Below are 97,130 nucleotides of genomic sequence, written 5' to 3' on the forward strand. Positions count from 1 at the left end.
AAAGAAGAGTTTAAGGAAATTTTGGCAATTTTAAGAAAGCAGAATCCTGATAGGATAAGGGTTCTGTGAAATTTGTCGTGTACAGAGAATTTTTCTCTAAAAAAACAAAATTTAGGAGTTTATAATCATGGTAGCTCATGGACTTGAACAAGTACTCAATAGCTTATCCAAAGAAATTCAAATTAATCATTTTAATAATGTCGAAAAAATTGATACAAAACTTGCTGAAATTATGGCTTTTAATGATTGTTCAGTTATTCGCCCACTTGTGCGATTAATCGAAGATAATGCTCAATATGATGAAGCTGTATTTTCAATTATTCATAGCATAGAATCATTTAAAAATGATGCATATATAGTTGAAATTATTAATGAATTTACATATATGGTAAAGAAAGCACCTAACTGGGCTACTATTTTGCTTATAAGAATACTAAATAGTAAAACTGCAAGAGAATGCATGATTGATAAAGTTTCTTTAACTACTCCAGCAATAAAAGACTCAATTTTATTTCTTTTACAGCGTATCAATGCGGAAAAACCTAATTTTTTTGAAAAAACAGCTGCTCTAATGAAAGTAATAAATCCCATTTAATATAATGGCTGTTATAAGAAAGCCCTCACTTAGAGGGCTTTCTTAATTCACACACTGCACACATACAGTGACATGAACATTTGTCGAAATCGAATGTGCTGTGCAGCCTGAAAGCAGGATGCACAGCATTAAAGCTTTGATCATGATAGAAACAAAGCCTTTTCTTTTGCACGTCGATTCACAAGCCCTTGCATACGTTTACCGCCTGCATTCACCCATACTTCGAACTGATCCGCGGCACCGCGAATATCATTGGCATTCAGCTTTTTAACTAAAGTAGATTGACTAAAAGCACTAGCCCCAATGTTATAGGTAAGTGAAACTAAGGCATCGAACTGATTTTGATTAAGTTGCACTGTGACTGCCTTATTTACAGTAGCTTCAAACTTCTTTAAATCATGCGCCATGTATGCCTTAGCCTGTGCTTCCGTGCAGGTATCACCTTTCTTAACTTTAATGCCGTTCGGATAAACTGTGGTACCGAAACCAATCGTCCACACTCCCACCCCATCGTCATAGGCAATAAGTCGCTTACCCTCGAAACTACAGATGAGATCCACGCCAAAAGGACTAACGGTCATCTGGTCGATCGCAAGACCCAACATATCAGCCACTGATGCATCTGTAGCTGTGGCAATCACTTGATTAGCAGCATCAACTTGTTTTTGAGTAAGTGTCCCACCGCTGATCTTTCTTAAAAAATCAAGTATTTGTTTCATTTTTCACTTACTCACTTAAACATTGCTTTAAAAGCTGATCGAATTTCAAAAATTAACTCACCAATGGTTTTACCACGTAACAGCTGGATTGCTTGATACCAGATGCCAATTAACAACATTCCAAAAATCGCAAAGATTAGCATCACAAAACCCTGCGTCATATGCGAATAGACATGCCAGCCATAATATTCAATAAATGCTGAGCCACCATATAAACTAATCGCCACACTAAATGTGAACTTCATGATCACACCCAAAGTGATTTTAATTCGCCCTTCAGTGTCGATATCACCACTTAATGTAAGGGCAAAGATTGCCCCAACCACTGCTGCAATAATTTTGAAAAGCCATAGTAGGCCCTTGATACTTAATGGGTCATTCATAGACCACTCCTAATTTTTGGCAATAAAAAAGCACCCAAAGGTGCCATTCACTTATTATTTGACAGTTATGCAGTTTATGAAATTTCTTGCACACCCAAATCATCGCTACGCACAGCATCATCTGGTAACTCTGCACGTTGTAGCTCTTCTGCATAAGCCACTGCTTCATCATGGCTGTTAAACTCCATTTCACGCTCAATACGATAAATTCGATTTGTCACAATTTTAAATTTCGTCATGATTTCACACCCTAAATAAAATCTTGATCATTACTGTAATAACGATCGCTATAGTTAATACCCGTGATTGTCCCGTCTGCTGATTTTTCAGTGACCAGGAATAAGTCACGCTTTGAGTCACTTTCATCTGTGATGACGTACTGAGAGCAACTGATATTACCCTCGTACTCTAAAATCAAATCCGAAGTAGGTGCTCTCGCTAGAGTAATGACGTGGTGCTCACCCGCTACTCCTGCTACGCCGATAACATCTACTGTTTTATTCGGTAATCGGGCTTCGCATATCGTGATGAAATAGCAATGGCATAGGTAGTTTGAACTTCGCCCCCTTTGGCACCATGATGTCTTTCGATCGATCTTGATTCGGTGTGCTTGCCGTACCGGTAAATGTTCGCTCTTCCTCATCGACGCTTTTAATCTCAAAAGAGCCGAATGACTTATGTAGAGCAGACATAGCCCCTCCAAAATGTAAAAACCGCCAATTAAGGCGGTTATATGAAATGTATTTCGTAATCTTTATTTGTAGGTTCAGGGTTCAAACTCATCAATGCCACGGCGTTAAAAGTCGCAATTAATGGATCAATTTTCCCAATTCCCGAATCTTGCTTGGTAATCCGCATACCATTGCTGACCATCACGACCCGAGCATTTCCAGCACACCAGGTCATCAAGTCTTGTCCTGCATGGTAAAGATTGCCCTCTGCTAACTTACGCTCGGTTGTCATGATATAGCCCATCAACTTATGACCTTGAGGAACTGCGAACATACTTTCTTGTGGGATGCCAACATCAAGAAGACCATCTAAAAGACCACCGAGCCCTAACGGATCCAGCCCAATTTTGTTGAGCTTACCGCTGTCATAAACCTGCTTTGCAATTAAAGCTAAGTCATCAATATCTTCGCCCACTTTTTCAACAATTGTTAAGCTTCCTTCATCCTCAAAGTCTTGGTATTTAGGAATGTTTTCTTTTCGGCGTTCTAAGGCAACTTTATTTGCCCATGCATGATTCCAAAGCCACCAAATACGCGGATCTGCTTTCAAACGGCCAAGAGCCGAAAAGCCCAACAAGTCATCAAGCCCACCACCATCAATACCTAAGGTAATAACTTCGGACTGCTCTATTAATTGTTCAAGCTTGATTTTTTTAGACTGCTCTAACCAATACTCAGCACCCGCCCAACGGTTTGCCCGTAGATTTATCCCAATTTCTACATTTAAGCGTTTGGCTAGAAAGTCTCGGAAGTCTGTTTCCTCTCCATCGCGGGATTGATCAAAGTCATCTTCAAGCTGTACGGGATCTACAGAAGTTCCATAGTTTGGATTAGGAATATGAAAATTCTCTTTTTTAAGATGCTCTCCATCCTCAATCCACTGTTTTGGAAATTCATAAATCAAAGGTAAAAACTTGTTGTTTTCCTTTATGCCATCCCGAACATCTCGTGCGTAATCTAGTTTCTGCTTGAATACACCACATGGTTGTTCATTTGCTTGTGTTGTCAGGTAAATTACACAACCTTCAGGACGTGAAGCTAAGCCACCTGTAGCCTCACGGAACATACTCGCAGCACCGGCATTCTTTTGAAATAAGTGAAGCTCATCAATTAAAATCCATGAAGCTTTTTTACCACCTACCGTATTCGACTCTGCTGCAACCACCTTCAGGGTGGCGTTCGTAGATCGATGGGTAATTGTCTTGGTATGCTCTGAAATATTTAGTAATTCACTTAACTCATCATCTGCCTTAATCGCATCGCGAATAGGATTGAAGGAGTTATCCGCTACTTCTTTGGTTGGAGCCAAAATAATGAGCTCAGCTGAACCACGATCATTCATAATTAATGCAGTTAGCATAATGAATGCAGCAAGCGTAGATTTTGAGTTTTTCTTTGGTATCAAAAGGAAAAACTCACGTATTAACCGCCGACTGTCATCCTCACTATATGCACCAAAAATCGAAGCAACGAACTCAAAAACCCATGGACGAGTGATTTCACCCATGGTTGGTTGGCCAATCACATCAGTCACAATTAAACTTTTGAATACCTCTAAAGCCATTTCAGCCTCATGAGGGAATAAAGGCTCACAAGGAATTAATGATTTTCCTTTGACAATCTTTTCTTCCCAATCGGGGCAACTGGTACTCCAACTGAGTTCTGTCATTTTATTACCTAACTATAATTTGCTTTACGTGCAGCCCGAGTAGCAAACCTACCAGTGCCTTTTGCTGCAGCATGGGCTTGCTCTTCTTGAGATTGCTTTTTACCTTTATCTGCCACTTTTCCATGGAAATAAGGTAGAGCTGCTTTTGCTGCATCCATTCTTAATTTCATGTCTTCAACGGGATCTGTCCAGATTTCTTCTAAAAATTTAAGCGGGTCCGCTTGACTGCCAACATTGTCGATATCATTTTTTGTGACTATTGGCTTTGGATTGGATTTAACATCCCTGTTAACATCTTTAACATTTTTAAGTCGTTCAAGCTGAGCAATCACATCAGAATCTTTCGCCATTCTAGAGCCAGCTTGTGAGGCTGTTTCAGGGCTACAACCCGCGAAAATAGCGGCTTCTTTATTATTTGCACCATCAAACTTAGCTTGGGCAAATGCCTTCTTTTTTGCTGTTAAAGCCATATGCCCTCCTTTAACATTTTTCTGAAAATGAAAATTTTTTTGTACGTGCGATGGGGGGTGATAATTTATAACGAAGGATATTGAAGTTAAATACTCCCCCCATCCCCTGCTAAATCAATTGATAAACACTATCGCTCTTTGCTCCGTTGCACTTCCTGCAAGCACATCTCAAGTTTGATTCAACATGCAAACCACCTTTGCTTAGTGGGATAATGTGGTCTATTTCTGGCGCATTATCTTCACAAGTTCCACGTAAATTCTTTGGTGTCTTAATACCGCAAATGTAACAGCGATATTTGTCACGCTCTAAAATAAAATCAGGCTTGATAGGATCGGCAAATCTTGCACCTCGCTCTAAAGCTTTACGTCTAGACTTAGCGGCCTTCTTAGTTTGCTTATAAGAATCGGTTTGTTTGTACTGTTCTTTCTTAAAGCTTACGTATTCTTTACGGCAAGTAGGATGAACCGATACATATTTGGAGTAAACAATCTCGCCACAATGCTTACAAAGTCTCGAGGCTCTTGCTCTTCGTGCTATTTGTTTGACAGCCATGATCTCACCAACAACATGTGCATCAACAATAGGCTTGGGTTTATTGTGTTCAGCAATGCGCCTTAATGCTCTAATCTCACTCTTGATGAATGCTTGCCACTTAAAGCCACACTCTCTTGAGCAGCACAAACCAGCGTCTCTACTTCCGTGACTAAATCTCTTGATCTCATCTTTGCACTGAATGCATATCACTATTCTGTATTTGGGTTTGTTGTTGCTGCACTTTCTTGAACAGTACTTGCTGTTCCTCTGCCTTGGCTTAAATGCTGTATTGCATATCCGGCAGTTTATTTCGGGGTAGTCCTTTGTTTGCCATTTGGCTCTGCTGTTATTTGCCACATGAACCAATCTACAATCTTGTGAGCACACCACCGATCTCTTTTGGTATGGAAGGAACAACTCACCACAAACAATACAAGGCTTATGACTCTTCCATTCTGGCTGCTTATATAGTTTCGCTTTATCTTTACTGACAAAGTGAATTGATGCAGAATTATCAGCAGTCATGTTTATCTCCAATAAGATAAGTGTGATCAAAAGCCCTTCAAGATTGCCGTCTTTTAGAGCTTTGATTTGTCTAATAATTATACCACTTCACTACATATACCCTTGTTTTATTTCTTCTTTTGCCTTAACAGAATCGTGACAGTTTCGGCATAATGGCTGCCAATTCGACTCATCCCAAAACAAAGTTTTATTACCTTTGTGTGGAATAATATGATCCACTACATTGGCCGCAGTCACACGATTAAACCTGTCTTTGCAATAGACGCACAAAGGGTTGCTCTTCAAGAATCTACCTCTGACCTTTCGCCAATCGTGGTCGTATAGCTTTTGATATTCCCTCCTAAACCCAGCATGCTGTTTGACTTGCTTAGGCGCTACCGCTTCAAGTCTACTCTGCAATCGTTGTAGCTTTGGCATGATTAATCATCCATATATCTAGTACTGTCTGACTCTTCCTGCTCCTCGAGCATTAACAACAGCTCGTTATTCAGGTTCGTTTGTACTTGCAGCTGACTGATCAACTGATTGTTCTGCTTTACTACCTCAGTGAGTAAGGTGAGCAATTGCTTTGATGATGGGTTCTTTTGACTGCTCATACGTTGCCTTTAGTTTATGTCGACGTTGCTCACATGATTTACATGACATTAAAAAACCACCCGAAGGTGGTCATAAAATCCAAATTAATGGCTGTAGAAGTACTTCATTTCAAAAAATGTAAGTTTCTAGATTGTCTTTTTACATAAACATAAGCACCAATTTGCAAAGCTATCAGATAGCATGCATTTCGAATAATTACGATATAGGCTTCAGATTGTCCAAACAGTAAATCCGTTACAAAGGTAAAAAGAATCAAAGTTAGATGCACATAACTACTTTGTTTAAACTTATTATCTGGGGCATGCTTAGCATTTAAATATCCTATCCCTACAAATCCAAGAAAAAACACTAAAGTGCCAAAAAATGTACTAACAAGTTCATATTGTTCTGGTGTGTATTCCCAAAGGGTAAACCTAATAACTGCCGTTAATATAACAATACCCAAGAATGAACCAACAATATGTTGGATGTAATAATCTAATTTCATAGTTTCACTTTTAATAATTATAAAGTGCTGAAATTATAAGACAGTTTTTGAATTATTGACACACTTAATGATAATAAATCTTATTTACAGCATTAAAAAACCCGCCAATAATACATATTGAGCGGGGTTTCATTTGTCATAAGACGTTCATCTATTTACTTAATATCTTTTACTTTAAGGCAATTTCGGCAAACCTCTAACTCACCATCTTTACAATGATGAATTTCCACTACGCCATGTAATCCGAATAAGCATTTCAATAATTGAAACATTCAATATCACTCTCAGTTAATATCCATGTGCATCGAATATTTAGGGGAAAAAAAACCTGCACCTTGGGGAAGGTGCAGGCAGAAAACTGATATTAACTATTCATGGAGAAGCTAATGTCGAGCATTCTAGTCGGTTTTATGTGAATTGTCTTGTAATTATTGGTAACGCTATGTAAGTTTAGGTTAATATAAAATTTAAAATCCCACATTGCTTATTTTTTATCATACCAATAATTAACTTAATAGCTTTGGGGTATATTCAACCGTAAATTCTGAATCATATTCGGTCTTTATAATTTTAAATAACTCACCAAACATACGCTGATATTCTTCAGCTGTATCATTGGCTTTCTCTATCCTTTGTGTAGCATCAGCAACAATCAGTAAAAGTCTTTCATTTTCAGTCCGTAACCTTTCGTTTTCTTGTATTGAGGCTGACAATAATGACCTTAAATCTTCTTTAGTTAAAACGCTCATAATAATGGCTCGGTTTTTTCTAAAGAGTATAAGAAATTGAGGCATTAAAAAAGCCCATCGTATGATGAGCTTCTTAATTCAATTGTTTTTCTTTTTCAGAATTGACTCAACTCGTTTAGTTACATCCCATATTTTCATCTCAGAATGTCGCCAAAAGTTAAAAATCTCATCGCCTACTATGTATTTTTGTTTAATATAATTTGATGATTTATTCTTATCAACCTCACTTGCATTAAATCGTGCTTTACCCAAATCCACTACCTGACCATCAAGGTCGCCACCAATACAGATATTCATATTATTTTGCCTGCCATAAGTAACAGCCTAAATATAACACAAACAAAAAAGCCCACCATAATAGTGAACTCTTTAGTCTTCATTTCAATTGGTACAAAAAAGGCCCATCAGATGATGAGCTTTTTAAAGGAAACTAAATCAAAGCTGGCGAATTTCTGACTTTAGAAAATCGTACCCTTTATTTACTATAACTTTCGCTATTTCGTTGCTTAATAATTGTTCTTTATTAAGTTCATTCTAAATACTCTCATATACACTATCAACTGCAAGATTAAGACTGTATTTGATAATATTTTCAAAAAATTGTTCCATATTAAATTCCTTTTAAATGGTATTTAGAAAAATGCACATCCTGTGCAAATTACACTAGGTCTCAGATAAACTGTAATATAACCAGTATAGTGAAACTATAACGTAGTCTTCGCTAAAACGAAATACCTATGCTTTTAATTCATCGTAAGTATTTCTCTTATATTTCTCAATTGATTTTGATGCCTCATTAATAGCTGATTCAATTGCCATAACCATAAGCTTCTCATATTGCTTCCATGTCATACGATAATTATCAACGTTCATTTGCATAGTGTTAATACCAGCATAGTACAAACGCCCCTGTGCAGTAAAATTAGCCTCTAGCGCAGGATTTAATGCAAAGTCGATAACCATACGAGCAATTAAATAAGCCAAGTGCCCTATACGAATTTGTTCTGGCTTTCGCTTTTTATCTGCCACGGCGTTTTGAAGCATAATGTTTGCTAGGTGCGTACGAACATATTCATAATCACTTTCGCATTTACCTTCAAAGACGATTATTGCCGTAACCGACTTTGCCAGCTGTGTATCCATAGCGGCAATAGCACCCAAGCGATCTTCATAATTCAGGGGTTTCTCTCCAGTGCCATGTAAGGTTGGTTCGAAGCTTGGTGACTTTGCAGTAATGCCACGAGTCAACCATTCAAATTGTTCAAATTTGTCTGCCATAACTACACTCATCCCTTTCCCCTCAAAACTTCGCTAATCGTTGAAACACCAACATGGCTGCATCACGCGCATGTTCATTGGTACGGCCTTTCCAACCTGTCATACGGAAAAAGTCTGTGGCTTTCTTTTTGGTGGCATTGGCTGCGGGATGGATCATCTTGTACAGATAGCCTTGTTCCTTACACCAGTCTTCCCATATTTGGGCATCGCGTTTGACTGATCCAACGCCCTGAGCCTTTTCACGACCACCAGTGAACCAAGTTCGTTGCCGAGCATCTTCAATATACAAACAGACGTTTTGAGCACCCCATGTTTGTACGGAGTCTTTCACTTTGCTCATGGCTTGAGTAATGGATAGGCTCTCAACCTGTTCTAACTCTCCACCCTTGCCACGATCTGCTGCAACAGCAAAACCTGTCTTCACCCCCGTATCAATTCCAATCATGATTTTCATGCGTACATCGTCCCCAATTCGTTTTTGTTGTTCATAAATATTGCGTTGACCCCACCGACATATCCGCACCATCCAAAGCGTTCTTTCCAGTAATACCAACGTCCGTTGATGCATTTCTAAAATGTTCCATCGGTTTCGATGTGTGTTGCGCCGTGTGGAATCATGCTGCCCCCTGCAAACTGCCAGTGAAGCCAACTTGCTTGAGGTAGGGTTCCCATTTCTTCGCCTGTGCTGGGTTCATGAGTTTGATGGCAATGCGTGATGCCAGTTGTTCGTAGGAATCACCCGGTGCGCTTTGCTTACTGGCAAACTCTGGGTGATGGGCAAGTTTTTGTGCAAACGTCGAGATTTGTTTGTCAGTGAGTTGCTTCGGTTCGGCTGCAGGTGTTTTGCCGTATCCCGTTTTGGTTTCTTGGGAGTACTTGGTTCGGTATGCATGTAGCAGCCAATCGGCAAAGTAGAAATTCAAAAGTTCATCGCAAATGGTTTTGTCTTGGTTGTAAATTTCAAAGGCGCGTTTTTCTCGTTCCACCCATTTTGCTGTCATGAGGGTCTCTGGTTCGATGCTGTCATCGGCCAAAGTAATTTCTTCACGAAGTTTTTTTGAGCAAAGCCAGTCTTTTTTATTTTTAGATTCTATTGGAAGATTCCTTGGGAGATTCTGTGTCCCAATTTTGGTACTGGTTGGATGATCTTCCCGACCGACCACGCCCAGCAGTTGATAGACTTTTACGCCGTTACCGATAATTTTCCCTGTGAACTTAATCAAGGATTTTTCTTCAAGGCTATCTAAAACTTTGATGATGGTTTTGCGGTTCATCTTGGTGTCTTTAACTATACGCATAATGCTTGGATAGCATTTGTGGTCTTCCCCTGCGCGGTCTGCCAGTGAAAGTAATATGAGGCGCTGTGTAGAACTGTCTACTTCCGCTCTCCAAGCCCAAATCGTTGCATCTAAACTCATATGGGTTACCTCTATTTGTCGTCTACGCACTGGTGTATTTGTGCATCCAGTTCGGCCAGTATTTCGTGTAGTCGGTGAATGACCTTAGACATGTCTATGGCTTCCCCGCGTGTGATGCGTCCATCTGCCATCATTTCTTTAAATAGCGTGTAGACGTTTCCACCTTTCATCCCAAAGCTCAGTACTAAGTCTGTGAGTGCTGTATCTCTGCATTCGGGTATGTCAGGCAGGTTGATTGCGACTTTGCCGTGTTGGGCATTGAAGCTTTGTAGTATTCGGTAGTCGTTTGTCAGCGCCATCAGCTTGGATGCTTCAACTAGCGTCAAGTGATGGGTGTCTGTATTTGTATTGACTTTGCTATTGAGCACGGCGGGACTTTTGATGCCCATTCGTGGCGCAAGTGCGTTTGCTCCACCTTTGTAGTCGTGCACGGTGTGATATGCAGCATCTAATATGTTCATAACGGCTTCCTTTGAACGTGTTTATCTATTCGATGCGGCTTAAATTATTGATGTGTCTCTTTTTAAAGGTGATTGCCCTTTAACTAAATCCCTAATCTGATATTCACGTACTAACGGTATTTTATTTTCAGGCCATTGACTTATTGCTTGAGAACTAATTCCCAACTTCATAGCCAAATCCGTGACATTACAATTCAAAAGCTCTAAGGCTTCTTGTTTTGTCATTTATCAACCCCTTAAAGGTAACTTTTCTTACCTTATTAAATAACATAAACTTACCTAGTCAAATGGTAAGATTCCTTACATTCATGATGGACAATAATTTATGGAAACTTTAGGGACTCGCCTAAAAGCATTAAGAAAAAATAAAAAAATTACTCAGCAACAAATTGCTGATGCAATCGGCGTATCTAAAACTTCCGTTATATATTGGGAAAAAGATGACAACCTCCCCAAACACGACAGCTTAATGGCTTTAGCTAAAGCGCTTTCCGTGACACCTGAATATTTATTAAATGGCCAACTAAAAGACAACACTGAGCCAAATATTTCCTCCTCACTTCCTCTCTTTGGCCGATTAATACCTGTTATTTCTTGGGTTCAAGCTGGAGTATGGACAACTGCTGAGGCTGTTCCTGTAGGTATGCAGTTTGAAGAATGGTTACCACCAAACCCAAAATGTGGAAAACATGGCTACGGATTAAAGGTTGTTGGTGAGTCAATGCTTCCTGACTTCCGGCCTGACGACAAAATTTATGTAAATCCTGACTTTCAGGTAAGTGACTTAAAAACTGGGGATTTAGTTATTGTGTCATGTGAGGGTGATAAAGCAGCAACATTTAAAAAATTAATTGTTGAAACAAACAATATGTACTTACAACCACTAAACCCAGAATGGTCTGAAAAGGCAATTGCTTTAGAGGATGGATGTAAATTGGTCGGTAAAGTTGTTGGACTTTATCGTGATGCTTAATCAGCAATTATATTTTTCTACATGAAAAATACATAGGAGGATGTTCAACAGTACAACAAGAATTAAGTCAGTTTTGAATTGAATTATCCAAAATCTTAATAAAAATTTTTAGCAATCATTAAGATCACAACTATGTATAAGGTAGATAAAATATTATGATGAAAGAAAGCAGTTATGAGCTGGATGACAATGGAGTTTTAGTCCTTTGTACACCATTTCGTATGAAATTTACGATTGATGAACCTGTGCCTGTTGATGTAGCTATAAGAAGTATTAAAAATTTTGAAAAACTACTATTAAGAACTACTCCTTTAGTCGAAGCCACATTAAAAAATCAAACGATTACATCTACTGAAATTTTTGTGCAAGAAGTAGTTGAAGGTTCGTTTATCATAGACTTTCTCATCAAACATGTTTTAGGTGAAAAAATGCAGAAAAAGCTGAAGATCTACTTCATGACGTTATTAAGGATAATGCAAAAGTGAGAACTGCAGTCGGAATAGGTGTAGGTATTGCAATTGGTGTTGCATCTACCGCTTATTTTTCTGCCGAGAAAAAGCCTACTCCTCCCGCAATTGAAGCACATCAAAGTGTAATTATTCAGGCAGCAGGTGATATCAACTTATCATCAAAAGATATTAAAGCCTCAATTGAAAAAGATGAAAAGAAATTAACAGAAGAAGTAGTAGGAGCAATGTCACCTGCGAAGCTCACAAAAGGCTCAACCTTAGAAATTGAAGGTGTTCAAACTCAACTTAATGTTAATGCAGAATCAGTTAAAGCTATCCCTGTAAAATATGTTCCACCACAGCAGGATAATAAAATTGAAGAGTACAAAAATACAGATATCTACATTTTTGCAAGTGACCAAGATAAAAGAACATCTGGATGGGCAGGAATTGTTCCTCAATTATTCGAACAACGCGTAAAATTCAAACTTGCTGATGATATTGACCCATTTCAATTACACGGCCATAGAAATCTCAAAGCTGATATCGCTGTTGTCAAACAGTTTAATCAGGCTACTCGAAAATTTGAAATTAAAGAAGTTATGATCCTTAATGTCGCACTATAAAGATGAATAAAATTAGCTCTCACTAGATGGTGCATATTAATTAAAAAAGCCTGCTTGTTGCAGGCCTTTTTTTAATTATTCATCATCTTCAATTAAAACTAAATCTTTCTGATTTAATTCTACGAGCAAATCCGCAATGCGAAACTGCATCCTTTTGCTGTAACGGAGGATCATATTACCAAGCAGTTTAAGAAGTATCGGGACCTATCTGGTGCGTATGATCATTTGGAACTGAACCAACGACCATCGCTACATGACTTACGTGCCTTAGGTATTTACAACATCACGCAGAAGTATGGAAAGAAGTACGCGCAGGCACTGGCTGGCCATGCAACTGTGAAGATGACGGATCACTATTTAGAAGGACATGAAGCGCCTAAACCTGAGCGGATTAGCTATCGTTAGTCATGCCAATAAGCTGATGCTTTCATTAAATGGATCATCAGCTTTTGATTTCATATAATCGCCAGTATGTTAAATGTATCTAAATTTCTATTCTTATAAAGTATTATTAATAATCTAACGAATTAAATATTATTTCGATTCAAAGGCAGAAAATGAAATTTTTTAAACTTATCGCTATTATTTTGGGGTTGGTCTTTTCCATAGAAATCTTAGCGAATCCAACGTTCTCAAATGATTTATTAAGCGAAGCTAAAAATGGCGATGTACTGGCACAATATAACCTTGGATGGATGTATGACAATGGCGAAGGTGTTGTACAAAATTATGAAAAAGCATTTGAATGGTATAGTAAGGCGGCTAATCAAGGGTTTGCAATGGCGCAGTATAATCTTGGTCTGCTGTATCAGAATGGTCAAGGTGTAGAAAAAGATAATAAAAAAGCATTTGAACTATACAATTTAGTAGCTGATCAAGGGTTTGCGATAGCACAGAATGCAGTAGGGTTTATGTACTATAGCGGTCAGGGGGTAGCACAAGATGATAAAAAGGCATTTGAGTGGTATGAAAAATCAGCTGTACAGGGAGATGATCTTGCTCAGACCAACCTTGCCTTGATGTATGACAATGGTGAAGGTGTTGTACAAAATTATAAAAAAGCATTTGAATGGTATAGCAAGGCGGCTAACCAAGGTAATGCTCAGGCACAATATAATCTTGGAACGCTGTATCAGAATGGTCAAGGTGTAGAAAAAGATGATCAAAGGGCATTTGAGTGGTATAGAAAAGCCGCTAGTAATGGGCATCCACAAGCGAAACTAGTGCTTGCAGAACTTTAAGTTTTTTTAAAATTAACATAATACAGCTTATACGTAATTCAATTATTTATTTCATATACTTCAATGTGTTAATTGGTTTGATAAATCCCAACTCAACGGATCATTATTTAGAGGGTCACGAAGCACCTAAACCTGAGCGGATTAGCTACCGTTAGTCATACCAATAAAGCTGATGCTTACACAACTTGAATCATCAGCTTTTGATTGCATATATTCGCCAGTATGTTAAATGGGACTGATTTCTTTCTAGTTTAAAAGTTTTAAAGCTTCACTAAGCTATAATGATCCTTAAGTTAATAAATAAGTATTTGATAGTGAGAAAAGATAGTCGCCTTTCCAGAATGCTATATGTCCTTTTACATATGGCATATTCAAAAATTAGTAAATTTAGAAACTTAATTGGTTAATGTATAAATGAAGCGAATATTTAATTCAGATTATGGTGTTTTTTGTTGTCCTCATGTTTTTCATCAAGAAAAACCAATTTTACTGGTTGTTCGTGATGATGATGGAGATTGACAGTTCTTGTGCGGTTACGATACTTTTGGACCAGATCAGAACTGCCATTTGGTTGGGATGGATCATTTACTGGAAAGAGATACGATTAATCAAGCATGGAAATATTTTAATTTAAATGATTGATCATTATGTAAAGGACCTAGTTTAAATAAAATGTTAATTAAACGTTAGAGGATTATAACCTTGTTTCAGGATTATCAGACTATTCAGCGTATCATTTGTAATAAGTATAACGTTGAATATTTTCCTTCCCCATTAGACAAGAAGATTGGCATCTCACTGAATATGAAAGATGATATTTTGCCTATTCATGGTTTAAGGCACCCACCTGAAGGAGATACAAGTGGTTGGTATATTTGGTGTGGGGAGGATTTAACTAAAGACGAAGACTTTTTTAAGCCATTACATGTAAAGCATTTAGAAAGTTGGAGCCCCAAAATACAAAAATTTTTAGGATTGCCTCCTGGATGGAGGTTTTTAATTGCAGATGATTATGAAGATGTATGGTTTGACATATCATTACTCGAAGTTTAAAGGGCAGCATTAAACTCTTATGGGCAGGTATGATTCTAAATTTTAACCTTCTCTAAAATTAACATAATACACCTTAAACGAAATTTATTTTTTTATTTCATATAATTCAATGTGTTAATTTCTTTGATAAATCCCAATTCAGATATATTGGGATTTTTTAATAGTTTATGATGAAAAAAGAATAGATGTCCAACTAGTTATTGATTTAGTTACCGTTAGTCATCGTTTTTAAGTTTAAATGGGCGAGTTTTCCACATTGGGGAATTACGCCATTCCCCGAATATTCCCCGAAAACAAAAAGCCCACTTTTTAAGTGGGCTTTAATGTGTTGAAATATCAACGAATTTTGGTAGGTATATCCAGACTCGAACTGGAGACCTCTACGATGTCAACGTAGTATCTTTGCAGTAAAAACAATAGCTTATTTTAATATGGGATAATCTTGGTCTAAACGTGACTTTATCCACAAGTCTTAGAATCCTTGTGTAAGTCTATTTTATCACTGATTTAAAAATATCAAAGATAAAATTAAAGTACTCACTTGAGGGCTTCTACTTCTGGCCATACTTCACTCAATCGTTCGACATCAATTGCGTGGCCATCTGCTTTTTCTGCCATGCTTCGATATTCTGCTGTGCAAGCTTCGAGTAACTCACTGTTGGTAATGGTGTACTCAATAATATCGAATGTCAGGTGACCCTATGAGTTTAACGCAGAATTATTTTAGCTGAACTGGCATATTGAGTATAAATGACGAAAAAATTTGTTTATAAATTAACTACAAAGAATTGGTTAGAATTAGTACACTAATACCGTTTTCTATAAGACTTTGACAACACACTAAAGAGCTTCTGAATGAATATAAAATTTACTTTAATAAGCCTAACTACTTGCCTTGTAATGACTGGATGCACCACATTAGATAAAGCAATTTTAGGAATGCCACTTGAGAGAACAATTACCCCAGAAAGTGTAAAAAAATATAATTCACCTCAAGAATTGATTAATGGTGAAAGGCTTAATGGAGATTCGGCTGGTGTTGGTCGATTATATAAACCTAATTTAAATCAAGTAATAATCCCTTATAAATATTTTCAGTCATTATGTATTGCGCAAGGTGGAAGATTCTATCCAATTTTAATCAAGAACTCTCCATATATTGGAAGTTATGAATGTCAAAATAATAAAAATCAATGGGCTGTAAATATCGAGGAAACTTCACGTACTACAGATGGAATATATTTATCATCAAATGTTTTAGATAACACGACATTACGTATATATAAATCGATTAAAGAAGATAATGAAAAAGAAAAACTTAAAGTAATTCAAGCACAAAAAACACGTGAAATTGCAGCTCAACAGCAATACCAACAGCATTTGCTAAAGAATGCACCTAAAGCTAGTGATATTGGGGCTACTGTATGTAAGGACACGAATGTTAATGAATACACTGGAATGATTGTATTAGGTCAACCACAATATAGAGAAATTCAAAATGCTCGGGTTATTGCTAATTTAGAAAGTATGGGTAATGGTAACCAAAATATTAAACTTAATATTAAAGGATGGTTAAATCATAATGGCGGCATAAGCTCAGGTCCTGGTGTGGTTTACAATCAGACCCCTTTGGAATCAGGACGTGTAATATGGGATAACAAGAAAGATTGGTATAAGTGCAATTATTAATCAATATCTCTCATAAATAAGCCCTCACTTGAGGGCTTTTCAATTCACACATTGCACACATACAATGACATGCACCTTTGTCGAAATCGAATGCGCTGTGCAGCCTGTAAGCAGGATGCACAGCACGAAAACTCTAAACATCAATTGGTATCATATCAACTGTTTCCCCTGCCAATTCATGATGACAATCAGATAAAAATTGAATCTTTCCATCTGTCAAAAATAAGTGGCAGCGACTTTCTGGGTGATGATCATTCACCAGTAAGGGTGGCGTAAATGTTGGTTTATTTACATCACCATTAAAAGTCCATTTGCTGCCATTTGGATGTCCACCCACATGAAATGGATGTAGATATTTGCAGCCAGGGCATTTGAATAAATACATACCACTGCTCCAATGTTCCAAATAAGGAGTGAGTTGGATTACATCTTCAGTCATATCAACTCCTAGTTATCCTGAGCAGCATATTTCAAGTTATCCGCTACACGATTCACCCACCCTTTACCGTACGTCGACCATGTTGAAAGTGATGTGTAAAACTTCAATCGTTCAGCGGTTAAGCTAAGCAATACATCGTTTAGATCTAAAGCATTCACTGCTGCAATTGTTTTAGGTCCAATCAAGCCATCAGCCGTCACACCTGCAACCTGCTGGAGTTCAATGATTGCCCGTTTCTTCCCCGCATTAATAGCAAAATCCCAAAGCTGGAATGTAATGGCTGAATGCAGACCGTGACCGCCTAATTTATCCCACCAGTCTTTTTTATAGATTTCTTTTGCTTGGACCAATGTGATGTTTTTAATATCAAGATTAGGGTATGTATTTGCAGCTAAGCCAAACTTGGTGCCTTTTAATACACCTACTCCAACCTTGCCACCAGTCCAGTTTCCCGGATCGCGCCGATCTGTACTATAGCCACCCTCATGACCGATTAGCCTTCGGAATGCCTCATCAAAAGTGATTGAATCGACTGGAAGTTTTGCAAAGCCTAAAATGGTCGGCTCGGGATGTAATTCAGGTTGATATTTCTTTTTACCGAAATACGCCAGTGCGGGCAGTACAATGGTTAAAATTAATGAATGATATTCAGATGGAATGAGCTGTGCATTGATTCCTTCTTGCAACAAAACAGGAATTACACCCAATAAAAAAGCCCCAATTAGGGGCCATTTGACGCTGGTATATTTCAGCGCGTTTTCTTGTAAGAAATTCATTTTTCCTCTCTCATGTTTCGTTCGTAAAGCTTGTTGCGGATTTCTTCAACAGTTCTTAAAAGTTGATCAGATTGTTTTTCAAGAACCTGAATACTCTGGGCGTTGGTCGTGGCTTGAGTATTTACTGTGTCTGTTTTGCTCGTCTGAGTATTCCATGCGACGACGAATAGACCTGCCAAGAAAATGCCACCAAAGCGCACAAGATTAGTAATGCTGTCGATTTTGGTTTTACTTTCATGTAGCACTCTGATCTGTGAATCCACCTCTTTAAATCTTGGCTCAACTTCATTTCTGAGCTGCTTAATCTCACTTTTGAAGTTTGACTTGGCCCGATCCAGATCATCTTGTAGGTTGTCCCGAGTCTGAGTTAAGTCATTGCGTGTCTGTTGATGCTCCTTATTGAGCTGCTCTAACTGCATGTTCATGCGGTCGAGCTTTTGGGGCATTTCAGCTAACTTATCCATGTTTTTGGATATGTCGTTGATCTTGTCTGATATGGCAATAAGCTGCCCTGCTGTCGCTACTGGTGGATCAGATGAGTAGTCATTTGGCATTGTGCCCCCTAAATTTTGGTAATAAAAAACCCTGATCTAATTAAAGATCAGGGTTGGTGCTGGTTTGTTGGGTAGTTATATAACCTCAATCCAATTTACATTCGCTTGTCACTAATTTTTGATGCTAATTCTGTATTGAATAAATGGACACAGTCTATAAGTTTAAAATCATATTTAGATTTTCTACCTTTTAACATATCGACCATCATAGACTCGCAACTAATTTGTTTATCAGAATTTCTTATTTGTTTATAATAATCTTTGTAAAGATCCTGAACTCTTGTTCCTGGTAACAGAGTCCACAACCCCATACCGAGTGTATGAGTTAACTCATAGGGCCCATAACCTTTTCCTTTACCTAAGCTTGGATACTCCCACCTAAATACACCATTGCTGCCATCCATAAAATTATTCATCAAAATAGTATCGCCTTTTCTAACGACAACTCTTTCAAAAAACTGTTTTTCCAAACCCACTCTATAGCTTTTAAATTGAAAATTCTCTTTTGAATCTTTTGGAAAAGCACCCTGGAATGACCACAGCAGAATAGGCATTCTCATGAAGTGAGATGCATCGGCAACAATATTCTTTTTAGGTTTTTTCACCGTAATATTTTTTGTATCGCTATAACCACTATATGCAAATGTTGGATGATTGTCCCATGTGCCAACATCAAATAACCAACGCCCATTATCTAAGGTACTTCGCTGCTTGAAAATTTGTGCTGTATAATGATTAATTTCTTTCAATGTAGGGTTGTTTGGATAAATTCTAGATAAATTTGCTGCAGCGCCAAGTGTAAAAAATTCTTCATCAATAATTGCTCTATGAAATCCTACTTTTTGATCTGCTTGCATCTTCCAATCTAGTCTTTGCTTGAGATTTGTAAATGGTTTTTCACCCCATTGCCATGCAGGAATACGGTGCCAAATATCTTCCACGTCTTGCAACATTTGTTTTGTATATTGTGGGTACTTGTTCTTACTTAATACCGCATAAGTTGTTAGAAAATATAAAAACTGCGTGTCATTCAATCTTTGTTGTTTGGATTTGAAATCTAGCTTATTTCCATTTTTTTCAAAGAAACTGTTTACATAGAAATCGAAATCTCTCTGTAGCTCTTTATCCCCTTTTTCATACGCATAGAACATTGGAATCATGAGGAAATGTGAAGCATTGTAGCGCTTATACGGTTGCCAAACATTAGTTTTTAAATATGCTTGCGCTCCTAATTTCGAATTGGGAGAAGCACTTGTCGGACTTAGTAAGGTAATAAAGGAAATCATTATTGCCAATAATAGCTTTAGATCGATTACTTTGGACATAATGATTTCCTTAATAAATCTTTGTATACCTAAAATAGTTTGATCGCTATAAAATTTAACTTCAAGTCTATAACATGAAGAAAATATCCTATATTAGATATATCCCATCGCAACAAGCTTTGGCACAATGAAGTTATCGACATAGTAATCACTTGCGAACGTGTCTAAATGCACTCCATCGCTCGACACGCTCGGTGGAATCCATCCGCTTGCTTGAGCTTCTGTATCTGCTGAAGTTGGTGTAATTCCCAAGTCTGTCCACAATTTAGAACTCATTAACCAATTCTGAATATCAACATACCGATTCTTATACTTGTTCTCGAGATAAGTATTAACTTCAAGAACACCACTTCTTACCGCTTCCGTTACATCACGATTAACATGATGCCCCAAAACGATATAGCGAGAATCGGGTTGCACTAACTCAATTTGACGTACAATTTCATCGTAAGAGTTTTTAGCATTCTGTGTTTGTGACGCAGAACCGTACTGAAGATTGTTTTTTGCTGTCTGAATGATTGAAATAGAGCGTTTATAACGAGCTAGATTTGGCAATACTTTGATTGCACCACTTACAGTCAATGGTTCACTTAGATTTTTAGGTGTGAACTTACCTGTTTGAAAAACAACTTGTCCACGAACCCCGTTGTCTAAAGTTACCCACCATTTCGTAAGCGATCCTACGGGATTAAGCGTATTCATACCAAAGTCACCCGCATTCGTCCATGTGATGTCGTATTCAATATCATTCTGCAAAACCGTATCAGTTGCAAAATTCATGTAGTACGTTCCGTATCCGCAGAACATAGCTAATGTCTGCGCATGTGTTGCTGCAAAACCACCGCCAATGTATTCACGACCTTTTGAACGAACTAATTCACGGAGCTTGGTTTCCATATAAGCCATGCTTGAGCTACCCAAACCGATTACACAGTTGTCAGGGTCGGACTTTACAATACTTATATTCGATAATGCTGCTGTAATCGCATCCGCAATATCTTGTGTACTCGCTATCTTCTTCCAAGCGCCTTGCCAAACTCCGCCCATCGAATGCCGTGTATATGTATTCCCTGTTACTGTTTCGGCTTTAAAGAAGTAATAACCATTGTTCGCTGTATTCAATAATGAAACTTCAAGCATTAAAGTGGCATCTTCTGGTCGATCAGCAAATGTCAATACTTTAGTGCGCTGAATATTATGATAACCCTCAGCATATTGGATAATTGCAGTGTTGCCACCACTATTAGGAATTTGATTAATAAGCGCTTTTCTACGTGTGTCAGTCCTAACAAGCGGGTTTGCTGCTTTTAAAGCAGCATCATAAGCAGAGACTTTACTATCAATTACATTCTCTGTTGCAGCTACTTGCCAAGAGGTCACAACATTATTTTGATCTTTATATGCGACATAAGTTTTATTATTTGCAGCATGAGCCGTGTATTTAAAATAACTACCTGTATAGGCTTTGATTTCTTCAACCATCAAATGGATGGATGAATCAATTGGAGCATCACTATAAGTAAGTACAGTTGTACGTGGAATATCCCAGCGACCCTCAGTGTATTCAAAGATTGAAGTCTTGCTTGTATCACTTGTTGAGATTGTTGTGATTACACCGATTGAGCGTTGATTCGGATTGAATTTTGGATTCTTGTTTGCTTCGGCAATCGCTGCTGAAACATCACTAATCCAATCGTAAAAAGTGTCTGCAACACCAGTCCCTTGCCGATAAAAACTTAACCCCTGCCGTGTCAATTCAATCGTTTGATATACAAAAGCATCACTTTCTTTGACTACATTGATTTTTGCACCACCAAGCGCGGTTATTCCAGTAGGGTAGCCAAGAGTTATGTATGTACCATCATTAATAATCGAAAGTAAATCTGAACTTGAGATAAAATAATTCCCAGATTCTAGTGTATCTAAATTTGTTGTCTTTAAAAGACGCGATCCAAGCTTGCTATCAGTGTAGGTTTTTGACTGTATCAGCGGATCATAAGCGCTCTTAGTTAAACTTGTCGCCCCTGGCGACGCTCTATAATAAAGACCCTCGTTACCGTCGTAGCTTCCAATGTATACGAGCTGGTTTACTCCTATAGAGCTAATGTACTGATTTGCTTCCGCTAGAGTTGAGTAGTATTTACTAGCTGCCGTGCTTAGATTTGAAAGAGCAGTACCAACATCTGAAAGAGCAGTATCAACATCTGCTTTGTTGGCTTTAGGTGTTACTGCAGCAACAACCTCTTCGCGCGTCATTGTATTAATTTGTGGAACGCTGGCAAGCGTATAAACTTCTCTACCTAGTCGTGTTTTAATCAATTCACCAGAGGGGCCATTAATAACGTCTTCTAAAGTTTGCGCATCTTTTTGAGCATCAATAAGCTCTTGCTTGGTAATTACCTGATCAGCCATGTTTCTCTCCGGCATAAAAGAGCCCCAGCAAAGGGGCTTTTAATGATTTAATTTAAATATAACTGTGGTCTTTGGCGTAATAACGCGCATCATAATTGATGCAGGTCAGTCGGTTAGTCATCTCATCGTTTGGGCTTGCTTCTGTCAGTAAAAATGCCGAACTAGATGTATCTTGGGCAGCCACGATCTGATAGGCGGTTTTGATGTATCGATCTTCATCAAAGACCAGTGGTTGTAGTGGTGCTCGAGTCAGAATGACCTGATTCATGTATTCACCAGATAGACACTGGATCATATCTACCGTCGCATCTTGTAGTTGCAGATGAATGTAGTAAGTCACACCATCCCGCATCTCGACATCTTGCGACAATGTGAGTGTTAGCCCATCAACCCCATCAACCTCACCATCCTGAGTCTTGATGCTTGTATTGTCAGCCACCAAAATTCGATCATTCCTCACCAGTAAATTGGATTCATCTAATGCATCAAATTCGACGCTTTCAGTCTGGTACTGCAACTTATTCCATTCACGCCACGCCCTAGTTTTAGCCACAGCACGACTACGAATGCCCGACGTACTGATCTTCAATGGGTTGCGTGCAGATCCATTCTCAGGAATAGCATAAGTCACCCGAAGGTCATCATCAGGCGAAGTGTATTCAAGCTCTACACCATCGTAGTCTTTATCAATACCGAGATTAAACGTCCGCTTTTCTGATCCAGGCACCTTGTTGCGGTGATTAAAAAGCAGCACCGAGTTGTCTTGTGGCGCTTCAAATTTCAATCGCAACTTGTTTCCATATCGATAGGTCTCAGAAAAACATGCTGACGCAACCATGGCTGCCTGCTCCTCAAAGCTCAGGCTGTCATCATCAAAGGTGTAGCTAAATTCAGCAGGCGCATCCGAGCCGAAATAGGTTTTGATTTTCTGAATCTCTGACTTGATTTGCGGAATATCAATCTCAGTTGAAGATCTTCGTCCGATATATTCATCCAGTGCCATATTAATCAATGCCTGACCTGCATCACGTGTTGCCTGTAATGCTCTAGTACCATCCACCATAAGCTTGCGGGTTACCAGGCAGTTTAACTTGCGCTCTTTGACCGATAACGCTCCATCTGTAGCAACTGTTCTGGAGCGAATAATGGTTACACCCGGATAATTAGTCTTGTCGGTCTGCGCGGCCAGATAAACATCTTTAACCTTGCATTCCGTTACTGGTGAGTTACCTGATTTTTGTCTGGTCTTCGCAATACGGAAGCTAATTCCCTCGCCATAACCACGCAGCACTTCACGAATGGTAATGCCAAACGTGTCTTTGTTGCCATTTCGGTATTCGTAGTGCTTTCTGGTATAAACCGTTGCTTCACCCAAATACTTGTACTGAATCGTGATTTCAACAAAACCTTCGCCCACCTTCCCCTTTGAGGTCATGTTGTAAAGACCTTGTGGGAAATAGAAGTTAAAAATAGCTTCCGTTGGGTCATCAAACTCCACATCAAACCAGCCGACCCACTTATCTGCAACCAAATCCAGATCCACCGATGACACCAGGTTATAAGTGGTTCCACCCAGTAAATCGGGTATTTTTAACCAGTCTGGATTAATACTGCTTGGTGTGGCCAAAGTGATTGTGCTTGATGTGATCGAGCTGATGGTATAGGCCCCATCCAGCACCACACTATTAGATGATTTGTTTAATGCAATACCTGCTGCAACCGTGTGATTCTGTGCCACAAACTCCCAGTTAAAGTTAGTGTTCTTCGGCTGGGATAAGGTAATGGTATATAAGTACCCTGTGCCACTTACCGCGCGAGCAATACTTGAGATATCGTATTGACCAGACAAATCACGAAAAACACTCTCGGTTGAAAGCACTTCTTCTGTTTCTGGATCAATTGTCTCAACTATGATCTCAAAAGTCGCACCGGTGAGCAGAATGCCTTGAAAGCTTGTGTAATCAAGCACATTCTCACTTGACTGAATGGTGATAATACCACCCGGTTTTACAGTTGCAGTACCGGATAAAATGGCATCTTTAACCCCGTAAGCTGCTCCCTGGATATTAATTGCATTGCCGGCCTTAAAGTAGCTTGTGAAATTAATGCCTGTGTTTTTACGGTTAATCACACCGCCTGTCGTGAAATAAATGCCTGCATTATTGTCCTCATCGCTGAGCACTCTGTCACTTGGTGGTTGCAAGGTTTGACCGTTAATTGATGCTGATTTTTTTACAGAAAGTGGCAAGTTATTAAATACCTGTCCAATACGATAAAATGCTGTATCCCCCACCAACGGTATACCTGGCTCATAAATACTCACACTCACGCCATTAATTGCACCAGCAGGCGTATCACCATCACGGCAATCATGAATCTGGTAATACCCTCGACCGATTGCCATCAGACATTCTTCAATTTCGATGCCATTCTGGTAATAAGTATAGGTGACTGCGATTAGGTCGGGGTAAGAGCGAACCATCCCATAAATATCAGGAATACGGCTTTTCACACGCGCCTGATTGGCCCGCGCTGCCAGCTCGTTATTTGATGAGCCAATCCCGCCAGTATTCGGCTTGGGCATGGTGGCAATCATATAGACACTATATGCCGCCATTATCGCGGTGACGACCCAAAAAACTATTTGAATCCACTCGGGGTGCATCACTACATAAAAAGTACCTTCTAGTGTTTTTAGGTGCTCAATATCCGCTACGGTTTTCGGTGTAACATCAGTCTGCTTTGAAACATGATTATGATAAATTCGCGCGTTTTCTGGAAAGCTATCAAACTGTTCAGCAAGATATTTGCACACATCATCAACCGTGGCTTCGGTTTTATTCTGGCTAAACTGATCACGTATGATGATGACTTTTTTCATGTGTAGAATCTCACTTCTCGGAAATGCATAACCACCAGTTCTAGCGGCACAAACTGCACCCCTCGTGGGGTTAAATGTAAAAGCTTGTCGTAATAAAAAAGCCCGACATGTGTCGAGCTTTTCTCATTGTTCTTGAAGAACACTAGGCAGGGTGAAATCGGCTTATCCAGCCTTTTGAATCGACCTTTACCATTCAAAAACTTTTCAATCCGCTTACTTAAGTCTTTACCAGTGATCTGCTTCCAAGCTTCACATGCAAATTCATTACAGGTGTAATCCTTGGTCCACGTCCGATCTAACAGATTATCAATAGACATTAGATCCCCTTAAGCAATGGATAGTCTTCAAAGGTGTAAAGCTTCCCAGTTTTGACAGAGTTTAGTTCTGGTGCTTGAGCATCAAAGGTCACAAGCCCAGTGCTATCCTTTGAGATCGTAGGCGCTTCCAAGGTTTGCATCTCAACCATAGGTGCTGAAAGATCGTCATCTCGATATATCTTGAAGTCGATCTTTGGTTTTACTCGTGGATAAGCAGAGTTTCGGATATTTTTTATCGCATCCATAAGCTCATCTTCCATGTCCACCAAAGTCACCTGTAGCTTTTGATCAAGGTCATTGGTGACATTGGTTCGCTTGATTGACATTGGTTGATATTGATAGAGGTTATCGCCAATCTGTATCCCATCTTCATCATTGCGCGTGTATCGAAATACCTTAGTAAAACTCGGATGGGATATTTCTAGGCATTCAAGCTGCACCACCCCACCAGAATTATTGAGAAAAAATGCAGTGTAATCTGTCATAAGTTCTCCAATGCATCAGGTAGAGCCACGTTAGCCAGGTGGTCGAGTGGATCAAATAGCTCGGCCAGATCTACACCTTCAGTTACAGCAGTCACAATTACCTCATCCATATTAGTATCGATATTCAAAGGCTTCACTCGAAGCTCAGCAGTGACCGTGTAGATTGGTCCTTCTTTGCTTTCAAGTCGAGGGCTTCCAGAGAAATAGCATTGGTAATCCTCAACCTCGGGACCGTCAATACAAAGCCTTGCCAAAAAACGCTGATTTGGATTTCTAGCCCAGACACGATAAAAAGCCATTAAATACTGATAGCCTGCATCCTTTACCACCCACCGCACTGATGCACTATGGTACGTACCTTTTAATGCACGCTTAAACCTTGGTGCACCACCGTCTAACTCTTGAGAAATAACACCATCCCCAATCTGGGCTGAATAGCCCGACTGGGTTGTGCAATACAACAGCTTATGCATTATCGTCTCCGTGATGCTGTGGTGTTCTGCTTAAGTGATTTGGAAAGCGTGCTGTTGGGATTACCTAAACGACCAGCCAACTGCCGTTCAATCACATCAATATCAACACTACCATCGGGGTTTTGACGTGCGTTGACTTGGGCTCCAGTGTTGTTATTAACAGTGATTTTGGCACCTGAACTGTTGCTACGCGCTTCATTCAGGTAGTTTTTCAAATCACTGTTAGTACGGCTATCCACAACACGCTCACCCTTGTCTAAAAGCCATGTGCCTTCTTTAGGGATATTGTCGATACCATCGTGGGCCATGCCGGCAACAGTCTGAGCTGTAATTAATCCTACATTCGCGTAACCAAGCCCTAAGATTATTTGCGAATACGCAGCCTTTTGAGCCATGGTTAGTGCTGTCGGATCTGCCATAACTTGAGCAGCTGCTAGGTGCGTAGAAACCAAAGCGGAGCCGATTGCAAACATCTGCTGCATTAAGAACATAGCTTTATATGCGCCTGATTGCTCGCCCTGACTATCTTTCACTATTTGAGTCATATCACCCCAAACAGCACCAGCTTGAGAGAGTAGCGAACCATACATGCTCATCGTGTCTTCATACTGCTGAAATTCCAACTCCTTTACTTTTTCGGCGTATTGAACATCAATCGCAGCCATCGCGTCGCGGTATTCTTGATGCGCTTCCAGTAATGCGTCGTATCGCTCATCATCAGTCGAATAAGCGTCACTGGTCATGATGTCCTGCTCAACACCCACACGCTGATTTTTAAGGTTAGCCTGAGCATTAGATCGGTCATTCTCCAAAGACCATTTTGCATAATCTTGTGGTGACATGGTTGCTTGAGCAAAGATTCCGTCAACGCCAGACGATAAGCCTTTAATGCTATCTCGCATGGTTTGCTGTACGTTTTGAGCATGAAATCTAGCTTTTTGAAGTTCAAGCGCGTACTGCTCATCTAAAGCCTTGAGTTTTAATTCCTTGATTTCGTCATTGTATTTCCCTGACTCATTTACAATAATTCGCTGAGTTTCATAGAAATAATTAAGCTTCTGCTCTTCAGACCATTTGAAATCATTGATTTCCTCGGTGATTTGACGAAGATACATCTCCTCTTCAAATTCATATCGCGCTTTAGCCTTGGCTAAATATTCAGATTCCTGTGGGCCGAAATTAGCTTTTTGAATTTCAGCCATTTGGCGCTTATGATCTTCAGCAAACTTGGCAAAATCATCTAGATAATCATACGAAATTGAAGCACGCGCCTGCTCCTGCTGTTTTTTCAGGGCATCAGTTGCGGCATTTGTTGCATTAGCAGCTTGGTTTTGTTTCTTGATCCAATCATCAGAACCAGAGATAACTCCCTGCTGATTGTTCTGGATTTCCGCCATAGCTTCAACAGCTTCACTTGTGGTTTTGCTGAATATATTGGTGATGGTATTGCCGATATCCTCAGCAACCTTGGCGTTATCCTGCATAGCCATTTGAACGCCACTGTTTTCATTAAAGCGAGCATTTGCAGTTCCAAGGATAAGCGCTTTCCCCAGCTTAATACCTGGAAGCTTATCGGCCCAAGTTCCATTCTCCGAGGTCTTGTCTACCATTTTTTTTGCATTTACCGCATCAACCGCAAGCCCAGCAATGGCATTGGACAGCATTTTGATAACTGCATAGACCCCCATACCCATTGCAGCCACACCCATAAACACATTCCCTAGAGTGGCACCTGCATCCGCCATCAAGTTTGTTTCGGTTGTGGCATCAGTTAAAGAGTCACCAACGGACACCAAGGCAGGCATTAAACCTTGAATGAATTGATTTTTTGCCCCTTTAACCTGCAAGTCTAGCAGCTTCATTTGAACCGAAAGCTCATTAGCCTTTTTGATTGCCGACTCATCCATAATCACGCCAGCGCGCTCAGCGGCATCAGCCCAGAATTTGAAGCCCTCACCACCATTTTTTAATAATGGAATTAAGTTTGTTGTGTCAGATGCCATACTTTCCAAATAGAAAGACATTTGTTGCTGAGTAACACCCGCCTCTTCCAGCTTATCTACATAGAGTTGTAGTGCTTTGGGCCCTGAAAGGTTTTGCATTTCAAGCGCCAATTTTCTTGCGCCTTCTGCTGACCCCTCTGTTTTGGTAGCAATTTGCTCAAAGAAGTCAACAGCACCACCAGAACCAATGGTGATGAACTCACCTAACTTTTCATTAAAGTCCTTTAACTGGTCAGATAACTTTTCCGAGCTGATACCCATGGTCTCAGCACCCACAGCCATCTTTTGAAATTCTTGTGTTGTTGTGTTTGAAATAGAGGCGAAAGTTTGCAGTTCACGCGCAGCATTTGCGTATTCGGTTGCCATGGCAAGTACACCAGCACCTACAGCAGCAGCTCCCGAAACAGCTATAGCGCCATAAGTCAGCACACTCTTTTTCATTGCATCAAAACTGGTTACGGTTTGTTTTTCTGCTGTTTTAATTGGTGCTGTAAATCCAGCAGTTCTAGTAACCAGATCAAGGGTTAAAGTTCCTAACTTGGTGCTCATATAAACCTCTAGGCAATAAAAAACCCCGCTTTCGCGAGGTTATGTGTTTCAAGTATTGCTACTTCATGGATTCCAAGCACTTTAAGTGCACATCATTTGCAAAATCCACTCTTTGTCTATCTTTAAAAGATTGGTCAGTAAATACAGGCTGCTTGTACGCCTCTATAACAATATCCTTAAGAAGTTGCTTGGAGTCACTAGGCACATTCTCCATCATATCCACCTCCTTAAACACATCATCCATTAACACGTTTGATTGGTGGTAGCTCATAGCTTGTTCGGAAAATTTAGCTAGATTGGCACAAGCTTCTTGACCTTGTGCTGTGGGGCCAGCATCATGAACTTCATCCTTACTACATGAGGCAAGGCTTACAATAACTAGGCACAACAATAACTTATTCACATCAGCACCTTATAGAAGATCATTAACATTATTGATTGCGAGCTTTACACCATAACTACCAATACTATCACTATCATCCCAGCCACCATCTATGACCGCCGGCACAGTTTTATTTATTACATTTCCTGCTAGTTTGACTGCCTCACCTTTGCTCAAGTAACCCACAATCAAACCATTGATCTCAACCTTAACAGCATTCTTATCATACTGATTAAATGGCTCTGAGCTGACTTTCGCGTAGCATTCAAAAAACTTCGACTTTTCTTCTTTAGGGCCGGCTATCTTTTTTAAGTTATTTTGATAGGACTGCTCACCCACAATGTTGTAGAGGTATGAGGCATTGCTTAAGGCTGGATTTATGTTTGTTTCGTTTGCTGCTTTTTTGCCTTTAAAAATAAACCAGATAATCACGCCAACTGCGATTGCTATTATTATCTCCATAACTCACCCCAAATATTAATTATTCAGGACAAGATACTAACTAACCAAGAAAAAAGAAACCTCCCGAAGGAGGTTCTTATTTGTATATTTATTACACAAATTTTCAGCCCGATATCTTTCTAGCGCTTTGGCGTCTTCCCTAACAATTCATCGACCAGCTCATTAATCTTGGTTTCCGTGCTTCTCCACTTATTAAGAGCTAACCCCCCATTTCCTTTTAATCTAAAAGATGCTTCAGAAACCTGACGACCATTTTGCAGTAAATTGAATTGAGCTGATACCATATACGGTGCAAAATCCCATGAGCGAAGAGCCGTATAGTTTAAAGTGGTCTGGCATAGGCTTAAGTCGTCATTATTTTTAACAGTTTTGGAATCAATGTTGTATCGAGCAAAACTCTTCTCAACCAACTTGTCAAAATCTCTAATAATTACTTTGGGATTATGTACAATGCATACCTGCTTAATAGAATCTGGGTTAAATCCAGTTGTATTATTAATTTGGATAGATGTACACCCCACCAATCCAAAACCCAAAACCCCTGCAATTAATAATTTTTTCATGTGAATACCCTCTTATAAGTAATCACAAGATACTAATTATTAGCGTAAAAAGAAACCAAGCTAACCTGATTTCTTCTTAATAGCTTGCATGCGCTGCTCTTCAAAAGTTAGCTCTGGAATTGTTTCATGCGGCATAAAAATACGAGCATCAACACGCTTATCTTCCTCAACCTTGCCATTGAAATAAAGCGCGTATAGATTACCCGCACCCTGCTCTATGCGACGCCCCACATTAAATGAGCCGTACTTATTGCGATATGCCTGCCAGACCCTTAGTTCTTTTTGAGTGATTTTCTTTTTGGCTTGCTCAATGGTTCTTCCGCCGATTCCGTTGAGGACGAGTTCACACCAGAGCTCGTGCTCTTCAACTTCAATTTGTTCTTTCCCAAAAAATCATTCACTTCATTCGAAGCATCATGAATCGCACCAATAATGGCTGGGTGAAGGTTTCCGACTTCTTCAATAGTAGAACACAATGGCTCCTTTGTATCCGCATTAAAGACCGTGAGCAAAACCCGGCGCTTCACAACATCAGCGACCGTGATTTTTTCAGGATCTTCACCTTTAAACATATTCGTCACTTCATCGTAACTTAATGCTTTAACCAAAATATCTACTTCAAACTCCTCATCATTAATAATGAATTTCGGAGACTTTGGGGATGGGTCGGATAAGGCTGTGCTCGAGAGCGCAAGAAGTGCAGATGTATTTAATTTTTTCATGGTGTAGCCACCTTAAATACATCAAGTACTTCAGTCTGGCGCTTCATTGGCACGGTATGGTTTACCAAAGAATCAGCATCAAACACCGGGGAACCTTTACGTAGAATTGCGCGGAAATATGACCATGTTCGAGTTGCTGGCATCAGCACCTCATCATCAACCCCAACTGTTGGAACACCTTCACCGTCAGACCAACCAACATACACACCAACTTCAGCGCGATCTGCCGCAAGCTCAAGTAATTTCATGTGTGAAAGGTTTTTGGGGTCGGTGTCAATTTGAATCGAACCTTCACCCGGTGTGGTTAAGCCCCAGTCCGATGTTGCTGTGGTTTTTTCTTCCAAGCAAGTTGTGCCAATTTCTGTGGTACTGTCATCGCCAAGCGTTAGTGCTTTAATGCAGTCCATCTTTGTGAGCGTTGGAGTATCGCCATGTAAAATCCATACATGCGTACCCTGAGATAAAACACCTTTCTTCGCCATGAGTAGCTACTCCTCAATTTTAGGCATAAAAAAAGCACCCAGTTGGGTGCTAGTAGAAAATTCTATTTATCGATCTACAAACCAATTTGAATCGAAACCGGTTCGATACATCTTGCTGTCTGGATCACGCTCATTTCCTCGTAGGCCAGTCACAGTGCACGAATTATCAAGCTCAAAAGCTCTACGAACCGCTTCACGAATATTTCGCAGGTCATCCGCATTCGTTGTATAGATATCAACTTGGATCGTCACATGATCGATGTTTGCCGGGCAATCTAAATGATTTTGCGGAATACCAGAGATATCCTGCCAGACCAGGTACGGCGGCTTTGGTTTATCTGGTGCAAGACCAAATTCAAATGCACGTAAAATCCCGCCAGATTCCAGATAAGACTTAACTTCATCACTCGCATTAAGTAATGGGAAAATAGGTGCTGTCATATAGCCTCACGTAATGCTTTGGTGATTTCAGCATCAAATACCTGGACAAACTTGGTTATGACCTTATCAACATTATTAGCTAAAGCAGGTCTTAAAAATGGAGTGGCTGGAATCTTGCTGGTACCAAACTCAATAAATCTAAAGTGCCGAGTATCTCCACCACTTAAACCAGCCGTGCTGACAGAGTATTGATTCTGACCTGCTCCACCTTTCACCCCCACTCGAATCTTAATCTCATTAGGATTACGGCTCTTACCACCTTGGGTCACAATATTCTTATGAATCTTTTCCCGTGTTTCAGGATCATCAATTGCCTTTGCATTGCTACGTGCAGCATCGCGAACAAGATTCATCGCTTGGCGCCCGGCTTTTCGTGCAATTTGCTTGGCTTTTTTAGGACTTGAAAGCTGCTTGAGTTTTTTATTCAGATCATCCAAGCCTTCAATATTTAACTCGACTGATGCCATTCTGATTCACCTTCTGCAAGATTGAGCGTCAACCACTCAAGACCGCTTTCATTGTCTGGTACCGGATCACCGTCAATCTTCCAGTACTTATCCCGGAAATATAGACGCATGGTTGAATCAATCTGACTTGCCTTTGAGCTGTAACGAATGCGACAACGTGCGGTCATGCTTGAATCAATTGCCTGAGCTTGCAGCTGGTCGCGGGTAGATAAAGCCTCATGCTTTCCCCAGACTGTACAAAACTCTGTCCAGGCTTGAGTAATACGACCTGTGGTTTTGTCTTGGGTTTCGGTAAAGGCTTCAATACGGATGCGATGTCTTAAAGAACCCGCTCTCATCTATACCCCCAGATCTAAACGGTATGGATCAAGCAGCCACAAAGCGCCTTTCGGCAACTCATTTACCGTGGTACTGGTTTCATCTTCACGATTTTCATAAAGGCTACCTAAGATCAGTAAAACAGCAGCTTCAATAGATGGATTAATAACAATGCCCTGCATAGCCATTTTGGTATTGCGCTGAGCTTCTTTTTTAAGGTTTTCAGCCGCAGATAACAGCATATTTCTTGAGACTGGATCTATAACCAGATTAGCTGCATCGCAACTCTCTTTGTATTTCACAAGCTCATAATTTAGCTGGTCCAAAGTGAGAGAAATTGCATCTGTCCATGCAGCTGAAGTGGCATAAAAAAAGCGGTTCAAATATTGAGCCGCTTTATCTTCTGCCGAATTCAACTTGGCCAGGATATCACCGCCAGTATCTTCATCTACTCGCAAATGAACCATAGCTTTTTCAATGTTAATAACTGGCATGATATGACCTTACTTTGTTTTAGTTTCTTTAGCTTTTTCTTCTGCAGCAGCTTTGGCCTTAGCCTCTTCTTCTGCCTTTAACTTTTCCTCTTCAGCTTTCGCCTCAGCCTCGGCTTTTGCCTTAGCTTCTGCGTCCGCTTTGGCCTTAGCCTCTTTATCGGCTACAGCTTTGGCTTTCTTTTCCGCATCAGCTTTGACTTTATCAGCTGCCGCCTGTTCAGGATCAATCGCTAATTTTTTCTTGATGAGTTCCTCGGCCGTAATATCTGGAATCTCGGCCTCATCACCTTTGACGTAAACCTTATTTCCAAGCATTGCAGCATCTAAGAATTTAATTTTCATGTTCTAAACTCCAAGGTGAAAGGGCCGACTGGCCCCTTCGGGATTTTAATTAAGCTGGAAATTCACCTTTTACGAATGCTTCTGGGCGATAGACAGCCAATGCCAGACGCTCTTCACAACGAACAGAGATCATGTTCTTTTCAAAGTCATCAGCATTTTCGGTTGAGATCACTACGTTTGCATCTTCACGGTCAAAGATTTGAGCAGCTTCGGCAAAGCTACCGGTCAAAAATTTACTAGCCATTGCTGCATGATTGGTTTCAGCAACAGGCAACCCCCAAAGACTTGGCGTATTAGGTGAGAACGGGTTAGTAAACAAGTATGCACCGGTAGTGTCTTTCAGTAATTCAATTGCAGTCCAATCATTCATGTGTAGCACATGACCTGTTGCAAACACATCCGCCAAAGCAGCTTGCAGCATGGCCAAACGCATAGTATCTACGCGAGTCGGTGATGCAATCGTAATTGGAGCTGAATAAGCAGTTGCCTGAGTATAAATACCATGCAGGTTGTTACCAGTGCCTGAACCAAATAACAGTTGCGCATCTTCAACACGCTTAAGGCCATTAAGCAAACGACCATTGATAAAGCTTTGTAACTGAGGCAAGTCATCAAGGATCTGCTTAGATGCTTTCAGCATGTGAGCAATCGTTTTCACACCTTCCAGCACTTCTTCGAATGTTAATTCTGAATATGGCTTGGTGGTGTTTTCAGCTACTGGTGCAGCGTTATTGGTAAATCCAGTTTCACGTAAGTAAGCAATCGCATTACTGGCCGTTTGACCTGGAGCTAATAGGTCACGGATGGTCACGCGCTGATTTGGCGCAGTCACAATACGAGTCGAACCATCAACAGGGTTTACTGCAAATGATGTAAGTGCATTACGGGGAACAGCTACACTAATACGTTTTCCAGAAGTTGCATTGCTTGCAAATGAAATAATCTGCTCATCTTTTACAGCAAGATCACCTGCACGAGCATCCACTTGTGCACCTGGATTACCATTGCCACCACGTGCAAATAATTGCTCAGCTTCACCCAACTTCACCTGTAGGTCATTTTGGGCTTGGCGCAAGTTGTTTAGATCAGTCAGCGTTTTATCTACTGTTTCTTTGGTTTCAGCAGATAGATCATTGGCTTTTTTCGCTTCATTTAAAGCATTTTCAGCCAGTGGTTGAACTTTTTCAGTAAGCGCTTTAAGTTGATTATTTACTTCTTTAAGTGCCGCTGCAGCTTGGTCTTTAGTTTGATCAGTCATGATTTTTCATCTCTCAAAAATAAGAAAACCGCCATATAGGCGGTCATAAAAATTGGTATTAGGTTTAAGTGCTGAATTTCTCGGTAGCGTTACGCATACTTTGAAGAACACTTTCGAGTACATCATTGCTAGCGCTTGGCGTAGCTTGGTTGGTAGCGCCAGGCGTACCCTTTAAATCTTGAATAAGTTCCCGTCGTGAGCTTCGAGACATTCCCGCTTTGGCAAGCAAGATATCTGCTTTATGGGCAGCGACTTTTTCTTTAGTGAAGTTCTTTGTATCTTCAACAACCACATCAGATGGCAGGAAGGCATCGGCAAAGCCACTATCAATAGCATCACGCCCATTGATCCATCGCTCTTTATCCATATCGGCTTTAAGCTCATCCATGCTAAGACCAGATCGCACATGATAAATATCAGCAATCGTGTCATCGATCTGCTCAAGGAAATCTGCAGTTTCACGCAAGTCGTTGCGATTCCCCCAAACTCCGGTCCAGGCATTGTGAATCATAAAGAAACCAGCACGGGCAATCTGAATCTCATCAGCAGCCATGGCAATAAATGATGCTGCTGAAGCTGCCACCCCTAAAACACGTACAGTCACATAACCTTTGTATTCGCGAAGCAGGTTGTAAATAGCCAGACCTTCAAATACGTCACCACCTGGTGAATTGATATTCACTACAACATCTGCACCATCGAGTGAACGCAATGCAGCACTGATCCGCTTAGCCGTCACACCAGAATCATCCCAGTAGTCATAACCAATCGGATCATAAATACCAATCGTGTTGTCATTTTCATCTGATGCTTTAATTGCAGGATTCCAACGATCAAAAGCTAACGGCGAAACACCACCTTTTTCTTTTGCATTAAAATTAGCGACTGGCAGCAGGTTTCGTTTGCTCATTATTATCACCTTTGTAATTGGTCCCTACTTGATCAAGCGGAATTAATGCCGATTGAATTGTATAAATTTCCCCACCTGCAATAGGCGCTTCGTTTTCTTTGCGTCTGACCTCATTTCGGTTATACCAACCATTGTTGAGTGCAGATGCATAATATTCAGCACGGCCTTTTGAATCTGCCCGCAATAAGCCTTCCACACCAAACTCAACGTAATAGGTTTCAAACTCTGCAGCACCAATCAGGCACCGTGAAATTTCCTGTTCAATATTGACCAGTAATGGACGCAAGGTATTGGTCAGGAATTGCATGTTCATACCTTCAACACTTGAAGCCCATGAACTTTGTTTATCCAAATGTCCAACCATGAAAGGTGGTACCCGGAACCAGCGGCAAATTTCCTCAATTTCAAATGTCCGGGTCTCTAACATCTGAGCTGCTTCGGGATTCATGGTGATACCGTGGTATTGCATACCGTTTTCAAGCACCATCATTTTTCCGGCATTCTTGGATCCCATGAATTTATTCATGTTATCTCTGAGTGATTCACGCTGATCCGGCGTTAATTTCCCCTGAGCAGATAAAAGACCTGATGACTGCAACCCATTTTCAAAGAACTTGGCCGCAGCTTCTTCAGCAGCCTGTGCAGCCCCAATAGTTTCACGCGCTTTCTGGACCTTAAATAAGCCCATCACCCCATCGATACCAAAACCACGAACATGCATCATGTTTTTTTCAGTGATTTCACGCTTAACACTGCTTTCGGTGTAAGTATATTTCAGCATTCCATTGGTCTTGTTTCTGGTCACCACCATGTTTTGGGGTAGCAATGGATTCAATGAAATAATCCGGCCTGATGCACTGCGAATAATTTCAATATATGAGTTTCCCCATAAACAGATACTGGCCACAATCATCAGCATGAACCGGCTTGGCGTCATTTCATAGTTTGGTGACCGGCACAAAAGATTGTAGAGCGGATGCTTAACTGCAACATCCCGGCTACCGTCCGCTTTTCGCTGATAAATCTTAAGAGGCAGCGTTGATACTGTTTCTGAAATCAAACTTACACATGAAAAAACGGCGCTCAATTGAAGCGCCGAATCTACAGTTACATGCTTGCCACTCGATGTGGCCAATAGCGCCCTTAGTAATTCAGGCTCCAGACTCAGATGCCCATCAAGCCCAAGGAAGCGCAAAGCTGCTTGAGCAAACCGACCCGGCTTCTTTGTACTCATTAAACACCTACCATAATTGGATCATCATAAAATTCATCACCTGTAGGTTCCCCTGCAAGCACCATTGCCCGACTGATGCCCATTAATAACGCTACAGCACCATCGATTTTCTTAAACTTCTTTTCCTTATCTGGGAACTCGGTTTCATTTTTTCCTGTTTTAGAAATAACGTTGCCGATCATCCAACTAAGAATTGGATTTCCATCATGATGAAAACGACCTGCAGCAATAGCAGCTTCTAGCTCCTTCATTGCTGGTGAGAATGTCTTTGTAGTTTTGGGCATCTTGATTGAGGTATATCCGGCATCATCCACAGTTTTAGCAATCTGGAAGCCGCCCCATTCATCGTAAGGAACCTCAGTCAAAGACACTTGCTGAGCATCTTCGATTAATTCCTTTGCAATTTGATTCAGGTCATTCTCATAGCCATCACATACATTCAGCAGGCCTTTGTTGAACCACTTCTGGTACCGCTCAACCACCTGCTTTTCATCACCGCTATAAACCGTGTCTTCAGGTAAATAGAACTGCGGATCTATACAGTAGTAATGCAGTCGACCATCATCTTCTATTCGGTAAAACAGGTTGATACGTGCCGCAATATCAATTTTTGATGATAAATCCACACACATCATGCACGGCGTTGCTTCAAAGTCATCAATATTTAGGTCTGGATTACCGCAGGCCTTCCACTTTTCCATGTTAAAAAATGCAGATTTTGCTGATACCCAAACGTTTAAGTGTTTAGTTTTAAAAGCGCCTTGCTTTGATGCGTTCTGAATTGCCCGGCGTTGCTGAGATTCTAGGTAGTCCGAATAAACAGAAACCCCATAATTGGGGTTTGCTTTGGCTAATACTGCCGGATCTGTCCAGTCATCCCCCTCATCAATGGTCCATATCCAGCCAAACAGCTCATCATCTGGCACAGTATCCAGAAGCATTTCCTGCACACGTGCACGTAAATCATAACAAGGACCTTCAATATTGAAGCCAGCTGTCGTGATCGTAAAAATCATAGGCTGTCGACGTGCACCCATACCGGTCTGCATGGTGTCATACAGCGCAGATGTTGGATGCTCATGGAATTCATCGACTACAGCACAATGCGGTGACTGGCCGTCAGGTGGATCACCAATGATAGGCTCAAAGATAGAACCTTCATCTGGAATCTCTAAGCTACCTGCATTAATCAGTACGCCAGCTGCTTCAATGAAGTCTGGCGAACGTACCGCCATTAAGCGTGCAGGTTTAAAAACTTCCCATGCTTGCTTCTCGGTAGTAGCACCGGCATAAACCTCTGAACCAAATTCACCATCATTGGCAAACATGTTAAGAGCCACACCGGCAGCAATTGCAGACTTACCATTTTTACGTGGCACCTCCCAATAGCTTTCACGGAAGCGGCGATACCCGTCCTTTTTACGAACCCAGCCAAATGTGCAGCCAATACCAAACTTTTGCCAAGGCTCAAGCGTGATACTTAGGCGCTTCATTGCCCACTCACCCTTTGTATGGGGCAGCAACTCAATAAACGCGATCTTCTTTTCTGCTAGTTTTGGCTCAAATTTGTAAGGAAAATCTTTGTTTTTTGACTTAATCAAGTCATCCAAGTGACGTTTACAAGCAAGTTTTACCCACTTACATGCAGGTATTTTTCCTGAAACAACCTGCTTTGCCCATTTATTTGCAATGCCAACGTTTGGGAAAGCTGTCATTTCGGCCTCGCTACATATTCAGCACCTGCGCAAATTTATTTGTTTTAGGTTTATTACCCCCACCACCTAACCGACCCCGGGAAGATGGGTCCAGACCCAGCATTGCTCCAAAAGAAGCCATCTGTTTTGATGCTTCATTCACTGCAGTTAAGGCTGGATTTTTAATCGTACTGCCTTGCGCTGTTTCTAGGGTAGGTCCATTCTCAACTACTTCTTTTTGGGCTACGCGCAAGTTGTGATAAGCCATGCAGAACATTTCCACGTTGTGCATATCTGTAATTTTAAGAACTTTGTTTTTTAACAGCTCTGGAATAACCGAACGCCACATCATGTCAGCGTGCTCCATTGTCGAGAGATATTCCGGCACATCAATATCAACGACATCTGCGAATTCAGGCACATTGGTATTGAGAGGACGTCTGCCCGGGTTGCCAGCTGCACGTTTTGTTTCCTGCGGTTTTGGCTTTCGGCCACGCCCAGGAACAGAAGAAACTCCACCCATTTGTCAACATCCTGAATTTTTAATTTCGCGCACGTAAAAATGAACGGAGGGGGGCAGTCATTTAGGCAAAAGCCCTGAACTTTTTACCCACCCCCTCCCTATTTAAAAGCTTGTAGGCTGGGCAACGGCGCGAACTAAGTACATTAGACCAGTTTGAAAGTCTGTCTTTGCCATAGCAGCGAAGCGCTCTGGTGTTGCAGCATTAAGGCGACGATCTTCCTCTACATCTAGCACCTGCATATTTGCATCACATCGACAATTATATCGTTGGGTCGCAATGTGCTTTTGAACCTTTTCAATCACGGCTTGAACTTGTGGGCCAATAGCTTTGATTTCATTCATCAAGTTGATTTCTTCTTGAGATAAATCGCGATAGCCTTTGATTTTTTGATGTTGGTTATCCATTTTGTTTTCCTTCGTTTGCTGTCTTCTCTCTATGACATGACACACACAGCGACTGCAGGTTGTCTGGGTCATCTGTACCACCATGAGCCTTAGCCTTGATGTGATCGACATCAGTAGCAGCAACAACACGCCCAGCAACGGCGCACTTCACGCAAAGATAGTTATCACGCTTCAGTATGCTGTCCCGTAACTTACGCCATGCATAGCCATAGCCACGCTCAGTAGTTGATCCTGTTCGGTCTTGTCGCTTGCTCCAGTTGCTGCGCTTATGTGCATGCTCATCACAATAGCCTTGCTGCTTGGGCGACTTGGTTAGGTGCGGACAACGGAACTCACGGCATGGTCTACTCATATCCATTAATCCAAATAAGGCGACTTAGGCTTCTCATCCTCATCACCACCTTCCAACTGAATCAATAGCTCATTGATCTGAGCATTCTGTTCATTGTTGATCTGTATGACTTGGGCCACTTGGCTTATTAGTTGATTGTTCTGTTCGATTAGCTTTAGAAGTAAGTCGTTCGATGCACAACCGCATTCTTTCTTTTGATCGCTCATATTGCTCTTTCATCCATTGACGGCGCTGTTCACATGAGTTGCATGTCATCTGAATCACCCAAGGTCACATTGATTTCGTTAAGTATGTATTGATTGACTTGATCTACAGTGGAGACATTCACAAATACCAACTCAACATCTTTGATTGCCAAACCAGTCTCAACCTCAAACAATCGCTTGCGATTAGCTATGTCCTGGTATAGATCCCGCTTAAAGGCATTGAGTCGTTCTTGATCACTTGTACCCACGGCGCTATCTCCGACTTAAATTGATTTGAATGTTCTTCATGCGAGTACGGATGTTTGCCATTACTTCATCAATAGCCATCATTTGTTTGCTATTCATGAATGCTCGACTTAGGTTCTGGTACTTCACCAGTTCATCATGCAATTCATTTAGATTCTTTTGGGCTTCTTTAACATCCATACGCACCACCAATAAGAAAAGAAAAACCCCATCAGCATTTGAAGTGCTCTGGGGTTTTATAGCTCAATTAAGCAAGATTCTGGCCTTCAACACCACGGGCCTGACGCTCTTTCGTACGTTGCTCAAACAATGCCAATGCATTTTCCATATATGAAATAGCACGCTTATTTTCATCACATGGAAAGTTATCATTCAAAACTTTTGTGCGGTGGATCAAGATAGCAAGTAATGCTTCACTGGTTGCACCGTTCACACCATGCTCTTTCACTGGTCCATTCTGGAAATGAATAGGGGTAATGGTTTCACCGGCAATCACGTCATAAAAGTGACCAGCAGGAAGCTTAGTTGGCTCATCACCTTCTTTTTCAGGATCGACAAATAAGTGGTGGGTTACCGATACGCCATTATGGTCTGTATGGATATCAACACCCCAAACACTATTACCTAAATCTTTTTGAGTCATTTTCATTTACCTTTTGATAAGAAAAGAAAAACCCCTCAACATCTAGAATGCGAGGGGTTTTGTTTGCCGTAATACGCCCGGCGAATTATTTGGGTAACTTCAGATCCACATCAGGAATGATAACGCTTGGTCTGAAATCAACTTTGTACTGGTAGGTACTGACACCTTTACTATTCAGCTGCTCGGAAAAGTAAGTCACATTGTCCGAAATGCCTAGTGAATGCTTTTTAAATTCCGTATCGCTGGTCTTACAGGTCACATCAACCTTTCGCTCACTAACAGCTTCAAAGGCACACTTTCCTTCAATCGTTAAAACATAATCACCAGTAACACCGTTATAAAAAACGATTCGTCGATCTAATTGGAAGTTGTCTGCTGCATGAGATAGGTTGCGTGAAGCAACTTGAGCATCACGCGAACAACCAACGAGTGCTGTTGCGCACATCAAACCGACTGCTAATAATTTCATTTTCATTGCTTTAATTTTCTCCGGGCATTAAAAAAGCCCGATCAAATTAATGAGCAGGCTTATATTTTTGATTTTGTATTATTCAACTTCTTTCAAACAATCCCGACACACCTTGATTTCTTCATCATCAACCGTGTAATCGATCTCAGTCGCACCATGTAGGCCGAATAAGCAGAATATAAATTGGAGCATGTGAATCTCCTGAATTAGGTGGCGGCATTAATTTAAAAACCACTAGAAATTAATGAAACCGCCATAACGTAAAAAGCCCACCATATGGCGAGCTTTAAATTCTATCTTGTCGTATCAATGTAACTACAGCGACAATAACACAAATATAGTAGTTTACTGCGCGCAATGCAAGCTATTCAATCACATCTTCATCTTTAGCTTTTTCAATTAGTCCAAGAATATGATCAACAAATAATAAAAGAGAAATCACTTTCAGTGTATTGATTCGCGTACCATACGCAACAAAGTCTTTGTGTCCATGCATAATTCCATTGCGGTTAAGAACTTTCTTACTATCCGTGAGATCTACATTTGGAGTTCGATCGGCAATGAAAGTCGATGCAGCATTAACAATAACTTCACTATAAAAATCCAGCAATTCAGGATCTATTTCTTCTATAGAATTTTCTAATGCATGTTTTAAAACTTTGGGGAAGCTTTGAGCTCTAATTTTTCTTGGATCGCCATGCTTTAAATTTTTAAAATCCACCTTTGGATCCTTAGAGAAAAACGGAGAATAGTTTTTATCTTCACTTAGTCCATCTAGTTGGCTTATAAATAATGGAATAGCGGCTATATACCTTTCTTCTTTAAATAGGCGAAAAGCTTCTTCTAGAATTATTTTTCTTTCAGGATGGTGTTCGTAGAGTAATTCTTCGATTTCATCTAACTGCCCAACAATACATCTCTCCATGTAAGAATCGAAGTCCTCACCATCTTCAATATGAGTTAAAAAAGTTGCGGCCGAAGGAAACCAACCCTCAAGACTCATATTCTTCATTTGATCTTTTTTTTGTTGCGTGTATAAAGCTAATTTTTGTGTAAATTCTAAGACTTTTATGATTCCATCTTTAATCTCAGGAGTATTAATAAAATCATAAATTTTTTGATGAACATTAATATATAGCTGCCCCAATCCAAACATAACCTGTTGCCAACTTGGTTCTTGATCTTTCGTTTTATTATCTTCCATCAAAATCTCACTAATTTAAAAAGATAATATCTCATACATTTTCACAAATTACTTCAAGCCGACTATCTAACCAAGTTTCAGCTGCCAGTAAATACTTATCAATATTGCGACGATCAACCTTCGTTTTACTAGCCAGTATAGACACTGGAATCCCTTTCAAATAGTGGAACTCAATCCACTGGTATAGATCTGGCCGTGAAAAGCGCAACTGAGTCACCAGGTGATCAATAGCAACCAAAGCATCATCATCCAGCATCACCTGAATACCTGACGACTTCTGTCCCTCTTTCAAACGCATCAAACCATATGTAGGTGAGGTATAAGTCAATTCGCTTGGATTATATGAAGCATGGCGCGCCCACTTACCCCACTGCGCCAATTCATTCTGCATCATTCGAACCGTTGGTTTTACTTCTACAATTGCGCTCATTTATAGTCTTCCCTTAAACCTTCCAAAATCTTTTAAAAACCAACATTGCTGCATCACGCGCATGCTCATTCGTACGTTCAACCCACCCGGTGCGTTTTTTAAATACATCGGCCTTCGTTTTGGTTGCATTTGCTGCTGGATGAATCATTAGGTAATTCAACCCTTGCTCCTTACACCAATCTTCCCAAATCTGTGCATCACGCTTTACCGATCCAACACCTTGGGCTTTCTCACGGCCACCAGTGAACCAGGTGCGCTGCCGAGCATCTTCAATAAATAAACAGACGTTTTCTTTTCCATAGTGCACAACAAACTCAAGCGTTCGATTCATGGCCTGAGTAATCGTTAAGGATCTAACTTCAAATAGTTCACCGCCATTTCCATTGTCTTCTGCCACGGCGTAGCCTGTGTTCACACCTGTATCGATGCCAATGAGATATTTAGTCATTCAATACAAACTCCCCATCACCTTTGCAAAAACACACATAGCCAACTTGAACAGTTAAATTGCGGTACCCGATCCCCTTGTCAAAATCAAAGAGCTTATCGCCGTGTATAAATCTCAAGTTTTTAAAGAATGGTTGTGCTGTAAAAAATGCTTCAAATTCTTCAGTGCGATCTACCAGTGGAATAATCTCCACATCACCAGTAAAGCAACTAAATGGCGTTCCATCATCTAAGCGCCCAAATACACGGCCATCTTCAACACGATCTAATACACCGTATCCAGTAAAGCGTTTGCCTGAATAAATCGTTGCTGATTCACCAACAAAATCCACTTTTACTCGATCGCCTTTTTTAGGTTCTGTTTTGTTGTGCCAAACGCGCTTACCATCAACGGTACCGAAACCACAAATTAGACAAGCAACGTCGTAACCGTGTTGGCAATGCATATTGTTATGCTCTGAAACTCTCGTATTCGGGCTAATGTGATTTTGGATATCGGTTACATGGTCGGTTCGGTCGTGGTCAGCGATGGCTGCGTGAAGGTCATCGTAGGTAAACCCGTCACTTGATCTATGCCACATTCCATTGATAATCGCGAACTTCATGTCATCGGAGCAACCAAGATTTTTAAGCATGGTCTGTAGATTGCGTGCCTGCTCCAACCCATGGTCCTGAATAAACTGCTTTGCATTCATGCCGCCTGCTCCCGTTGTTCAATCGCTTTCATTGCTAACTTAATTTGCTCATAACGCTCTTTTGAGCATGGTCTATTTTGCTGGGTTATTTGCGATATAAATGAATGAGCTACTTTCAACTCTCGACATAAATCGCCACCACGGCCCTTGCGTTCTTTACACCACCGATCCAAAGCTTTAATCTCTGCAAGCGTTGCCTGATCCTCCTTTTGTCGAGCACGCTTCTTATGAGTTTCTGATACAGCGCCTGCCATAATTTCATGCATGGTCTTTTGGGGTTTTGGTTGTCCGTTGTTCCACCCCTTATGAAGTTCACCAGAGAAACCTTGAGGCAATTCATTCACTTCACCGCCACACGTTAAAAACAACTCCAAATCACTCTCAAGCTGTTCACGCAGGGTCTTCTTTTTCTCTAGTTCCGAAAATGTGGTGTTTTTACCCGCTTGAGCTGCTGTAATTCGAGCTTGAAATTCTTCTTTGTTCACGCTTCACCCCCAACACGATTAAACATTTTCCCTATTCTTGCAGCCAACTCAGGCGGGCAAGGAACACCTGTACGGTTTCGCTCATGGTTATCAAGCTGCTTTGGAGCCTTAGGCTTCACCCACATTTCTTGCGGCTTGCCACTAGCCTTAGCACGGCGTAGGTAATCCATATAAATATCTTTGAAAGCGAAGTGAGCCGATTTCTGCCCCTCTGCGGTCAACACATGGCGAACTTCATCAAGTACACGCTTGGTCAGCGTTGTGATCTTTGTCTGTGGATCCGATTCAAACTGCATAGCCTTTGCCCACGCCATATCAGCAGTCCACCAATCACCGCCTTGTTCACACCAGCTGCGGAATGTCGGTAAATTCTTCGGGCACCACTCTTCAGAGTTCATGCGCGCTAAGCCACGTGCGATATCTGCTGGGGTTAGGCCATTTAGGACTGTGCAGGCCAATTGGCGAAGTTCTTCATCCGCATAAACTTCAAAGTTTTTCGTGAATGCTGATCCGTAAAGATCACTCATGCGCTGAAGAACCATGTCCGCTACTTCAACTGGGAAATCAATCGCAAATGCTTGCTCAAATAATTGGATATTGCTCATGCGCACTCTCCTTGAACATCACGCATTGGCGCTGGTTGATTTGCTTGGTTGCCAAAACGACGGCGCTCCAAAGGTTGTTGAACTGGTGCGGGTGTATTCTTCGGTGGGTATACGCTTTGGTAGCTACCGATGATCGAAGACTCCAAGGATTGATTTGCCCCTACACCAAAACCTATTAATTTGTTGATCAGCAACTTCACGGCGTTTTCAGTCAGTGGTTTTTTGATGCTGTTGCGCATGTCAACAAACTGAACCCACAAATCACGATTTACATTCGCTGGTAACTCAACCGATTTTGGATCGAATTGATTTTGCTTTTCCGCTTTTGGTTTTTCAGTCTTAGGTTGTTCAGGAACACTCTTACTTTTTTTATTTATTTTTTTATTTTGTAGAGTGTCTTTTGATAGTGTCTTTTGTGTGTAAAGAATTTTTACTAGTGGTGGTAAAGATTCTTTACTAGCGTAGTTAAATTTCTTTACTAGTAAAGATTTTTTACTAGTGCCCTCAGGTAGTAAAGAATTTTTACTAGGGAAAGACATTTTCCAACCAACAACACATTCGTCATTCAACTTAAAAGTATTGCCATGGATGGTTGATCCGCACTCAATTACCAAACCTACTTGAATGAGTTCAGCAATTGCTTTTGTGACTGTAGGACGGCTCTTGCCTGTCATCTTTTGGAACTGGCTTAGAGAAATCGAATCATGCTCTTTGTACCAGCCACGTGTCTTACGACAGATGATCAAATACAGCTTTGCTGCAACATCCCCAATTTGACAAAGAACGTCGTCTACAAAGGCGTTAGGCACCTGAAAACTGTTAGGAGTGAATTGACTCATTTGTTTAATAACCCCGCAGCAGCAACGAGTGCCGTTAATCTTGTTAATCCAAAGGCTGTAATGCGTGCTTGGGTGTAAACCTTGTCACCCTCTACACATGCAATCACCTGTGAAACCTTGTTTACCATTACCTTTTGCTCTACTCGTTGCGCGTATGCACATAACCGTCGGTGACGGCTGTTTTCTCTAAATACCCAGCGCTTCTTCAACATGAAGTCAATGAGCTTTGATTCTTGAATGCCGATGGTCTTTGCTGAATCACGGATTGAATATGTGTTTACCGTGTCTGCAATCACATCCATCACCTGTGCCTTAGGCTCTAACACGGCGACATGGTCCTTAAGCGCTTGGTTTTCTTGTTCAGCTGCTAAGGCCAATTGGATTAGATCCATTCGACTGAGTTCGACAGGCTTTGCGGTTTGGCTTTCCAACTCATACCAACGCTTTACCAGGAGCGCCGTGAATTGAGGGCAAAGCTGTGCAACCACGGTAATGCTGTCTAATTTCCCTTGCTCACCGCTAAAAACGTATGTATCAGAGAAGCGATTTGGGCTAAGTGACTGTTTGTTTTCAACTTTCGCCATTGGCGGTAGTTGAATTACATTCTTATTGGCTAAACGCTCAATAGAAAGCTTCACATTGCGCGGTTCTGTATGAACAATCTGAGCAATTTCAATGTGATTGATTGAACCGGCAATCGTATGTGGTATAATTGGCATATTCATAAAGATTTACCCTCTGAATTGAATACTGAAAAAGCCTGATCTCAACTCTCAGGCTTTTTCTCTTTTTAAAGCTGACAAATATTTTCCAGCCTCTTTTTCTAAAGCCACACGTAAACCGCGCAGGTTTGCTTCCATCTCTTCCAAGATTTGAACTGTGTCTGCCAATTCCGACGGCGTTACAACACCATCCGCCATAACATCTGCAATATGCTGATTCACATGACCGTTATTGATATTGATTTGAAGAAGACGCTCTAAAACACTCACCTGATGTTCTTTTTCTTCAGCTTGGTTTGCTGGTACACACATCAATCCCAATTTATGAGCCCATGCTTTCACCAATGCTGGATTGCGAGTAAATGTCATCATTGATTCGATGGCTTTCACTGTTGGTAAATGCTGATCCATATTCGTGTTTGCATAATTCAGAACAGTTTTATGAGAAACCCCGAGCACCTGAGCAATGTCTTTAGGCTCTATGCCTGCTGTGTTATGAATCATTGTGTGTAAAGCATTCTTTGCTTCACGGCTTAGCGTTAGTTCGCTCATATGTGAATCCCTTTGATATTTCACGTTTCTTTTAAAAACCAATTAACTCAAACTTGCTTTGAAGCTTTTGAAGTTTTGATTTTTAAAAAAAGATTTGGGTGTTTAAGTTTTTCACTCGCAGGAATGCCACGGGTTTTCCAGTTTTGAACCCGTTGAACTTGATAGCTCAATAGGTTTGCCAGTGCAGTAGCGCCACCATGCGATTCAATAATTTTTTTATCAGACTCAATTTGATTCATTTTGCACCAATAAAACATTTTGTTTCATGAAGAATAAAACACTATGTTTCTAAATGTCAATCATAGTGTTTTACACAAAATGTGTACTTTCTGAGAAAATGAAGACCAATTTACAAGGGTTGTTGAAATAATGAGCACCAAAGAAATTCACCCAACAATGCAGCGTATATATGATGCAACTAGCTTGAATGGGTCTGATTTGGCTGCATCAATTAATGAATCTCCCCAAACAATTTACAACTGGGATAAGCGTGGAGTTTCCAAAAAGGGAGCTTTCGCAATTTCTCAAAAGCATAAAATTGATATTGGTTGGATTCTTACTGGTGATGGTGAGCCAAGGATTGAATCAATTACCAAAAACACCTCATGTGCACCAGCAATGTCTGGCGGATGGGTTCCAGTAAAGTCATACAGCAAGATGGGTTATGACGGCTTTTACACTGAAATGGGCTTTTTAGGAAATGGTGGAGACGGTTACGTTCCTTCATTAACCGCAGGCCCAAATGCTTATGCTGTAAAAGGCACAGGTGATTCAATGTATCCAGCTATTAGAAGCGGTTGGTACATCGTTTGCGATCCTGACGCAACGCCTACCCCAACAGAGTTTGTTGAAGTACGACTAAACGATGGTAGAAGAACCATCAAAGAATTGATTGGTGTCGTTGGTGGTCTACTTCACTTGCTTTCAGTAAATGGCGAAAAGCGTATGACATTTGAACTGTCAGAAGTAGATGCAATTATCGCTGTAACAGATATTGTTCCGCCGAGTAGACATGTTCAGGAATACCCAACAATGCAGATAAAAAATATAACTTACGAGTAATCATCTATAAAACATAAACCGCCATATTGGCGGTTTTTTTTCGTCTTAAAATCATTTTGTTTTATTTTTCGCTTGACTGACTAAAACAATTTGTTTTATTGTTCTTAAAACAAAATGATTGTTTTACTCACTCGACAAAGGTAATTCGCAATGACAAAACAAACTGATGCACCTCAATTCGTTGCCGACCTCTCAGGCGGTAATTTCTCGCAGCAACTTGGTATCGCTATTTCAGAAGTAGCTCAAGGCGTTGTAGCAAATGGCAAAAAAGGCCAAGTCAAAGTAACTATCGATATTGCACGTATTGGTGAATCGAACCAGGTGAATATCTCGCACACCCTTGCCTATGTAGAACCTACTGCCAAAGGCAAACGTTCAGAAGACACAACCTCTGAAACACCTATGTATTTAAACAACGATGGCAGCGTGACTATCTTCGCCAATCACACAAAACAATTGTTTAACGAATTCGAAAAAGCTTAACCAACAACACAAAACCTTTAATTTTTTTAACCCTCAATAGGAATGTTCCAAATGGAAAATACAGAAGCAAATGCAATCGCGGTACTTGCAAACCCAGTTAAAGATGTAGCTCGTGGTGATTTAGTTGCGGTACATGAAGATTATAAAATTCAAGATTTAGAAATTTTCCAAGGTGGTCGTGAGCGTGCACGTGGTGTTTTAAAAACCCCAACAATGGCAGACTTCAAATCATTTGTTATTGACGGTCAGTTCGGCGATGCACCTGTCTTTGTTGATCATAAAAATGTTACAGCCACATGCATTTTGAATTATTCAGATGGTGTATATGAACAAGGCCATTGCGACCACAAAGCCATCTTACAACTAGAACCAACTGTTGTTTGGTCAAAGTTGAATGCACTTAAAGACCGCAAACTTTCTCAGCGTGATTTTGCTGTCTTCTTGGAAGACTGGGTAAGTGTATTAGAAATTACTGATGCTTTAGGCAATGTGATTGGTGGCGCACAAGCATTGGCAGCTGTTCGCAATATGAAAATTGATGCGACGGTTAGTGTTGATAACTCAGTTGGCAATATGTCTGAAAGTCGCTCTCGCTTTGACCAAGTTGAAGCGCGTTCTAAAGAAGAATTTACGCCAGCATATTTCAAGATCCGTGACTCTGCTTATTTTGGTTTAGATGAGCGCCTTATTGTTCTGCGTCTAGTCATCAACACAAATGACGATAAGCCAGTCTTCTCAATTCAGATCGTGAAAGAAGAATTGTTGCTAGACGAAATCATTCAAGACTTTAAAGCCAAAGTAATTGAATTACTGCCTGACAACCCTGTTCGTATTGGAACATTCACAGCTTAATTTTAGACATTAAAAAGCCCTGATAACTTTGCACGGCGATCAGGGCTCTTTGTAAACACTTGCACGCTTACGGGGCTAATTATGAAACAAACAGTATCGCATAGCAAATTACCTGAGTTTGGCGCAACCAAAAGCCAAACTTCTGCAATCCTCTACCAAGAACCGACCTTGGAGGAAACAAAGCCACAACATAAGCCAGTCATTGAGTTGGTAAAGAACTTTGCAGCAAGCACCCTACTAATGATCAGTATTTTCAGTATTTGTTTAGTTATTTTGAAAGGCTGTGCCGATGATGTTGAACATCAGAAAGCCATGGCTGTTAAGCATCAAATGCAGTTTGGCTCGGGTAAATAGGCCTCACCATGAAAAAAGTCCCTAAAAGACATATTGACCAATTCACGATGTTTTTATCTGTTGTTGGTTTTACCGCAAAGACAAATGCTGATGGTTCTATCACTTGTATAAATCCCAAAATGCCGAAAGAGCGCAGACAAATCGTGCTTTGGCAGAACGGAAAAATGAATAAAGCATGCCAGTTGCTTTGGTGGGATTTTCTAAATCACTGGTTGGTTATTGGCAAGCAATTTATTGAAGCATTGAATAAAAAGATTGAGGTGGCGTGATGAGTACATTGAAAGATTTAAACAAGCATCTTTTTGATCAGTTGGATCGTCTGGCTAAGGCTGATAAAGATGAGCTTGAAACTGAGGTTAAACGCGCTCAAACCATGTCGCAAGTGAGTGAGCAGATTGTGGATGCACACAAAACTCAACTGGAAGCGGTAAAACTGGTGGCTCAATACAAAGGGCTTAACACGAATCAAGAAGCGCCACAGATTTCTGTTGGTGATATGAATGTGAGTGTTTGATATGGCGAAAGGTATTGCGATTAAGTACACCGAAGAAATGCTGATGTTTTTACATCAGCATGAGGAAACGCCACGTACTGAACTAACTTGTAAATTTAATGAAAAGTTTGGCTACAAGCTTTCAGTAGATAGCATCAAGGCCAAATGTCTGCGCATGGGATTAAAAACAGGTCGAACAGGATGCTTTTCACTTGGTCAAAAATCTTGGAATAAAGGTTTAAAGGGTTATATGGGTGCGAACTCAACATCCTTTAAAAAAGGAAATACACCTTTTAATCGCAGGCCTGTCGGTTATGAACGAATCACCGTTGATGGCTATGTTGAAGTAAAGGTTGCTGAACCAAATGTTTTTGAATCAAAGCACCGCTGGATTTGGGAGCAGCACCACGGGAAGATACCAGATAACCATGTTCTTGTTTTTAAAAATATGAACAAGCAAGACTGTCGACTTGAAAACCTGATGTTGATTAGTCGTGCTGAGCTTGTTCGCTTAAATCAATCTTATCGAAAGCTTGCCACACGAGAAACAAATGAAACCTGTGTCTTGATGGCGAAGATCAAAGATAAAACGCATAAATTGAAGGTGGCGTGATGGATATTTCAGAAAAACAAGCTGTATGGCGTGAACAAAAACCTTTATTTGAAGCTGAGTTCATTCACTCTCACCTTCTACCGTTTTTCAACTTTAATGAAAATACGGGTGATTATGAAATCAAAAGTGAGTGTTTAAACAACACTGATGATGAGGATCGAAAAGTTGCTTACGAAGCTTTAAATACTGGGTGGGTTATGTGGTTACGTGCAAAACGTGATGTCAAAGCCCAAGCGGTGCCGGAATGGATTTCTGTTGGGGATAGCTTGCCACCAGTAGATGAAACTGTTTTGGTTTGCTGGGATTACGCTGCTGATATAGAGCCAGAAAAAGAATATTTAACACTTGATGAAGATTACAACGAATATTGGCCTAACTGCCAAGACGAACCGCCTACTCATTGGCTGCCACTTCCGAAAGTGATCAAAGCACAGGAAATAGCCAATGACTGATTTCAACCAGATAAAAATCAAACTAAAACTGTCAATCGGTTTTCCTGTAGCTAATCACGAGGAAGAAACTTTTCTAAGTGAGCATATCTCTGAGGAAGAGTGGAATAAATTGGGGTTCTTTGAAAAAGATGAATTTATTCAAAATGAAATTCTTCGTGAATGGGCATACGACTATATAGAAATGTCTGCACATATTGAGGGCGAAGGCAATGACTAATAAACCTATGCTGGTGATCAACCACATCGAACCCATTGGCTTGATTGCTGAAAGCGGATCAGAGTTAGCGAAAGCGTTTAGCAATACTTATTTCAACCAAGCAGCAAATGAAATTGCCGATCAAAGTGAAATTGAAGCATTGCACTTTATGGGAAGCGTGGCTGGTCACGCCTTATGTCAGATGTTTAGCCAGAATGTGAATATCAAAGAGCTTGATTCTGTTTTGGCTCAGATTCGTAGCTATGTAATCCAGGCACAAGGATCTTGATATGAATGAAACCCAACAAAAAAATATTGCCGTAGCAACGTACATCATTGACGAGCTGCACAAAGATAAGCCTTTCAATTTGGTTCTAGACCGACAACAAGCTGATGTTTTCTTTTTGGCAGCAGAAGGATATCCGGGTGATTTGCGACTATCCATATCTCACAAATCTGGAATCACTAATATTCTAGTTGATAACAGTAATGCTGATGCAATTGATCGCATGCTTTCGATCTTTATCACGAAGCATGACCGGTTTGGAGTGGTTCAAAGTTTAAAGGAGGTGTCTTAAATGGGAATTTTTCAAATCACCGTACAAGGTGAAGCACCTCAATTATTCGTAGGCTCTGAAGTTGGCGGTGCAAAGATCGTATCGATCAAGGATGTAAGCCCAAAACTGGTATCGTCTACTGAATTGGCTCAGTACTATGGCATTAGTCCCGACGCTGTCCGTGACCGCTGTGCAGCAATCAACAAAGGTACTCGGGGGAAATGTCTTTACGATCCAGAACAAGCACACGCTATTTTGACAGCTAAACCTATTGCGAGACGCGGGCGACCAAGGAATAATCAATGAAAAAGGCCATACAAACTATATTTAAAGAAAAAGCCCCAATTTAAGGGGCTTTAATTTTATGCATCCATCATATCCGCAATATCTTCAACATCCGGGTTGTAATAAGTATTCACCAGGACTTTAATATTTTTATGACCTGTCACCTTTGCCAGCACTTCAACCGGTAATTTTTGGTTATTCACAAAACGAGTAATAGCCTCATGGCGTGTGTCATGAAAGTGAATATCTGCCAGTCCTACTTTTGCCTTGCGACGCTCCCACATTAACCTGAAAGCATTTTCATTTTGTGGAATCAGCTTAGGCCCATCATGATCAATCAGATCCAACAAAGCCAAGGCCTTTTTAGTTAGGGGCACATTACGAGCATCACCGTTTTTGGTTTTAGGTAAATGCACATGCCGATCATAAATTTCTGACATGGTAATACCGAGAATTTCACCACGGCGCATTGCAGTCTCTAGAGCAAATAGAAATGCCCATGCAACATAGTGCTCTGGTAATGTCGGTGTCTGCCCTTCACGATAATTCAATCCTTCTAAAATGAGCTGAATTTCCTCATCACGAATACGGCGATTACGTGCTTTAGGCTTAGCCGGTTTTTTAATGCCCATCCATGGATTAGTTTCCAATAAGAAAAGCTCTTTAACCGCATAGCTAAAAACTGATGAGTACAGCGCAATTTCTCGCAGCACTGTATTTGCTCCAACTTGTTTTAAGCGCTTATTGCGCCAGATAGTTAAATGCTGTGGTGTGATGTCATGAATAGACATATCTGCCAGCGCACCAAACTTTTCATCAAATGGCCCTAATTGTTCTTTGACGTATTTGGATCCGCGAAGCTTTCGCCCATGCTCGTCATAGTATTTATGAAAAAGTGTTTTGAATGGATAGTGCTGCTTTACACCCAGATCTTCAGAAAGTTTATTTGCTTTTGCCTCAAGCATCTTTTGCGCAGCCCATTGCTCGCACTCTTTTACTGTGTCTTTGGTTACTGAATATGTTTTTCCAGCAATCATTATTTTAATTCTGTAGCTTTCACCGCGCTTGACCGCTTTAGGCATTTTCATGATCTATAACTCTATATTCTTGGTCTAATCTTGGTCTAAATTTAACGGCCATAACCGCCAAAAGGGCAGATCTAGCGGATATGGCGGTTAAGGGTAGACTTTATTCAAGACAACAAAAAAGGGTTTTAAGCTATTGTTTTCGCTTAAAACCCTTATAACATAACGTTTAGAATCTTGGTAGGTATAAGCAGACTCGAACTGCTGACCTCTACGATGTCAACGTAGCGCTCTAACCAACTGAGCTATACACCTGAAGTAAAAGCATAATATTCACTTTTAAAAAGTATGACAAGCTCTATTTCTTGTTTTTTAAAGCAGATGCACAAGTTTTAAGCACTCGTTTAAATTCTTGAATATTTTTTGAATTCAACCTATTGGAATAACGCATTTGCTGATAATAATCAGCTGCCTGCTTAAATAAAACTTGCTGTTCAGGTTTAACGTCTTGAGCTAAACGCAACAACCATTTGTTTACCGTTTCGGCATCTTGTTTACGCTGCTCTGCTACTAGGCTTCGAGAAAAAGACTGAACGACAATGTCATATTCAGAAGTTTGAGCACGTTTACACCAAAATATAACGCCCCAGTACAGTAAAACTAATCCACCGATGCTAATCATAATCAGCAATACCAATGCATAACTAGATTGGAGTCCTAGCTTCTGTAACCAACCTCGTTGAGTCTCTGCATTATAACCAACCACCTTACTTTGCCATTGGTAACTTGCATAGTCGCTCCAAATGCGCATTTTGTTTAATACTGAATAGCGTTGTACATTCCATCGACTACTCTCCCCCCAAACACTGGCATCTTGACTCATTAAATCTTGCATACCCTGTTCAATACGCTGTGGTGCAATCATGGCTGTTGGGTCATAGCGGTTCCAGCGTCCATCCACAAAGACTTCCGTCCATGCATGCGCATCTAACTGTCGAACTTCCCAACTTTTTGCATCTGGTGAAGGCTGACCACCTTGATACCCAACTACAATACGCGCTGGAATTCCCGCATAACGCATCAGCATCACGAAGCTAGAAGCATAATGTTCACAAAAACCTTGTTTGGATTGAAACAAAAATTCATCAATACGATGCTGCCCCAACAAACCTGGTTGCAAGGTATAGCTAAAACCATTGTTGCGATACCATTGCAAAACATTTTGGATATAACGTTTCGGGTTCTCGTTACTTTGCTTAAGCAGCTGTTGTGCCAATTGCTGCGCTTTCAAGTCCATGTGCTCAGGCGCTTTTAAGTTTATGCTTCGTTGTATCTTAGATAATTCACTTTTGGAAAATTGAACATTTCCCATCCATTGCAATGCAATAGGTTCCACACGCTGCACTTGATGATAAGCTTGAATACTCCAATCCTGACGTAGCTGATAACGTCGCTCTAAGGGTTGTGAATATTCCAATGCCATAATCCACGGAATCGCGACATCAGCAGGTAAATATTGATAGTTCCATTTTTTGGATGTAGAGATTTGCGTTAATGTATCATCCGAAATACTTTGTTGATTAATAAAACTACTAGTCCACTTTTGCCCATCATATTGATCTAAGACCATCGCGCGCCAATAAAGCTCTGAACGATTTGGGAGCTGAGTGACATCACCAATAATACGAAAAGCCAAATGACTGGACTGGGATAATTGCGCAATATCTCCAGGTGACATACTGTCACTCATGCCTGTCACTGCTTTATTTTCAGGAATTGGAATATGCCAAAGTGGGGGTAAACGCGGAAAAAAGATAAACAGCAGCACAAAAAAAGGCAGTGCGAGACCTACAAATTTAATGACGTGTTTTGCATCTTGCCTTAATGCCATACGATTCGAGTTTTCAGATGCAAAAGAATGGGTTTGCACTCGATATAGCCCCAACAAACAACTCAATAAACAGAGTAAAACCATCACCGCCGTCATAAATGACTGACTATGTAAAAACATACTCGCCGCAACAAATAAAGCAAAGTTAAACAGAATAATGACATCACGCTGCGTTTTTGTTTCTAAGGCTTTAGCAAAGAGAAAGATGCTTAAAACAGCTACGCCCGCTTCTACCCCTAAAAAGCTTTGATAGCTCCAAAAAGTGACCGCTAGAGCAACAAGGGTCAAAATGTAAATTGCCCATTTCGGAAAATGGTTGCCCGTAGATTTCATGAAATACCATAGACAACCGATACAAATGGCGAAAATGACACTCAATAGCACAGGACTAAAACTTAGTTGTGTGATCCAAATCAAACTCAGTGTCAGTATAATAGCAATACGAATAGAAGAATGCATACTGTTCTCGTTATGCCTGCGCCAAAAGTAATTTGGCTTGAAAGTATTGTTCTCGACCTATGCCTTTGGCTAGCTCAGCATGTGGTAAATACAATGTATAGACATACTGCAACTGCTCACATTGTTCAACCAAGCCCATCATTAAGCTTAATTTTTCTTCATGTGAAGGACTCGGCATATGTGCATAGTGGATGTCTAAACTGTGTTGATCCTGATGTTGTTCAAAGACCTTAATAAATAACCCTTGTCCTTGTGCCACTTGTTTCCATGAAACCGCCTGTAAAGAGTCACCCTCTTTAAAATTTCGCAATTCTCGAAATTCATCCATGTCCGGTTCAAAACTGTGCTGTTGCTGCTTATTTTCTGCCGCTAAAGACTTAGCTTTAGGCGCAATCCACAGGGTTTTCTGAATGAAAAAATAACTCCAAGCGCGAACGAGACCAAATGGATAAGTCGAATATATTTTAATCTCTGGAAAACTAAACTGTCCGCGCTCTTTTGGAAAAAAATTTAAATCGACCACTTGATGGGTCTCTTGAATAAACAACTGTTCTATATGATCAGCATAAGTAATCCAAAGGTATCGAGGCTGCGAATGAAGTTGTTTGAAATGCATTTGTAATTGCAATGCACTCTCAACCTGCCCTATTTCAGGCAATACAAGATCAACACTTAACCCATGTAGCTGTTTAAAGGTCAAATAAAAACTCATACACAGCACGGCACTGATTAAAAAACAAAACGCTAAAATTAAGTTATTGGCATAATTCACCCCAGCAATAAAGGTGATTAAAATCAGCACCACATATACATATCCTTGCTGATAAATAAACACCAGTACATCTTTTTGGGTCAGTTGTTTTTCAGCCTTAAATTTAAAGTGTTTATTGATCCAGTTTTGCCACAGCATGCGTCAGCTTATCCTATCAGTGAACTTTGACTTGCTTCATCAGTTGCTCAGTTTCAGCTTCACCCAGCCCTATTCGATGCGCGGTCACTGCGACAAATACAGCCTGTACATCATCCGGTGTAACAAATGCACGGGCTTTAACCAGAGCATAGGCTTGTGCTGCTTTCTTCAAAGCCAGTACGCCACGTGTAGATAACCCATGTCGACCTTTACGGGTTTCAACCGCCAAATCTAAAATATAGTCCAAGACTTCTTCAGATAAATAAATCTGTGGCACCAAAGCTTGTAAGGCGAGAATGTCTTGTTCGGAGAATACTGTCATCAACTGCTGAATCAAGTCATGACGAGATTGTTGCTGCAATAAAGCCTTTTCTGCCTGACGGGATGGATAACCCAAAGATAACCGCATAAGAAAACGGTCGAGCTGTGACTCTGGTAGTGCATAGGTTCCACTTTGAAAAAGTGGGTTTTGCGTTGCAATCACCCAAAAAGGTTGCGGTAGTACATAACGACTTGCATCGATTGTCACCACACCCTCTTCCATCGCCTCTAAAAGCGCACTCTGCGTTTTCGGACTACAGCGGTTAATTTCATCTGCGAGTAAAATTTGAGTAAAAATTGGCCCTTGCTTAAACTCAAACAGATGTTCTTTTTGGTTAAACATATTCACCCCAATCACATCACTTGCCAGCATGTCATTGGTAAACTGAATCCGTTTAAATTGAAGACCCGCCAAATGCGCCAAGCTACTGGCCAAAGTGGTTTTGCCTAAACCGGGCAAGTCTTCAAATAAGATATGCCCACCAGCTAAAAGGCTGCATAAGGCTAATTGGGTTTGTTGATTTTTATCTAAAACGATTTGATTAACTTGATTGAGGAATTCTTGGATTTTTGGATAAAAAATACTTAACTGTGATTCATCGAGCATGTCATATTGCAACGTTTCTACCGTTTTCTCTTTTCCCCAAAGCACCTTATTCTCCCCAATCAAAATATAAATCAAGGTTTAACATACAGGTTTTTCAACCATACTCAAAGGCGATCCTTATAAATATTCAATGATTTGCGTACGAATGACCTACGTCACCGCAAGCTACTGTTTCGCTGCAGATTTCAACTGATCTTTTAAAGTATCTGCACTCATTGAAAATGAAAGCGATGATTTCTCTGCTTGCTTAATCAATTCTATGAGTCTTGCATTGATTGGAGCCTGTCTACCCCATTGTTCTGCGAGTTTTAAAACCTCACCATTAATCCAGTCGACCTCTGTGGGACGGCCTGCAATTAAATCATCTTGCATAGACGACCGAGCCAGCGGATCGATTGCCAACATTTTACGACTTAATAATTTAAATAATGGATTGGGTAAACTCAGCAATTTTGGAATCAAATGAGTCGGAACTGCAGTTAATTTTGCAGGTTTAATCTGAGCACAATCAAGCAGTTCTAAAGCTTCCTGCTGCGCCATTGCCACACATTGGCGATATTTACGAATCGACAATTGCTCCATTAACGGTTTTTTTGACAATGCATTGATTGAATTATTTAAATTAAGTAAAAGCTTGGCCCACTGTACAGCCAGCATATCTTTTTCAAAAACAATCTCTAAACCTGTTTTTTGAAATGCATTCTCAAGCAAATTTTGATTCGGATATTGCTTAACACTTAATGCGCCTGATGTGCCTTGATGATAATGCCCAGCTTCTTGCGTGGCGACGTTAAAAGGAACCATCCCCTCTAAAATCATCTGCCCTTGCAAAACCCTTTTTAAAATAGGGACATTACTTAAGCCATTTTGAAAGCTGATGATCAGCGGTGCTTTAGCCCCTAAATATTCTTTGAGTTCATGTGCAACTTGTTCGGTTGCCGCCGATTTTACACAAATAAAAATAACATCGGCATCTACAACCTGAGTAGGATCAGTCGTTAGTTTGAGTTGATCGGGTGCAAGTTTGATCTTTTTGCCTAAATAATCAGTTAACACTAAACCCCATTGGGAAAGCTCTGCATGAATACGTGGACGCGTGATAAAAGTAACATCATTACCTGTAGCAACCAACCTTCCGCCTAAATAACACCCAATGCTTCCAGCACCATAAATATATATTTTCATTCAACTTCCCTTTGCAAACATTCCAGTATTTTAAGAACTATAACAATCAAAAGCTGTCAAATATACGACATGAACCTTTTATGCCTCATACTCCGTGTTCGTTATGATTTAATCTACAATGCAATAACTTGCTTCATGCAAAAAAGTACACTGTCGAATCTAACACGTGCTACCGCATGTGATTGAATATTTTCACTCGATTTTTCACAAAAAAAACGGCACCGAAGTGCCGTCTTTCAACTGATTAATTACATTAACAAGGGCATTTTTTCATGCCATTCGTTGCAGATGGATAACGCGCATCCACACAATGACGATAAAAAGTTTTAGCATCCATCGCTTCTAAATCAGGATGGTGCTTTTTCATATGCTCCAAATAGTTTGGATAATCAGGCACCCCCACCATCAAGCGAAAACTTTGCTGCAAACGTTGCCACAATGTCGCAATTCGAGACCAATTTTTAGGGTTCAGAATCAAATCTTTCTGCGACATCACGGTCATTTTGATGATTTTATAAATCATCGTTTTTCCACTTTTAGCAAATTTTAGATTCATCTGACTCTCCTTAATGCCCAGCTTTTGATGGCTGAATGTCTTCAGGATCACGATAAATTGCTTCTGCCTCATGCACAGTTGGAACTGGGCTTGCCAATGCACGACGAATCACTCTAATCGCAGCAAAGAGCATCACAATCGCCACAATCATAAAGAATCCACACAGTGCAGCATTGATCTGATTCGACATCGCAACAGTCTGCATTTCAGCAACCGTTTTTGCTGGTGCTAAAATTTCATTGTTTGCAATTGCATTGTTAAAGCGTTCAGCTTGTGCCAAGAAACCAATTTTTGGATTTTCGTGGAAAATTTTCTGCCAGCCCGCTGTCATACAGGTTACCAACAAGAATATGGTCGGGATAATCGTAACCCATACATATTTCTCTTTCTTCATTTTGAAGAGGATAACCGTACCTAAGATCAATGCCATTGCCGCAAGCATCTGGTTACCCACACCAAACAGTGGCCATAAGCTATTGATGCCCCCGAGCGGATCGACGACACCTTGGTAAACAAAGAAGCCCCAACCCGAAACTGCAACCGCTGTACCCAACAAGTTCCCGAAGAAGTTATGTGAGTTTTTCACCGCAGGAATCACAATACCCACGGTATCTTGCACCATGAAACGACATGCACGCGTACCCGCATCAACTGCTGTTAAAATAAATAGTGCTTCGAATAAAATGGCAAAGTGATACCAAAATGCCATCATTTCACGGCTATTGAAAATTTCCGTAATGATGTGAGCCATACCAATAGCAAAAGTTGGCGCACCGCCAGTACGTGAAAGGATGGTACTTTCACCCACTTCTTGAGCCAGTAAAGTTAATGTTTCTGGAGTAACAACAAAACCTAAGTTACGAACAGCTTCAGCTGCGGTGTCTACACTTGTACCCAGTAAAGCGGCTGGTGAGTTAATCGCAAAATACACACCCGGATCAAGCACTGCGGCACAGATCAGAGCCATGATTGCAACAAATGACTCCATGAGCATACCGCCATATCCGATCATTCGAATATCACGTTCATTGTTGACAAGTTTCGGCGTGGTGCCTGACGACACTAATGCGTGGAAACCTGAAATTGCGCCACAGGCAATGGTAATAAATAAGAATGGGAACATTGAACCTGCAAACACAGGGCCAGTACCATCAATAAATTGCGTGAACGCTGGCAGCTTCATTTCTGGCATTGCGAAAATAATACCGACTGCCAAACCTGCAATGACACCAATCTTTAGGAAGGTTGATAAGTAATCGCGTGGCGCAAGCAATAACCACACAGGTAGTGCTGAAGCCACGAAACCATAAATAATCAGCGCCCAAGTCAACTGAGTGCCCGACAGGGTAAAGAACGCACCCCAATATGGATGCTGTGCAATATTTTCACCGTAGACAATGCCGAGCATCATCAAAACGAAACCAATAATAGATACTTCTGCAATTTTACCCGGGCGGATAAAACGCATGTAAATCCCCATAAAGAGCGCAATTGGAATCGTTGCCGCAATACTAAATACGCCCCATGGGCTGTGTGCAAGTGCTTTGACCACGACCAGTGCCAAAACTGCAAGGATAATAATCATTACCCCCAATGCACCAAGCATGACCACAATCCCTGCAAAAGTTCCAAGCTCTTGCTTTGCCATTTCACCGAGTGAACGTCCATCACGACGGGTAGAAATAAACAACACCAAAAAGTCTTGTACTGCACCTGCAAGCACTACACCGACAAGTAACCAAATCGTGCCAGGTAAATAGCCCATTTGCGCTGCTAAAATAGGCCCTACTAATGGACCTGCACCTGCAATCGCTGCAAAGTGATGTCCAAATAGAACACTTTTGTTGGTTGGAACATAGTCCAGACCATCATTTAAACGATGCGCGGGAGTTAAGCGACGTTCATCAAGCTCAAAAACTTTATTTGCAATAAATAAACTATAGAAGCGATAAGCAATACTATAAATACAGCCCGCAGCAAGTACGAGCCAGATGGCATTGACATGCTCACCACGACTCAGTGCCAATATCCCAAAAGAGACTGCACCGACGATGGCTACCAGTAGCCAGATGATTTTTGAAGTCAGGGTTGACTTCGGCTGAACAGATTCCATTTCAATCCCTCATATTTGTTGCATTCAATCAGCGTCTTTAATTATTCGAGGTACTGCTGTTTTCCTTTGCGACTTTACTCTGCATCTCCTTGTTTTGATCTAATACTTTGGCATAAAAAAAGGGATGATTTTCATCATCCCTTCCGATAATAGTCTATTTTTAAACCATTATGCACGTTCTAAATAATCGCCAGTACGAGTATCTACACGAACGCTTTCCTCTTGCTGTACAAATAATGGAACACGTACTACAGCACCTGTTTCCAATTTTGCAGGTTTACCACCACCGCCAGAAGTATCACCACGTACACCCGGATCAGTTTCAACAATTTTCAAAACTACGAAGTTTGGTGGGTTTACTGTTAACGGCACGCCATTGAACAACATAATAGTACATTTTTCATTTGAATCATCTTTTAACCATTTTGCAGCATCGCCCATTGCTGTTTTGTCAGCAGCGATCTGTTCAAATGATACAGGATCCATAAAGTTCCACATTTCGCCATCGTTGTACAAGTATTCCATTTCTACTTCTACAATGTCAGCCGCTTCTAAAGAATCGCCAGACTTAAATGTTTTTTCTAAAACTTTACCAGAACGTAAATTACGTAGTTTTACGCGGTTAAATGCTTGACCTTTACCTGGCTTTACATATTCATTTTCCATGATTGAACATGGGTTACCATCAAGCATAACCTTAAGGCCTGACTTGAAATCATTCGTAGAATAATAGGCCATGACTGGCGCACTCCAAACTAACTAACTTAAATATTTATGTCTTTATCTTAGACACCAAAGCTTTGAAAAGCAGGGCCATAAAGATAGGGCATCTTTTTTGATGCCTCGTATTGTAAATGAGCAAGGTGTTATGAAGCAATGAAAATCCACTGCCTATAAGCCGAAGATCTTGATAAAATAGCCCCGTTCCGCGTGTTTTTGTGTATTGAAAAAGCCTTTTTAGACCGCGCACATCCGAACAACTCGTTTCGACATCACTCGATTTGATGACCTAACTTTCTTTTGACCTAGTATTTGACCCCTTATTGCATGACTCATTATTTGTACCAAGAGCAAAATTGGCAAGCTCAACTCAGTGATTTAATTACTGACCCTTTAGAATTACTTAACATTCTAGAGCTTTCTCCTGAGCAACTACTGTCAGGCGCACTGCTTGCATCAACCCAATTTAAACTCCGTGTTCCTCGTGCTTTTGTGACAAGAATGCAAAAAGGTAATCCGCTTGATCCTTTACTCCTTCAAGTCCTGCCCCATCATCTTGAGCTTGAAGAACATCCCGACTTCGTGACCGACCCCTTGGGTGAGGAACAAGCCAACCAACAACCCGGTGTTTTGCACAAATATAAAACTCGTTTTTTACTGACGCTGACTGGGGCATGTGCCGTTCATTGTCGTTACTGTTTTCGTCGACATTTCCCCTATCAAGAGAACCTGCCAAAGTCAGAAGATTGGATCAATATTCAACACTATATTCAGTCGAAACCTGACATTAATGAAGTCATTTTGAGTGGCGGAGACCCCTTAACGCTGTCCAATCGTAAAATAAAATTATGGATTGAACGCTTAGAAAGTATTCCTCAACTTAAATTTTTGAGAATTCACTCACGAGTTCCTATCGTAATGCCTAACCGTGTCGATGATGAGCTAATTTCCATCTTAAAAAACAGTAGGCTGCGCATTATTCTAGTGGTACACTCAAATCATGCATCGGAATTGGATGATTTTACCTGCCGTCAATTACAGCAATTAGTCGCAGAAAAAATCACCGTTTTCAATCAGGCGGTTTTATTGAAAGGGGTCAATGATCACGTTCAAATTTTGACAGATTTGAGCTACCGTTTATTCGATGCAGGTGTATTGCCATACTATTTACATGTTTTAGATAAAGTAAAAGGGGCTCACCATTTTGATTTAAACTCGCAAGACATTGATTTGCTGTATCAAGGATTATTGGCGAATCTACCCGGCTATCTGGTTCCCAAGTTGGTCAGGGAAATTGCGGGAGAAAAGAATAAGACACCACTTTTCGGGGTTTCAACTTTTTGAGTTAAATAATAACGATGATGACGACGAGTACTTCAGATATCTTCCAAAAACCAACCGAATTAAAGTTGGATAAGCTTAGTTTCTGCCCAAGCACAGTCAAAGGCTTACAAGAATGGTTGGCAAACTTATCCATTTTACAATTAGGTGATTCTTCTCGTTCCTTATTTCAAGCATTACTTGAAGTCTCCGAGCTCCAAGTCAGCGAAACACTTCGCTTTGATTTGGTTCAAGTACTGCATCCAAATTTGGAAAATGTGCTTACCAGTTTAGAGAAACATTTTTTTAATCAAGGCCTCATCACCACTGATCGAAATGACCATATTATTGAGCTTGCCTTATTAATGCGTAGTCATTTTGCTAAAGTCTATATCGACATTGCAAAACGTGTTTCTCAGCAAATCACTCAAAATAAGTTTTCTCTATTTGCTTTTAATCAAAAAAAGAACCTACAAACGGCTCGAACCGTATCGAGTTATTATGCTTTACAACAACTGTCACTGTTGTTGTACCAACAACACTTGCTCTATAGTTCACCGATTCCAGGTCAGTGGCTAGCAGCTCATCAGCTCTTAGATTCTGCTATCCAAAATAACTTCTATTTGACCAACATTAATCAAATACAAGGCACGCAGCATCAACTGAACAATATTAGCCAAGCCTATGCGCAGCTCATTCTATTGGATATTTTTAATACCCATCAAATCCGTCCGGGTGAAATTCAAGGACTATTTTTGTGTAGTTTTGATTGGGCTAAGCTGATTCAAATTTTACCTAAAGAAACCACCTTATCTCGCTATATTGTCGATGCATCAAAAGACTATCCGCCGACCTATAATTCTCAAAAAAATAGTCACATTCAGCCGAATATTTTTATCTCGACGCAAGCTCTGCTTGATCATCTCTCAGAGATGCAAACCAAACGCGCCGAGCCACTGTCGCGCGATGAGAAGATTTTCCTTACCCCTGCTCTGCATTTTCATATTCATAACTTATTGACCAATAATATTGAACGTAAGCATGAACGTTATGAGTACTCAGCCCAATTACAAATTTGTTTTGGCCTGTCAGTCGCACATTTTTATTTGTCTAAAGGCAAAAATTTTAATGAAACTTTAGAGCTAGAAGGTAACTACAACTTTCAGAATGAAAGTCACCTGATCAACTCCATGAACAGTAATATTCCTGTGGAGACGAGTTCTGCTCGTATGATTGATCGTGAATCGAAACAAATCTACCCTGCCGAAGTTTTAGATATTAGCGTGAATGGTTACCGTATTCGTTGGACTGGACCAACACCTGCACATTTAAAAACAGGTGAGTTTATTTTGGTCCAAGAAAATGCGCATAGCCAATGGCGCGGTGGTGTGATTCGCTGGATTAAACAATCAAGTGAAAAAAGCTTGGAACTAGGGTTAGAAATCTTAGCGCAAGATCTTTTCCCATGTGCCGTTATGGTAAAAACAGACCGAACCACTCAGAACTATCAACCTGCGTTATTAGTACAAACGTCCCAGCTTGATGAAGTACAGACTAGTCTTATTGTCCCAGGTTCGAATATGTACCGAGAAAAACAAACCATTCACTTACGCCTAGGTGATGAAGATCTTAAAATTTATTTAGTAAAAGCACATTTAATTACACAAAGTTTTATTCGTTTTGATTATGAATTGTTGAATGACCAACAAGAACCATTGGTTCAAAGTTTTATTCAAAAGCAAATGAATGCTATTAAGAATCACGATTTATGGGAAGCATTGAAGTGAGAAATCCATTATTATCTAAAAAGTTAAAACGTACGGAAACACGTTTACTCATTATTGATGATAATCAGATCCGTTATAACCAAATTCGTGACCTTTTAACTTCTAGCGATCATCAAGTTCATGCCACTTTACTGGATGACTTACAAAACTTTGAAAAACAGCTTCATCTGTCTTGGGATGTGGTGATTTTTGGTCGCGCTTATGACTTAAAGTATGAACAAGCACTAACTTTGATTCGCAACTCTAACCAAGTCAATTTACCACTGATTTTATTAAAGCCAGATGAATATCAATCAGCCCAATACGCAAGTTTTATTCGTAAAGGGGTCTATGATATTTTGGACTTAGAAGAAGCGGATAATTTTTACTTAGGTCTACTGCGTGCGCTGTCATTAAGTCGTTTATTACAAAGCCAACAACAACTCATGAATGAACTTGAAACAGCGCAAAGCCAAGCACAGGCTTTAGTTGAAGAAAGTAATAAAGCCATTGCTTTAATTCAAGAAGGGATTCATGTTTCAGCCAATGCTGAATACTTACAACTGTTCGGCTTAAGCTCTGAAGATGATATTATTGGTCAACCCCTGCTTGATATTCTCCAGCCGAAAGATGTAAACGATTTCAAAATCCGTTTTAAGAAAATTTCACAAGGTCAGTTTGATTTAGGTGCTTTTGAAGTTGCTACTCTCAATAATAATGCCCAAACTAAAAATCCTTTAAAAGTTGAGTTTTTAGCTGCACCTGAAGATGATGCGCTCCAACTGACGATTGAAGTCGAATCTGAACGCACCGCTGCTGCATCGGTCAACACTGAAAAACAGGTAATAAAACCTAATACGTATCAACAAATTAACCGTGCCATGACCAAGCAACCCTCTGATCAGAATGCTTTGGTTAGCTTTGCACTCAGCTCTTGTCCAGATGAAATTTTTAAAGCCAACTGGGCAACTACGCGTGATTATTTTAACAATATTTACAGCTTTTTAAATGAACAGACTCATATTCCTCTGTTTAAGGCGGGTGGGCAAACCATCGTTGGTTTATTCCAAGCAGAATCACAGGCCAAACTTGAATCTAAGCTTATTGCGTTAAATGCGCTTACCAAACCACAGCTCATTACCGTAGAAAACAATAGCTATCCCGTAAATTTGCGCATTGGCTATACTTTATTGAAAGGTGAAATTTCAAATCAAGATCAGTTTGAAAACTTGTTGTGCTCAGCCTTTAAAACCGCTTTACCAACCAATCAAGATGATTGCGAAATTGAGCAAAAAGCCAGTATTGACATGCCTGTGATTGAGTTGATTAATCCAACAGTCAGCGATACTTTAGACACTCAAAAAACAGCAAATGAACCCACGGTACTTAAAGCTTTACATCTAGCTTTGGAGCGAGGTGAGATTCATCTTAAATATCAACAGCTTTACGACAAAGAAGACACTAATTTATACACCTATGAGGTTACCAGTGGCTTTATTTATGGTAATACGTGGAAAGATATATCAAGCCTCAAAGAGTTAAGTGAAGATCACGAACTGTCTATTAAACTTGACCGCTGGATTTTAGTTGAGTCGTGTAAACAACTACACAATTTTATCACTCAGTATCCTGAAGCAAAGTTGATTGTAAACTTAAACAAAGCCGTACTGTTGAACGACCGCTCTTTCCCTGAGTTTATCGCCAAACTGATTACCATTGTACGCAGTAAGTTAAGTCACCCTATTACCCTTCAGTTCTCTGAGGATGATATCAGCCAAAACATTGCTGAAGCGCAAAAATACATTGCCCAGCTTCGCCAATATGGTGCTGAAGTTTCGATTCGTGACTTTGGTAATAGTATTTATAGTGAATCTATCCTACGTCAGCTTGATATCAACAATCTCACCTTACACGAAAACTTGACTCGCATGCTCAGTAGCGACGCCAACACGGAAGAGTTGCAAGAAAAAGTTGCGGTATATCATCAATTGAAAAACATTCAAATTATGCTGCGTGATCTGAATGATATGACGTCGTTTGCCAATGCATGGAATGTCGATGCCCGCTTTATTCAAGGCGATTATTTCCAGAAGAAACTGGATCATCTAATTGACGTGCAGGATCAGTAAAGGTTAAACCTTGGATACTAGGCTCTAAATTTTAAGGCCTCTATATGGGGGTCTTTTTACTATATGGTCTAACTAGCAGCCCTATGACTCTGTATCAAAATCATAGGCATAAAAAAACGGGCAAATGCCCGTTTTTTTCTTTTGCTATTAGTCGCGTTTGATAGAACGTGACATGCCAGCAAAACGTTGTTTGAACTTGTCGATACGACCGCCAGTGTCAACGTTCTTTTGCTTACCAGTGTAGAATGGGTGGCAAGCTGAACATACGTCTAGGTAAACAGTTTCTTTACCAAGTGCTGAACGAGTTTCGATTACGTTACCGCAAGAACATGTAGCAACTAAAGTTTGGTATTTTGGGTGAATATCGGCGCGCATCGTCGATTACTCCATAAAAATTAAAGAAGGTTTTGCTGTCATCGCAATTGATCACTCTCAAAATTGAGGAAAGGGCTACTTAATTAAATTAAGTTGCAGATCAACACCATAACAGACCATTCTTTTGGCCCACCGAGACGGATACCGTCAGAGCTAAGCACAACAAGTGGCAAATATTATACGAGATATAGTATCAGATAGCCAATTATTCTTTCGTTTCAATTTCAGATTGTTTGGCCCAATAGTTAGCAATAATCCCACAAACCATTAACTGAATTTGATGAAAAATCATAATCGGTAAAACAATCATTCCCAAAGGCTGCCCAATAAAAAGAATCTGTGCCATTGGAACGCCACTGGCTAAGGTCTTTTTTGAACCACAGAAAAAAATGGTTTTCTGATCGGCACGGTTAAAGCCTAACCAACGTGGTAAAAACAACCCAAGCAACATAATAATCGTCAATAAGACCGAACAGACAATGATCAATAGAATTAAAGTACCAACACTCACCTCTTGCCATAGGCCCGCTACCACAGCACTGCTGAAAGCACCGTACACCACCATTAATATCGAACCCTGATCGAATGCTTTGACGATGCTTGGCATTTTCTGCATATACGGAAATACATATGGTCGAAGTAGCTGTCCAAGGACAAACGGAACCAACAGCAATAAGGTGATTTGAAGAATAGACGAGGTTGGATCAAAACCATGCTCTGACTGCCCCAAAATGAAAAAGGCTACCATCACAGGGGTAATAAACATCCCGATCAAATTTGAAAATGATGCACTACATACCGCCCCAGCCACATTGCCTTGCGCGACCGAAGTAAACGCAATTGAAGATTGTACTGTCGATGGCAAAAAGCACATAAACAAAAAGCCCCAATACAACTCCTGCCCAAGTAGTGGTACCAATACAGGTTTTGCAAGCAAACCTAAAACGGGAAAAAGGATGAAGGTAAATGCAAAAACCAACGCGTGGAGTTTCCAATGCATCATGCCCTGAATCACGGCTTCACGGGATAGTTTAGCACCATGCAAAAAGAATAATATCGCAATCGCGACCGTCGTCAGTACACCAAATACACTGGCAGCTTGACCTGAAACAGGGACAAAGCTGGCTAAGAGCACCATAACAAATAGCAATAACGTAAACCGATCGAGTGCCAATAATTTCAACATACCAACATCCTGTCATTCCTCTAAAAATGAAAAAGCCCAGTGACTCATTTACCTTTGGGTAAATTCATCTTACTGAGCTATATAAATAAAGCTAGCTTTTACAGGATATGTTCAATATTTTTTTAATTAATACTGTGCATACACGCTGCATATTACCTAATAACAGCTTAGTTATTACGTGCATTATTATCTTGTTGAATCAGTTCAATTTTATAACCATCTGGATCTTCTACAAAGGCAATAACCGTTACCCCCCCCTTCATTGGTCCAGCTTCACGCACAACATTGCCACCGCGCGCTTTGATTTCCTCACAAGCTTTATAAGCATCGTCTACCGCAATAGCAATATGACCATAAGCATTACCTAATTCATAGCTGTCCGTATCCCAGTTATGTGTCAGCTCTAAAACCGTATGATTTTCTTCATCACCATAACCCACAAATGCCAAAGTAAAACGACCCTCTTCGTAATCACGCTTACGAAGTAAAGTCATACCAAGCACTTCAGTATAGAACGCCAAAGATTGTTCTAAATTGCCTACACGTAGCATGGTATGTAGCATGCGCATTGGAATTTCCTCATGATTTATTCTCAGCCCCCAATATAGGCAAAACCGTCCTATATTTCAAACCTCAACCATAAAAAAGTAGCCGCAAGAGCTACTTTTTTAATTCGGGACAAGTCGATGCTTTAACTTTGCTCAGCGCCATGCTCACGCAGAAGTTTCGCCACCCAGACTACTAAGATTAAAATTGGGATTCCAATGAGTGTGGTCAACAAGAAGAAATTTGGATAGCCAATATTAGACACAATTGTGCCTGAATAACCACCTAGAATTTTAGGTGTCAACGTCATCAATGAACTAAAAATTGCATACTGAACCGCAGTGAAAGATACGCTGGTCAAACTTGATAGAAATGCAATAAATGCAGCACCTGCTAAACCTGATGCCAAATTATCGACAATAATCGCAAAATACAGCCAGTTTGAACTATATTCTTTAATCACCTTCCCTTTAACTTCTAACTGTCCATCAACTGCTTTATTCAAATTAATCGGTTGAAGATCAACATCTAAAGTTACAGATTTTACAGCTGCGGGATCCACCAGATAATTCAGCGCAGTGTGTTGTTGCGCACGCTCATTTTGCATCAATATGGCATTCAGCTTTTTAGAGTTTGAATCAAGAAGCAGTTGAGCAGGGATTGCTGCGCTAAACACACCTTCTTTGTCTAACTTTGCATCAAAGCTTTGACCATCTAAGCTCAATTTAATACTTTGGTTTTCAGCCAGTGTAGCAAGGTATTGACCTCGTACCACGATACTTCCTTCAGACTCTCGTTGATCAATCACATTATCAGCCGTGATCGGAAGCAAGAGCAATGCCGTAGATGCACCCGGTTGACTAATATAAGGCAATGTGACCGAGACAGGCTGTGAAGTATCATTTTGAAAACTGGCCGTTGCAGTTAGACTTTGATTTGCCTTGAGCTGCTCAACAGGAACCTTAATTTTCCATACACCTGTCTCATCCGCTTGGGTTTTGAAACTTCGCTCACCAACATTGATCACAACATCATTTAAAGGTTGTCCTGATTTGACCAAACCAATAAAGATGAGATTGGTTGAGCTGGCCAAGATTGCTCCGACAAACATCAACTTCATGATGTTCATACGCTGCGCGAGTAGTCCTCCTAAAAAGCCCCCAACCAAACTAAAAATCACCCCATAAACTTTCACTGCTTCAGCAATCTGCTCTTTGGTAAAGTTTAAGTCTTGATAGAACACATTCGAGATCACACCTGCAATAATGTCGGAAATACGGTAAAAACCGATCAACAATAGCAATACCAACGCCAATTTCACGCCATAACGCTTAAAAAAATCAGCAACAGGATTCACCCATGTTTCATAGGCCATTTGTTTGTTCACAGCGCCCATTTTGACTAGGCTTGAACCCACCACAAATGCAACAGCGCCAGAGCCAATAAAACGCAAAGCCTCAAAACAAAACAGTGCAAAACTATCTTTGATCGACCAGAGCTGAATTAGCATTTCAGTGAGTTTGCCTGAATAAATATAGCTCAGTACAAAACTCACCACAGATATAAAGAAAACTGCCACTAAACGATAATAATCTACGCGTTTATATTCTTTACGTACCCGATCAACTTGTGGCTCACGTATGCATAAAGTGGTTGCAATCCCAACCAACATGACCGACGCCATTGCCAAATACGTCCACTTCCATGCCTCATAAATATAGTTGCCCTTAGCTGTACCCAAATAAGCCGCTAAAAATAACGCGCCTGCACCCGCAACAATCATGCCGATGCGGTAGCCTGCGTTATAAGTTGAAGCCAACACTGTTTGCATTTGCGTTTCTGCAAGCTCAATACGATAAGCATCAATCACAATATCTTGTGTCGCAGCAGAAAAACCTAAAAGCACAGCACCCGCAGCCATTTGGTAAAGATAACTCTGACCAAGAGATGGATCTGAAAAAGCCATGATAGAAATGGCACAAATAATTAAGAGTTGTGCGATCAATAGCCATGCACGGCGACGACCCAATAATTTGGTCAGCACTGGTACAGGTAATTCATCGACCAAAGGAGCCCAAACAAATTTGAATGAATAACCCAGAGCTGCCCAACTAAAAAAAGTCACCGCGCTCTTATCGATACCTGCTTCCCCTAGCCATAAAGATAAGCTCGAGAAAATTAACAGGATTGGGATACCTGCTGAGAAACCCAAAAACAGCATGATCAACGCACGGCGATCTAAAAATGCAGTAAAGGCGGATTTCCATCCTGAAGATTGTGTTGTCATTACGTTTTTGTTGTCTTAAAACCAATGCTGCTATTCAAACCCTTAATACAATTTGTTTCAACCTGATTTATAAAATCAATGTTCTATTTTTGTCGACAAACACTGCGACTTTGCTTGATCTTTTGCATTAAACCTGTATACCTTTAAGTTTCTAACGCAATCTTTAGTTTCGGATTTCAAAGTGACCCAAAAACACGATCAAATGAGCTCTTCTTTATCTGTACCACCTGCATTAAATAGTCAAGAAAATCCAGAAAACAACCTTAGTTCAGCATTTGACCAACCCGAAATTCAAACGACCTTAGCAAAGACACAACTTCAAGCAGAGCAACTGACGCACACCCCTGCTCTGGATAAGATACCAGCCTCAACGCGTCGTATTAAACCGCTCAATAATTTTTTAGGGCAAGACCGTGCACGTGCTTCAGTTGAAGCAGGCATTTCATTACCTTACTCTGGCTATAACATCTTTGCCGTAGGGACAGCTGGCTTGGGCAAGCGCACCATGGTCAAGCGGTTACTCCAACAACACGCCAAAAATATGCCAACACCGAACGATTGGGTTTACGTTTATAATTTTAAAAGCCCACGTCAACCGATTGCTTTAGAGTTGCCTGCGGGTCAGGCAGTAAAATTTCAAACCATGTTACATCAAACATGGCAAACCACTTTAAAGCAGCTCGAGCGCCGCTTTACTGCTGAAACTTACCACAACCGTATAGAAGCCATTCGCCAACAAACGGGTGACGTTCAGCAACAAGCTTTGATTGAATTGACTCAAGAAGGCGAAGAGCTCGACCTCAAACTGGTCTCTCGGAATGATGAACACTGCTTTATCCCCGTCCAGTATGTAGACGATAAAGTGTTAGAAATGACGCAGGCCGACATCAATGCATTAAGCTCTAAAGAGCGTTCTGAAATTAATGCCAATATACGCCACATGGACAAAAAACTTGAGCGTTTAGGCATGCATTTAGGCGACTTGGAAGAAGACGCCCGCGATAAAGTTCAAGTGTTGAATCGCGATATTGCCAAGCAAGTTTTATTACCTAAAGTCGAACAGTTACTGACTAAGTTTACTGAGGTTGAAGGCTTAAAAGACTATTTAAAATATTATGCTGAAGACATTATTAACAATGTCGAGGTTGTGCTCGAACAAGAAGAAGATGACTTTACCCCAGGCCTGTTTAGTCGTATCCCTTCGCGCTACCAAGCCAATGTGATTGTGTCGCATAAACCCAATGCTGGCGCACCGGTTATTTTTGAAGACTTCCCAACACACTACAACTTGCTTGGCCACGTAGAGCAACTGACTCAACATGGCACCATTACTACAGATTTTACTTTAATCCGCCCAGGGACATTGCATAAAGCCAATGGTGGTTTTTTAATGTTAGAAGCAGAACAACTGCTTGAACAGCCTTATGCATGGCAAGGTCTAAAACGTGCTTTAAAATCAGGCCAGTTAAAACTTTCTTCACTTGAGCATATGTTGACACTGACAGGAAGTATCTCAATTGAACCTGAGGCAATCCCGCTGAATTTGAAAGTGGTTTTACTGGCTGAGCCTGAAATTTATTATGAAATACTTGAAGTAGAACCTGAGCTTGGCAGTGTCTTTAAAATCCGTGCCGACTTTACTGATACGTTGCAGCGTAATGAAGTAAATGAACAAGCCTATATGCAACTGATTGCAGACTATGTACAGGCCGACAAACTGCTTCCTTTCGATCGATCTGCACTTTCTGCACTTTTGACCGACTCTAGCCGTCAAGCCGAAGACCAAAGTTCCTTATCTCTACATGCCCTCACTTTGGGTGATTTGATTCGTGAGGCGCATCATCATGCCTTCCAATCAGGCGATAAGATGGTCTCGGATCAACACATTAATATGGCATTAGATCATCGTAAATATCGCTTAGGCTATTTACGTGAGCTCTATTGGCAGGATTTGTCACGTGGTACGCAGCTCATCGAAACGCGTGGACACCGCCTCGGTCAAATTAACGCACTTTCTGTCATTCACTATGCGGATGTCGAGTTTGGCTTACCGTCACGTTTAACAGCCTCCGTGTATCAAGGCGGCGGCGATATTCTAGATATTGAGCGTAGTGTCGAGCTCGGTGGCTCTCTGCATGCGAAAGGTGTGCTATTGATGTCCTCATTCTTAAAAGCACACTTCGGTCGTGAACAAACCCTACACTTCTCTGCCGCGCTTGCTTTTGAACAAAGCTATGGTCAAGTCGATGGTGATAGCGCCACGGTTGCTGAACTCTCCGCTTTAATCTCTGCAATTAGTCAGCTACCGATTGATCAGTCTTGGGCGATTACTGGCTCAATGAACCAATTGGGTCAAGTTCAACCGATTGGTGGTGTCAATGCGAAAATTGAAGGTTTCTTTGATGCATGTAAACTTCAAGGTTTAACTGGTAAGCAAGGTGTGATTATTCCACGTCAAAACATGCAACATTTAATGTTACGTAAAGACGTGATTGAAGCGGTTTCAAATGGCCAGTTCCACATTCATGCTATAGATACGATTGATCAAGCGCTTGAACTACTTATGGCTCGACCAGTCGGCACTTTAGACAAGAAAGGACACTATACCAAGAAGTCTATTTATGCGGCGGTGATGGATCAGCTAGATTATTGGCAAGCAATTGAAGATGGTGCTGAGTTTGAAGAAGAGCCGAAGAAAAAGAAAAAAAAGAAGAAGGACAAAAAAAAGGCCAAAGCTGAAAAGAAGACCGTTGCAACTGAAAATACAGCGGAACAAACTCCTGAAGCTGTAAGCACTGTAATTACAACGGATTAAGCCTTTCCCTCAAACAAAAAAAGCGCCTCAATGGCGCTTTTTTTACAACTGAAGATTAAGCTTCAGGTGCTGGACTATGCTGTTCAACTAAAGGTTGTAATTCACCTTTTTGGAACATGTCTAGAATAATGTCACTACCACCAATCAACTCACCGTTGATCCATAACTGTGGGAATGTAGGCCAGTTTGCAATTTGTGGTAACAAAGCACGAATATCTGGATTTTCAAGAATATTCACATAAGCAAACGGACGACCAATTTGACTAAGCGCTTCTACAGCACGTGCAGAGAAACCACATTGTGGAAACTGTGGGGTGCCTTTCATATAAAGAAGTACAGCGTGTTTTGCAATTTGGTCACGAATTAACGCTTCGGTATCGCGTGCTTGTTCAGTCATTGATCAATCCTCAACTAATCTAACCCGCATTATACCCAAAACGTAGAAAAACAGTATGCCTAAAGCAATATTTCGACTTTTATTTAGATTTAGGCTTTAAAACTACAAGCATAATTGCTTAATATTGGATTTCACTTACCCTCTAACAGATAAGAGTTAGTCATGAATAACATTACCCTTGCTCCTGTACAAACTGATCAACCCTCTCATTTGATGCCAGTATTTGGCCGTCAGCCGATCAGCTTTGTCCGAGGTCGAGGCTCTTATCTGTACACTGAAGATGGTACTGAATACTTTGATGCGCTAACGGGCATTGCAGTTTGTGGTTTAGGCCATGCACATCCTGTCATTGCAGAAGCGATTGCAGAACAAGCTGCAACGCTCATTCATACCAGTAACTTGTTTGAAGTGCCTTGGCAAACGGCTGCAGCACAAAAACTTGCTGAAGTTGCTGGCATGGAAGAAGTATTCTTTTCAAACAGTGGTGCAGAGTCCAATGAAGGTGCAATTAAAATTGCTCGTAAATTTGGCTACATGCAAGGCATTGCCAATCCAAAAATTATTGTTGCAGAACACTCTTTCCATGGTCGTACCATGGCAACGTTATCAGCAACAGGCAACAAAAAAGTCCAAGAAGGCTTTGGTCCATTGGTTGAAGGTTTTATTCGTGTCCCATTCGGCGACATTGAAGCCATTGAAGAAGCTGCAATTCACCATCCTGACATTGTCGCAATCTTTGTCGAGCCAATTCAGGGTGAAGGTGGGGTCAACACTGCTCCACAAGGTTTTAGCTATTTAGAAGAGATTCGTCAAATCTGTAATCAGCATAACTGGCTGATGATGCTGGATGAAGTTCAAACTGGTAATGGCCGTACAGGTGAATACTTTGCCTACCAACACACCAACATCATTCCTGATGTACTCACCACAGCCAAAGGTTTAGGTAATGGTTTCCCCATTGGTGCGGTGATGACTCAAGGTCGTGGTGTAGGCGTACTGACCGCAGGTAACCACGGTTCAACGTATAGTGGCTCAGCATTGGGTTCGCGTGTAGTGTATACCATCATCGACATTATGCAAAAAGAAAACATTATACAAAATGCAGCTGAACAAGGTGCGTACATCGTAGAACAACTGCGTAAGCAACTTGCCGATCAAAATGTGATTGTCCGTGGCTTTGGTTTGATGATTGGTGTGGAACTACCAAAAGCATGTGGTGATTTGGTCAATATCGCTCGTGATGAATACCACACCATCATTAACGTTACTGCGGGTTCTGTGGTGCGTTTACTGCCGACTTTAAATATTACCAAAGATCAGGCGGATCAACTGATTGAACGTCTAGTGAAAATGATTAAAGCGTACTTAGCTTAAGGCAAAAAAGTCTGGTTCTAAAATTGCTTTTTACATATTTCAGAACCAGACTTTTAAGATGAAACGGCCAACTAAATATTAAAGTTTCGGATCACGCATTTGCATCAAGTTTGCATTGGTTTTAGTTAAGGTTTCCATCACTTTATTCATGACTGCTGGCACTAAAGCATCTGCCATTTGCGCTGCTTGTAAGCCTAACTTCTCACCTAAAGTCGGTTTCTTACGCGTTGAGATGACATAAACATCATGATCGGTCAGCAAATTAAGCAAATAAGCATCTGAAGTTTGTAACTGATCGACCAAATTCAAATCTAAAGCATCTTGCCCATACCAATGCTCACCTGTCGCTACTTTCTCAACATTGAGTTGTGGACGGTATTTTTCAACAAAGTGTTTAAACAACACATGCGTCTGTTGTAACTCTTCTTCAAACTTCGCCTTACCTTCTGCTGTGTTTTCACCAAACATCGTCACTGTACGTTTATATTGGCCTGCTGTGTACAGTTCAAAATCGATATTGTGTTCTTTTAGCAGACGATTAAAGTTAGGAACTTGCGCGACCACACCAATTGAACCGACAACCGCAAAAGGTGCAGCAATAATCTGATTGGCGATACATGCCATCATATAACCGCCACTCGCTGCAACTTTATCGACACAGATCGTGAGATTGAAACCTGCATCACGTAAACGAACCAACTGTGCAGCAGCCAAACCATAACCATGCACCATACCGCCTGGGCTTTCTAAACGCACCACAACACGATCACGCCCTGCTTTGGCTGTCGCTAAAATCAAGGTGATTTCTTCACGCAAGCTTTCTACCGCTGTTGCCGCAGTATCACCTTTAAAATCTAGAATATAAACTTTTTGATTGGCCTTTTTACGATGACGCGACTCTTTCGCTAACTGCTGAGTCAGTTGCAGTAACTCTAATTTAGAGGCTGTTGTTTGCGCTATTTTTTTACGTTGTTCATTAATACGCGCATTTAAATGTGTAATTCGAATTTCAGCGGGAAGTTTCGGTAAATGAAATAACATAGAAATTATATTCTCTAAAATAATACGTCGGTATATGACCTAGATTAGGTCAATGGCATTTTTTTTCAATAGCCATTTTTTGTTTTATTCTGTAATGCGTTATCTTTCACATTTAATCATTTACAAGATGAGTCAATCACTCAGACAGCACACCTTCGCATCTTTTGTCCAATGTGACGCTAATACGCAATGTCCATCATCATGGCTATTTCATCACCAAACCAAATGCTCGCGCATAAAAAAACAGAGCGCTTAGGCTCTGTTTTTTCAAATATTTCAAGTTGTGTGTATTAACCGAAACGACCTGTAATATAGGCTTCAGTTAACTGATGATCTGGCTGAGTGAAGACTTTCTCGGTTGAGTTCACTTCAATCAAGTCACCTAAATGGAAGTAAGCGGTACGATCTGATACACGTGCAGCCTGCTGCATTGAGTGCGTCACAATTGCAATCGTATACTGCGTTGAAAGCTCAGAAATAAGCTCTTCCACTTTCGCTGTTGCAATCGGGTCAAGCGCTGAACATGGCTCATCCATCAGAATCACTTCTGGGCTTACCGCAATGGTACGCGCAATACATAAACGCTGCTGCTGACCACCGGACAAGCCTGTACCCGGTTGGTTTAAACGGTCTTTGACTTCATCCCAAAGGCCCGCTTTACGTAAGCTGTTTTCTACAATTTCTTCTAAGTCATACTTATCACGTGCTAAACCATGGAGTTTAGGGCCATAAGCCACGTTATCAAAAATTGACTTTGGAAATGGGTTTGGTTTTTGGAATACCATACCTACTTGAGCGCGAAGTAACACCACATCAAGGTTAGGGTCATAAATATCTTGATTATCCAACATCACTTTACCCGTCACACGACAGCTATCAATGGTGTCGTTCATACGGTTCAAAGTACGTAAGAAGGTCGATTTACCGCAGCCTGATGGCCCAATAAATGCAATCACTTCATTTTCGTAGATATTCAGATCAATCCCTTTAATCGCTTCAGCTTCGCCATAGTAAACATGTACATCTGAAGTGCTGAGTTTGACTTGTCCTTGTGCCTGATCTTTCTTAGCAGAAGTCTGTGTATCAAACTGCGACACAAAAGAAGTACCCTGCTGACCTGAGGTCGTATTCGGGTTTGTAAATTGAGTGTGTTCTTGATTCACTGTTTGATCCTGATCTAAGGAATTTTTAACAACGGTATTCATATTTTGCCCTCACTTACCAACGGACTTCAAATTTCTTACGTAACCAAATTGCAATACTGTTGAGTCCAATCATCATTGCAAGCAGAACAATAATCGCAGCTGCTGTACGTCCTTCGAAGAAGTTACGCAGCTCATTACCTTGCCACAAGAAAATCTGTACAGGTAAAGCACTTGATTGATCAAATGGGGTCGCAGGTACACTTGCAACAAATGCACTCATACCTATTAATAACAGCGGTGCAGTCTCACCTAATGCTTGTGCTACACCAATGATTGCACCCGTTAGAATCCCCGGTAGTGCAAGTGGTAAAACGTGGTGAAATACAGTTTGTACACGTGAAGCACCTAACCCTAAAGCTGCCTGACGAATTGATGGTGGTACAGCTTTCAACGATGCACGTGTTGTAATAATCACCGTTGGTAAAGTCATTAAGCTCAGAACTAAACCACCGACTAATGGCGCCGAAAGCGGTAAATGCATCCAGCCAATAAAGATCGCAGCACCGAGCAAACCAAAGACAATTGATGGTACAGCCGCAAGGTTGTTAATGTTGACTTCAATGACATCTGTGATCCAGTTTTTAGGTGCAAATTCTTCAAGATAAATTGCAGATGCCACACCAATTGGAATCGAAATAATGATCACAATCAGCATCATGAACAGCGACCCCATGAATGCCCCTGCTAAACCTGAAGTTGCAGGAGAACTACGAGAGTCTGGACTGACGAAGATGTTGGTATTGAAAGTATTTTCCATTACCCCTGAAGCTTTCATTTCATCGGCAAGTTGACGAACTTCTGGGCTCAACTGTTGCTGTTCATCAGGCAAACTACGGTCAATATTTCCTGCGAGCCACACATCAACGTTTGCATCGGCAAGCACTTTAATGTCTTCTTTTTTACCGACCAATGATGGATCTTTCATCACCATATCACGTAAGCGATACGCTTCCGAACTGGTGTACAAAGAAGCCAAATCATCTCGTTTAGAAGCAAGTGCTGGGTCTTTTGCAATCATGGCATTCACGATTAAAGCATCCCAATCCACCATGCCCATTTCAGTTTGCCAAGCAATAAAACGCTCCTCAAACTGCGCTGGAGATTCTCCTGCACGCTGTACAGGTTTTGCACCTGTCGTAATAATGGCAGGGTCAAAGTACACGGGTAAACTCATGCTACTTTGCCAAAAAGCAGGTAAGCCTTTCGATAAAATACTGCCAAAAAGTAGCGCGACGAAGAATAAACCTGCAATCACTGCCGAGAAACCAAAGAAACGAAAGGTTTTTTCTTTACGGTGACGTTTTGCCAATGAATTACTGATCGTTTGCTTACGCTTTTCTCGTAATTCTGCCGCATGTTGTGGATCAAATACTTGATCTGCTGTGCTATTAGAAGTCGTCATTAGTCGTATTGCTCACGATATTTACGCACGATGTACAGTGCAACAATGTTCAAACCAAGCGTAATTACAAAGAGGGTCAGACCTAGTGCAAATGCCACCAAAGCTTGCGGGCTTGCAAAGTCAGTATCACCGGTCAATTGGTTTACGATGGTAATGGTCACAGTTGAAATGGCTTCAAGTGGATTGGCATGCAATAAAGGACTATTCCCTGCTGCAAGCACCACAATCATGGTCTCACCGATGGCACGTGATGCTGCAAGCAAGAACGCGCCGATAATGCCTGGAAGTGCTGCTGGTATCACTACCTGACGAATGGTTTCAGACTTTGTCGCGCCTAAACCTAATGAACCATCACGTAATGAACGTGGCACCTGCGTGATAATGTCATCAGACAGCGATGAAACGAAAGGAATAATCATGATCCCCATGACGAAACCAGCAGTGAGTGCGCTAGTTGCGTTGATGTGTAAACCAACGGACTCACCAAGCATTTTAAAGAATGGACCAATGATCATCAGTGCAAATACACCGTAAACAATGGTTGGAATCCCTGCGAGCACTTCAATGGTTGGTTTTGCCCATGAGCGGAAACCAGAAGATGCATATTCAGCAAGATAGATTGCGATCATTAAACCCACAGGGACTGCAACTAAGAGTGCAATACCACTGACCATTAAGGTGCCCCAAAGTAGCGGAAGCAAACCATAACTGCCATCTGCACTACCTGAAGTACTAAAGCCGGGGTTCCATTCTGTACCGAAGAAAAAGTCGAGTGGACTCACGAAGTGGAAGAATCGCATCGCTTCGCTGAACATCGACATCACGATACCAATCGTGGTTAGAATCGCGACACCAGAACAGAGCGCAAGTGCAACATTAATGGTTTTTTCAACTTGGTTACGAGCGCGGAACTGAGTTGCAATGCGCTTTTTCGCAGCGACTAAACCTGCCAGTGCAGCACAAATCACCACTGCAATTTTTGCAAATGTACCAATGCTTTGAAACTTAGCCAGTTGCTCCGCTGCAGCAAGCTCGTACGCGGCTGGTGTATCTGTTACACCAAAACCTGAGGCAATCGCTTCTACACGGTTGATCAACACATCCGTACTAGCAGCATCTAAGGTTGCAGCGACTTGTGCTGGCACGTGATTTAACACCACATGATTCAAAACATTTGGTTCAACAATATTCCAAACAATCAAAATTAAAAAAGCAGGGATACCGCACCACAAAGCCACTAACGCACCGTAATACCCCGGACGTGAGTGTAATTTTGCAGAATTATTTCCCTTACCTGCTAAGTTACGGCTCTGACTTAAGCCCATTTGATAGGCTATGGCAATCAGTGCCAATAACACACCTATAAGTAGCAGATTCATGTATTCTCCACGGTTCTTTCAATTTTCATTATTTGAAAAAACTTAATCCTAGTAAAAAACGTCAAAGGTAGGACTTGCCTACCGTTGACTGTTTCTACGCTTAATTACTTAACCGCTTTGCCTGCTTTGAAGTTCGCAAGAACTGCTGCACGCTCTTTGTCTGACATTGAGATCAAACCTGCACGCTCAAGCTTAGAACCTTTACCTGATACTTTCTTGCTGATGAAGTATTCAGTGTATTCTTTTAAGCCTTTGATTGATTTCAAATGCTCGCCTTTCACGTAGAAGAATAGTGGGCGAGAAACTGGGTATGAACCATTCAAAATCGTCTTTTCAGATGGTGCAACATTGTTCACTGTCGCTACGCGTAACTTGTCACGGTTTTGGTCATAGAAACCTAAACCAAACACACCTACTGCGCTAGGCGAGGTTTTTAAGCGCGCTAAAGTTTCAGTGTAGTCACCCGCAATCTCAATCACTTTGCCGTCTTTACGGAAAGTTGAACATGCTTTCTTTTGTGCATCTTTATCCATTGCCTTGATTGCTGCATAAGTTTCGCAGCCTGCATCAACCATTTTTTCTTGGAACACTTCACGTGTACCGTGGTTTGATGCTGGAATCACTAAAGTGATTGGTTCGTTTGGAAGGCTTTTGTCAATTTGGTTCCAACGTGTATATGGGTTTGCAACCATTTTACCGTTAGATGGTAACTGCGCTGCTAAAGCTGCATAGACGTGCTGCGGACGTAATTTGTAGGCTGCTTTGCTTGCATTTGAAGCGAACACAATACCGTCATAACCAATTTTGATTTCGATCACTTGGTTCACACCAGCTTTCTTACAAGCAGCTAATTCTGTATCTTTAATTTTACGAGATGCGTTTGCGATATCAATTGTGTTATCACCCACACCATTACAGAACTGTTTTAAGCCACCTGAAGAACCGCCAGAACCAACAACGGGTGCTTTAAATTGTGGAAAGGTATTGCCAAACTCTTCAGCAACAATACTTGCATAAGGTAAAACTGTTGAAGAACCCGCAATTTGGATTGTGTCACGAGCTGCGTTTGCTGTAGTTGCTACAGCTGCCCCAGAAACTACTACTGCAAGTGCGATATGGTTTAAGCGCATATTTGTTATCTCACATATTAAACATTTTGGAGTACGCCACTTTTTATTCAGTCTTGTACTTTTTTGGATAACTGCATTTTGATTTCAGAATATGACAAGCAAGTTACAGCATTGTGACACTTTCATGATGTTTATTTTTATTTGTCCATGATTCGTTACACTTTGTTCAATTTCACCCAGTTTAAACACGTAAAGAATTTTTCTTATTTCTATAAGACCCAAGTGCGCAGTTCATTTTACATCAACATCTTTTACGCTTTTATAAAAAATAAAACACATTTAGAATCAATACATAAAGAAAAAAAAGAACTCCATAGACTTTGATTTCTTTAACATTGAATAGCCCTTCTAATCTATAAAAATTTGCGTATACCCATATGCAGAATCCACATACTTTTTTTCCATTTGTCAGAATTTCATAACCCATAAATGACAAATGAGTAGTGTCATATTTAGAAAATTGAGCGTCATTTAGGTCTTAATTTTTACCTTTTATCCCCCATTTATTTCTTAGAAAATAGCATACTCATCTTGAATACAAGAGCCAATTTATGACTTTTAGACTCAGGTACCTTTCTTATTTTTAGAAATATTTGTCCGAATAATATGTATTTCTGACGACACCGCTTTATCTTTTTTCTAAAAGATAGCTCAATGAAGGAGATTTTGGGCTTCATCTACCCTTTACTGCCGCCTTAACCATTCATTTTTCGTAAGAAGCGTGACAAGTCATATGAATGCGGCTTTTCCCATGACCGCTAGCCAAACACATTTATTTACCCCAAATTGCCGTGATTATGACAAGGACTTGCCTGTCGTGCAGATCATATATTTAACTTAAAAATTCATGAAAAAAATCATTTGCCTGTTGAAAATCAAAAGCCCGAATATTTAGCTTTAGTCTTAAACATTGAAGCTCATTTTCCTGAAAATCATAGTTCAAGCAGATATCGAAAACTACTTCATAGAAAAATAAAGCATCTCCAACATAATTAAAATTATATGCTTAGCCAATAGATGTTATCCATTTTAATATTTACAACACATAAAAAAAAGGAGCTGATATCAGCTCCTTTTTTAACACAAACAATCGATTAAGCAATTGCAGGTGTATAGGTTCCATCTGCGATTGAACCTTTGATACGATCCGCTTCTGCAAGGACAAGACCAAGCAGGTTCTTCACGTTATCTAAAGTCGCAACTGGACTTAAAGTCGTCATTTTCAAAGATTGATTTTGACCTACTTTAGTGACGCCAATATTCGCTTCACCACGCGCAAACAATTCATCTGCAACATTTTGGTTTAAGGTATCAAGCAATTCTACTGGATAGCCTTCTGGAACCACACGGAACAATACAGATGCAAATTGTGGATTAACCAACATCTCTAAACCAGCAGTTGCATTGATATAATCAGCAACGTCACGAGTTAAAGTAACGCCGTGGTCAATCATAGAACCATACAGTTCTTCACCTAATGCTTCAACAGTCATCCAAAGTTTCAACGCATCAAAACGACGGGTTGTTTGAAGTGACTTAGACACCAAGTTTGGCACGCCATGCTCTTCGTCATAAGCAGAGTTTAAATACTCAGCTTCGTAGTGCATGAAACGATAGTTCGCTTCATCTTTTAACAAGAACGCACCACAAGAGATGGTTTGGAAGTAATGCTTATGGAAATCAAGCGTAATAGAGTCAGAAAGCTCGATCCCATCCAACATATCACGGTGATTGTTCGATAGGATTAAAGCACCGCCCCACGCCGCATCAATGTGCATCCACGCGCCATATTTGTTGGTGATTTCACGAATTTGCTTCAGTGGATCAATCGCACCTGCATCGGTTGTGCCCGCAGTTGCAACCACACATGCCACGATTTTACCTTCAGCTTGAAGGTGAGCCATGGTTTTTTCAAGTGCATCCACATCCATCTGAGCGTTTTCGTTCACAGGAACGGTTACGACTGATTGGAAACCCATGCCCATCATCGCCATGTTCTTTTGCACAGAGAAGTGTGCATTTTCAGAACAAATAACTTTGACATTGCGCATCGCATCGCCCGGCACGCCATCACGCTGTACAGACCACGGATTACCGTTTTCGTCTTTCCAGTTTTTCGCAATACATGCATCACGTGCAAGCAGTACACCCATCAAGTTTGACTGTGTACCACCAGAAGTGAACACACCAGCTTGACCTGCACCATAACCCACTTTTTGACGAAGCCAGTCAATCAACTGAACTTCCATCAATGAACCTGCAGGACTTTGGTCCCAAGAATCCATCGATTGATTCGTTGCATTAATCAGCACTTCAGCAATTTGACTAGTCACCATAGTTGGGCAGTGCAAATGCGCGAGCGAGTGCGGGTGATGGACTTTTAAGCTTTTGTTTAAGAAAAGCTCAATCATACGTTCAAGTGACTTTTGTACACCCAAACCTTCTTTAGAAGGATTAAATGCAATCGCGCTGCGTAGCTCTTTAATGCTACCGCCTGTGTACATTTTATCATTTTGCAACCATGCTGCAACTGCTTTAGTCGCTTGGTCCATTGCTGACGAATAGTCAGCAATGGATGCAGCATCGTTGCAGAGTAACGCCTTACGGTGTTCTGCAAAATCAACCATGATTACGCGCCTCGAGTTGCAACAAGTGCTTCAGCAATTGCTTTCTTAAAGCGAACAATTACTTCTTCACATTCAGCTTGAGTGATAATAAGTGGGCAAAGTAAACGAATCACTGTACCGTTACGACCGCCTTTTTCTAACAATAACTTGTTGTTAAAGCATGCCGCTTGAATCGCTGCTGCCAGTTGACCATCTGCAGGTAAAGACCCCATATGATCCGCTGGTTTACGCTCATCAACAATTTCAACACCAATCATCAAACCACGACCACGCACGTTACCGATACATGGGAACTCTTGAGCAAGCTTTTTAAATTCAGCTTGTAAGAAATCACCACGTTCTTGTGCATTTTGCGCAAGCTTTTGTTCTTTGATAGTTTTGATCGTTGCAAGACCAGTACCCATTGCCAATTGGTTACCACGGAAAGTACCCGTGTGACCTGCTGGCTGCCAAGCATCAAACTTACGTTTAATACCCAATACAGCAAGTGGTAAGCTACCACCAACGGCTTTAGACATTACTACTACGTCAGGTTCAATACCCGCATGTTCAAATGCGAACATTTTGCCTGAACGTGCAAAGCCTGCTTGAACTTCGTCAAGAATCAACACAATGTTGTGTTTTTCAGTCACTTCGCGGATTTTTTTCAACCATTTGGTTGGCGCTGTTACCACACCGCCTTCACCTTGAATTGCTTCAAGAATGACAGCAGCTGGCTTGGTTACACCACTTTCAACATCTTCAATGAAGTTTTCAAAGAAATATGTCAAAGCATCCACACCCGCTTCGCCACCTAAACCAAGTGGGCAACGGTATTCATGCGGATACGGCATAAATTGAACGCCTGGCATTAAACCATTTACAGCATTTTTCGCAGACAGATTACCTGTCATTGCAAGAGCGCCGTGCGTCATACCATGGTAACCGCCAGAGAAACTAATCACTGTGCTACGACCGGTATACGTCTTCGCTAATTTAATTGCTGCTTCCGTGCCATCTGCACCAGATGGACCACAGAACTGTAGACAATACTCTTCCTTACCGCCTGGTAATTGTTCAAGTAATGCTTCAGTAAATGCATCTTTTAAAGGTGTCGTTAAATCCAAAGTATGTAAAGGAAGACCACTTGCAAGTGTATCTTGAATACTTTGAATTACCGCAGGATGATTATGGCCCAAAGCCAATGTTCCTGCCCCAGCTAAACAATCGAGGTACTCTGTACCTTCAACATCAGTAACCCAGCAGCCTAATGCTTTGGCTATCGCTAACGGTAATTTCCGTGGATAGCTACGAACATTGGATTCCATCTGACTTTGGCGAGTCAAATAGTATTCGTTAGTAGTATTAGTGGCAGGGTTTACAGAAGAAACGCTCATATCGAATTACCATCTCTGATATGGGTTGAAAGAAATAAGTCGGGTGACTTTTGGTCCTTTGACTCGGCGCTTTATAAATCTAGTCAGATAGCGTTTGGATACTTCATAACTAGGAGGCGGATGATACAGAAATTTTCAATAAAATAAACAGCTTTTGGACATTATCTGCCAGAAATTTACTAAAAAAATATATCATGCCAAACCATAGCTTAAATTATCCTCTTATAGTGTGACAACGTAAAGAAAAGCCGATGAATTTATTTATTTTTCAACTTCGCCACAAAATTTCAAAATACTCACCTTGGTCAAAAAATAAGTTTTTGAAATAAATCACTTTATCTAGGTTTTTATGAAAAATATTTTGTACCTTTTTTTACAATCGAACCACAATATTTTCGCAAATTCACCACAAATTGGCTTTAAGCTTTTTACAAATGTTGCAAAACTCCTCCTAAATAAAAAAGGAATAAAAATGCGTCAATTCTTTATCCCAGCAATCGCGCTTAGTGCTTTATTTAGCTCAGCAGTTTTTGCTCAGTCTGAGAACCAATTAAACTACAATATTGTCAATGTTCAGGCCGAGGCAACACGCCAAGTATCTAATGATTTAATGAATGCAACGCTTTACATTGAACGGAGTAACAAACAACCTGCCGAACTCGCTACACAAATTACGCAGCTGATGAATCAAGCCACAGCTTTAGCACGTAAATATCCAAGCGTAAAAGTCGAAACCGGTTCTCAAACCACCTACCCAATTTACAACGATGACAACCAAAAGTTAAAAGAATGGCGTGGTCGTGCTGAAATTAATTTAGAAAGTACCGATTTTAAAGCAGCGAGCCAATTGATTGGTGAGCTACAGCAGAACTTCCAAACCCAGTCAATCGGCTTTAGCGTGTCCGACACACAACGTAAGAAAGTGGAAAATGAGCTGATTGTTGAAGCATCGAAAAACTTTCAACAGCGTGCACAATCGTTAGCACAAGCATGGAGTAAGTCAGGTTATAACTTGGTTAACTTAAACATTAATACCAGCAACTACTACCCTCGCCCAGTCATGATGCGTGCAGAAAGTGCAAAATTTGCAGCAGCTGATGCGCCAATGCAAGATGTTGCAGGTGGTGAATCTAAAATCACTGTGAATGCGAATGGTACTGTTCAACTTAAATAACAGATTTCATTCAAATTCATCTAAAAAGCCACGTTTAACGTGGCTTTTTTATTGTGTGTCCATCAAAAAAACTTTAACTCGCCTATTAATTTTAGCATTTTAATTGCAATAAGTGATAATGGTTATTATTTGATTTCAACAAGGTTCAGCATATGATAGCCGCGCTATTTATTATGGATTGCGCACAAAAGAATGATTTCATCACGTCTTCATCTGCAGGATCGCAGATTATTCAAAGCCAAACAACTCAGTATTGCGATTGGGCTTTCTATGAGCTGCTTGACCTATGCACAAGCAGAAGAACTCACTGAAGCAACGAGCAGCAATGTGCTTCCGACTATCAAACTTGAAGCACAAGGCAACTGGTTAGAAGATGCCAATGCAGAGAAAGTGCAAAAGCATGCAGGCGCTCGTACGATTATTACTCGCAATCGCTTAGATGAAGTTGCTGCGGCTTCAATTAAAGATGCCCTCAAGCAAGTGCCTGGTGTTCAAGTCCAAGAAAATAATGGTACTGGTGGCAGTGATGTTTCACTCAATATTGGGGTCCGTGGTTTAGCCTCTCGTTTATCTCCTCGCTCTACAGTACTGCTTGATGGTGTCCCACTATCATTTGCGCCTTATGGACAGCCTCAGCTTTCTCTAGCACCAGTATCATTAGGCAATATTGAATCTGTAGATGTGGTTTGTGGTGCAGGCTCTGTACGTTTTGGGCCGCAGAACGTTGGCGGTATCATTAATTTTGCAACTCGCGCGATTCCTCAAGAGTTTGCAGGTAATGTCAGCCTAACGACCGAATATGCTTCGGGTACAGATCAAGTCAAATACAGCCCGAACTTATTTGTAGGGGAACCTTAGATAATGGTCTAGACCTTGCTTTACTGTATTCTGGCACAAAAGGTGATGGCTACCGTGAAGCCAATAATAAAACTGACATTGATGATGTCATGTTAAAAACGGCCTATCAAATTACAGATGCGGATGCGATTGCCTTAAACCTACATCACTATGAAGGTTATGGTGAAATGCCTGAAGGCTTAACTGCCGAAAAATATGCACAAAACCCTTATCAGTCAAATAAGTCACGTAATTATTTTTCTGGTCGCCGCTCAGATGTGTCATTCCGCTATACCCATCAAGATGAAAAAAATAACTTTGAATTGCTGACCTATTATATTGACTCATTTCGCACGAGCGACTTAGAGACAGATCTTAGTGCAACGACTTCGCGTATGGACACCTCTCCACGCGACTACAAAGTTTTTGCCATTGAACCGCGCTGGTCTCGTGCATACCAATTAGGTAGCTCAAATAGCGAATTTACTATCGGCTATCGTTATTTAGATGAAGATAGTTCTGAGTTCTCAGGTCGCTCATCTACATATGCATTGAATGCACCTGTGACCGAAATTAAAGCACGTACCACAAGTGAAGGGGGCACTAAAGCATATGCAATTTATGCAGATAACCGCTTCGATTTAGGGAACTGGGTCATCACACCAGGACTACGTTTTGAATCAATTGAAACGCATAACAATTTTACTGCCTATAACCAAGGCGTAGTAGTTAATACTGTTTCACCCAAAATTGATTCAGATGAGTTTTTACCCAGCCTATCGGTCATGTATAAAGCGACAGACAATTGGAACATTTTTGCCAATGCGGGCGTCTCATTCGGCCCACAGCAATACAACCAATTGGCACGTTTAGAAGGTGGGGTTGCGCAAAGCACAACGGATGGCTTGCATCCTGAAAAGTCCAACAACTATGAAATTGGGACGAAATATTTAAGCAATGGTCTAAATGCAGAATTAACCGCGTTTTATTTAGACTTCAAAAAAGAGTTAATTTTAGAACGCGATGCCCAGAACAATGGCATTTGGACAGACTTAGGCGGAACCAGCCACAAAGGTGTAGAACTTGGTCTGGCTTATGACTTTGCTTATTTGACCGATGCGCTTGAGGGCTTATGACTTTGCTTATTTGACCGATGCGCTTGAGGGCTTAAAACTCTATAGCAACTACACCTTCACCAAAGCTGTGGCTGAAGCAGGTGACTTTGAAGACAAAGATCTTCCTTTCTACTCACGCCATACAGCAAATGTTGGTTTAGGCTATAAAGTGAATCAATGGAGCGTCAATGCAGATATGTTTGCCCAATCTAAGCAGCATTCTCCAGGTTCGGGTGATACCTATCAAACTGACGAATCGGCTGATGGAAAATTAGGTGATATTCCTGGTTATTCCACTTTTGCCGTACGTACAGCCTATGACTTTGGTGAGCAATTCCAGGTTTTAAAAATCGCGGGTGGCGTTAAAAACGTGTTTGATAAACAATATTTCACACGTTCTACTGACTCAACAGGCGGAAAATATGTAGGGCAACCACGTACCTTCTACCTTCAAACGTCATTTGATTTCTAAAACTGAAAGCCAATTAGTTCAACTACATTGAACTGTTAAAAAAGACTACATTTTTGTGGTCTTTTTTATTTTAACAATATGACAAAATTATGACTCTCTTCCGTACTTGATAAACACAATCCACTTTCATGACTCTTTCAGAACTTAATTTATCGCTTTTTTCATGGATTAATGCTTCCCCTGAAGCTAGTAATACCAGTATTCATTTTGCCATATTCATTGCCAATGACCTGCTCTATTGCATGATTTTACTCTTTGCTTGGTTTTGGCTACGTGGTAACTATGACACTAAAAAACAGATATTGAAGGCATTTATTTTTACCAGTATCGCCATTTTAATCAGCCAATGCATTTCTCATGTGTATTATCACCCACGCCCTTTCGTCATGGAGGTCGGACGCACTCTCATTTACCATGCACCCAATGGCTCTTTCCCGAGTGACCATATGCTGATTTTTAGCAGTATCGCATTTTCTTATCTCTTCTCTGCACAGCGTAAACTGGGAATTTTTCTCTTGGTCATGGCTTGGCTAGTTGCATGGTCACGTGTCTATCTTGGTGTGCACTTCCCTTTAGATATGCTCGGGGCTTTTCTATTGGCTTTTGCCTTAAACTTCTTTGGATTAAAACTTTGGAATCTCTATAAAGATACAATCATGCAATGGGCACTCACGATTCACTTTTACTTATTTAAGCCCCTCATTCAAAAAGGCTATATCAAATAACTTTCGTTCCAAAACAAAAAAAATCCCGCTCGAAAGCGGGATCTTTTTAATGCGTTAAAATCAGTAAATTGCCATGTGGTTACGATGAATCATCTCAAGTGAACGTGCTTCACCTAGAACTTGGTGAACTTTATCTGACGCCAAGCCCTTTACCAGCTCCGCAGAGCGCGAACTAAAGTTGACACGTCCGACCGCAACACGGCCACCTTGGATATCAACACATTCAACCACGTCACCGCGTTCAAAATGCCCTTCCACAGCTTTCACGCCAACTGGAAGTAAACTACGATGATTATCTTTTATGGCTTTAACAGCACCATCATCCAACACCAAACGACCTGCAGTTTGTAAGTGAGCTGCTAACCACTGTTGATGAGCAGTAATGCGGTCATTGTCAGTAATAAACAATGTCCCAAGCATTTCACCATCCATCAAACGTTCAAGCACATTGTCGCTTTCACCACTAGCAATCAGCGTTGGACAGCCAGACTTTGCAGCTAAGCGTGCAGCACGAACTTTGGTCAACATACCACCACGACCAAACTTACCGCCACCGCCAGCCATATCAAATAAACTCTCATCTAGAGCACGCACAGTATGGAACAGTTTTGCATCTGGATTTGAACGTGGGTCTGAGTCGAACATCCCCTGCTGGTCTGTCAAAATAATTAACAAATCTGCATGGACTTGACCTGCAACCATCGCGGCCAGTGTGTCATTGTCACCAAAGCGAATTTCATCGGTCGAAACCGTGTCATTCTCGTTGATTACAGGAATGACATGCCATTCAATCAAGTTCTGTAACGCGTCACATGAGTTCAAATAACGACGACGGTCTGCCAAGTCATCATGGGTTAATAACACTTGCGCAGTCTGAATGTGATGTTTTTCAAGCACACTCGACCACGTATGAATAAGGCCCATCTGACCAATGGCAGCACACGCCTGAAGACTGGGTAGATCGGTGGGTCGGCTGTCTAGCTTCATACGAACCATACCTTCAGCCACAGCTCCTGACGACACCAGAATAATCTCATGTCCTGCATTGTGTAGATCTGCAATTTGTTTCGCCCAATGCGAAATTGCATCTATATCTAAACCTTGCCCATTTGCTGTGAGTAAAGATGATCCGATTTTAACAACGATTCGTTTACAAGCTTCGAGCTTACGTTGCCCATCTACCACTTCTATCATCTTGTCCTCAGTTACTCATTACGAGCTTAACGTACGTAAAACACTTCCATTTCGCCGTCATCTTCATCATCGTCTTCATCATCATCAGCCAACAGGCCTGCAAGACGTTGTTGGCGACGCATTTCACGATATGCTTCTTTAGCGGCAATAGTTTGTTCGCGTGTTTCAGCTTCAAGCTGCTCACGGAATGCTTTCACTTCTGCTGCATAATCAGGATCTTCAAGCTCACGTTCACGTTGTTGCTCAATTTGATCCATCAGGTAATACACAACTGGTTTTGTCCCTTCAGACATCAAACCTGAAGTTTTAAATACTGGGCCATCCCACTGCATTTCATCTAAGATATGCTGACACCATTCATCACGCGTATCGTCTGCAAGTTGGTCAACTTTGTTTAACACTAGAACGATAGGTAACTTTGAAAGTGTCGGAGAGAATTTCTCTAATTCACCCAAGATCGCTTTTGCATTGTATGCAGGATCAGAACCATCAATCGGCTGAACATCCACAATGTGAAGCAAAATACGCGTACGCGCCAAGTGCTTTAAGAAACGAATACCAAGACCCGCACCTTCAGAAGCCCCTTCGATCAAGCCTGGAATATCCGCCATAACAAATGAACGGTGACTGTCTGCATCGACCACACCAAGGTTTGGAACCATCGTAGTAAACGGATAGTCTGCAACCTTAGGTTTTGCTGCTGATACGGCACGAATAAACGTCGATTTACCTGCGTTTGGCATACCCAGTAAGCCAACATCGGCCAGTACTTTTAGCTCTAAGCGAATTTCACGAAATTCGCCTTTAAAACCATGTGTACACTTACGTGGCGAACGGTTCGTCGATGATTTGAAGTGAGTATTACCCAAACCACCATCACCACCCGCTGCGACAAGCACACGTTGACCACTTTCAACCAAGTCGCCAATAATGTCACCTGAGTCAGTATCAACAATAGTTGTACCTACAGGAACCTTTAATACGGTGTCTTCACCACCACGGCCTGCGCAGTTCGCGCCACGACCATTTTTAGCTCGCTCCGCACGGAAGCGGCGAGTATAACGGAAGTCTACAAGGGTACTGGTATTATCATCAGCTTCGATAAATACGCTGCCACCACGACCACCATCACCACCGTCTGGACCACCAAAAGGTACAAATTTTTCACGGCGAAAACTGGCTACGCCATTGCCACCGTCGCCAGCCTCTACGGTAATGACTGCTTCATCAACAAAGCGCATGCTGCCAATCCTCTAAATACTTTAAAACCGCATATTCTGCCATATTTTACAAAATTTCTCGAATAGAATTATTCAGCGAAACATGAAATTTAGTCACAAAAATGCCAAAATCTAAATTTTCGACACTTTTCACCTGATTTTATTCATTTTTTAATTTAAATGTGCTGACCATTTAGTCGTTAGGCCACTCTTCAACTCATTTTATTCAATCCTAATCAACTTTTACTCCAAGAAGGATTTTCACATCAAAATAGCGCACTAAAAAAGTAGATTGTTTGATCACAAGACTTTTTCACAACCAGAAATTCGAATCAGCTCTAATCCACTTCCGCACTCCTGAGGAATTCACTATTAAAGCGCAATTAAGGATTATCACAATCAATCCACAATACTTGTCATCTTTTATTTTAAAGCTGCTACTCGCTCCTTGCTTTCTAGAATTTCAGGCAAACTTTTTTCAATCCAACCAATCAAATACATGGTTTTCTCAGCGGCTTGAGAACCCAAGATCGTCAATTGGTACTCTACTTTGGGCGGCACCACAGGATAGACCGTCCGTAGAATAAAGCCATCATGCTCAAGCGTTTTAAGCGTCTGAGAAAGCATTTTCTCACTCACTCCTTCTATTCGCTGCTTGAGCTCACTAAAACGATGTACGCCATCACTTAAACAGCGCAACACCAATACCGACCATTTACTCGTAAGATGCTCCAAAATTTCACGAGACGGACACTCTGTGGATAAAACTTGACCTAACAATTTGCTTGTCGCATAGGTGTGCATCATTTCTCTCCATTTGGTTTATTACTTACTTTTTGGTACGTACTTACATTTAGTAAGTTAACAGATTAAGATACAACCATCAAGTATAGAAAACAACCAACATAGGTGAATTATGAAAATTGCAATCACAGGCGCAACAGGACAACTTGGCAACCTCGTTATAGAGCAACTTTTGCAGCTGACCGCTGCCCAGAATATTGTTGCGCTGGTTCGTAACATTGATAGAGCTGAACATTTCAAAGCGCAAGGTATCGAGCTGCGTGAGTTTGATTATGACCGCCCTGAAACATTAGTTCCTGCTCTATTAGGAATAGATAAGTTATTACTCATTTCAGCCAATGAAATTGGTCGTCGTACGCCTCAACACCAAGCAGTGATTGATGCTGCGAAAGTGGCCGGCGTGCCTTATCTTGCTTATACCAGCCTACTTCGTGCAGATACCTCTCCACTCGGCTTAGCTCAAGAACACCGTGAAACCGAAAGACTTATTCAAGACAGTGGAATCACTTATACCTTCTTAAGAAATAATTGGTATAGCGAAAACTACCTTGCAGGTGTTGCTCATACCATTGAAATTGGGACGCTTTTTGGCGCAGCTCAAGACGGTCGAATTAGCTCAGCATCGCGTATAGATTATGCTGAAGCTGCAGCCAAAGTCTTAACTTCAACAGGTCATGAGAATAAAACCTATGAATTGGCAGGTTCTGAAAGTTTTACTAAAGCTGATTTGGCTCAATTCATCAGTCAGGCAACACATAAGCCAGTCATCTATCAAAATTTGTCTGCCGATGACCTGCGTCAAGGCTTAATTCAAACCAGCCTCCCATCACACTTGATTGATGTGATTGTGGATGCCGATGTGCAGACCGCCAAAGGCGCGATGTACAGCAACAGTAAAGACTTAGAACAATTGATTGGACGTAAGACCACTAGCATTCAAGATGCAATCAAAGCAGCACTTTAAGCCACTCATTTAATCTCCGCATTCAAACACCACCAATAATTGGTGGTGTTTTTTTATGGATGAATGTTCTTCACAGGTAGTGTCATATTCATCTCCAAATTCGCAGTCGTACTCCGTTCCGTGTTATACATGGTCGCATTGAAGTTTGCTATTTTTCGCATAGTCATTGGGTCATTCAAATTTAACTGTGGTGCAAACTGATGCAACACATGCAGTCGTACTTGCTCATCAAACTCAAAATAGACTAAACCATTAAACATAATTTCGATCGGGATCTGATAGTCCTGCTTTAAATGAAATGGCACAGCCAGTTTAATCGGAATATCTAAAGTGAGTGGGAACTTAGGCAATAGTTTATTTTGATAAATTAGGTCTGTAGTTGTCTCCAACGGCATATTTTGATCAATGAGCACCTCGGTTTGATAATCAATAGATACTGAAACGGGTACTTCTACTTCAAACTCCAAATTTGCCAAATATTTTCCCTGTAAAGGTAAATTAATTTTTTGATCAATTTTTAATTGCGTATCTAGAGTCCCAACAGATTGGGTTTCTAAATAATTACCGACCTGAATTTTTGTCGGTAAGGAGTCTGACAGTTGAATTTGTGCTTTACTTGCAGACACTTGCATACTGGCTTGAATATTCAGGTACAACCAAAACAGCGCACCCACCAAAATGACAACGCACACAAAACTCAATACAAGCCGCTTCACAGACTGGAATATCCACATACTCTCTCCTATGGCGTCACTTGTTCTTGAGGTTGATGTTTTTCACGCAGTAATTGCAAACTATTAAGTGGAATCTTCAACTCCCCCTGCTTAATTTCAATTGGCAATGTATTTTGCACATCCACCGATGCTTTCAACGCCGTTTTAATGGGAACGTTTAATTGCCCCTGTATTGTAATATTGGTTTTAAGTACAGTGTTCACAGGAATATGCAAATTCTCTTTAAGTACAGTTTTCACAGGCGCATCAAATTTGAGGTGTACTTGCTGTTCAAGTGGTACATCGATATGAATCGGCACATCCAACTGAATGGGAATATTGCCTTTTAAAGGCAAACTCACATCTCGTCCCATGACTTTCACCTGTACCTAGGGTATCTACAGGCATATTCTGATTAATTTTCAAGGTTTCACACACTAGAATGGTGGTTTTAATCGGAACCTGATTATCAAAATATACCGGTGGAGTCAGCGTTTGGGTCAGGGGAATATTCAGGTTTTCACGAATTGGAATTTCTGCATTGACGCGCCCTGTGACATCTACATCTAAGGCATCATGAATTTTAACCTCAGCTTGAAAGGCTCTTGCAGATCAATACTGACTTTTTGATTTTCTAATGGAATATAAATATTAAAGTGTTTAAACATCCAAATAGCGATGAATACACCACACATGGTTGCCAACACAATGAATGTCAATCCACTGAGCACATGCTTCACTTGCAAATTCAAATTCCTTTTTTTATTTTGATTCTTCATCTGACAAGCCTAATCCTTTTGTCAGCCCAGTCTGTTTACAGGTCATCCCAACCCGACTCGATAAATATATAAATGTCTATTTCGATAAAAATGTTCCAGGCGGTGTTTCAAAAAGTATGCTGAAAAAAACAATATGGCTTTTGATAAAATAGAGGTATGAAAATAACGCTACAAATCAAATGTCCTACCT

At 40.8% G+C, this 97,130-nt stretch carries 109 protein-coding genes, 1 tRNA gene and 4 pseudogenes; 30 read left to right on the forward strand and 84 right to left on the reverse strand.

Annotated elements, in window-relative coordinates; all coding sequences use genetic code 11:
- The first annotated feature begins 127 nt into the window (after positions 1 to 127).
- A complete protein-coding gene (locus AXW61_RS12250) occupies positions 128 to 595 on the forward strand; it encodes an Imm30 family immunity protein (RefSeq protein WP_081408302.1) in 468 nt (155 codons plus the stop codon).
- Between the two features lie 140 nt (positions 596 to 735).
- Here the strand turns inward: AXW61_RS12250 and AXW61_RS12255 are convergent, their stop codons facing one another.
- The 16 genes and pseudogenes from AXW61_RS12255 to AXW61_RS12325 all read right to left on the reverse strand — a co-directional run bounded on the left by AXW61_RS12255 (position 736) and on the right by AXW61_RS12325 (position 10,842).
- The gene (locus AXW61_RS12255) at positions 736 to 1,314 is read right to left on the reverse strand and encodes a lysozyme (protein WP_062034506.1); all 579 of its coding nucleotides are present in this window, start codon (positions 1,312 to 1,314) and stop codon (positions 736 to 738) included.
- An 11-nt stretch (positions 1,315 to 1,325) separates the two neighbouring features.
- Complete coding sequence (locus tag AXW61_RS12260; RefSeq protein ID WP_062034507.1) at positions 1,326 to 1,697, reverse strand: hypothetical protein; 372 nt, start codon at positions 1,695 to 1,697, stop codon at positions 1,326 to 1,328.
- Positions 1,698 to 1,771: 74 nt separating this feature from the next.
- Positions 1,772 to 1,936 carry a hypothetical protein gene (locus AXW61_RS17530; protein ID WP_155858673.1) on the reverse strand — a complete coding sequence of 55 codons (165 nt, stop codon included), beginning with the start codon at positions 1,934 to 1,936 and terminating at the stop codon, positions 1,772 to 1,774.
- A 267-nt stretch (positions 1,937 to 2,203) separates the two neighbouring features.
- Positions 2,204 to 2,389 (reverse strand): annotated as a pseudogene (locus AXW61_RS12265) (peptidase U35); the annotation flags it as partial.
- Positions 2,390 to 2,426: 37 nt separating this feature from the next.
- Complete coding sequence (locus tag AXW61_RS12270; RefSeq protein WP_062034509.1) at positions 2,427 to 4,097, reverse strand: terminase large subunit; 1,671 nt, start codon at positions 4,095 to 4,097, stop codon at positions 2,427 to 2,429.
- A gap of 8 nt (positions 4,098 to 4,105) precedes the next feature.
- Positions 4,106 to 4,567 (reverse strand): terminase small subunit, encoded by a 462-nt coding sequence (locus tag AXW61_RS12275; protein ID WP_062034510.1) that lies wholly within the window; start codon positions 4,565 to 4,567, stop codon positions 4,106 to 4,108.
- 109 nt (positions 4,568 to 4,676) lie between these two features.
- Complete coding sequence (locus tag AXW61_RS12280; RefSeq protein WP_081408303.1) at positions 4,677 to 5,627, reverse strand: HNH endonuclease; 951 nt, start codon at positions 5,625 to 5,627, stop codon at positions 4,677 to 4,679.
- 419 nt (positions 5,628 to 6,046) lie between these two features.
- Positions 6,047 to 6,223 (reverse strand): hypothetical protein, encoded by a 177-nt coding sequence (locus AXW61_RS17535; protein WP_155858674.1) that lies wholly within the window; start codon positions 6,221 to 6,223, stop codon positions 6,047 to 6,049.
- A 104-nt stretch (positions 6,224 to 6,327) separates the two neighbouring features.
- On the reverse strand, positions 6,328 to 6,711 hold the full coding sequence (locus tag AXW61_RS12290; RefSeq protein ID WP_062034512.1) for a hypothetical protein: 384 nt from the start codon (positions 6,709 to 6,711) through the stop codon (positions 6,328 to 6,330).
- Between the two features lie 506 nt (positions 6,712 to 7,217).
- Positions 7,218 to 7,460: a hypothetical protein gene (locus AXW61_RS12295; RefSeq protein ID WP_240487466.1), complete on the reverse strand. Its 243-nt coding sequence runs from the start codon at positions 7,458 to 7,460 to the stop codon at positions 7,218 to 7,220.
- A 78-nt stretch (positions 7,461 to 7,538) separates the two neighbouring features.
- On the reverse strand, positions 7,539 to 7,757 hold the full coding sequence (locus AXW61_RS12300; RefSeq protein ID WP_062034514.1) for a hypothetical protein: 219 nt from the start codon (positions 7,755 to 7,757) through the stop codon (positions 7,539 to 7,541).
- Between the two features lie 438 nt (positions 7,758 to 8,195).
- Positions 8,196 to 8,750, reverse strand: a complete 555-nt coding sequence (locus AXW61_RS12305; protein WP_062034515.1) for a hypothetical protein — start codon at positions 8,748 to 8,750, stop codon at positions 8,196 to 8,198.
- Positions 8,751 to 8,760: 10 nt separating this feature from the next.
- Positions 8,761 to 9,192, reverse strand: coding sequence for a hypothetical protein (locus tag AXW61_RS12310; protein ID WP_062034713.1), 432 nt, complete (start codon positions 9,190 to 9,192; stop codon positions 8,761 to 8,763).
- 160 nt (positions 9,193 to 9,352) lie between these two features.
- Entirely contained in the window at positions 9,353 to 10,156 is an 804-nt protein-coding gene (locus AXW61_RS12315; RefSeq protein WP_062034516.1) for a helix-turn-helix domain-containing protein, read from the reverse strand.
- A gap of 11 nt (positions 10,157 to 10,167) precedes the next feature.
- Positions 10,168 to 10,617 (reverse strand): phage regulatory CII family protein, encoded by a 450-nt coding sequence (locus tag AXW61_RS12320; protein ID WP_062034517.1) that lies wholly within the window; start codon positions 10,615 to 10,617, stop codon positions 10,168 to 10,170.
- 39 nt (positions 10,618 to 10,656) lie between these two features.
- Positions 10,657 to 10,842, reverse strand: a complete 186-nt coding sequence (locus AXW61_RS12325) for a Cro/CI family transcriptional regulator (RefSeq protein ID WP_062034518.1) — start codon at positions 10,840 to 10,842, stop codon at positions 10,657 to 10,659.
- A 100-nt stretch (positions 10,843 to 10,942) separates the two neighbouring features.
- Between AXW61_RS12325 and AXW61_RS12330 the strand changes: the two genes are divergently transcribed.
- From AXW61_RS12330 to AXW61_RS12365, 7 genes are all read left to right on the forward strand, one after another.
- A complete protein-coding gene (locus AXW61_RS12330) occupies positions 10,943 to 11,590 on the forward strand; it encodes a S24 family peptidase (protein WP_062034519.1) in 648 nt (215 codons plus the stop codon).
- A gap of 155 nt (positions 11,591 to 11,745) precedes the next feature.
- On the forward strand, positions 11,746 to 12,075 hold the full coding sequence (locus AXW61_RS12335) for a hypothetical protein (protein WP_062034520.1): 330 nt from the start codon (positions 11,746 to 11,748) through the stop codon (positions 12,073 to 12,075).
- Positions 12,072 to 12,665 (forward strand): hypothetical protein, encoded by a 594-nt coding sequence (locus AXW61_RS12340; protein WP_062034521.1) that lies wholly within the window; start codon positions 12,072 to 12,074, stop codon positions 12,663 to 12,665. The genes AXW61_RS12335 and AXW61_RS12340 overlap by 4 nt, the downstream gene beginning before the upstream one ends.
- Positions 12,666 to 12,890: 225 nt before the next feature.
- Positions 12,891 to 13,070 (forward strand): hypothetical protein, encoded by a 180-nt coding sequence (locus AXW61_RS12345; protein WP_062034522.1) that lies wholly within the window; start codon positions 12,891 to 12,893, stop codon positions 13,068 to 13,070.
- Between the two features lie 152 nt (positions 13,071 to 13,222).
- Entirely contained in the window at positions 13,223 to 13,906 is a 684-nt protein-coding gene (locus AXW61_RS12350; RefSeq protein ID WP_062034523.1) for a tetratricopeptide repeat protein, read from the forward strand.
- Positions 13,907 to 14,608: 702 nt separating this feature from the next.
- Positions 14,609 to 14,959: a hypothetical protein gene (locus AXW61_RS12360; protein WP_062034525.1), complete on the forward strand. Its 351-nt coding sequence runs from the start codon at positions 14,609 to 14,611 to the stop codon at positions 14,957 to 14,959.
- Between the two features lie 855 nt (positions 14,960 to 15,814).
- Positions 15,815 to 16,648 (forward strand): hypothetical protein, encoded by an 834-nt coding sequence (locus AXW61_RS12365; RefSeq protein WP_062034526.1) that lies wholly within the window; start codon positions 15,815 to 15,817, stop codon positions 16,646 to 16,648.
- Between the two features lie 133 nt (positions 16,649 to 16,781).
- On the opposite strand, the gene AXW61_RS12370 is transcribed toward AXW61_RS12365, so the two are convergent.
- From AXW61_RS12370 to AXW61_RS12575, 42 genes are all read right to left on the reverse strand, one after another.
- Positions 16,782 to 17,087: a DUF6527 family protein gene (locus tag AXW61_RS12370; RefSeq protein WP_062034527.1), complete on the reverse strand. Its 306-nt coding sequence runs from the start codon at positions 17,085 to 17,087 to the stop codon at positions 16,782 to 16,784.
- Positions 17,088 to 17,095: 8 nt separating this feature from the next.
- Positions 17,096 to 17,611, reverse strand: a complete 516-nt coding sequence (locus AXW61_RS12375; protein WP_062034714.1) for a glycosyl hydrolase 108 family protein — start codon at positions 17,609 to 17,611, stop codon at positions 17,096 to 17,098.
- A gap of 248 nt (positions 17,612 to 17,859) precedes the next feature.
- Complete coding sequence (locus AXW61_RS12380) at positions 17,860 to 18,417, reverse strand: hypothetical protein (protein ID WP_062034528.1); 558 nt, start codon at positions 18,415 to 18,417, stop codon at positions 17,860 to 17,862.
- Between the two features lie 95 nt (positions 18,418 to 18,512).
- Complete coding sequence (locus tag AXW61_RS12385) at positions 18,513 to 19,742, reverse strand: hypothetical protein (RefSeq protein ID WP_062034529.1); 1,230 nt, start codon at positions 19,740 to 19,742, stop codon at positions 18,513 to 18,515.
- Between the two features lie 93 nt (positions 19,743 to 19,835).
- Positions 19,836 to 22,154, reverse strand: a complete 2,319-nt coding sequence (locus tag AXW61_RS12390; protein ID WP_062034530.1) for a hypothetical protein — start codon at positions 22,152 to 22,154, stop codon at positions 19,836 to 19,838.
- 52 nt (positions 22,155 to 22,206) lie between these two features.
- Positions 22,207 to 25,035, reverse strand: a complete 2,829-nt coding sequence (locus AXW61_RS12395) for a host specificity factor TipJ family phage tail protein (protein ID WP_062034531.1) — start codon at positions 25,033 to 25,035, stop codon at positions 22,207 to 22,209.
- A complete protein-coding gene (locus tag AXW61_RS12400) occupies positions 25,032 to 25,352 on the reverse strand; it encodes a hypothetical protein (protein WP_062034532.1) in 321 nt (106 codons plus the stop codon). The genes AXW61_RS12395 and AXW61_RS12400 overlap by 4 nt, the downstream gene beginning before the upstream one ends.
- A complete protein-coding gene (locus AXW61_RS12405; protein ID WP_062034533.1) occupies positions 25,352 to 25,837 on the reverse strand; it encodes a DUF1833 family protein in 486 nt (161 codons plus the stop codon). The genes AXW61_RS12400 and AXW61_RS12405 overlap by 1 nt, the downstream gene beginning before the upstream one ends.
- A complete protein-coding gene (locus AXW61_RS12410) occupies positions 25,834 to 26,310 on the reverse strand; it encodes a hypothetical protein (RefSeq protein WP_062034534.1) in 477 nt (158 codons plus the stop codon). The genes AXW61_RS12405 and AXW61_RS12410 overlap by 4 nt, the downstream gene beginning before the upstream one ends.
- Entirely contained in the window at positions 26,310 to 28,862 is a 2,553-nt protein-coding gene (locus AXW61_RS12415) for a hypothetical protein (RefSeq protein WP_062034535.1), read from the reverse strand. Before AXW61_RS12415 ends, AXW61_RS12410 begins: the two co-directional genes overlap by 1 nt.
- A gap of 58 nt (positions 28,863 to 28,920) precedes the next feature.
- Positions 28,921 to 29,265 (reverse strand): hypothetical protein, encoded by a 345-nt coding sequence (locus AXW61_RS12420; RefSeq protein ID WP_062034536.1) that lies wholly within the window; start codon positions 29,263 to 29,265, stop codon positions 28,921 to 28,923.
- Positions 29,266 to 29,274: 9 nt separating this feature from the next.
- On the reverse strand, positions 29,275 to 29,706 hold the full coding sequence (locus tag AXW61_RS12425; RefSeq protein WP_062034537.1) for a hypothetical protein: 432 nt from the start codon (positions 29,704 to 29,706) through the stop codon (positions 29,275 to 29,277).
- 119 nt (positions 29,707 to 29,825) lie between these two features.
- Positions 29,826 to 30,269: an Sbal_3080 family lipoprotein gene (locus AXW61_RS12430; RefSeq protein WP_062034538.1), complete on the reverse strand. Its 444-nt coding sequence runs from the start codon at positions 30,267 to 30,269 to the stop codon at positions 29,826 to 29,828.
- Positions 30,270 to 30,329: 60 nt separating this feature from the next.
- Positions 30,330 to 30,500: a hypothetical protein gene (locus AXW61_RS12435; protein WP_218209071.1), complete on the reverse strand. Its 171-nt coding sequence runs from the start codon at positions 30,498 to 30,500 to the stop codon at positions 30,330 to 30,332.
- Positions 30,501 to 30,541: 41 nt separating this feature from the next.
- Positions 30,542 to 30,991 carry a hypothetical protein gene (locus tag AXW61_RS12440; RefSeq protein WP_062034540.1) on the reverse strand — a complete coding sequence of 150 codons (450 nt, stop codon included), beginning with the start codon at positions 30,989 to 30,991 and terminating at the stop codon, positions 30,542 to 30,544.
- Positions 30,988 to 31,473 carry a phage tail tube protein gene (locus AXW61_RS12445; protein WP_062034541.1) on the reverse strand — a complete coding sequence of 162 codons (486 nt, stop codon included), beginning with the start codon at positions 31,471 to 31,473 and terminating at the stop codon, positions 30,988 to 30,990. The genes AXW61_RS12440 and AXW61_RS12445 overlap by 4 nt, the downstream gene beginning before the upstream one ends.
- A gap of 66 nt (positions 31,474 to 31,539) precedes the next feature.
- Entirely contained in the window at positions 31,540 to 31,914 is a 375-nt protein-coding gene (locus AXW61_RS12450) for a DUF3168 domain-containing protein (RefSeq protein ID WP_062034542.1), read from the reverse strand.
- Positions 31,911 to 32,381, reverse strand: coding sequence for an HK97-gp10 family putative phage morphogenesis protein (locus AXW61_RS12455; RefSeq protein WP_062034543.1), 471 nt, complete (start codon positions 32,379 to 32,381; stop codon positions 31,911 to 31,913). The genes AXW61_RS12450 and AXW61_RS12455 overlap by 4 nt, the downstream gene beginning before the upstream one ends.
- On the reverse strand, positions 32,363 to 32,719 hold the full coding sequence (locus AXW61_RS12460; RefSeq protein WP_062034544.1) for a phage head closure protein: 357 nt from the start codon (positions 32,717 to 32,719) through the stop codon (positions 32,363 to 32,365). Before AXW61_RS12460 ends, AXW61_RS12455 begins: the two co-directional genes overlap by 19 nt.
- Positions 32,720 to 33,193 carry a head-tail connector protein gene (locus AXW61_RS12465; RefSeq protein WP_062034545.1) on the reverse strand — a complete coding sequence of 158 codons (474 nt, stop codon included), beginning with the start codon at positions 33,191 to 33,193 and terminating at the stop codon, positions 32,720 to 32,722.
- 9 nt (positions 33,194 to 33,202) lie between these two features.
- Positions 33,203 to 33,535 carry a hypothetical protein gene (locus AXW61_RS12470; protein ID WP_062034546.1) on the reverse strand — a complete coding sequence of 111 codons (333 nt, stop codon included), beginning with the start codon at positions 33,533 to 33,535 and terminating at the stop codon, positions 33,203 to 33,205.
- Positions 33,536 to 33,584: 49 nt separating this feature from the next.
- Positions 33,585 to 34,793 (reverse strand): phage major capsid protein, encoded by a 1,209-nt coding sequence (locus AXW61_RS12475; protein ID WP_062034547.1) that lies wholly within the window; start codon positions 34,791 to 34,793, stop codon positions 33,585 to 33,587.
- 64 nt (positions 34,794 to 34,857) lie between these two features.
- On the reverse strand, positions 34,858 to 35,703 hold the full coding sequence (locus AXW61_RS12480) for a head maturation protease, ClpP-related (protein WP_062034548.1): 846 nt from the start codon (positions 35,701 to 35,703) through the stop codon (positions 34,858 to 34,860).
- Positions 35,672 to 36,937: a phage portal protein gene (locus AXW61_RS12485; protein ID WP_062034549.1), complete on the reverse strand. Its 1,266-nt coding sequence runs from the start codon at positions 36,935 to 36,937 to the stop codon at positions 35,672 to 35,674. The genes AXW61_RS12480 and AXW61_RS12485 overlap by 32 nt, the downstream gene beginning before the upstream one ends.
- A complete protein-coding gene (locus AXW61_RS12490; protein WP_062034550.1) occupies positions 36,937 to 38,652 on the reverse strand; it encodes a terminase TerL endonuclease subunit in 1,716 nt (571 codons plus the stop codon). Before AXW61_RS12490 ends, AXW61_RS12485 begins: the two co-directional genes overlap by 1 nt.
- A 10-nt stretch (positions 38,653 to 38,662) precedes the next feature.
- Positions 38,663 to 39,154 carry a phage terminase small subunit P27 family gene (locus tag AXW61_RS12495; protein WP_062034551.1) on the reverse strand — a complete coding sequence of 164 codons (492 nt, stop codon included), beginning with the start codon at positions 39,152 to 39,154 and terminating at the stop codon, positions 38,663 to 38,665.
- Positions 39,155 to 39,256: 102 nt separating this feature from the next.
- The gene (locus tag AXW61_RS12500; protein ID WP_062034552.1) at positions 39,257 to 39,559 is read right to left on the reverse strand and encodes a hypothetical protein; all 303 of its coding nucleotides are present in this window, start codon (positions 39,557 to 39,559) and stop codon (positions 39,257 to 39,259) included.
- Complete coding sequence (locus AXW61_RS12505) at positions 39,552 to 39,911, reverse strand: HNH endonuclease (protein ID WP_062034715.1); 360 nt, start codon at positions 39,909 to 39,911, stop codon at positions 39,552 to 39,554. Before AXW61_RS12505 ends, AXW61_RS12500 begins: the two co-directional genes overlap by 8 nt.
- A gap of 5 nt (positions 39,912 to 39,916) precedes the next feature.
- The gene (locus AXW61_RS12510; protein ID WP_062034553.1) at positions 39,917 to 40,117 is read right to left on the reverse strand and encodes a hypothetical protein; all 201 of its coding nucleotides are present in this window, start codon (positions 40,115 to 40,117) and stop codon (positions 39,917 to 39,919) included.
- 29 nt (positions 40,118 to 40,146) lie between these two features.
- Positions 40,147 to 40,365, reverse strand: a complete 219-nt coding sequence (locus AXW61_RS12515; protein WP_062034554.1) for a hypothetical protein — start codon at positions 40,363 to 40,365, stop codon at positions 40,147 to 40,149.
- 245 nt (positions 40,366 to 40,610) lie between these two features.
- Positions 40,611 to 41,006: a hypothetical protein gene (locus AXW61_RS12520; RefSeq protein WP_240487467.1), complete on the reverse strand. Its 396-nt coding sequence runs from the start codon at positions 41,004 to 41,006 to the stop codon at positions 40,611 to 40,613.
- Between the two features lie 85 nt (positions 41,007 to 41,091).
- The gene (locus AXW61_RS12525) at positions 41,092 to 41,481 is read right to left on the reverse strand and encodes a hypothetical protein (RefSeq protein WP_062034556.1); all 390 of its coding nucleotides are present in this window, start codon (positions 41,479 to 41,481) and stop codon (positions 41,092 to 41,094) included.
- A 358-nt stretch (positions 41,482 to 41,839) separates the two neighbouring features.
- A complete protein-coding gene (locus tag AXW61_RS12530) occupies positions 41,840 to 42,679 on the reverse strand; it encodes a hypothetical protein (RefSeq protein WP_062034557.1) in 840 nt (279 codons plus the stop codon).
- Between the two features lie 31 nt (positions 42,680 to 42,710).
- On the reverse strand, positions 42,711 to 43,109 hold the full coding sequence (locus AXW61_RS12535) for an antiterminator Q family protein (protein ID WP_062034558.1): 399 nt from the start codon (positions 43,107 to 43,109) through the stop codon (positions 42,711 to 42,713).
- Between the two features lie 13 nt (positions 43,110 to 43,122).
- Positions 43,123 to 43,557, reverse strand: a complete 435-nt coding sequence (locus AXW61_RS12540) for a hypothetical protein (protein WP_062034559.1) — start codon at positions 43,555 to 43,557, stop codon at positions 43,123 to 43,125.
- Positions 43,550 to 44,251: an FKBP-type peptidyl-prolyl cis-trans isomerase gene (locus AXW61_RS17830; protein WP_240487468.1), complete on the reverse strand. Its 702-nt coding sequence runs from the start codon at positions 44,249 to 44,251 to the stop codon at positions 43,550 to 43,552. The genes AXW61_RS12540 and AXW61_RS17830 overlap by 8 nt, the downstream gene beginning before the upstream one ends.
- Positions 44,248 to 44,736, reverse strand: a complete 489-nt coding sequence (locus AXW61_RS12550) for a hypothetical protein (RefSeq protein ID WP_062034560.1) — start codon at positions 44,734 to 44,736, stop codon at positions 44,248 to 44,250. Before AXW61_RS12550 ends, AXW61_RS17830 begins: the two co-directional genes overlap by 4 nt.
- Positions 44,733 to 45,341 carry a hypothetical protein gene (locus AXW61_RS12555; RefSeq protein ID WP_062034561.1) on the reverse strand — a complete coding sequence of 203 codons (609 nt, stop codon included), beginning with the start codon at positions 45,339 to 45,341 and terminating at the stop codon, positions 44,733 to 44,735. The genes AXW61_RS12550 and AXW61_RS12555 overlap by 4 nt, the downstream gene beginning before the upstream one ends.
- On the reverse strand, positions 45,338 to 46,180 hold the full coding sequence (locus AXW61_RS12560) for a replication protein (protein WP_062034562.1): 843 nt from the start codon (positions 46,178 to 46,180) through the stop codon (positions 45,338 to 45,340). The genes AXW61_RS12555 and AXW61_RS12560 overlap by 4 nt, the downstream gene beginning before the upstream one ends.
- The gene (locus tag AXW61_RS12565) at positions 46,177 to 46,905 is read right to left on the reverse strand and encodes a phage antirepressor KilAC domain-containing protein (RefSeq protein WP_062034563.1); all 729 of its coding nucleotides are present in this window, start codon (positions 46,903 to 46,905) and stop codon (positions 46,177 to 46,179) included. Before AXW61_RS12565 ends, AXW61_RS12560 begins: the two co-directional genes overlap by 4 nt.
- A gap of 48 nt (positions 46,906 to 46,953) precedes the next feature.
- Positions 46,954 to 47,454 carry a phage regulatory CII family protein gene (locus tag AXW61_RS12570; RefSeq protein ID WP_062034564.1) on the reverse strand — a complete coding sequence of 167 codons (501 nt, stop codon included), beginning with the start codon at positions 47,452 to 47,454 and terminating at the stop codon, positions 46,954 to 46,956.
- A gap of 47 nt (positions 47,455 to 47,501) precedes the next feature.
- Positions 47,502 to 47,693 carry a hypothetical protein gene (locus AXW61_RS12575; protein WP_062034717.1) on the reverse strand — a complete coding sequence of 64 codons (192 nt, stop codon included), beginning with the start codon at positions 47,691 to 47,693 and terminating at the stop codon, positions 47,502 to 47,504.
- 130 nt (positions 47,694 to 47,823) lie between these two features.
- On the opposite strand from AXW61_RS12575, the gene AXW61_RS12580 reads away from it, so the two are divergent.
- From AXW61_RS12580 to AXW61_RS12635, 12 genes are all read left to right on the forward strand, one after another.
- Positions 47,824 to 48,516: a S24 family peptidase gene (locus tag AXW61_RS12580; protein ID WP_062034565.1), complete on the forward strand. Its 693-nt coding sequence runs from the start codon at positions 47,824 to 47,826 to the stop codon at positions 48,514 to 48,516.
- A 150-nt stretch (positions 48,517 to 48,666) separates the two neighbouring features.
- Complete coding sequence (locus AXW61_RS12585; RefSeq protein WP_062034566.1) at positions 48,667 to 48,999, forward strand: hypothetical protein; 333 nt, start codon at positions 48,667 to 48,669, stop codon at positions 48,997 to 48,999.
- Between the two features lie 51 nt (positions 49,000 to 49,050).
- Positions 49,051 to 49,851, forward strand: a complete 801-nt coding sequence (locus tag AXW61_RS12590; RefSeq protein WP_062034567.1) for a DUF2303 family protein — start codon at positions 49,051 to 49,053, stop codon at positions 49,849 to 49,851.
- Between the two features lie 81 nt (positions 49,852 to 49,932).
- Complete coding sequence (locus AXW61_RS12595) at positions 49,933 to 50,205, forward strand: hypothetical protein (RefSeq protein WP_062034568.1); 273 nt, start codon at positions 49,933 to 49,935, stop codon at positions 50,203 to 50,205.
- Between the two features lie 8 nt (positions 50,206 to 50,213).
- Complete coding sequence (locus tag AXW61_RS12600; RefSeq protein ID WP_062034569.1) at positions 50,214 to 50,474, forward strand: hypothetical protein; 261 nt, start codon at positions 50,214 to 50,216, stop codon at positions 50,472 to 50,474.
- Entirely contained in the window at positions 50,474 to 50,719 is a 246-nt protein-coding gene (locus AXW61_RS12605) for a hypothetical protein (RefSeq protein WP_062034570.1), read from the forward strand. Before AXW61_RS12600 ends, AXW61_RS12605 begins: the two co-directional genes overlap by 1 nt.
- 1 nt (position 50,720) lies before the next feature.
- On the forward strand, positions 50,721 to 51,311 hold the full coding sequence (locus AXW61_RS12610; RefSeq protein ID WP_062034571.1) for an HNH endonuclease signature motif containing protein: 591 nt from the start codon (positions 50,721 to 50,723) through the stop codon (positions 51,309 to 51,311).
- Positions 51,311 to 51,763, forward strand: coding sequence for a DUF551 domain-containing protein (locus tag AXW61_RS17315; protein WP_081408305.1), 453 nt, complete (start codon positions 51,311 to 51,313; stop codon positions 51,761 to 51,763). The genes AXW61_RS12610 and AXW61_RS17315 overlap by 1 nt, the downstream gene beginning before the upstream one ends.
- Positions 51,756 to 51,980 (forward strand): hypothetical protein, encoded by a 225-nt coding sequence (locus AXW61_RS12620; protein WP_062034572.1) that lies wholly within the window; start codon positions 51,756 to 51,758, stop codon positions 51,978 to 51,980. Before AXW61_RS17315 ends, AXW61_RS12620 begins: the two co-directional genes overlap by 8 nt.
- Positions 51,973 to 52,248, forward strand: coding sequence for a hypothetical protein (locus tag AXW61_RS12625; protein WP_062034573.1), 276 nt, complete (start codon positions 51,973 to 51,975; stop codon positions 52,246 to 52,248). Before AXW61_RS12620 ends, AXW61_RS12625 begins: the two co-directional genes overlap by 8 nt.
- A gap of 1 nt (position 52,249) precedes the next feature.
- Positions 52,250 to 52,537 (forward strand): hypothetical protein, encoded by a 288-nt coding sequence (locus AXW61_RS12630; RefSeq protein ID WP_062034574.1) that lies wholly within the window; start codon positions 52,250 to 52,252, stop codon positions 52,535 to 52,537.
- Positions 52,538 to 52,822, forward strand: a complete 285-nt coding sequence (locus AXW61_RS12635) for a hypothetical protein (RefSeq protein WP_062034575.1) — start codon at positions 52,538 to 52,540, stop codon at positions 52,820 to 52,822. It begins immediately after the preceding gene.
- Between the two features lie 56 nt (positions 52,823 to 52,878).
- Here the strand turns inward: AXW61_RS12635 and AXW61_RS12640 are convergent, their stop codons facing one another.
- From AXW61_RS12640 to efp, 9 genes are all read right to left on the reverse strand, one after another.
- Positions 52,879 to 53,889, reverse strand: coding sequence for a site-specific integrase (locus AXW61_RS12640; protein WP_062034576.1), 1,011 nt, complete (start codon positions 53,887 to 53,889; stop codon positions 52,879 to 52,881).
- A gap of 175 nt (positions 53,890 to 54,064) precedes the next feature.
- Positions 54,065 to 54,141: transfer RNA gene (locus AXW61_RS12645), tRNA-Val, on the reverse strand.
- 43 nt (positions 54,142 to 54,184) lie between these two features.
- Positions 54,185 to 56,176, reverse strand: coding sequence for a DUF3488 and transglutaminase-like domain-containing protein (locus AXW61_RS12650; RefSeq protein ID WP_062034577.1), 1,992 nt, complete (start codon positions 56,174 to 56,176; stop codon positions 54,185 to 54,187).
- Between the two features lie 10 nt (positions 56,177 to 56,186).
- Positions 56,187 to 57,086, reverse strand: a complete 900-nt coding sequence (locus tag AXW61_RS12655; protein WP_062034578.1) for a DUF58 domain-containing protein — start codon at positions 57,084 to 57,086, stop codon at positions 56,187 to 56,189.
- Between the two features lie 16 nt (positions 57,087 to 57,102).
- Positions 57,103 to 58,014: a MoxR family ATPase gene (locus AXW61_RS12660; protein WP_125273179.1), complete on the reverse strand. Its 912-nt coding sequence runs from the start codon at positions 58,012 to 58,014 to the stop codon at positions 57,103 to 57,105.
- Between the two features lie 165 nt (positions 58,015 to 58,179).
- Positions 58,180 to 59,199, reverse strand: coding sequence for a 2-dehydropantoate 2-reductase (locus AXW61_RS12665; RefSeq protein WP_062034580.1), 1,020 nt, complete (start codon positions 59,197 to 59,199; stop codon positions 58,180 to 58,182).
- 253 nt (positions 59,200 to 59,452) lie between these two features.
- Positions 59,453 to 59,755 (reverse strand): YbdD/YjiX family protein, encoded by a 303-nt coding sequence (locus AXW61_RS12670; RefSeq protein ID WP_004693572.1) that lies wholly within the window; start codon positions 59,753 to 59,755, stop codon positions 59,453 to 59,455.
- Between the two features lie 10 nt (positions 59,756 to 59,765).
- Positions 59,766 to 61,868, reverse strand: coding sequence for a carbon starvation CstA family protein (locus AXW61_RS12675; protein WP_062034581.1), 2,103 nt, complete (start codon positions 61,866 to 61,868; stop codon positions 59,766 to 59,768).
- 168 nt (positions 61,869 to 62,036) lie between these two features.
- Entirely contained in the window at positions 62,037 to 62,606 is a 570-nt protein-coding gene (efp, locus tag AXW61_RS12680) for an elongation factor P (RefSeq protein ID WP_004693574.1), read from the reverse strand.
- A 309-nt stretch (positions 62,607 to 62,915) separates the two neighbouring features.
- On the opposite strand from efp, the gene epmB reads away from it, so the two are divergent.
- Genes epmB through AXW61_RS12695 form a run of 3 tightly spaced genes read left to right on the forward strand, consistent with a single transcriptional unit; the run spans position 62,916 to position 67,803 of the window.
- Positions 62,916 to 63,932: an EF-P beta-lysylation protein EpmB gene (gene epmB / locus AXW61_RS12685; RefSeq protein ID WP_062034582.1), complete on the forward strand. Its 1,017-nt coding sequence runs from the start codon at positions 62,916 to 62,918 to the stop codon at positions 63,930 to 63,932.
- Between the two features lie 17 nt (positions 63,933 to 63,949).
- Positions 63,950 to 65,695, forward strand: coding sequence for a hypothetical protein (locus AXW61_RS12690; protein ID WP_029574994.1), 1,746 nt, complete (start codon positions 63,950 to 63,952; stop codon positions 65,693 to 65,695).
- Positions 65,677 to 67,803: an EAL domain-containing protein gene (locus AXW61_RS12695; RefSeq protein ID WP_062034583.1), complete on the forward strand. Its 2,127-nt coding sequence runs from the start codon at positions 65,677 to 65,679 to the stop codon at positions 67,801 to 67,803. Before AXW61_RS12690 ends, AXW61_RS12695 begins: the two co-directional genes overlap by 19 nt.
- Before the next feature lie 147 nt (positions 67,804 to 67,950).
- On the opposite strand, the gene rpmE is transcribed toward AXW61_RS12695, so the two are convergent.
- The 4 genes from rpmE to AXW61_RS12715 all read right to left on the reverse strand — a co-directional run bounded on the left by rpmE (position 67,951) and on the right by AXW61_RS12715 (position 72,197).
- Positions 67,951 to 68,178, reverse strand: a complete 228-nt coding sequence (gene rpmE, locus AXW61_RS12700) for a 50S ribosomal protein L31 (protein ID WP_004693579.1) — start codon at positions 68,176 to 68,178, stop codon at positions 67,951 to 67,953.
- Between the two features lie 205 nt (positions 68,179 to 68,383).
- The gene (locus tag AXW61_RS12705) at positions 68,384 to 69,364 is read right to left on the reverse strand and encodes a bile acid:sodium symporter family protein (protein WP_062034584.1); all 981 of its coding nucleotides are present in this window, start codon (positions 69,362 to 69,364) and stop codon (positions 68,384 to 68,386) included.
- 167 nt (positions 69,365 to 69,531) lie between these two features.
- The gene (gene gloA / locus AXW61_RS12710; protein ID WP_004693583.1) at positions 69,532 to 69,933 is read right to left on the reverse strand and encodes a lactoylglutathione lyase; all 402 of its coding nucleotides are present in this window, start codon (positions 69,931 to 69,933) and stop codon (positions 69,532 to 69,534) included.
- A gap of 122 nt (positions 69,934 to 70,055) precedes the next feature.
- The gene (locus AXW61_RS12715; RefSeq protein WP_062034585.1) at positions 70,056 to 72,197 is read right to left on the reverse strand and encodes an MFS transporter; all 2,142 of its coding nucleotides are present in this window, start codon (positions 72,195 to 72,197) and stop codon (positions 70,056 to 70,058) included.
- A gap of 181 nt (positions 72,198 to 72,378) precedes the next feature.
- On the opposite strand from AXW61_RS12715, the gene AXW61_RS12720 reads away from it, so the two are divergent.
- Entirely contained in the window at positions 72,379 to 75,012 is a 2,634-nt protein-coding gene (locus AXW61_RS12720; RefSeq protein ID WP_062034586.1) for an ATP-binding protein, read from the forward strand.
- Positions 75,013 to 75,067: 55 nt separating this feature from the next.
- On the opposite strand, the gene grxD is transcribed toward AXW61_RS12720, so the two are convergent.
- Entirely contained in the window at positions 75,068 to 75,409 is a 342-nt protein-coding gene (gene grxD / locus AXW61_RS12725; protein ID WP_004693588.1) for a Grx4 family monothiol glutaredoxin, read from the reverse strand.
- A gap of 162 nt (positions 75,410 to 75,571) precedes the next feature.
- Between grxD and AXW61_RS12730 the strand changes: the two genes are divergently transcribed.
- Positions 75,572 to 76,783 carry an aspartate aminotransferase family protein gene (locus AXW61_RS12730; RefSeq protein ID WP_062034587.1) on the forward strand — a complete coding sequence of 404 codons (1,212 nt, stop codon included), beginning with the start codon at positions 75,572 to 75,574 and terminating at the stop codon, positions 76,781 to 76,783.
- Between the two features lie 78 nt (positions 76,784 to 76,861).
- On the opposite strand, the gene sohB is transcribed toward AXW61_RS12730, so the two are convergent.
- The 5 genes from sohB to AXW61_RS12755 all read right to left on the reverse strand — a co-directional run bounded on the left by sohB (position 76,862) and on the right by AXW61_RS12755 (position 82,940).
- Entirely contained in the window at positions 76,862 to 77,833 is a 972-nt protein-coding gene (gene sohB, locus AXW61_RS12735) for a protease SohB (protein WP_346402058.1), read from the reverse strand.
- A gap of 281 nt (positions 77,834 to 78,114) precedes the next feature.
- A complete protein-coding gene (gene pstB / locus AXW61_RS12740; protein WP_004693593.1) occupies positions 78,115 to 79,029 on the reverse strand; it encodes a phosphate ABC transporter ATP-binding protein PstB in 915 nt (304 codons plus the stop codon).
- Between the two features lie 13 nt (positions 79,030 to 79,042).
- Positions 79,043 to 80,431, reverse strand: coding sequence for a phosphate ABC transporter permease PstA (pstA, locus tag AXW61_RS12745; protein WP_062034589.1), 1,389 nt, complete (start codon positions 80,429 to 80,431; stop codon positions 79,043 to 79,045).
- Positions 80,431 to 81,810: a phosphate ABC transporter permease subunit PstC gene (gene pstC, locus AXW61_RS12750; RefSeq protein WP_004980352.1), complete on the reverse strand. Its 1,380-nt coding sequence runs from the start codon at positions 81,808 to 81,810 to the stop codon at positions 80,431 to 80,433. Before pstC ends, pstA begins: the two co-directional genes overlap by 1 nt.
- Before the next feature lie 104 nt (positions 81,811 to 81,914).
- Positions 81,915 to 82,940 carry a substrate-binding domain-containing protein gene (locus AXW61_RS12755; protein WP_004693599.1) on the reverse strand — a complete coding sequence of 342 codons (1,026 nt, stop codon included), beginning with the start codon at positions 82,938 to 82,940 and terminating at the stop codon, positions 81,915 to 81,917.
- A 665-nt stretch (positions 82,941 to 83,605) separates the two neighbouring features.
- Here AXW61_RS12755 and AXW61_RS17835 point away from each other — a divergent pair.
- Positions 83,606 to 83,936, forward strand: a pseudogene (locus tag AXW61_RS17835) (aromatic ring-hydroxylating dioxygenase subunit alpha); the annotation flags it as partial.
- A gap of 98 nt (positions 83,937 to 84,034) precedes the next feature.
- Here AXW61_RS17835 and AXW61_RS12760 read toward each other — a convergent pair.
- Together AXW61_RS12760 and AXW61_RS12765 are read right to left on the reverse strand one after the other, a co-directional pair.
- On the reverse strand, positions 84,035 to 85,567 hold the full coding sequence (locus tag AXW61_RS12760) for an aspartate aminotransferase family protein (protein ID WP_062034590.1): 1,533 nt from the start codon (positions 85,565 to 85,567) through the stop codon (positions 84,035 to 84,037).
- Positions 85,568 to 85,569: 2 nt separating this feature from the next.
- A complete protein-coding gene (locus tag AXW61_RS12765) occupies positions 85,570 to 86,943 on the reverse strand; it encodes a diaminobutyrate--2-oxoglutarate transaminase (protein WP_062034591.1) in 1,374 nt (457 codons plus the stop codon).
- A 472-nt stretch (positions 86,944 to 87,415) separates the two neighbouring features.
- Here AXW61_RS12765 and AXW61_RS12770 point away from each other — a divergent pair, with 472 nt between their 5' ends.
- From AXW61_RS12770 to AXW61_RS12780, 3 genes and pseudogenes are all read left to right on the forward strand, one after another.
- Positions 87,416 to 88,117, forward strand: coding sequence for an SIMPL domain-containing protein (locus AXW61_RS12770; protein ID WP_004693610.1), 702 nt, complete (start codon positions 87,416 to 87,418; stop codon positions 88,115 to 88,117).
- Between the two features lie 192 nt (positions 88,118 to 88,309).
- Positions 88,310 to 90,541: pseudogene (locus tag AXW61_RS12775) on the forward strand (TonB-dependent siderophore receptor).
- A gap of 128 nt (positions 90,542 to 90,669) precedes the next feature.
- Positions 90,670 to 91,266: a phosphatase PAP2 family protein gene (locus tag AXW61_RS12780; protein ID WP_062034592.1), complete on the forward strand. Its 597-nt coding sequence runs from the start codon at positions 90,670 to 90,672 to the stop codon at positions 91,264 to 91,266.
- Between the two features lie 60 nt (positions 91,267 to 91,326).
- Here the strand turns inward: AXW61_RS12780 and proB are convergent, their stop codons facing one another.
- The 3 genes from proB to AXW61_RS12795 form a co-directional block, all read right to left on the reverse strand.
- Positions 91,327 to 92,460 (reverse strand): glutamate 5-kinase, encoded by a 1,134-nt coding sequence (gene proB / locus AXW61_RS12785; protein WP_062034593.1) that lies wholly within the window; start codon positions 92,458 to 92,460, stop codon positions 91,327 to 91,329.
- A 26-nt stretch (positions 92,461 to 92,486) separates the two neighbouring features.
- The gene (gene cgtA / locus AXW61_RS12790) at positions 92,487 to 93,701 is read right to left on the reverse strand and encodes an Obg family GTPase CgtA (protein ID WP_004980365.1); all 1,215 of its coding nucleotides are present in this window, start codon (positions 93,699 to 93,701) and stop codon (positions 92,487 to 92,489) included.
- Between the two features lie 402 nt (positions 93,702 to 94,103).
- Positions 94,104 to 94,484 carry a helix-turn-helix domain-containing protein gene (locus AXW61_RS12795; RefSeq protein ID WP_004980366.1) on the reverse strand — a complete coding sequence of 127 codons (381 nt, stop codon included), beginning with the start codon at positions 94,482 to 94,484 and terminating at the stop codon, positions 94,104 to 94,106.
- Positions 94,485 to 94,596: 112 nt separating this feature from the next.
- Between AXW61_RS12795 and AXW61_RS12800 the strand changes: the two genes are divergently transcribed.
- A complete protein-coding gene (locus AXW61_RS12800) occupies positions 94,597 to 95,448 on the forward strand; it encodes an SDR family oxidoreductase (RefSeq protein ID WP_062034594.1) in 852 nt (283 codons plus the stop codon).
- A 53-nt stretch (positions 95,449 to 95,501) separates the two neighbouring features.
- Here AXW61_RS12800 and AXW61_RS12805 read toward each other — a convergent pair whose 3' ends face one another.
- Together AXW61_RS12805 and AXW61_RS12810 are read right to left on the reverse strand one after the other, a co-directional pair.
- On the reverse strand, positions 95,502 to 96,182 hold the full coding sequence (locus AXW61_RS12805; protein ID WP_062034595.1) for a hypothetical protein: 681 nt from the start codon (positions 96,180 to 96,182) through the stop codon (positions 95,502 to 95,504).
- Positions 96,183 to 96,190: 8 nt separating this feature from the next.
- Positions 96,191 to 96,856: pseudogene (locus tag AXW61_RS12810) on the reverse strand (MFS transporter).
- Positions 96,857 to 97,130 lie beyond the last annotated feature (274 nt).

It is taken from the genome of Acinetobacter sp. BMW17, assembly GCF_001592855.1.
In the GTDB taxonomy this organism is placed as follows: domain Bacteria; phylum Pseudomonadota; class Gammaproteobacteria; order Pseudomonadales; family Moraxellaceae; genus Acinetobacter; species Acinetobacter johnsonii.

Coding starts and splice junctions, on each gene's coding strand:
- AXW61_RS12250 (WP_081408302.1), top strand. CDS start 128: ATGGTAGCTCATGGACTTGAACAAGTACTCAATAGCTTATCCAAAGAA.
- AXW61_RS12255 (WP_062034506.1), bottom strand. CDS start 1,314: ATGAAACAAATACTTGATTTTTTAAGAAAGATCAGCGGTGGGACACTT.
- AXW61_RS12260 (WP_062034507.1), bottom strand. CDS start 1,697: ATGAATGACCCATTAAGTATCAAGGGCCTACTATGGCTTTTCAAAATT.
- AXW61_RS17530 (WP_155858673.1), bottom strand. CDS start 1,936: ATGACGAAATTTAAAATTGTGACAAATCGAATTTATCGTATTGAGCGT.
- AXW61_RS12270 (WP_062034509.1), bottom strand. CDS start 4,097: ATGACAGAACTCAGTTGGAGTACCAGTTGCCCCGATTGGGAAGAAAAG.
- AXW61_RS12275 (WP_062034510.1), bottom strand. CDS start 4,567: ATGGCTTTAACAGCAAAAAAGAAGGCATTTGCCCAAGCTAAGTTTGAT.
- AXW61_RS12280 (WP_081408303.1), bottom strand. CDS start 5,627: ATGACTGCTGATAATTCTGCATCAATTCACTTTGTCAGTAAAGATAAA.
- AXW61_RS17535 (WP_155858674.1), bottom strand. CDS start 6,223: ATGAGCAGTCAAAAGAACCCATCATCAAAGCAATTGCTCACCTTACTC.
- AXW61_RS12290 (WP_062034512.1), bottom strand. CDS start 6,711: ATGAAATTAGATTATTACATCCAACATATTGTTGGTTCATTCTTGGGT.
- AXW61_RS12295 (WP_240487466.1), bottom strand. CDS start 7,460: ATGAGCGTTTTAACTAAAGAAGATTTAAGGTCATTATTGTCAGCCTCA.
- AXW61_RS12300 (WP_062034514.1), bottom strand. CDS start 7,757: ATGAATATCTGTATTGGTGGCGACCTTGATGGTCAGGTAGTGGATTTG.
- AXW61_RS12305 (WP_062034515.1), bottom strand. CDS start 8,750: ATGAGTGTAGTTATGGCAGACAAATTTGAACAATTTGAATGGTTGACT.
- AXW61_RS12310 (WP_062034713.1), bottom strand. CDS start 9,192: ATGAAAATCATGATTGGAATTGATACGGGGGTGAAGACAGGTTTTGCT.
- AXW61_RS12315 (WP_062034516.1), bottom strand. CDS start 10,156: ATGAGTTTAGATGCAACGATTTGGGCTTGGAGAGCGGAAGTAGACAGT.
- AXW61_RS12320 (WP_062034517.1), bottom strand. CDS start 10,617: ATGAACATATTAGATGCTGCATATCACACCGTGCACGACTACAAAGGT.
- AXW61_RS12325 (WP_062034518.1), bottom strand. CDS start 10,842: ATGACAAAACAAGAAGCCTTAGAGCTTTTGAATTGTAATGTCACGGAT.
- AXW61_RS12330 (WP_062034519.1), top strand. CDS start 10,943: ATGGAAACTTTAGGGACTCGCCTAAAAGCATTAAGAAAAAATAAAAAA.
- AXW61_RS12335 (WP_062034520.1), top strand. CDS start 11,746: ATGATGAAAGAAAGCAGTTATGAGCTGGATGACAATGGAGTTTTAGTC.
- AXW61_RS12350 (WP_062034523.1), top strand. CDS start 13,223: ATGAAATTTTTTAAACTTATCGCTATTATTTTGGGGTTGGTCTTTTCC.
- AXW61_RS12365 (WP_062034526.1), top strand. CDS start 15,815: ATGAATATAAAATTTACTTTAATAAGCCTAACTACTTGCCTTGTAATG.
- AXW61_RS12370 (WP_062034527.1), bottom strand. CDS start 17,087: ATGACTGAAGATGTAATCCAACTCACTCCTTATTTGGAACATTGGAGC.
- AXW61_RS12380 (WP_062034528.1), bottom strand. CDS start 18,417: ATGCCAAATGACTACTCATCTGATCCACCAGTAGCGACAGCAGGGCAG.
- AXW61_RS12385 (WP_062034529.1), bottom strand. CDS start 19,742: ATGTCCAAAGTAATCGATCTAAAGCTATTATTGGCAATAATGATTTCC.
- AXW61_RS12390 (WP_062034530.1), bottom strand. CDS start 22,154: ATGGCTGATCAGGTAATTACCAAGCAAGAGCTTATTGATGCTCAAAAA.
- AXW61_RS12395 (WP_062034531.1), bottom strand. CDS start 25,035: ATGAAAAAAGTCATCATCATACGTGATCAGTTTAGCCAGAATAAAACC.
- AXW61_RS12400 (WP_062034532.1), bottom strand. CDS start 25,352: ATGTCTATTGATAATCTGTTAGATCGGACGTGGACCAAGGATTACACC.
- AXW61_RS12405 (WP_062034533.1), bottom strand. CDS start 25,837: ATGACAGATTACACTGCATTTTTTCTCAATAATTCTGGTGGGGTGGTG.
- AXW61_RS12410 (WP_062034534.1), bottom strand. CDS start 26,310: ATGCATAAGCTGTTGTATTGCACAACCCAGTCGGGCTATTCAGCCCAG.
- AXW61_RS12415 (WP_062034535.1), bottom strand. CDS start 28,862: ATGAGCACCAAGTTAGGAACTTTAACCCTTGATCTGGTTACTAGAACT.
- AXW61_RS12425 (WP_062034537.1), bottom strand. CDS start 29,706: ATGGAGATAATAATAGCAATCGCAGTTGGCGTGATTATCTGGTTTATT.
- AXW61_RS12430 (WP_062034538.1), bottom strand. CDS start 30,269: ATGAAAAAATTATTAATTGCAGGGGTTTTGGGTTTTGGATTGGTGGGG.
- AXW61_RS12440 (WP_062034540.1), bottom strand. CDS start 30,991: ATGAAAAAATTAAATACATCTGCACTTCTTGCGCTCTCGAGCACAGCC.
- AXW61_RS12445 (WP_062034541.1), bottom strand. CDS start 31,473: ATGGCGAAGAAAGGTGTTTTATCTCAGGGTACGCATGTATGGATTTTA.
- AXW61_RS12450 (WP_062034542.1), bottom strand. CDS start 31,914: ATGACAGCACCTATTTTCCCATTACTTAATGCGAGTGATGAAGTTAAG.
- AXW61_RS12455 (WP_062034543.1), bottom strand. CDS start 32,381: ATGGCATCAGTCGAGTTAAATATTGAAGGCTTGGATGATCTGAATAAA.
- AXW61_RS12460 (WP_062034544.1), bottom strand. CDS start 32,719: ATGAGAGCGGGTTCTTTAAGACATCGCATCCGTATTGAAGCCTTTACC.
- AXW61_RS12465 (WP_062034545.1), bottom strand. CDS start 33,193: ATGCCAGTTATTAACATTGAAAAAGCTATGGTTCATTTGCGAGTAGAT.
- AXW61_RS12470 (WP_062034546.1), bottom strand. CDS start 33,535: ATGAAAATTAAATTCTTAGATGCTGCAATGCTTGGAAATAAGGTTTAC.
- AXW61_RS12475 (WP_062034547.1), bottom strand. CDS start 34,793: ATGACTGATCAAACTAAAGACCAAGCTGCAGCGGCACTTAAAGAAGTA.
- AXW61_RS12480 (WP_062034548.1), bottom strand. CDS start 35,703: ATGAGCAAACGAAACCTGCTGCCAGTCGCTAATTTTAATGCAAAAGAA.
- AXW61_RS12485 (WP_062034549.1), bottom strand. CDS start 36,937: ATGAGTACAAAGAAGCCGGGTCGGTTTGCTCAAGCAGCTTTGCGCTTC.
- AXW61_RS12490 (WP_062034550.1), bottom strand. CDS start 38,652: ATGACAGCTTTCCCAAACGTTGGCATTGCAAATAAATGGGCAAAGCAG.
- AXW61_RS12495 (WP_062034551.1), bottom strand. CDS start 39,154: ATGGGTGGAGTTTCTTCTGTTCCTGGGCGTGGCCGAAAGCCAAAACCG.
- AXW61_RS12500 (WP_062034552.1), bottom strand. CDS start 39,559: ATGGATAACCAACATCAAAAAATCAAAGGCTATCGCGATTTATCTCAA.
- AXW61_RS12505 (WP_062034715.1), bottom strand. CDS start 39,911: ATGAGTAGACCATGCCGTGAGTTCCGTTGTCCGCACCTAACCAAGTCG.
- AXW61_RS12510 (WP_062034553.1), bottom strand. CDS start 40,117: ATGAGCGATCAAAAGAAAGAATGCGGTTGTGCATCGAACGACTTACTT.
- AXW61_RS12520 (WP_240487467.1), bottom strand. CDS start 41,006: ATGACTCAAAAAGATTTAGGTAATAGTGTTTGGGGTGTTGATATCCAT.
- AXW61_RS12525 (WP_062034556.1), bottom strand. CDS start 41,481: ATGAAAATGAAATTATTAGCAGTCGGTTTGATGTGCGCAACAGCACTC.
- AXW61_RS12530 (WP_062034557.1), bottom strand. CDS start 42,679: ATGGAAGATAATAAAACGAAAGATCAAGAACCAAGTTGGCAACAGGTT.
- AXW61_RS12535 (WP_062034558.1), bottom strand. CDS start 43,109: ATGAGCGCAATTGTAGAAGTAAAACCAACGGTTCGAATGATGCAGAAT.
- AXW61_RS12540 (WP_062034559.1), bottom strand. CDS start 43,557: ATGACTAAATATCTCATTGGCATCGATACAGGTGTGAACACAGGCTAC.
- AXW61_RS17830 (WP_240487468.1), bottom strand. CDS start 44,251: ATGAATGCAAAGCAGTTTATTCAGGACCATGGGTTGGAGCAGGCACGC.
- AXW61_RS12555 (WP_062034561.1), bottom strand. CDS start 45,341: ATGAGCAATATCCAATTATTTGAGCAAGCATTTGCGATTGATTTCCCA.
- AXW61_RS12560 (WP_062034562.1), bottom strand. CDS start 46,180: ATGAGTCAATTCACTCCTAACAGTTTTCAGGTGCCTAACGCCTTTGTA.
- AXW61_RS12565 (WP_062034563.1), bottom strand. CDS start 46,905: ATGAATATGCCAATTATACCACATACGATTGCCGGTTCAATCAATCAC.
- AXW61_RS12570 (WP_062034564.1), bottom strand. CDS start 47,454: ATGAGCGAACTAACGCTAAGCCGTGAAGCAAAGAATGCTTTACACACA.
- AXW61_RS12575 (WP_062034717.1), bottom strand. CDS start 47,693: ATGAATCAAATTGAGTCTGATAAAAAAATTATTGAATCGCATGGTGGC.
- AXW61_RS12580 (WP_062034565.1), top strand. CDS start 47,824: ATGAGCACCAAAGAAATTCACCCAACAATGCAGCGTATATATGATGCA.
- AXW61_RS12585 (WP_062034566.1), top strand. CDS start 48,667: ATGACAAAACAAACTGATGCACCTCAATTCGTTGCCGACCTCTCAGGC.
- AXW61_RS12590 (WP_062034567.1), top strand. CDS start 49,051: ATGGAAAATACAGAAGCAAATGCAATCGCGGTACTTGCAAACCCAGTT.
- AXW61_RS12595 (WP_062034568.1), top strand. CDS start 49,933: ATGAAACAAACAGTATCGCATAGCAAATTACCTGAGTTTGGCGCAACC.
- AXW61_RS12600 (WP_062034569.1), top strand. CDS start 50,214: ATGAAAAAAGTCCCTAAAAGACATATTGACCAATTCACGATGTTTTTA.
- AXW61_RS12605 (WP_062034570.1), top strand. CDS start 50,474: ATGAGTACATTGAAAGATTTAAACAAGCATCTTTTTGATCAGTTGGAT.
- AXW61_RS12610 (WP_062034571.1), top strand. CDS start 50,721: ATGGCGAAAGGTATTGCGATTAAGTACACCGAAGAAATGCTGATGTTT.
- AXW61_RS17315 (WP_081408305.1), top strand. CDS start 51,311: ATGGATATTTCAGAAAAACAAGCTGTATGGCGTGAACAAAAACCTTTA.
- AXW61_RS12620 (WP_062034572.1), top strand. CDS start 51,756: ATGACTGATTTCAACCAGATAAAAATCAAACTAAAACTGTCAATCGGT.
- AXW61_RS12625 (WP_062034573.1), top strand. CDS start 51,973: ATGACTAATAAACCTATGCTGGTGATCAACCACATCGAACCCATTGGC.
- AXW61_RS12630 (WP_062034574.1), top strand. CDS start 52,250: ATGAATGAAACCCAACAAAAAAATATTGCCGTAGCAACGTACATCATT.
- AXW61_RS12635 (WP_062034575.1), top strand. CDS start 52,538: ATGGGAATTTTTCAAATCACCGTACAAGGTGAAGCACCTCAATTATTC.
- AXW61_RS12640 (WP_062034576.1), bottom strand. CDS start 53,889: ATGAAAATGCCTAAAGCGGTCAAGCGCGGTGAAAGCTACAGAATTAAA.
- AXW61_RS12650 (WP_062034577.1), bottom strand. CDS start 56,176: ATGCATTCTTCTATTCGTATTGCTATTATACTGACACTGAGTTTGATT.
- AXW61_RS12655 (WP_062034578.1), bottom strand. CDS start 57,086: ATGCTGTGGCAAAACTGGATCAATAAACACTTTAAATTTAAGGCTGAA.
- AXW61_RS12660 (WP_125273179.1), bottom strand. CDS start 58,014: ATGCTCGATGAATCACAGTTAAGTATTTTTTATCCAAAAATCCAAGAA.
- AXW61_RS12665 (WP_062034580.1), bottom strand. CDS start 59,199: ATGAAAATATATATTTATGGTGCTGGAAGCATTGGGTGTTATTTAGGC.
- AXW61_RS12670 (WP_004693572.1), bottom strand. CDS start 59,755: ATGAATCTAAAATTTGCTAAAAGTGGAAAAACGATGATTTATAAAATC.
- AXW61_RS12675 (WP_062034581.1), bottom strand. CDS start 61,868: ATGGAATCTGTTCAGCCGAAGTCAACCCTGACTTCAAAAATCATCTGG.
- efp (WP_004693574.1), bottom strand. CDS start 62,606: ATGGCCTATTATTCTACGAATGATTTCAAGTCAGGCCTTAAGGTTATG.
- epmB (WP_062034582.1), top strand. CDS start 62,916: ATGACTCATTATTTGTACCAAGAGCAAAATTGGCAAGCTCAACTCAGT.
- AXW61_RS12690 (WP_029574994.1), top strand. CDS start 63,950: ATGACGACGAGTACTTCAGATATCTTCCAAAAACCAACCGAATTAAAG.
- AXW61_RS12695 (WP_062034583.1), top strand. CDS start 65,677: ATGGGAAGCATTGAAGTGAGAAATCCATTATTATCTAAAAAGTTAAAA.
- rpmE (WP_004693579.1), bottom strand. CDS start 68,178: ATGCGCGCCGATATTCACCCAAAATACCAAACTTTAGTTGCTACATGT.
- AXW61_RS12705 (WP_062034584.1), bottom strand. CDS start 69,364: ATGTTGAAATTATTGGCACTCGATCGGTTTACGTTATTGCTATTTGTT.
- gloA (WP_004693583.1), bottom strand. CDS start 69,933: ATGCGCATGCTACATACCATGCTACGTGTAGGCAATTTAGAACAATCT.
- AXW61_RS12715 (WP_062034585.1), bottom strand. CDS start 72,197: ATGACAACACAATCTTCAGGATGGAAATCCGCCTTTACTGCATTTTTA.
- grxD (WP_004693588.1), bottom strand. CDS start 75,409: ATGACTGAACAAGCACGCGATACCGAAGCGTTAATTCGTGACCAAATT.
- AXW61_RS12730 (WP_062034587.1), top strand. CDS start 75,572: ATGAATAACATTACCCTTGCTCCTGTACAAACTGATCAACCCTCTCAT.
- pstB (WP_004693593.1), bottom strand. CDS start 79,029: ATGAATACCGTTGTTAAAAATTCCTTAGATCAGGATCAAACAGTGAAT.
- pstA (WP_062034589.1), bottom strand. CDS start 80,431: ATGACGACTTCTAATAGCACAGCAGATCAAGTATTTGATCCACAACAT.
- pstC (WP_004980352.1), bottom strand. CDS start 81,810: ATGAATCTGCTACTTATAGGTGTGTTATTGGCACTGATTGCCATAGCC.
- AXW61_RS12755 (WP_004693599.1), bottom strand. CDS start 82,940: ATGCGCTTAAACCATATCGCACTTGCAGTAGTAGTTTCTGGGGCAGCT.
- AXW61_RS12760 (WP_062034590.1), bottom strand. CDS start 85,567: ATGGTTGATTTTGCAGAACACCGTAAGGCGTTACTCTGCAACGATGCT.
- AXW61_RS12765 (WP_062034591.1), bottom strand. CDS start 86,943: ATGAGCGTTTCTTCTGTAAACCCTGCCACTAATACTACTAACGAATAC.
- AXW61_RS12770 (WP_004693610.1), top strand. CDS start 87,416: ATGCGTCAATTCTTTATCCCAGCAATCGCGCTTAGTGCTTTATTTAGC.
- AXW61_RS12780 (WP_062034592.1), top strand. CDS start 90,670: ATGACTCTTTCAGAACTTAATTTATCGCTTTTTTCATGGATTAATGCT.
- proB (WP_062034593.1), bottom strand. CDS start 92,460: ATGATAGAAGTGGTAGATGGGCAACGTAAGCTCGAAGCTTGTAAACGA.
- cgtA (WP_004980365.1), bottom strand. CDS start 93,701: ATGCGCTTTGTTGATGAAGCAGTCATTACCGTAGAGGCTGGCGACGGT.
- AXW61_RS12795 (WP_004980366.1), bottom strand. CDS start 94,484: ATGCACACCTATGCGACAAGCAAATTGTTAGGTCAAGTTTTATCCACA.
- AXW61_RS12800 (WP_062034594.1), top strand. CDS start 94,597: ATGAAAATTGCAATCACAGGCGCAACAGGACAACTTGGCAACCTCGTT.
- AXW61_RS12805 (WP_062034595.1), bottom strand. CDS start 96,182: ATGTGGATATTCCAGTCTGTGAAGCGGCTTGTATTGAGTTTTGTGTGC.